Annotated in this window: 104 protein-coding genes, 1 tRNA gene and 2 pseudogenes (1 of these 107 only partly in view); 62 read left to right on the top strand and 45 right to left on the bottom strand. The window is 60.5% G+C overall.

The window, feature by feature from the left end; genetic code table 11:
- Positions 1-4398: the 3' portion of a calcium-binding protein gene (locus NNA36_RS16625; protein WP_303623782.1), read on the top strand. 678 nt of this gene lie to the left of the window's left edge; the window shows 4398 of its 5076 coding nt (coding positions 679-5076); its start codon lies beyond the left edge, outside the window; it ends in the stop codon at positions 4396-4398.
- 66 nt (positions 4399-4464) lie between these two features.
- Here NNA36_RS16625 and NNA36_RS16620 read toward each other — a convergent pair whose 3' ends face one another.
- The 3 genes from NNA36_RS16620 to NNA36_RS16610 form a co-directional block, all read right to left on the bottom strand.
- Positions 4465-6810, bottom strand: a complete 2346-nt coding sequence (locus NNA36_RS16620) for a calcium-binding protein (protein ID WP_255109068.1) — start codon at positions 6808-6810, stop codon at positions 4465-4467.
- Positions 6811-6932: 122 nt separating this feature from the next.
- Entirely contained in the window at positions 6933-7586 is a 654-nt protein-coding gene (locus NNA36_RS16615) for an ABC transporter ATP-binding protein (protein WP_255109066.1), read from the bottom strand.
- Between the two features lie 17 nt (positions 7587-7603).
- A complete protein-coding gene (locus tag NNA36_RS16610; RefSeq protein WP_255109064.1) occupies positions 7604-8689 on the bottom strand; it encodes a sugar transporter in 1086 nt (361 codons plus the stop codon).
- Positions 8690-9043: 354 nt separating this feature from the next.
- On the opposite strand from NNA36_RS16610, the gene NNA36_RS16605 reads away from it, so the two are divergent.
- A complete protein-coding gene (locus NNA36_RS16605) occupies positions 9044-9847 on the top strand; it encodes an ABC transporter permease (protein ID WP_255109062.1) in 804 nt (267 codons plus the stop codon).
- On the opposite strand, the gene NNA36_RS16600 is transcribed toward NNA36_RS16605, so the two are convergent.
- Positions 9844-10830 (bottom strand): glycosyltransferase, encoded by a 987-nt coding sequence (locus tag NNA36_RS16600; protein WP_255109060.1) that lies wholly within the window; start codon positions 10828-10830, stop codon positions 9844-9846. The genes NNA36_RS16605 and NNA36_RS16600 overlap by 4 nt on opposite strands.
- A 132-nt stretch (positions 10831-10962) precedes the next feature.
- Between NNA36_RS16600 and rfbC the strand changes: the two genes are divergently transcribed.
- From rfbC to NNA36_RS16560, 8 genes are all read left to right on the top strand, one after another.
- On the top strand, positions 10963-11532 hold the full coding sequence (rfbC, locus tag NNA36_RS16595; RefSeq protein ID WP_255109058.1) for a dTDP-4-dehydrorhamnose 3,5-epimerase: 570 nt from the start codon (positions 10963-10965) through the stop codon (positions 11530-11532).
- A complete protein-coding gene (rfbB, locus tag NNA36_RS16590) occupies positions 11529-12566 on the top strand; it encodes a dTDP-glucose 4,6-dehydratase (protein ID WP_255109056.1) in 1038 nt (345 codons plus the stop codon). Before rfbC ends, rfbB begins: the two co-directional genes overlap by 4 nt.
- A 50-nt stretch (positions 12567-12616) precedes the next feature.
- Complete coding sequence (gene rfbD, locus NNA36_RS16585; RefSeq protein WP_255109054.1) at positions 12617-13465, top strand: dTDP-4-dehydrorhamnose reductase; 849 nt, start codon at positions 12617-12619, stop codon at positions 13463-13465.
- 3 nt (positions 13466-13468) lie between these two features.
- Positions 13469-14341 carry a glucose-1-phosphate thymidylyltransferase RfbA gene (gene rfbA, locus NNA36_RS16580; RefSeq protein ID WP_255109052.1) on the top strand — a complete coding sequence of 291 codons (873 nt, stop codon included), beginning with the start codon at positions 13469-13471 and terminating at the stop codon, positions 14339-14341.
- A gap of 85 nt (positions 14342-14426) precedes the next feature.
- A complete protein-coding gene (locus tag NNA36_RS16575) occupies positions 14427-15749 on the top strand; it encodes a UDP-glucose/GDP-mannose dehydrogenase family protein (protein ID WP_255109050.1) in 1323 nt (440 codons plus the stop codon).
- A gap of 22 nt (positions 15750-15771) precedes the next feature.
- On the top strand, positions 15772-16581 hold the full coding sequence (locus NNA36_RS16570) for an SDR family oxidoreductase (RefSeq protein ID WP_255109048.1): 810 nt from the start codon (positions 15772-15774) through the stop codon (positions 16579-16581).
- Positions 16578-17195 carry a sugar transferase gene (locus NNA36_RS16565; protein ID WP_255109039.1) on the top strand — a complete coding sequence of 206 codons (618 nt, stop codon included), beginning with the start codon at positions 16578-16580 and terminating at the stop codon, positions 17193-17195. Before NNA36_RS16570 ends, NNA36_RS16565 begins: the two co-directional genes overlap by 4 nt.
- Before the next feature lie 191 nt (positions 17196-17386).
- Positions 17387-19603, top strand: coding sequence for an NADP-dependent isocitrate dehydrogenase (locus NNA36_RS16560; protein ID WP_255109038.1), 2217 nt, complete (start codon positions 17387-17389; stop codon positions 19601-19603).
- 55 nt (positions 19604-19658) lie between these two features.
- On the opposite strand, the gene NNA36_RS16555 is transcribed toward NNA36_RS16560, so the two are convergent.
- Together NNA36_RS16555 and NNA36_RS16550 are read right to left on the bottom strand one after the other, a co-directional pair.
- Positions 19659-23051: a translocation/assembly module TamB domain-containing protein gene (locus NNA36_RS16555; protein ID WP_255109036.1), complete on the bottom strand. Its 3393-nt coding sequence runs from the start codon at positions 23049-23051 to the stop codon at positions 19659-19661.
- Complete coding sequence (locus NNA36_RS16550; RefSeq protein ID WP_255109034.1) at positions 23051-24835, bottom strand: autotransporter assembly complex family protein; 1785 nt, start codon at positions 24833-24835, stop codon at positions 23051-23053. Before NNA36_RS16550 ends, NNA36_RS16555 begins: the two co-directional genes overlap by 1 nt.
- Before the next feature lie 194 nt (positions 24836-25029).
- Between NNA36_RS16550 and NNA36_RS16545 the strand changes: the two genes are divergently transcribed.
- The 3 genes and pseudogenes from NNA36_RS16545 to NNA36_RS16535 all read left to right on the top strand — a co-directional run.
- Entirely contained in the window at positions 25030-25764 is a 735-nt protein-coding gene (locus NNA36_RS16545; protein WP_255109032.1) for a 1-acyl-sn-glycerol-3-phosphate acyltransferase, read from the top strand.
- Between the two features lie 82 nt (positions 25765-25846).
- Positions 25847-26668 carry a flagellar motor protein MotB gene (locus NNA36_RS16540; protein ID WP_255109030.1) on the top strand — a complete coding sequence of 274 codons (822 nt, stop codon included), beginning with the start codon at positions 25847-25849 and terminating at the stop codon, positions 26666-26668.
- Between the two features lie 87 nt (positions 26669-26755).
- Positions 26756-28021, top strand: a pseudogene (locus NNA36_RS16535) (flagellar hook protein FlgE); the annotation flags it as partial.
- Here NNA36_RS16535 and NNA36_RS16530 read toward each other — a convergent pair.
- The 3 genes and pseudogenes from NNA36_RS16530 to NNA36_RS16520 form a co-directional block, all read right to left on the bottom strand.
- Positions 28009-28149 (bottom strand): annotated as a pseudogene (locus NNA36_RS16530) (flagellin); the annotation flags it as partial. The pseudogenes NNA36_RS16535 and NNA36_RS16530 sit on opposite strands and share 13 nt — an antisense overlap.
- A 200-nt stretch (positions 28150-28349) precedes the next feature.
- On the bottom strand, positions 28350-28709 hold the full coding sequence (locus tag NNA36_RS16525; protein ID WP_255109028.1) for a flagellar biosynthesis protein FlgN: 360 nt from the start codon (positions 28707-28709) through the stop codon (positions 28350-28352).
- A complete protein-coding gene (locus tag NNA36_RS16520; protein ID WP_255109027.1) occupies positions 28696-28977 on the bottom strand; it encodes a rod-binding protein in 282 nt (93 codons plus the stop codon). Before NNA36_RS16520 ends, NNA36_RS16525 begins: the two co-directional genes overlap by 14 nt.
- A gap of 1777 nt (positions 28978-30754) precedes the next feature.
- Here NNA36_RS16520 and NNA36_RS16515 point away from each other — a divergent pair.
- From NNA36_RS16515 to NNA36_RS20015, 3 genes are all read left to right on the top strand, one after another.
- Positions 30755-31177 carry a flagellar hook-length control protein FliK gene (locus tag NNA36_RS16515; protein ID WP_255109025.1) on the top strand — a complete coding sequence of 141 codons (423 nt, stop codon included), beginning with the start codon at positions 30755-30757 and terminating at the stop codon, positions 31175-31177.
- Between the two features lie 9 nt (positions 31178-31186).
- Entirely contained in the window at positions 31187-31831 is a 645-nt protein-coding gene (locus NNA36_RS16510) for a flagellar hook capping FlgD N-terminal domain-containing protein (RefSeq protein ID WP_255109023.1), read from the top strand.
- A 106-nt stretch (positions 31832-31937) separates the two neighbouring features.
- Positions 31938-32774, top strand: coding sequence for an aminoglycoside phosphotransferase family protein (locus NNA36_RS20015; RefSeq protein ID WP_255109021.1), 837 nt, complete (start codon positions 31938-31940; stop codon positions 32772-32774).
- Here the strand turns inward: NNA36_RS20015 and NNA36_RS16500 are convergent.
- From NNA36_RS16500 to NNA36_RS16480, 5 genes are all read right to left on the bottom strand, one after another.
- The gene (locus NNA36_RS16500) at positions 32744-34069 is read right to left on the bottom strand and encodes an FAD-binding oxidoreductase (RefSeq protein WP_255109019.1); all 1326 of its coding nucleotides are present in this window, start codon (positions 34067-34069) and stop codon (positions 32744-32746) included. The genes NNA36_RS20015 and NNA36_RS16500 overlap by 31 nt on opposite strands.
- Positions 34066-34890, bottom strand: a complete 825-nt coding sequence (locus tag NNA36_RS16495) for an ABC transporter permease (protein WP_255109017.1) — start codon at positions 34888-34890, stop codon at positions 34066-34068. The genes NNA36_RS16500 and NNA36_RS16495 overlap by 4 nt, the downstream gene beginning before the upstream one ends.
- Positions 34887-35801: an ABC transporter permease subunit gene (locus NNA36_RS16490; RefSeq protein WP_255109099.1), complete on the bottom strand. Its 915-nt coding sequence runs from the start codon at positions 35799-35801 to the stop codon at positions 34887-34889. The genes NNA36_RS16495 and NNA36_RS16490 overlap by 4 nt, the downstream gene beginning before the upstream one ends.
- A gap of 204 nt (positions 35802-36005) precedes the next feature.
- A complete protein-coding gene (locus NNA36_RS16485) occupies positions 36006-37130 on the bottom strand; it encodes an ABC transporter ATP-binding protein (RefSeq protein WP_255109016.1) in 1125 nt (374 codons plus the stop codon).
- Positions 37131-37198: 68 nt separating this feature from the next.
- Positions 37199-38284, bottom strand: a complete 1086-nt coding sequence (locus tag NNA36_RS16480; protein ID WP_255109014.1) for a polyamine ABC transporter substrate-binding protein — start codon at positions 38282-38284, stop codon at positions 37199-37201.
- 180 nt (positions 38285-38464) lie between these two features.
- On the opposite strand from NNA36_RS16480, the gene NNA36_RS16475 reads away from it, so the two are divergent.
- The 6 genes from NNA36_RS16475 (at position 38465) to NNA36_RS16450 (ending at position 45884) form a co-directional block, all read left to right on the top strand.
- Complete coding sequence (locus NNA36_RS16475; protein ID WP_255109012.1) at positions 38465-39142, top strand: GntR family transcriptional regulator; 678 nt, start codon at positions 38465-38467, stop codon at positions 39140-39142.
- 88 nt (positions 39143-39230) lie between these two features.
- Positions 39231-40619 (top strand): aspartate aminotransferase family protein, encoded by a 1389-nt coding sequence (locus tag NNA36_RS16470; RefSeq protein ID WP_255109010.1) that lies wholly within the window; start codon positions 39231-39233, stop codon positions 40617-40619.
- Between the two features lie 413 nt (positions 40620-41032).
- On the top strand, positions 41033-42133 hold the full coding sequence (locus NNA36_RS16465; RefSeq protein WP_255109008.1) for an ABC transporter ATP-binding protein: 1101 nt from the start codon (positions 41033-41035) through the stop codon (positions 42131-42133).
- A gap of 94 nt (positions 42134-42227) precedes the next feature.
- A complete protein-coding gene (locus NNA36_RS16460; RefSeq protein WP_255109007.1) occupies positions 42228-43304 on the top strand; it encodes an ABC transporter substrate-binding protein in 1077 nt (358 codons plus the stop codon).
- Positions 43305-43382: 78 nt separating this feature from the next.
- Entirely contained in the window at positions 43383-44633 is a 1251-nt protein-coding gene (locus NNA36_RS16455) for an ABC transporter permease (protein ID WP_255109005.1), read from the top strand.
- A gap of 6 nt (positions 44634-44639) precedes the next feature.
- On the top strand, positions 44640-45884 hold the full coding sequence (locus NNA36_RS16450; RefSeq protein ID WP_255109004.1) for an ABC transporter permease: 1245 nt from the start codon (positions 44640-44642) through the stop codon (positions 45882-45884).
- Between the two features lie 86 nt (positions 45885-45970).
- On the opposite strand, the gene NNA36_RS16445 is transcribed toward NNA36_RS16450, so the two are convergent.
- Together NNA36_RS16445 and NNA36_RS16440 are read right to left on the bottom strand one after the other, a co-directional pair.
- Positions 45971-47326 (bottom strand): lytic murein transglycosylase, encoded by a 1356-nt coding sequence (locus NNA36_RS16445; protein ID WP_255109002.1) that lies wholly within the window; start codon positions 47324-47326, stop codon positions 45971-45973.
- A 229-nt stretch (positions 47327-47555) separates the two neighbouring features.
- Positions 47556-48245, bottom strand: a complete 690-nt coding sequence (locus tag NNA36_RS16440; RefSeq protein WP_255109097.1) for a YafY family protein — start codon at positions 48243-48245, stop codon at positions 47556-47558.
- Positions 48246-48335: 90 nt separating this feature from the next.
- On the opposite strand from NNA36_RS16440, the gene NNA36_RS16435 reads away from it, so the two are divergent.
- Complete coding sequence (locus tag NNA36_RS16435; RefSeq protein WP_255109000.1) at positions 48336-49058, top strand: glutathione S-transferase family protein; 723 nt, start codon at positions 48336-48338, stop codon at positions 49056-49058.
- Here NNA36_RS16435 and rnr read toward each other — a convergent pair.
- The 3 genes from rnr to dapE all read right to left on the bottom strand — a co-directional run bounded on the left by rnr (position 49055) and on the right by dapE (position 53200).
- Positions 49055-51304, bottom strand: a complete 2250-nt coding sequence (gene rnr, locus NNA36_RS16430; RefSeq protein WP_255108997.1) for a ribonuclease R — start codon at positions 51302-51304, stop codon at positions 49055-49057. The genes NNA36_RS16435 and rnr overlap by 4 nt on opposite strands.
- A 59-nt stretch (positions 51305-51363) precedes the next feature.
- On the bottom strand, positions 51364-51963 hold the full coding sequence (locus tag NNA36_RS16425) for a TIGR04282 family arsenosugar biosynthesis glycosyltransferase (protein WP_255108995.1): 600 nt from the start codon (positions 51961-51963) through the stop codon (positions 51364-51366).
- 91 nt (positions 51964-52054) lie between these two features.
- Positions 52055-53200: a succinyl-diaminopimelate desuccinylase gene (gene dapE, locus NNA36_RS16420; RefSeq protein ID WP_255108993.1), complete on the bottom strand. Its 1146-nt coding sequence runs from the start codon at positions 53198-53200 to the stop codon at positions 52055-52057.
- Between the two features lie 308 nt (positions 53201-53508).
- Between dapE and NNA36_RS16415 the strand changes: the two genes are divergently transcribed.
- Positions 53509-55074 carry a Hint domain-containing protein gene (locus NNA36_RS16415; protein WP_255108991.1) on the top strand — a complete coding sequence of 522 codons (1566 nt, stop codon included), beginning with the start codon at positions 53509-53511 and terminating at the stop codon, positions 55072-55074.
- 14 nt (positions 55075-55088) lie between these two features.
- The gene (locus NNA36_RS16410; protein ID WP_255108989.1) at positions 55089-56174 is read left to right on the top strand and encodes a Hint domain-containing protein; all 1086 of its coding nucleotides are present in this window, start codon (positions 55089-55091) and stop codon (positions 56172-56174) included.
- Here the strand turns inward: NNA36_RS16410 and NNA36_RS16405 are convergent, their stop codons facing one another.
- Complete coding sequence (locus NNA36_RS16405) at positions 56175-56543, bottom strand: hypothetical protein (RefSeq protein ID WP_255108987.1); 369 nt, start codon at positions 56541-56543, stop codon at positions 56175-56177.
- 368 nt (positions 56544-56911) lie between these two features.
- Here NNA36_RS16405 and NNA36_RS16400 point away from each other — a divergent pair, with 368 nt between their 5' ends.
- Together NNA36_RS16400 and NNA36_RS16395 are read left to right on the top strand one after the other, a co-directional pair.
- The gene (locus NNA36_RS16400) at positions 56912-58489 is read left to right on the top strand and encodes a choice-of-anchor L domain-containing protein (protein WP_369681683.1); all 1578 of its coding nucleotides are present in this window, start codon (positions 56912-56914) and stop codon (positions 58487-58489) included.
- 99 nt (positions 58490-58588) lie between these two features.
- Entirely contained in the window at positions 58589-59665 is a 1077-nt protein-coding gene (locus NNA36_RS16395; protein WP_255108985.1) for a transporter substrate-binding domain-containing protein, read from the top strand.
- A gap of 56 nt (positions 59666-59721) precedes the next feature.
- Here NNA36_RS16395 and dapD read toward each other — a convergent pair whose 3' ends face one another.
- Positions 59722-60549, bottom strand: a complete 828-nt coding sequence (dapD, locus tag NNA36_RS16390) for a 2,3,4,5-tetrahydropyridine-2,6-dicarboxylate N-succinyltransferase (RefSeq protein ID WP_255108983.1) — start codon at positions 60547-60549, stop codon at positions 59722-59724.
- A gap of 182 nt (positions 60550-60731) precedes the next feature.
- Between dapD and NNA36_RS16385 the strand changes: the two genes are divergently transcribed.
- Positions 60732-61568: a TIGR00730 family Rossman fold protein gene (locus NNA36_RS16385; RefSeq protein WP_255108981.1), complete on the top strand. Its 837-nt coding sequence runs from the start codon at positions 60732-60734 to the stop codon at positions 61566-61568.
- Here the strand turns inward: NNA36_RS16385 and NNA36_RS16380 are convergent.
- Positions 61565-61774, bottom strand: coding sequence for a hypothetical protein (locus tag NNA36_RS16380; RefSeq protein ID WP_255108979.1), 210 nt, complete (start codon positions 61772-61774; stop codon positions 61565-61567). The genes NNA36_RS16385 and NNA36_RS16380 overlap by 4 nt on opposite strands.
- 345 nt (positions 61775-62119) lie before the next feature.
- The gene (gene rlmN / locus NNA36_RS16375) at positions 62120-63313 is read right to left on the bottom strand and encodes a 23S rRNA (adenine(2503)-C(2))-methyltransferase RlmN (RefSeq protein ID WP_255108977.1); all 1194 of its coding nucleotides are present in this window, start codon (positions 63311-63313) and stop codon (positions 62120-62122) included.
- Positions 63314-63475: 162 nt separating this feature from the next.
- Here rlmN and NNA36_RS16370 point away from each other — a divergent pair, with 162 nt between their 5' ends.
- Both NNA36_RS16370 and NNA36_RS16365 read left to right on the top strand, forming a co-directional pair.
- Positions 63476-63778, top strand: a complete 303-nt coding sequence (locus NNA36_RS16370) for a hypothetical protein (RefSeq protein WP_255108975.1) — start codon at positions 63476-63478, stop codon at positions 63776-63778.
- 5 nt (positions 63779-63783) lie between these two features.
- A complete protein-coding gene (locus NNA36_RS16365; protein ID WP_255108973.1) occupies positions 63784-64452 on the top strand; it encodes a YafY family protein in 669 nt (222 codons plus the stop codon).
- Positions 64453-64462: 10 nt separating this feature from the next.
- On the opposite strand, the gene NNA36_RS16360 is transcribed toward NNA36_RS16365, so the two are convergent.
- A complete protein-coding gene (locus NNA36_RS16360) occupies positions 64463-65107 on the bottom strand; it encodes a Hint domain-containing protein (RefSeq protein ID WP_255108971.1) in 645 nt (214 codons plus the stop codon).
- 165 nt (positions 65108-65272) lie between these two features.
- On the bottom strand, positions 65273-65800 hold the full coding sequence (locus NNA36_RS16355) for an invasion associated locus B family protein (RefSeq protein WP_255108969.1): 528 nt from the start codon (positions 65798-65800) through the stop codon (positions 65273-65275).
- 166 nt (positions 65801-65966) lie between these two features.
- Between NNA36_RS16355 and NNA36_RS16350 the strand changes: the two genes are divergently transcribed.
- Positions 65967-66962, top strand: coding sequence for an asparaginase (locus NNA36_RS16350; protein WP_255108967.1), 996 nt, complete (start codon positions 65967-65969; stop codon positions 66960-66962).
- Positions 66959-67357 carry a VOC family protein gene (locus NNA36_RS16345; RefSeq protein WP_255108965.1) on the top strand — a complete coding sequence of 133 codons (399 nt, stop codon included), beginning with the start codon at positions 66959-66961 and terminating at the stop codon, positions 67355-67357. The genes NNA36_RS16350 and NNA36_RS16345 overlap by 4 nt, the downstream gene beginning before the upstream one ends.
- A 47-nt stretch (positions 67358-67404) precedes the next feature.
- On the opposite strand, the gene NNA36_RS16340 is transcribed toward NNA36_RS16345, so the two are convergent.
- The 3 genes from NNA36_RS16340 to NNA36_RS16330 all read right to left on the bottom strand — a co-directional run bounded on the left by NNA36_RS16340 (position 67405) and on the right by NNA36_RS16330 (position 69670).
- Positions 67405-67938, bottom strand: coding sequence for an NADPH-dependent FMN reductase (locus tag NNA36_RS16340; RefSeq protein ID WP_255108963.1), 534 nt, complete (start codon positions 67936-67938; stop codon positions 67405-67407).
- 105 nt (positions 67939-68043) lie between these two features.
- Positions 68044-68697 carry an OmpA family protein gene (locus NNA36_RS16335; RefSeq protein ID WP_255108961.1) on the bottom strand — a complete coding sequence of 218 codons (654 nt, stop codon included), beginning with the start codon at positions 68695-68697 and terminating at the stop codon, positions 68044-68046.
- 124 nt (positions 68698-68821) lie between these two features.
- Positions 68822-69670, bottom strand: a complete 849-nt coding sequence (locus tag NNA36_RS16330) for a bifunctional helix-turn-helix domain-containing protein/methylated-DNA--[protein]-cysteine S-methyltransferase (protein ID WP_255108959.1) — start codon at positions 69668-69670, stop codon at positions 68822-68824.
- A 112-nt stretch (positions 69671-69782) separates the two neighbouring features.
- Here NNA36_RS16330 and NNA36_RS16325 point away from each other — a divergent pair, with 112 nt between their 5' ends.
- From NNA36_RS16325 to NNA36_RS16295, 7 genes are all read left to right on the top strand, one after another.
- Positions 69783-70670, top strand: a complete 888-nt coding sequence (locus NNA36_RS16325) for a fatty acid desaturase (RefSeq protein ID WP_255108957.1) — start codon at positions 69783-69785, stop codon at positions 70668-70670.
- Between the two features lie 40 nt (positions 70671-70710).
- Complete coding sequence (locus NNA36_RS16320; RefSeq protein ID WP_255108956.1) at positions 70711-71532, top strand: ion transporter; 822 nt, start codon at positions 70711-70713, stop codon at positions 71530-71532.
- A gap of 35 nt (positions 71533-71567) precedes the next feature.
- The gene (locus NNA36_RS16315) at positions 71568-71915 is read left to right on the top strand and encodes a hypothetical protein (protein ID WP_255108955.1); all 348 of its coding nucleotides are present in this window, start codon (positions 71568-71570) and stop codon (positions 71913-71915) included.
- A 107-nt stretch (positions 71916-72022) separates the two neighbouring features.
- Positions 72023-72571 carry a TetR/AcrR family transcriptional regulator gene (locus tag NNA36_RS16310; RefSeq protein ID WP_255108954.1) on the top strand — a complete coding sequence of 183 codons (549 nt, stop codon included), beginning with the start codon at positions 72023-72025 and terminating at the stop codon, positions 72569-72571.
- Entirely contained in the window at positions 72568-73410 is an 843-nt protein-coding gene (locus NNA36_RS16305) for a sterol desaturase family protein (RefSeq protein WP_255108953.1), read from the top strand. The genes NNA36_RS16310 and NNA36_RS16305 overlap by 4 nt, the downstream gene beginning before the upstream one ends.
- Positions 73411-73460: 50 nt before the next feature.
- On the top strand, positions 73461-74105 hold the full coding sequence (gene nth, locus NNA36_RS16300) for an endonuclease III (protein WP_255108951.1): 645 nt from the start codon (positions 73461-73463) through the stop codon (positions 74103-74105).
- Positions 74102-75094: an adenosine kinase gene (locus tag NNA36_RS16295; RefSeq protein WP_255108949.1), complete on the top strand. Its 993-nt coding sequence runs from the start codon at positions 74102-74104 to the stop codon at positions 75092-75094. Before nth ends, NNA36_RS16295 begins: the two co-directional genes overlap by 4 nt.
- 78 nt (positions 75095-75172) lie before the next feature.
- Here the strand turns inward: NNA36_RS16295 and NNA36_RS16290 are convergent, their stop codons facing one another.
- On the bottom strand, positions 75173-75589 hold the full coding sequence (locus tag NNA36_RS16290) for an OsmC family protein (RefSeq protein WP_255108947.1): 417 nt from the start codon (positions 75587-75589) through the stop codon (positions 75173-75175).
- Positions 75590-75613: 24 nt separating this feature from the next.
- Positions 75614-76432 carry a sulfotransferase family protein gene (locus tag NNA36_RS16285; RefSeq protein WP_255108945.1) on the bottom strand — a complete coding sequence of 273 codons (819 nt, stop codon included), beginning with the start codon at positions 76430-76432 and terminating at the stop codon, positions 75614-75616.
- A gap of 150 nt (positions 76433-76582) precedes the next feature.
- Between NNA36_RS16285 and NNA36_RS16280 the strand changes: the two genes are divergently transcribed.
- Entirely contained in the window at positions 76583-78160 is a 1578-nt protein-coding gene (locus NNA36_RS16280; protein ID WP_255108943.1) for a DUF5928 domain-containing protein, read from the top strand.
- 168 nt (positions 78161-78328) lie between these two features.
- Here the strand turns inward: NNA36_RS16280 and NNA36_RS16275 are convergent, their stop codons facing one another.
- Entirely contained in the window at positions 78329-79261 is a 933-nt protein-coding gene (locus tag NNA36_RS16275) for an ABC transporter ATP-binding protein (protein WP_255108941.1), read from the bottom strand.
- Between the two features lie 97 nt (positions 79262-79358).
- Between NNA36_RS16275 and NNA36_RS16270 the strand changes: the two genes are divergently transcribed.
- The gene (locus NNA36_RS16270; RefSeq protein WP_255108939.1) at positions 79359-79541 is read left to right on the top strand and encodes a zinc-finger domain-containing protein; all 183 of its coding nucleotides are present in this window, start codon (positions 79359-79361) and stop codon (positions 79539-79541) included.
- 74 nt (positions 79542-79615) lie between these two features.
- Here the strand turns inward: NNA36_RS16270 and NNA36_RS16265 are convergent, their stop codons facing one another.
- On the bottom strand, positions 79616-80275 hold the full coding sequence (locus tag NNA36_RS16265) for a histidine phosphatase family protein (RefSeq protein WP_255108938.1): 660 nt from the start codon (positions 80273-80275) through the stop codon (positions 79616-79618).
- A 208-nt stretch (positions 80276-80483) separates the two neighbouring features.
- On the opposite strand from NNA36_RS16265, the gene fdhF reads away from it, so the two are divergent.
- From fdhF to NNA36_RS16250, 3 genes are all read left to right on the top strand, one after another.
- The gene (fdhF, locus tag NNA36_RS16260) at positions 80484-83258 is read left to right on the top strand and encodes a formate dehydrogenase subunit alpha (protein ID WP_255108936.1); all 2775 of its coding nucleotides are present in this window, start codon (positions 80484-80486) and stop codon (positions 83256-83258) included.
- A gap of 39 nt (positions 83259-83297) precedes the next feature.
- Positions 83298-84221, top strand: a complete 924-nt coding sequence (locus tag NNA36_RS16255; RefSeq protein WP_255108934.1) for an HNH endonuclease — start codon at positions 83298-83300, stop codon at positions 84219-84221.
- Positions 84222-84295: 74 nt separating this feature from the next.
- A complete protein-coding gene (locus tag NNA36_RS16250; RefSeq protein ID WP_255108932.1) occupies positions 84296-85495 on the top strand; it encodes a hydantoinase/carbamoylase family amidase in 1200 nt (399 codons plus the stop codon).
- Here NNA36_RS16250 and NNA36_RS16245 read toward each other — a convergent pair.
- Positions 85485-85733, bottom strand: coding sequence for a WGR domain-containing protein (locus NNA36_RS16245; protein WP_255108930.1), 249 nt, complete (start codon positions 85731-85733; stop codon positions 85485-85487). The two genes, NNA36_RS16250 and NNA36_RS16245, sit on opposite strands and share 11 nt — an antisense overlap.
- A gap of 58 nt (positions 85734-85791) precedes the next feature.
- Positions 85792-86073, bottom strand: coding sequence for a DUF1330 domain-containing protein (locus tag NNA36_RS16240; RefSeq protein ID WP_255108928.1), 282 nt, complete (start codon positions 86071-86073; stop codon positions 85792-85794).
- 99 nt (positions 86074-86172) lie between these two features.
- Here NNA36_RS16240 and NNA36_RS16235 point away from each other — a divergent pair, with 99 nt between their 5' ends.
- On the top strand, positions 86173-87045 hold the full coding sequence (locus NNA36_RS16235) for a LysR family transcriptional regulator (RefSeq protein WP_255108926.1): 873 nt from the start codon (positions 86173-86175) through the stop codon (positions 87043-87045).
- Positions 87046-87116: 71 nt separating this feature from the next.
- Here the strand turns inward: NNA36_RS16235 and NNA36_RS16230 are convergent, their stop codons facing one another.
- The 3 genes from NNA36_RS16230 to NNA36_RS16220 form a co-directional block, all read right to left on the bottom strand.
- Complete coding sequence (locus NNA36_RS16230; RefSeq protein ID WP_255108924.1) at positions 87117-87515, bottom strand: MAPEG family protein; 399 nt, start codon at positions 87513-87515, stop codon at positions 87117-87119.
- Between the two features lie 111 nt (positions 87516-87626).
- A complete protein-coding gene (locus NNA36_RS16225) occupies positions 87627-88331 on the bottom strand; it encodes a response regulator transcription factor (protein ID WP_255108922.1) in 705 nt (234 codons plus the stop codon).
- A gap of 3 nt (positions 88332-88334) precedes the next feature.
- Positions 88335-90242: a PAS-domain containing protein gene (locus NNA36_RS16220; RefSeq protein ID WP_255108920.1), complete on the bottom strand. Its 1908-nt coding sequence runs from the start codon at positions 90240-90242 to the stop codon at positions 88335-88337.
- A 196-nt stretch (positions 90243-90438) separates the two neighbouring features.
- On the opposite strand from NNA36_RS16220, the gene NNA36_RS16215 reads away from it, so the two are divergent.
- The 10 genes from NNA36_RS16215 (at position 90439) to NNA36_RS16170 (ending at position 101005) form a co-directional block, all read left to right on the top strand.
- A complete protein-coding gene (locus tag NNA36_RS16215; protein WP_255108918.1) occupies positions 90439-92409 on the top strand; it encodes an AMP-binding protein in 1971 nt (656 codons plus the stop codon).
- Positions 92406-93221 carry an ABC transporter ATP-binding protein gene (locus tag NNA36_RS16210; RefSeq protein ID WP_255108916.1) on the top strand — a complete coding sequence of 272 codons (816 nt, stop codon included), beginning with the start codon at positions 92406-92408 and terminating at the stop codon, positions 93219-93221. Before NNA36_RS16215 ends, NNA36_RS16210 begins: the two co-directional genes overlap by 4 nt.
- Before the next feature lie 41 nt (positions 93222-93262).
- Entirely contained in the window at positions 93263-94267 is a 1005-nt protein-coding gene (locus NNA36_RS16205; protein WP_255108915.1) for a branched-chain amino acid ABC transporter permease, read from the top strand.
- A gap of 4 nt (positions 94268-94271) precedes the next feature.
- On the top strand, positions 94272-94526 hold the full coding sequence (locus NNA36_RS16200; protein WP_255108913.1) for a hypothetical protein: 255 nt from the start codon (positions 94272-94274) through the stop codon (positions 94524-94526).
- A gap of 5 nt (positions 94527-94531) precedes the next feature.
- Positions 94532-95608 (top strand): branched-chain amino acid ABC transporter permease, encoded by a 1077-nt coding sequence (locus tag NNA36_RS16195; RefSeq protein WP_255108911.1) that lies wholly within the window; start codon positions 94532-94534, stop codon positions 95606-95608.
- Positions 95609-95693: 85 nt separating this feature from the next.
- Positions 95694-96974, top strand: a complete 1281-nt coding sequence (locus NNA36_RS16190; RefSeq protein ID WP_255108909.1) for an ABC transporter substrate-binding protein — start codon at positions 95694-95696, stop codon at positions 96972-96974.
- Between the two features lie 69 nt (positions 96975-97043).
- The gene (locus NNA36_RS16185; protein WP_255108907.1) at positions 97044-97868 is read left to right on the top strand and encodes an ABC transporter ATP-binding protein; all 825 of its coding nucleotides are present in this window, start codon (positions 97044-97046) and stop codon (positions 97866-97868) included.
- Positions 97869-98050: 182 nt separating this feature from the next.
- Complete coding sequence (locus NNA36_RS16180; RefSeq protein ID WP_255108905.1) at positions 98051-99271, top strand: phenylacetate--CoA ligase family protein; 1221 nt, start codon at positions 98051-98053, stop codon at positions 99269-99271.
- Between the two features lie 197 nt (positions 99272-99468).
- Positions 99469-100542, top strand: a complete 1074-nt coding sequence (gene cysK / locus NNA36_RS16175; RefSeq protein ID WP_255108903.1) for a cysteine synthase A — start codon at positions 99469-99471, stop codon at positions 100540-100542.
- A 130-nt stretch (positions 100543-100672) separates the two neighbouring features.
- Positions 100673-101005, top strand: coding sequence for a DUF1330 domain-containing protein (locus tag NNA36_RS16170; protein WP_255108902.1), 333 nt, complete (start codon positions 100673-100675; stop codon positions 101003-101005).
- Positions 101006-101007: 2 nt separating this feature from the next.
- Here the strand turns inward: NNA36_RS16170 and NNA36_RS16165 are convergent, their stop codons facing one another.
- The 3 genes from NNA36_RS16165 to NNA36_RS16155 form a co-directional block, all read right to left on the bottom strand.
- Entirely contained in the window at positions 101008-101502 is a 495-nt protein-coding gene (locus tag NNA36_RS16165) for a hypothetical protein (protein WP_255108900.1), read from the bottom strand.
- Positions 101503-101636: 134 nt separating this feature from the next.
- Complete coding sequence (gene ykgO, locus NNA36_RS16160) at positions 101637-101762, bottom strand: type B 50S ribosomal protein L36 (RefSeq protein ID WP_012177066.1); 126 nt, start codon at positions 101760-101762, stop codon at positions 101637-101639.
- Positions 101763-101840: 78 nt separating this feature from the next.
- Positions 101841-101915 (bottom strand) — tRNA-Val (locus NNA36_RS16155).
- Between the two features lie 150 nt (positions 101916-102065).
- Between NNA36_RS16155 and NNA36_RS16150 the strand changes: the two genes are divergently transcribed.
- Entirely contained in the window at positions 102066-102926 is an 861-nt protein-coding gene (locus tag NNA36_RS16150) for an N-formylglutamate amidohydrolase (protein ID WP_255108898.1), read from the top strand.
- Positions 102927-102932: 6 nt separating this feature from the next.
- Here NNA36_RS16150 and NNA36_RS16145 read toward each other — a convergent pair whose 3' ends face one another.
- Positions 102933-104186: a DNA polymerase IV gene (locus NNA36_RS16145; RefSeq protein ID WP_255108896.1), complete on the bottom strand. Its 1254-nt coding sequence runs from the start codon at positions 104184-104186 to the stop codon at positions 102933-102935.
- A gap of 30 nt (positions 104187-104216) precedes the next feature.
- Between NNA36_RS16145 and NNA36_RS20010 the strand changes: the two genes are divergently transcribed.
- Complete coding sequence (locus tag NNA36_RS20010; RefSeq protein ID WP_369681681.1) at positions 104217-104465, top strand: NUDIX domain-containing protein; 249 nt, start codon at positions 104217-104219, stop codon at positions 104463-104465.
- A gap of 249 nt (positions 104466-104714) precedes the next feature.
- On the opposite strand, the gene pyrF is transcribed toward NNA36_RS20010, so the two are convergent.
- On the bottom strand, positions 104715-105410 hold the full coding sequence (gene pyrF, locus NNA36_RS16135; protein ID WP_255108894.1) for an orotidine-5'-phosphate decarboxylase: 696 nt from the start codon (positions 105408-105410) through the stop codon (positions 104715-104717).
- A gap of 80 nt (positions 105411-105490) precedes the next feature.
- The gene (locus NNA36_RS16130) at positions 105491-105745 is read right to left on the bottom strand and encodes a hypothetical protein (RefSeq protein WP_255108892.1); all 255 of its coding nucleotides are present in this window, start codon (positions 105743-105745) and stop codon (positions 105491-105493) included.
- A 215-nt stretch (positions 105746-105960) separates the two neighbouring features.
- On the opposite strand from NNA36_RS16130, the gene clpB reads away from it, so the two are divergent.
- On the top strand, positions 105961-108576 hold the full coding sequence (gene clpB, locus NNA36_RS16125; RefSeq protein WP_255108890.1) for an ATP-dependent chaperone ClpB: 2616 nt from the start codon (positions 105961-105963) through the stop codon (positions 108574-108576).
- Between the two features lie 158 nt (positions 108577-108734).
- Here the strand turns inward: clpB and NNA36_RS16120 are convergent, their stop codons facing one another.
- The gene (locus NNA36_RS16120; protein WP_255108888.1) at positions 108735-109178 is read right to left on the bottom strand and encodes a DUF302 domain-containing protein; all 444 of its coding nucleotides are present in this window, start codon (positions 109176-109178) and stop codon (positions 108735-108737) included.
- A gap of 123 nt (positions 109179-109301) precedes the next feature.
- Between NNA36_RS16120 and NNA36_RS16115 the strand changes: the two genes are divergently transcribed.
- From NNA36_RS16115 to NNA36_RS16105, 3 genes are all read left to right on the top strand, one after another.
- Entirely contained in the window at positions 109302-110801 is a 1500-nt protein-coding gene (locus tag NNA36_RS16115) for an FMN-binding glutamate synthase family protein (RefSeq protein WP_255109094.1), read from the top strand.
- Positions 110802-110871: 70 nt separating this feature from the next.
- Positions 110872-111774 (top strand): protein-methionine-sulfoxide reductase catalytic subunit MsrP, encoded by a 903-nt coding sequence (gene msrP, locus NNA36_RS16110; protein WP_255108886.1) that lies wholly within the window; start codon positions 110872-110874, stop codon positions 111772-111774.
- Positions 111774-111983: a GDCCVxC domain-containing (seleno)protein gene (locus NNA36_RS16105; protein WP_255108884.1), complete on the top strand. Its 210-nt coding sequence runs from the start codon at positions 111774-111776 to the stop codon at positions 111981-111983. The genes msrP and NNA36_RS16105 overlap by 1 nt, the downstream gene beginning before the upstream one ends.
- A 16-nt stretch (positions 111984-111999) precedes the next feature.
- On the opposite strand, the gene NNA36_RS16100 is transcribed toward NNA36_RS16105, so the two are convergent.
- On the bottom strand, positions 112000-112659 hold the full coding sequence (locus tag NNA36_RS16100; RefSeq protein ID WP_255108882.1) for a hypothetical protein: 660 nt from the start codon (positions 112657-112659) through the stop codon (positions 112000-112002).
- Between the two features lie 172 nt (positions 112660-112831).
- Between NNA36_RS16100 and msrQ the strand changes: the two genes are divergently transcribed.
- Positions 112832-113410, top strand: a complete 579-nt coding sequence (gene msrQ / locus NNA36_RS16095; protein ID WP_255108880.1) for a protein-methionine-sulfoxide reductase heme-binding subunit MsrQ — start codon at positions 112832-112834, stop codon at positions 113408-113410.
- The last annotated feature ends 419 nt before the right edge of the window (positions 113411-113829 follow it).

Raw genomic sequence — 113829 nt, 5'->3', positions numbered from 1 at the left:
ATCGAAGGCTATGATCTGGTCCGGCCGGGAACCGGCAACGATACCGTCGACATGTCCGATATCTCGCTGGGCTATGTCGATATCCAGCACTTTGACCTGAATGCCGGCATTGTTGCGACGATCAACGGCCCGACGAATACCGGTACGATCAACAAGGGCGCCAATGGCGTCACGACACTTGTCGAGCTTGACAATCCCATGAGCTATTGGGGTTTGGGTATTGGCGGTACGGCCTTTAATGACACCTTCACGATTGACGTTTTAAGTGGCGGCTGGGGCGGTATTTTCATTGGCGGTGGCAACAACACGATCAATGTGGGCTCAACAACCGGCGGTATTCTCAGGATCGGCTACAGCGGCTCTCAGGGGTCGGTTAATGCCAACCTCAACACTGGTGTGGTTTCTCACCAGGTGAACGGTTCCGCAGGTACCGATACCATCTCTGGCTCGGGTGCCCGGGTCGAACTCCAGGCGTCGGATTTCAATGACAGCATTCTTGGTAGTTCGGCGAACGAACGTTTCATCCTTCGTCGGGGGCAGGACACCCTGGATGGTGGCGGCGGCTTTGACCTTGTGCGCTATGACAGGAGCGGTGTTACTGCCGTCAACGTGGACCTTCAGGCCGGAACCGCGACCGGTAATTGGGGCGGTCAGGCATTCTCGCACCAGATTAGCAATGTCGAGTCGGTTCGCGGATCGCGCAATGATGACGATGCTCTGGCGGGCGACGGCAATGCCAACCAGCTTGACGGGCGTGGTGGCAATGACTTCCTGACCGGTCGTGGTGGTGATGACACGCTTATCGGCAACAGCGGCAACGACACGGTCCGTATCGACGATGACTTTGGCGATGCGACGATCACCGGAAGTGGCGGCAACATCACGATCTCTTCGGCAGATGGTACCGATGTGCTTTTCGATGTCGAGAAAGTGCTGTTCAACGATCTGCTTCTGGACACTGCAACCATGACCACATCGGTTCCTGCGGGTGGGGGCACTCCGGGTGACGATAGCCTGACGGGCACCTCGGGCGACGATTCAATCAACGGCCTTGCCGGCGATGACACGATTGATGGTGGCGCGGGCAACGATACGCTGCGTGGCGGTGAAGGTTATGACCGGCTAATCGGCGGCGACGGAAATGATTTCCTTGATCCGGGTACGAACGCGGAAGATTGGGATCACCTGCGGCCGGGAGCTGGCAACGACACGGTCGACTTTGCCAGCTTCGACAGCCAGTCGGGCGGTGGCATCTATCACCACGACCTGAATGCCGCGATTACGGCGAATGTGAATGGCGATGCAGGCACCGCTTCGATCAACAAGGGTGCAAATGGAACCACCAGCGTTCTGAACGTCACCAAACCGCTTGAGGCCTGGGGTTTCGAGATTGGCGGTACAGACTTCAACGATGTGTTCAACATCGCATTGAACACCAGCACGTGGAGCTGGCACGGATTGTTTGGTGGCGCGGGCAACGACATCTTCAATGTTAATGCCGGTGCGGGCACCCTTCGGATTTCCTACAACGACAGCAATGGGGCTACGGGCATTGTAGCCGATCTTGGCGCGGGTACGATCCAGGACGGCCTTGGTGGCACAGACACGATCACCGGAAGCTTCACGGAACTGCGCGCTTCGTATTTTGCCGATAGCATCCTTGGGTCAAATGCGAACGAGCGGTTTATTCTTGAGCGTGGCAATGACACGCTGGATGCGGGAGGTGGCTGGGACACCCTGCGCTATGACCGTTCGGGTGTTGAGAACCTGGTTGTTGATCTTTCGACCAACACCGTCACCGGTACCTGGAATGGACAGGCATTCACCGATACTGTTTCCAACGTCGAAGAAGTACGCGGTGCGCGGTCGACCGGCAGCAGCCTGACCGGCGATGGCAACAACAACCATCTGCGTGGTGGCACCGGGAATGACACCTTTAACGGCGGTGACGGGAACGACACCATCGATGCGAATTCGGGCAGCAACACCGCCAATGGTGGTGCCGGTACGGATACCATGCGGTATTATGGCAATAGCAGTGACTTTACCGTCAATACCTCGGGTAACATGGTCACCGTAACCTCGGCACAGGGTACGGACATCCTGACAGACATCGAGTGGCTGGATTTCTGGGACACCGATATCTTTGTAGGCTCGTCCACGCCGACCAATGGCGCCGACAACCTTGTCGGGACGGGTAGCAATGACACCATTGATGCCCTTGACGGCAATGACACGGTTGACGGTCTTGGCGGGAATGACTCGCTGATCGGCGGCGCAGGCGATGACCAGTTGATGGGGAATACCGGCAATGACACCCTCCTGGGTGGCGATGGTAGTGATACGCTGGTAGGCGGCGGCGGTGCCGACTACCTCGATCCTGGTTCAAACACGAACTACGATACGCTTGAAACTGGCTTGGGCAACGATACCGTTGATTTCAGCAATGCCACCTCCGGCTTCTTTGATGTTGCTTTCTGGGATCTGGCGAACTCGATCAATGTGGCGATCGACGGCAATGCCAATACCGGCACAATCTCCAAAACCGGCGGTACTGTTACAACGCTGGTGGACGTGGCCAATGCCTTCGCACTTGATGGTCTGGGTATTTACGGCACGGACGCGAACGATACGTTCAACGTGACTGTTGCCAACAATGGCTGGATGTCGGTGCGTGGTGGTGACGGCGTTGACAGCTATACCATCGGTGCCTCGACGGATAGCACCTTGCGCCTTGATTTCCGCAATGACTCGGCCACGCAGGGTGTTCATATCAACCTGAACAACGGCAACATCTTCAACGATGGCTATGGCAATGCCGAGACCTTTAGTGGGACTGTTCAGGAAGTGCGCACCAACATGTCGGACGACAGCGTGCGCGGATCTTCGGGTGATGATCGCATTATCCTGATGGCGGGCAACGATACGGTGAATGGTGCGCTGGGCAATGATACGCTGCGCTATGACCGGAACGGTGTGACGGCTGTCAACGTCGATCTGGATAGCGGAACGGCGACCGGTGTCTGGCGTGGTGTTGCCTTTACCCACACGATCTCGAACGTCGAGAACGTGCGCGGGTCGCGCAATGACGACGATACTCTGATCGGTAGCAGCGTTGCCAACAACCTTGAAGGTCGCGGTGGCAATGACACGCTTTCCGGCCTGGGTGGCAACGATACGCTAGAAGGCGAAGAGGGTAACGACAGCCTGCTGGGCGGAGATGGTGACGATACCTTCAAGGACGGTGACGGCAACGACATCGCGCGCGGTGGTACAGGCAATGACCTGTTCATCATGGGCAGCGGCGAAGACACCTTTGTCGGTGGCGGTGGATCAGACACTGTTTATGTCGATCTCTCGAACGCAACGCCGCAGTCGTTCCAAGTGGAAGCCAACCTGATTACCGGTGATGCCGGTGGCGTCGGGATTGCCGCAAACCGGGATGTCCTGAGCCAGATCGAAAACTATACGCTGGTTGGGAACTTCGATACCTTCCTGACGGGGAATGGCGTGGCAAACCGCTTCATCACCGATGCCGGCGCCGACTCGATCAGCGGTGGAGCCGGCAATGACACCATAGAATCCGGCAAGGGCAAAGATACCATCAATGCTGGCGACGGCTTTGACAGTGTGAACGCTGGTGACGGTGCCGACCTTGTCAATCTTGGCAAGGGCAATGACATCTTCCAGGATACCGCGGTGACCGGCGTGGGTGGCCAGGACACTGTCAACGGCGGCGGTGGCAATGACACCATCAACGGCGGCGGCGGTAACGACCGTTTCAATGGCCAAGAAGGCAATGACTCGCTTCGTGGTGGCCTTAACAACGACACGCTGCTTGGAAGCAACGGCAACGACACCTTGAAAGGTGAGAAAGGCAACGACAGCCTGAATGGTGGCGGCGGCAAGGACAGCCTGCTTGGCGGCGGTGGTAAAGACACGCTGCAAGGTGGCAATGGCAATGACACTCTTTCCGGTGGTGATTTTGCCGACAAGCTTTACGGCGGTGCACAGGGCGATGTTCTGCGCGGTGACAAGGGCAACGATCTTCTGGAAGGTGGCCAAGGCAACGACACTCTGATCGGCGGATCGCAAGTCGATACACTGAATGGTGGCGCTGGCGATGACCGGCTGACTGGGGGGCTTGGCGCTGACCGGTTTGTGTTCAAGGGATCGTCTATTGGCGACGATACGGTGACGGACTTTGCCACCGGCCTTGATCAGCTGCGTCTGGATGATGCCCTTTGGGGCGGCGGCAAGACCGCGGCACAGGTGGTAGCGGATCACGCGGATGATTCCACCGGCACAGTCATTTTCGACTTTGGTGCCAATGGTTCGTTCACCCTGAACGGTGTGACCTCGGTGACCGGATTGGATTCGGATATCATCCTGATCTGATCGGCGTTTGCCACAGTACATTTGACCGCCGCCGGAGCTTCTTCGGCGGCGGTTCCTGTTTGGGCTTCAGAACAGGATGTCGCCTCGTGTGAAGTCGCCCGGCTCCAGCCCTTCGAGCAGAACTGAGCCGCCATCCCAACTGATGCGAAGGCCGGTGCCGGTGTCGGTCAGGTGTGTATCCTCTTGTGTCAGGTTCGCGATCTGAAGCGCCAACTGGTCAGTGTTAGGGGCGAAATCCGTGATCCGCCGGTCTCCGGTGCGGCCCAGAAAAACGAAACTGTCCGCACCTGCGCCACCTGTTAGAACATCATGGCCCCCTCTTGATTCAAGCGTGTCCCGACCATTGCCGCCGACCACGGTATCCCGGCCAAATGCGTCTGCTTGCGGATCGTCTTTCCAGCGGTCGTTGCCATTCCCCAGCCATGCGTGGTCGGGGCCTTTGCCTCCGGAGACGGTGTCATGACCGCCACCCGCCCAGATCTGATCAGCCTGCATGTTGCCATTGAGAACGTCATTGCCGAGACCTCCGAACAGGCGGTCATTTCCGGCACCGCCAAAGAGCGTGTCATTGCCCAGCTCTCCGTGAAGAAGGTCGGCGCCGGTGTGGGAAAACAGCCTGTCATTCCCGTCGCCGCCAAGAAGCGTATCAGAGCCGAGGTTGCCCTCGAGATGGTCGGCACCCTGTCCGCCCAACAGGCGATCTCTTCCAACGCCGCCTGTGAGGCGATCATCGCCATCGCCACCAAGAAGCGTGTCGCTGCCTTCGTCTCCGCTCAGGTGATCTGCGCCGAGGTTGCCGTAGAGGTGGTCGCCCCCGTGCGCGCCCGAAAGGGAATCCGCGCCCCAGCTGCCGCGGAAAACATCGTCGCCTGCGCCGCCTGTCCACTCCTGGTTCACCACGAGGGGCGGGCGGTCTGGTCCGGTGACCAATGCATTTGCGATGTCGCTCCATTTCAGGCTCTTGTTGCCTGATCTGTAAATCTCGGTGACTTCGTCGCGCCAGGTTACGATTGCGCCGTTTGAAAGGACGGTCACGGTAAGCTGGGCCGCGTCGTAGAACATAGCGTAGGCCGAGAAATCGAGGCGGTCGGTGCCAGGCCGGAAATCGGTGATGACATCGCGTGCGCCGTCTTCTTCAAGGACAAAGGTATCGATCCCGTCGCCACCCGTCATAGTATCGGTGCCGGGGCCGTCCTGGATCGTGTCGTCGCCCGACGCGCCGGCCAGTGAGTCATTGCCCTTGCCGCCAAAAAGAATGTCTCCTTTGCCCGAGCCGGTGAGGCTTTGCCCGCCTTTCTGCGCCCGTAGGACGTTGCCCTGATCCTCGAGTGAAAAGGAAAACTGCGAGATGCCCGACGTTTCGGAGGCGGCGACCACCTGGAGTTCGTTGCCAAGGCGGGCCGATCCAAGTGCAGAGACGTTTTCGAGTGGAGCGACCTCGCCATGCGATAACGTGTCGATCAACAGAAGGCGGCCGTTTGGCAAGAGGCGAAACATGCTCAGGCCATCGTCGCCGCCGCTGGCAAAGACAAAGGCCTGATCGCCGGATTCGGTGACGGAAAGAGACTGAACCGCCCCAAAACGTGTTTGTATCGTATCGAGCAGGTGGTCGGTCGCGGTCAACTTACCGTCCGGTCCGATGCGGATCACGCTCAGGGCCGAGGCCGTGCCGTTGCTGGAGGAGGAGGCCACCAGCGCATAGCCTTCTCCGAAGGCAGAGAAGGTCTGCAGGTCAACCAGTTTCGGCAAAAGGCCAAGTCCATCCCGGATACCAAGGCTATCAACTGGCTTCATGTTGCCGGTATCAGTGTTGAGACAGTAACTTGTGAGGCCGGTTTCCCCCTGGCTTGCCGCGAGAACGATACACCCAGCAGACGTGTCGTGGCTGGCCAGGCACACAACATCCGTTAGGAGGGTTTCTTCGGTGTCCGTGATGGTGTCAGACAGGTTGAACCCAGAGCCGGACGACGTGTAGTTGCCAATGCTGGATGCGCCTTGGGCTGCAAGAAAAACGAAACCCTCTTGGCTATCGTGCAGCGCCGAGACCGGCCCCGACGATGGGGCGAGGCCATCCAGTTCGACCGCGTTTCCTAGGGTGCCGTCTGTGTTCAATACATAGCCAACGGCCCCCTGACCGGACTGCCCGATCACAAGCACATCCTGATTGCCAGTCGTCACGATCGAGATGTCGCCCGTCAGGTTGATGTCGAGAGCCGTGGGGAAGAGCGTGGTGGAAACCGACTCGGCCGCGTGACCGGCAGAGAGCTGATAGCTCGCCAGACCACCGTGAATGCCTGTGAGGGAGATGGCAAACACCCCCTCGTCGGTCTCGATGATGCGGATGTCCCGGATATCGGTTTCCAGCGCACCGCCGGGCCTCGAGCCGCCTGTTACCAACTGCAATCGTGCCATTGAGATCACCCCGATTTCCACCGGGGTCTAGTGTTGCCTGATGGCTTGAAATGGCAGTGCCGCCAATATGGCCAAATCAGGGAGATCGCCTTGGCTTGTCAGAGAATTTTAGAGAGTTTCACCTATTCCATAAGCTCTTCGTGGAAGCGAATGGCTTCTTCGAGATCTTCGAAGTAATTCAACCCGCCATCATGGAGAACCACACCTGCATCGCAGAAGCTGCGGACCTGCGCCATATCGTGGCTTACAAGGATGGCGCTGCTGGTCTTCATGCGCTCTCGGAAGACGGCCCTACTTTTGCGTTTGAAGCGGGCATCGCCCACCGCCGTAACTTCATCCACCAGATAGGTGTCAAAATGGATACCCATCGAGGCACCGAACGCCAGACGCGACCTCATGCCCGAGGAATAGGTGCGGACCGGCATGAAAAAGTGGTCACCCAGCTCAGCGAAGTCCTTGACGAAGGCGACGAGGCTGTCGGTATCGACGCCATAGATCCGTGCGATAAAGCGGATGTTCTGAGCCCCTGTCAGTTCCCGGTGAAACGAGCCGCCGAACCCTACGGGCCAAGAAATCGTGCCATCAGAGCCGATTGAGCCGGAATCCGGGCGCAGGGTGCCGCCGATCATCTGAAGCAGGGTGGACTTACCCGCACCGTTGCGTCCGAGAAGGGCCAGTGATTTTCCACTGGGCAGCGTGGCGGTGAGGTTCGTGATCACCGGATGGTAGTGTCCGTTTACCCAGAACCCCTTTTGCAGGTTGTTGAACTGAATCATCCAAAGGACTCCGGGTCTTATTTCCGGTCGCGGATACTGTAGTAAACGAGGATCAGGATACCCCAGACCAGGAAGATCAGCAGCGACATCAAGGCGGTTATGACAAAGCGTTGGGGATACTCTGCGGTTTCCGGAAAAGTGGGGCGGATGAACGTCGCCAAATACCGGCTTTGGCGGATCGCGTTTGCCTTTGCCACGTCAAGAGCTGTCAGGGCAGCGCGATAAGCCTCTTCGGCAAAGTTCAAATCGACGGTCAGGCTCTCAAACTCGGCGATCAGGGTTGGGTAGTCCTCGCCGACCGAACCGATCTCGTCACTATCTGTCGCAAAGGTTTTGCGTTCGTGGGCAATGCGTGCGCGGATGACGTTGATTTTCTGGTTCGCCTGAATCAGGCGCGGATCGGATTCCGAGGTGGTTTCGAGGAGAATGTCTGCCTCGACCAAAGCCTCTGCCAGCTGTTGCTGAAGGTTGTTCAAAACCCCAAGTCGCCCCTCGATGTCTGTCTGGGGATCGACGATCTGGGTGCGGGTTCGAAATCGGGTCAGAGCCTCACGCGCGTCCTTGAGGCGCTGAATGGATTGCTCAAGGTCCTCGGTGGCATAGCGCATGGCGTCTTCGCGCGCGGTGGTGTTCAGCGCGTTGATCATGGCCTGGCTTTCGTTGACGATCTCCTGTGCAATCCGCTGCGCCGTTACCGCGTCGAATGCCAGCACCTGGAGATCGATGAGGCCTGATTTCTGATCGTAGGAAATTCGGACGAAGCGTTCCCAGTACCAATGCAGGTCTTCAATGCTTGCGTCCGGCCAAATCGAGAAGACAGGGTCGTTGGTCCAATTCGCGGAATAGTGTTCTACGAGATCGATCTTGGCGTTCACACGTTCGACGATCTCCTGGCTCTGGATGAACTCATAAAGAATATCGGCATCTGTTTGCGTGCCGCCCCCGGTGAAGGCTGCGATGCCTCCCAGCAAGTCAGTGGCGCTGCCGCTTTCCTCGGAACGAACTGTAAAGCCGGATTGAGAGCTGTATTGATCAACGGCAATCGTCCAAAGGTAGAATACGATGACAGCGATAGGGAGAACCACCATCAGCAGGCCACTCAAGAGAATGCCCCAGTGCCGACGTTGAGCGGTGACTGGCTCTGCCAAGGGCCTTACGACAACGCGGGGTCCCTGCTTTTTGCCAGCACCTCCCTTGCCACCTTGAGCCGGGGATTGGTTCTTACCTTGAGCCCCCCCTGAGTTCTTACGGCCACCTTTGCCGGCGCCCGGACCGCGCACAGCTTCTCCGCTTCCCTGATTGGTGAGGTCGTCTGATGAGGTCGTACTATTCTCTAGGGACGCTTGGTTTTGCTTTGAGTCGGTCAAGGGAAAGTCTCTTAATAATCTGATTTGCCTCGGGCAGTTTCTTTCTACATACTCTGCAACTGAAACAATAGCATGGGAAATTTTTGCCCGATGACGTTCCCGGCAAGCAAGCCGCGCCGCAACCGCCTTCAGCAGTTTGTGTCAGCGCGTATCACCTTTGCCTTGATCCTACGCGAAATGGCAACCCGGTACGGACGGTCACCTGGCGGGTACGCATGGGCGCTGCTGGAGCCGTTGGGCGGGATCATCATCCTAAGTGTAGCTTTCGAGCTGCTCGTGCGGAACCCCTCGCTTGGGCACAGTTTCCTTTTGTTTTTCGCGACCGCCTATTTGCCTCTGACGATGTATCTGGCGACTTCCAACATGGTACAGCGTTCGATCATCTTTTCGCGCCCGCTTTTGAAATACCCGGTGGTGTCATGGATCGATGCCGTGATGGCGCGTTTCCTGCTGAATGCCCTGACCACTTCGCTTATCGCCATCATCTTGTTGTATGGCATTCTGGAGTATGTCGGATCCCGCACCATTATGGATATTCCGACGATGATACGGAGCGGTGCTCACGCCTTGTTTCTGGCCTTTGGTGTGGGAACACTGAACTGTGTGGCCACCGGGTTCTTCCCGATTTGGGCCAATTTCTGGGCCGTGCTGACGCGTCCTGTTTTCCTCTTGTCAGGTATTTTCTACATCTACGAGGATCTACCGCAACTGGCGCAGGATATCATTTGGTTCAATCCTCTCATCCATATCACCGGGCTTATGCGTGACGGGCTTTATAGCAACTACAGGCCCCAGTACATCAGCGAGGCCTATGTCTTTGGATTTGCACTTGTGACGACAGCCTTGGGCTTGCTGCTGATCCGGCGCTACAACAAAGAGCTGCTGAACCGCTAGGGCGATTTTGACCATTCGACAACGTCATCATGAGCAACGTTCGTGTGGCGGCGTAGCCCATGCGAAATCGCCCGCCACATGTAGCGCGTGAATGCGCGCGTCTCGCCAGAATGGTGGCGGACTTTCAGCGCCCACTTGGGAAGAAACATGAGCAGGACAAGCCCGAAAAGAGGGCCGGATGCGGCGCGATAGAGAAGCAGCAGGTTGCGGTGGTAGTAGTAGAGTTTCCACAACGGGCGAAAGCGGCGATCCTCGTTCTGGAAGGTCTGGAACGCGTGTTCGAATTTGATCTGCGGATGAAAGGCGATTGCGCTCCCCGCCTTGCGAAGCGACAGCGAATAAAGCGCGTCATCTCCGTAAACGAACAGCGAGGGGTCGGGATAACCGTTTCGCTTTACGGCTGCGCCGCGAATGAAAAAGCCCACGAAAGACGTGATGTCGATGTCGACGGGTTGGGTTCCCGCATAGTCTGAGGGTTTCAGGTGAAACCCGCTGCGGCCGCCAAGACGCAGGCTGGTGCGCAGGAACACTCTCAGGTTCCAGAACGGGTTGCGGGACGGGCAGTTCATGTCACAGATTTCGCCCTTGTCGTCGTAGACGGCTGCGGCGATGGCGTCCCATTTTCCCAGGTCGAGGTGATGGAATGTCTTCAACGCGTCGGCTTGCGGGCGTCCATCGTCGTCCATCAGGACAAGCCAATCCGGATCGAACTCGTCCATGGCAATGCGCATTCCGGTCTCGAAACCGCCGGCGCCGCCGGCGTTTATTTCGCTACGATGGATACGCAGGCGTGGATCGTCTTGTGCTGCCAGCCAAGTGGCTGTGTCATCGGTGCTTGCGTTGTCGACGATGACCACGGTGTGAAGGTGTTCCGGGGCGCTGTTGAGGAGATGGTCAACCGTGATCTGAAGCTGGGACAGGCGGTTGTACGTCACCACGACTGCAACGAGGTTTCCCTGTGTCTGATCCAATTCCTCGCTCACCCGCTATCTCCAAAAGACCTTTGCGTTCTAAGGGTCACAAATCCCTGCATGTGTCAAACCGCGAGGGGACGGGGGGTTCCATTTAGAAAGATATGTGGCACAACGCTCGCAGGAGAATACTGAGGGATTATTATGCAAGTCGTTTCCACCAAGCTTGAAGGTGTGGTTGTCATTGTCCCGGCGCGGCACGGAGATGCGCGCGGGTTCTTTTCAGAGAGCTGGAACCGTCGAACGATGGAAACGCATGGGCTTTCGATAGACTTTGTTCAGGACAATCATTCGGTCTCGGCCCGAAAAGGGACTGTGCGGGGGCTGCATTATCAGACTCCTCCGCATGCGCAGGCCAAGCTGGTGCGGTGTGGGCGTGGCGCGTTGCTTGATGTGGCGGTGGACATTCGCAAGGGATCACCGACCTTTGGCCAGTGGGTCGCGGAAGAGTTGACGGCGGAGAACGGTCGGCAGCTTTTGGTGCCAGAGGGGTTCGCGCATGGATTCGTAACGCTGAGCGATGATACCGAGATTGTCTACAAGTGTTCGGACTATTACGCGCCAGAGTGTGATCGGGCGATCAGGTTTGATGATCCCGCGATTGGTGTGGACTGGGGGGTAGATCGCGAGGCCGCGGTTCTGAGCGAGAAAGACGCTGGCGCGCCGTTGCTGGCTGACGCGGATTTGCCTTTTGTTTGGGAGGGTTACGCATGAAGCTCTTGGTGACGGGAGGGGCCGGGTTTATCGGCTCGGCGGTGGTGCGGCAGGCGGTGGCGCAGGGGCATGAGGTGGTGAACCTTGATGCGCTGACCTATGCGGCGTGCCTTGAGAACGTGGCATCGGTTGCGGATCAAGAGACCTATGCGTTCGAGCATTGCGACATTCGCGATGCCGCTGCGGTTGAGGCCGTTTTCGAGCGCCATGCGCCGGATGCCGTGATGCATCTTGCGGCCGAGAGCCATGTTGACCGGTCAATTGACGGGCCGGGGTTGTTCATCGAGACCAATGTGAACGGCACCTTCAACCTGCTTCAGGCGGCACGCGCACATTGGGAGCGGCAAGGGCGACCGGAAGGGTTCCGGTTTCACCACATCTCGACCGATGAGGTCTATGGATCGTTGGGGGCAGAGGGGCAGTTTACCGAGGACACGCCCTATGCGCCGAACTCGCCTTATTCGGCGTCCAAGGCGGCCAGTGATCACCTTGTGAGAGCCTGGGGCGAGACCTATGGGCTGCCGGTGGTGATCACCAATTGTTCCAACAATTACGGGCCTTTCCACTTTCCTGAAAAACTGATCCCCGTGGTTATCCTGAATGCTTTGGCAGGCAAGGAGATCCCGGTTTATGGCAAGGGCGAGAACGTGCGGGACTGGCTGTTTGTCGAAGATCATGCCGATGCGCTTTTGACTGTTCTGCAAAGGGGCGAGGTGGGGCGTAGCTATAATATCGGGGGCGAGAACGAGGCGCGGAATATTGATCTCGTTCGGATGATTTGTGCAATTCTGGATGAGTTGAGACCCCAGGAGAGACCGTATTCCAGCCTGATTTCCTTTGTTCAGGACCGTCCGGGCCATGATATGAGATACGCGATCGACCCCAGCAGAATGCGTGGCGAACTTAATTGGCGGCCTTCGGTGACCCTTGAACAAGGGCTACGCAAGACGGTGGAATGGTACCTCGAGAACGAGGTCTGGTGGCGTGCTTTGCAAGATCGGGAAGGCGTTGGCGTAAGGCTTGGAAAGGCGTGAAACGGCCAGTCTGTATCACGTCGGTATTGCGGAGGTGCGACATCGCACAGATGAAGGTTTTGGTTTTTGGACAGTCGGGGCAGGTGGCGCACGAGTTGGCGGCCAAGGGCGAAGGGGTTTCGATCCTGAGCTTGCCGCGCTCCGAGGCGGATCTGTCCAATCCGGCGGCCTGTGCCGCGATCATTTCGGACATGGACGTGGATGCGGTGATCAATGCCGCGGCCTATACGGCGGTCGACAAGGCCGAAGAGGAAGAGACGCTTGCCACGGTGATCAATGGCGATGCGCCCGGCGCAATGGCGCGGGCGGCGGCAGACAGGGGCATTCCGTTTCTGCATGTCTCCACCGACTATGTGTTTGACGGTTCCGGTGACGCGCCGTGGTGCGAGGGTGATCCCGTTGCGCCGCTGAATGCCTATGGGCGCAGCAAGCTGGCGGGAGAAGAGGCGGTGCGTGCCGCCGGTGGGCATCATGCGATCCTGCGGACCAGTTGGGTGTTTTCGGCGCATGGTGCGAACTTCGTGAAAACCATGCTGCGCCTTTCCGAGACGCGCGATGCGCTTGGCGTGGTGTCGGATCAGGTGGGCGGGCCGACGCCTGCGGATACCATTGCAACAGCCCTGCTTGGCATGGCCCGGCAGATGGCTGACGGTCAGGCAGGTGGCACCTATCACTTTGGCGGGCAGCCGCCGGTCAGTTGGGCCGGTTTTGCCCGCGAGATTTTCGAACGCGCTGGGCGGCAGGTGACGGTTTCGGATATTCCGACAAGCGACTATCCTACCCCAGCACAGCGCCCGTTGAACTCTCGGTTGGATTGCGGGGCGTTGCAGCGGGATTTTGGAATCGAGGCCCCGGATTGGCGGGCCGGACTGGACCGGGTTCTCCGGGCATTGGGTTAAGACATGACGAAACGCAAAGGGATCATTCTCGCGGGGGGATCGGGGACTCGGCTGTATCCGATCACGATTGGCATCTCGAAACAGTTGCTGCCGATCTACGACAAGCCGATGATCTATTACCCGCTGTCGGTGCTGATGCTGGCCAATATCCGCGAAATCGCGGTGATCACCACGCCGCAGGATCAGGAGCAGTTCAAACGCACCCTTGGCGATGGCAGCCAGTGGGGGCTTGATCTGACGTATATCGTGCAGCCTTCGCCGGATGGGCTGGCGCAGGCCTATATCCTTGCCGAAGAGTTTCTGGACGGCGCGCCTTCGGCGATGGTTCTGGGCGACAATATCTTTTTTGGTCATGGCCTGCCGGAGCGATTGCAGGCGGCGGATGACAGCGCGGGTGGTACCGTGTTTGGCTATCGCGTGGCCGATCCGGAGCGTTATGGCGTTGTGGGTTTTGACGCGGATGGCAAAGTGCAGCAGATCATTGAAAAGCCCGAGGTGCCGCCTTCGCCCTTTGCCGTGACAGGGTTGTACTTTCTGGATGGCACCGCGCCGGAACGTGCGAAACAGGTGAAGCCATCGCCACGCGGTGAGCTGGAGATCACGACGCTTCTCGAGATGTATCTGGCGGACGGGCAATTGAGCGTTCAGCAGATGGGGCGCGGGTATGCCTGGCTGGATACCGGGACACATGCGAGCCTTCTGGATGCGGGGAACTTTGTTCGGACGCTGAGCGAACGGCAGGGGCAACAGGTGGGCAGTCCCGAAGAGATTGCCTTTGGCAAGGGGTGGATTTCGGAGGATGAGCTGCGCGCACGTGCCGAAACCTTTGGAAAAAACGACTATGGTGCCTATTTGCTGCGTCTTCTGGACGGTTAGGGGCCACCTTGGGGCCTGCGCGTTGACAGGGCGCGTTGCACAGGTCATGACGAAGAAAACAAATAGCTGAGCGGGAGCAGTTCAGATGAAGATTGCGATGATCGGGACAGGTTATGTCGGGCTGGTCTCGGGAGTTTGTTTCTCGGATTTCGGCCACGAGGTTGTTTGTGTCGACAAGGATCTGACCAAGATCGAAAAGCTGAAGGCTGGCGAGGTTCCGATCTACGAGCCGGGGCTGGATGTCCTGATGGCCAAGAACGTCGAGGCCGGGCGGTTGAGCTTTACCCTTGATCTGGAAGAGGCGCTGGATGGGGCCGAGGCGGTGTTCATTGCCGTTGGCACTCCGACCCGTCGCGGGGATGGCCATGCCGACCTTTCCTATGTGATGGCCGCCGCAGAGGAAATTGCGCGTACCGCGAAGGACTATATCGTCATTGTCACCAAATCGACCGTGCCTGTTGGGACGAACCGTCAGGTGAAGCAGACGGTCAAGAAGGCCAACCCGCAGCTGGAATTCGACGTGGCATCGAACCCCGAGTTCCTGCGTGAAGGCGCGGCGATCGAGGATTTCATGAAGCCCGACCGTGTTGTGGTGGGGGTTCAGAATGATCGTGCCGCCGAGGTTATGAACGAGATCTATCGCCCGCTGTACCTGCGGGAATATCCGATTGTCACCACTGACCTCGAAAGCGCGGAGATGATCAAATACGCGGCGAATGCGTTCCTCGCCACCAAGATCACTTTCATCAACGAGATTGCCGCGCTGTGTGAGCGCGTTGGCGGCGATATCAAGGAAGTGTCGCGGGGCATTGGGCTTGATAACCGGATCGGGAACAAGTTCCTGCATGCGGGGCCCGGCTATGGCGGGTCGTGTTTCCCGAAGGATACCAAGGCGCTTGCCCGGATCGGGCAGGAACATGCGGTGCCGATGCAGATCACCGAAACCGTCATCAAGGTGAACGAAGAGATCAAGCGCCGGATGATCGACAAGGTGCTGGACCTGTGTGGTGGCAGCGTGAACGGCAAGATCATCGCGGTGCTGGGTGTGACCTTCAAGCCGAACACCGATGACATGCGGGACGCCCCCGCCCTGACCATCGTGCCTGCGCTTGTGGGTGGCGGTGCCAAGGTGCGGGTCTGTGATCCGCAGGGGCAGCACGAAGGCGAGGCCCTGTTGCCCGGCGTGCATTGGGTCGAGGATGCCTATAAGGCGGCGAACAATGCCGATCTGGTTGTGCTGCTGACGGAATGGAACGAGTTCCGCGCGCTGGATCTCAAGCGGATGGCGAAGAAGATGAACCTGCCGCATATGGCGGACCTGCGGAACATCTATTCGCCGCGTGATGCCAAGCGGGCCGGCTTTACCGCCTATGCCTCGATTGGGCGCGGGGAGTATTTTGACGACTGAGGCCAGGGGCCGGGAGGGTCGTGTGGCATCTGCCGAGCGGATATTGCTGGTGACCGGGGCGGGCGGAAAACTTGGCCGCCTGCTGCGCCGGTATTGGGAGATGTCGGCGCCCAAGGGCTGGCGGGTTGTGTGGCTGTCGCGGGCGGACGGTTCGTGGCCGTTGCAGGCGCCGGTTCGCGCCGATGCCGTGCTGGCGCTTTGGGGCGTGACGCCGGGCGGTGCTGATCTTTCGATGAACGTGACGCTGGCACAAGAGGCCATGACACTTGCACAGCAGTGCGGTGCGAACCGGGTGCTGCAGTGTTCGTCGTCGGCGGTCTATGGTCCGGGGGTGTCGCTGTCGGAAGGGGGCGAGACCATACCGGTGACGGACTACGGCAAGGCCAAGCTGGCGATGGAGCGGTGGGTGCAGGCCAATCCGGTTGACGGGATCGAGACCTGCCTGATGCGGATGGCGAATGTCGTGGGGGCCGAGAGCCTGTTCGGGGCGATCGAACGGCCCGGTGTCCTGACGCTTGACCGGTTTGCGGATGGGCAGGGACCACGGCGCAGTTACCTTTCGGTGAGCCGGTTTTCAGAGACTGTTCTGGCCTTGTTGGAGACTGATTTCCTGCCTGATGTGGTCAACGTGGCGAACCCGACGCCGGTTGCGATGGAAGCCCTTGTGCAGGCGGCGGGCAAGGCGATGCAGTGGCGCGATGCGCCGGACGGGGCGGTGCCTGTTGTTGTGTTGGAGACGGTAAAACTCGACACTGTTCTTGGGAATTCAGAGCCTGTAGGTGCGGATGAGATGATTGCAGAGTGGCGCGCCCTTGGAGGAGAAACCGCATGAGCCGGGTGATGGATATTGTACTGGTGATCCTGATGGCGCCGTTTCTAGTGCCGGTGATCATCATTGTGACTATTGCGGTGCTGATCCTTGACGGGCGCCCCGTGTTCTTTCGGCAGGAGCGGATGACGCGCGGATGCAAGCCGTTCATGCTCTACAAGTTCCGCACCATGACCCATGACGATAATGACAGTGGTGTTGCCGGTGGTGACAAGGTGGCGCGGATCACGCCGATTGGCCGTTTCATGCGCAGGACGCGGGTGGATGAGCTGCCGCAGCTTTGGAACATCTTCAAGGGTGACATGGGTTATGTCGGGCCGCGCCCGCCGTTGCGCCGGTATGTTGAGCGGTTTCCCGACCTTTATGGCGAGGTTCTCAAGGATCGCCCCGGTGTGACCGGCCTGGCCACGGTCGTGTTTCACAAGCGGGAAGAGGCGCTGATTGCGCCCTGCACAACGGCAGCGGAAACCGAAGCCGTATATGAGCGGCGCTGTATTCCGACAAAGGCGCGGCTTGACCTGATCTATGCTCGGCATCGCAGCGTCTGCATGGATCTGCGGATGATTCTAGCCACGCTGAATCGGCGGATGCGGGCCATGCCGAAAGTGCAAAAGTAGAATTGCATACCATTGCATACCGTGGCATTGTGTCTCCCCATGAAGGGCAAAGCGTCAATTGAAATTCGCGTTGTCGTGTTTTAAACGGGCGGCATACAGTTTGTCGCTGCACGGCGGCATCGCAAGAGAGTTGGTAGCCTCGCTACGTAAGTCACCAGAACTTCCTGAAACTCTGAAAGGTAGGGAATAAAATGGCCGATACATCGAAACCCGATATTTTGTATACAATTGTAGACGAAGCGCCCGAGCTGGCATCGGCTTCGTTTCTCCCGATCATCCGCAAGTTCGTTTCCGCCGCCGGAATCACCGTTGGCACCCCGGACATTTCGCTGTCTGGCCGTATCATCGCGACCTTCCCCGAGAACCTGATCGACGCACAGCGCCAGTCGGACGATCTGGCCGCGCTGGGCGAACTGGTGAAAACCCCGGACGCAAACGTCATCAAGCTGCCGAACATCTCGGCATCGGTGCCGCAGCTGGTTGCTGCCATCGAGGAACTCCAGGCGCAGGGCTATGACATCCCGGCCTATCCGGAAGATCCGCAGACCGACGAAGAAAAGGCGATCCGCGCCCGTTACGACACCATCAAGGGTTCGGCCGTGAACCCGGTTCTGCGTGAAGGCAACTCGGACCGCCGTGCCGCCCGCGCGGTGAAGAACTATGCCCAGAACAACCCGCACTCGATGGGCGAATGGGTGGCCGACAGCAAGACCAAAGTGTCGTCGATGCCGGGCAATGATTTCTATGCCAACGAAGTTTCGGCCACCATCGCCGCCGGTCAGGCAGGCGACGCGAAGATCGAATTCGTCGGCAAAGACGGTTCGGTCACCGTTCTGAAAGACGGCTGGCCGCTGGAAGAAGGCACCGTTGCAGACGCGACCTTCATGTCGGCCAAGGCGCTTGGCGCGTTCCTGGCAGACGCCATCGAAGACACCAAGAATGACGGCACCATGTTCTCGCTTCACATGAAAGCGACCATGATGAAAGTGTCGGATCCGATCATCTTTGGCCACGCGGTCAAGGCATGGCTTGGCCCGGTTTGGGACAAGCACGGCGAGGCAATTGCCGCCGCTGGTGGCGCGCCGAACTCGGGCCTTGGTGCGGTTCTGGCTGCCGTCGACAGCCTGTCGAACGCAGACGAGATCAAAGCCGAGATCGCGGCGCTCGAGCGTCCGTCGATGTACATGGTCGACAGCGACAAGGGCATCACCAACCTGCACGTGCCGTCGGACGTGATCATCGACGCCTCGATGCCGGCCGTGATCCGCGCAGGCGGCAAGGGCTGGGACGAGACCGGCGCCAAGGGCGACACCAACTGTGTCATTCCTGACCGCTGCTATGCGACCGTCTATGACGAGACCATCAATTTCTTCAAAGCCAACGGCGCGCTGGACGTGACCACCGCCGGTGCCGTCGCCAACGTCGGCCTGATGGCGCAGAAAGCGGAAGAATACGGTTCGCACCCGACCACCTTTGAAGCCCCCGCAGATGGTACCATCCGCATTGTTCTGGCCAATGGCGAGACCCTGCACAGCCACGACGTGGAAGCCGGTGACATCTGGCGTTCGTGCACCGTGAAAAAGGCTCCGATCGAGAACTGGATCGAACTGGCGATGGATCGTCAGCGTCTGACCGGTTCGGAAGCGATCTTCTGGCTGGACGCAAACCGCGCCCACGATGCCCAGCTGATCGAATACGTGAAGCCGGCGCTGGAAGCGGCTGGCAAGACCGACCTGTTCCAGATCATGGCACCGCGCGAAGCAACCGCACAGTCGCTGAAGACCATCACCGCAGGCAACGACAGCATCGCCATCACCGGCAACGTGCTGCGTGACTACCTGACCGACCTGTTCCCGATCCTGGAACTGGGCACCTCGGCCAAGATGCTGTCGATCGTGAAGCTGATGAAAGGTGGCGGTCTGTTCGAAACCGGTGCTGGTGGCTCGGCGCCCAAGCACGTTCAGCAGTTGGTGGAAGAAAACCACCTGCGCTGGGACTCGATGGGTGAGTTCTGTGCCCTGGGTGAATCGCTGAACTTCCTGGCGGACGTGAAGGGCAACGCGAAAGCGGGTGTTCTGGGCCGTGCGGCGGAAGAAGCCACGCAGGGTATTCTCGACAACAACAAGTCGCCGTCGCGCAAGGTTGGCCAGCCGGACAACCGTGACAGCCACTACTGGTTTGCACGCTACTGGGCCGAAGCCCTGGCGGCACAGGGTGACGACGCCGATCTGGCGGCCGAGTTCGCGGGCATTGCCAAGGCGCTGGCCGATGGTGAAGAGGCGATCCTGGCCGAGCTGGCAGCCGCTCAGGGCCCGGCCGCGGACATCGGTGGTTACTACCGTCCGAGCGTTGAGCTGAAGGCGAAAGTGATGCGCCCGTCGGCAACGCTGAACGCGATCATCGACTAAATCGCGCTGAAATAGAGACTGGAAAGGGCGTCCCGTGCGGGCGCCCTTTTTCGTATCAGTAGTCTTTCTGGTAGAACAGTCCGATGCCGGTGTTGGCGTCGGCCCCGACCTGTCCCTTGACGGTCAGGCTGCGGGTGACATCGAGGTTGAGGCTGATCGAGGAGTTGCCCTCACCGTCGATCCCGATCTCGGAATAGATGTTGTCGTTGATATATTTGCCTGCCGTGATCTCGGTTTGACCATTGGCGTCGGTAGAGACATCGAGATCGTCGATGCCAACCGAATTGCGCAGGCCGCCGAACAGGTTGCCGCCCCCACCGCCGGACATACTGGCAACCGCATTGGCGAGGCGGGCGGCCTGAAGCGGGGAAATTTCCGAGGCGGACGAGCCGAAGAGTAGCTGGGCCAGCGCTTCGTCCTCGGCCATCTCGGGGGAAGACGTGATCGAGATTTCAGGGGCGTCTGCACTGCCTTCGAGGATGATGTCGAACGTCGCATCCGCGGATTCGGTGGACGCCACAAGGCGAATATCGGGTGTGAAGCTTCCTGCGAGGGTTACGAGGCCTTCGGTCAGGTCGAAACGGCGGGCGAGGAAGTTGAGGCGGCCCCGCAGGAGTTCGAATTCACCTGAGGCGATGGGATTGGCCGTGGTGCCGGTCAATGTGAGCGCGCCGCCGAATTCGGAGTCGAGGCCAAGGCCGCGCACGAAGAAACGGTTGGGCGCGGAAATGGCGAGGTTGAGGTCAAACGGGGTGGATGCGCCACCGGAGGTGGTGGCAATGACGCCGGCCCGATCGCGGGTGCGGCGCACGCTGGCGGGCTCGCCGATATGGGTGATGGCGGTGCCCGCGCTGCCGGAACCGCTGGTGGTGGAAACGCGGATCTCGGTGGGATCAAGCAGGATGTCTCCGGCGATCAAGGCCCCGCCGGTCAGTGGCCCTGACAGGGTGACCTCGCCATTGAGTATGGTTTCGGCGAGGGCTTCGTATTTGACCCGGACCGCCTGAAGAGATGTCGAGATATTGCCGTTGAAGGGAGCGGAAAGCGTGGTGTTGCCGCGCACAGAGATCGCCCCACCAGCGGCCACGTCGCCATCGACAGAGAGGTCGGCGGTTCCGTTCGCGAGCGTGACCTGTGAGCGTATATTGTTCAGGGCCATCTGGAGATCGGGCAGGGACAGGCGTGTGTTGTCGGTCCGAATGGTGCCGCGCAGGTTCTCTGGCGACAATGCGCCATCAAGCGCTAAGTCGAAAGCGGCGGTGCCCTGAATGGCGTTGGGTTTCAACATGCGGTTTAGCGCGGCAAGGGGGAAATCACCCTTGGCAACAAGTGCGCCTGTTGCGAAATCCGCGGAGAGGGTGCCGGCGCTTTCAAGGGATGTGCCTGCCGGCCCTGTACCGTTGGTTTGGAAGCGCCAGCCATCAGCTGTCTGGGAGACTTCGGCTTGAAGCGCGGAATTGCCTTTCAAATCAGGGAACAGGTCCGAGAGGGCCTGGGTTACGGCGTCGATGCGGGCGTTGATGAGCGACTGTCGCGTTGTTGCGGTGGCCGAGAGGCGGGTGGCTCCGGGGCCGGTGGCTTCGAGGGTGGCATCCCAGCCCAGATCAGTCTCTGTTCCGGCGGAAATTAGCGAAACCGGGCCGCTGATGTCAGGCACGATGCGGGCCAGTTCATCCAGTGCAAGCGAGATGTCATAGCGGCTTTGTCCGGTCCGCAGCAGGGCGGTTCCGGTGGCGCTCACGGCGTCCGAGAGAACGCTCAGCTCTGGGATCGAGACACCGGTTTCGTCGCGATTTACGCTGACCGAGATACGTGAGGTGCCTTCGAGAAGCGCGTCAGCCTGGGGATGATCGAGTTTGAGGTTGTTCCCAGTCACTTGCGCGACAAGGTCAAAACTCCCTGCGAGAGGCATGAGGGTGCCGTTCGCATTTGCGCTGATCTGTCCGGACAGGGCGCGTTGGGCAATAGGACGGAGCCCCGCCAGATCCGAGATATTGGCGAGGATTGAGGTGTCGATCGTCGGGTTGGTGGCGGGACCGTTGATGGTGGCTTTGGCGCGCAGCGTGCTGTCGGAGGTCTCAACGCCGAGGCGTTCGATTTCCAGCGGGCCGCCTTCACGCCATTGGCCGCGCAGGGTGAAGAGGGCGGTGTCACCGATGGCCGCGGCGACGGCGTCATTGGCGGGATCGGTTGCCGTGATGCCTGTGGCATTGGCCGAGATCGCGGCGCTGACGGATTTGGGGGTGTTCGGGGCAATCACGCCCTGACCGGCCAATATGGTCTGGCCGATGGTCAGATCGGGTTGAACGAGGTTTTGGATATCGCCCGACAGGGTCCAGGTATTGCCGCGTTCCGCATCAAAGCGCGCCTTGAGATTGGCGCTGCCGAGGGAGGTGCGGACGCCGGGCAGCGGGAGGAGGATGCTTTCGGCCGTCGGATCGGCCAGCGCGATGTCGAGGGCGAACCGCTGGGGCAGGCGGTCGGGCGCCAGAACCAGGTCGCCGGACAGGTTCAGGGCGCGGGAGGTCAGGAGCAGCTGATCGAGCCGGGTGCTGCCGTCTGGGATCTGGCGAAGGACCGAGGTAAGCGAGATGTTCTGGCCGAAGAAGGCCCGATAGTCGGGCGCGAAAAGCGGGGCAAGATCGCCGCCAATGTCGACGTGAAGGGCGCTGATGCCAGTCTCTTCGTCGACCTGTGTTGCCACGGTGCCCTGTAGGCGGGGCTGGCCATCAGTGGCGAGGGCGATGCTGGTTTCGATGGTCTGGATCGGGCCGCTGCCCTCGACGCTCAGGCTGAGGGAAGGTTTGCCGGGAAGGTTCGCGAGGTTGGCAATCAGGCCATCTTGCGCCTCGGTGACCCTCAGGTTGATGTCGAGATTGCGGGTCTCGTTGGCAAAGCCTCCAAGCAGCGAGATTTCACCGGACACGTCATCCGTGCGGAGAACTTGCAGGCGGGTTGTGCCTTGGCCGTCGGCGAGTGCAACAGATCCCGTGAGGCGCGCCTCGAGCGGATGGCCAAGGACGTCCTTGCCCAATGTGATCTTGTCGATCTGAAGGGTGCCGATGTTCACGGAAACCGGAAGATCGGGCAGCGAGAACGGCGTGGCTTCGGGAGAGGGGGCGGAGGGTTCAGAGGCCGGGAGGCGCGGCAGGTAGATTTCGGCGGCGGACAGGCGGTTGATCTCGATCCGGCCCCGCAAGAGGGCGGCGCGGTTCCAATCAAGCGTGGCATCCTTGAGGGTGAGCCAGACACCGGTGTCGTCGGAGATCGTCATCTGGGACAGCGTGGCCTGCGCGCTGAGGGCGCCCTTGAAGCCATCGATCACGACCTCGCGGCCTGCGCCGGACAGGGCGTCCTGCAACATGCGGGTCAGGGCACCCTTGTCGTCTTCCTGGGAAAGGGCGGTGACGGGCCACAGAAGGGCGAAGATGAGGAAAAGGGCGCGCATCAGAAGGCCTGTCCTATGCCGATGTAGAGTTGCACGCCGCCGGAGTTGCTTCCGGAGACGGGGCCGGCGATGTCAACGCGGATCGGGCCAATGCCGGTGTGATAGCGGATGCCCACGCCTGCGCCGGAATGCCATTCTCCGCCCGAAGTAAAGTTAGTGCTCTCGCCGATGAAGCCTGCATCGTAGAAGGCAACCGCCGAGATGTTGCGGGTGGTGCGGATGCGCATTTCTCCGGAGAAGCCGAGGAACGAGAGGCCGCCGCTGTCATTGCCGCCGGTCGTGATGAAGTTAGACTGGAAGGGCTGGCCGCGCACGGTGCCGCCGCCGCCGGAGAGGAAGAGGAGGTCGGGCGGGGTGTTGGCAAGGTCGGGACCAAAGACGGCACCCAGCTGAAAGCGCCCGGCGGCCACCACCCGTTCACCCAGGCTGCGGTAGGCGCGGGTGTCGGAGAGGAGGTAGGTGCCGGATTCGGTGCCGCTGTAGCCCAGATAGGGCATCAGGATCACGCGGGAGTAGAGGCCGGAGGTGGTGTCCAATTCGTCGTCGCGCCCGTCATAAGTGGCGACAAGGGGCAGGCCGAGGAACTGGAAGCTGCGGTTGCCGAAGTCATCGGTGACATCGTTGGTTTCAAGTTGCAGACCGGCATAGACGGTGAGCTTGTCCGACACGAGGCGGTTGAACCCGATGCGGGCCGAGGCGCTTTCCAGGGTGTAGAGCGGATCGTTGATCCGTTCCGCAGTCAGCCCGATGGCGAGATCGGTATCCGCACCAAGGGTGGCAGGGCGGATCAGTTCGGAATCGAAACGATAGTCGGTGCCGCCGGTCTGGGCACCGATCCCCGAGGCCTCGCCCTCGATGCGCAGGCGTTCGCCGCCACCCAGAAGGTTGCGATGCAGCCAGTAGGCAGAGACAGAGACGCCATCACGGGATTCAAACTCGGCACCAAACCCGATGCGCCGGGGCTTGTTGTCCTGAAGCGCGACGTCGATGTCCATTTCATTTTGCGGTGAAACAGTCTCTGATTCCGTGATGGCGACCGATCGGAAGATGCCTGTGCGCCGCAGACGTTTGGAAATGCGGTCAAGCTCGTCCGGATCAAAGGTTTCGCCGGTGGGCAGCGAGATGATCTTGCGCAGGCGGCGTTCGCTTACCGCGGACTCACCGGAAAGGGTGAGGTTGCCAAAGCTGAGTTTCTGACCTGGCGAGAGGCGCAAATCGGCAGAGAGCGTTGCGTTGCGATGGTTGGCGCGTATGTCCTGTTGCGAGACGCGGGCCTTGGCGTGACCAGCGGCGCGCCATGCGTCTACCCCGGCCTGTGCGGCATTTCGGATGGCCGCCGTATTGGCGGTTTCACCGGTGGCAAAGCCTTCGGGAAGTTCCGTCGCGGGTGCGAGCGGGGCGATGCGGGTGGTGCCAAAGACGAACTTCGGCCCGGGCTCGACCCGGTACTCCACGCTGGTGACCTGTTTCAGGGGCTGGAAGGGCGGAAAGGACGCGACCTCGCGACCGTTGAGGCGAATGTCGATTGTCGGCCCGAAATACCCAAGGTCGTAAAGCACCGAGAGGATGCGGCGGTAATCGGCATTCGCCATCGCCAGAATGTCTTGCGGTTCCGTGATGCCCTCGGCCTTGGCTGTAAAGACAAGCGAGGCGGATTCAATGCGTCGGATCAGATCTTCGGGGGCGTCAACGCGGGTTTCGAAGGCCAAAGCGGCAGGCGCTGGCGCGCTCAGGGCCAGGCCGAGCGTGGCGCAGGCAAGCATCTGGCGCAGGCGCGGGCGCATTGGGCAATCTCCAAAACCGAAACTCTCTTGCTGGCAAATTAGGCGAGACACCATCGGGAGACCATAGCGCGTGGCGGGATTTCATCAGTTGTTTGCAAAATGCGCGATGAATGGCCGAAGGTTGCTCTCTCGAGTCGCGCAATGGATAGTGTGACCTGATAGCCTGCGCCGAACCGGGGGTGGGAAACGCGAATTTGAAACGGGTATTCTGGGGCATGTCATCAAGCCAAACCGCCACTTTGGGTATCCAGTTGCGAAGCACGGGGTTTTACGTGCTTTCCGTGCTGTGTTTCCTGCCGTTCCTGCTGTGCTTTCCCGTGTTGTGGATGCCGCGCCGCTTTCTCGTGGGGTTGGGATGTCGGTACCTGCGCCTACAGATGTGGCTATTGCGCTTCGTCTGTGGTGTGCGTCACGAGATTTTGGGGCGTGAGAACCTGCCGGCGGCGCCATTCCTGATTGCGTCACAGCATGAATCCTCGTGGGAGACCCTGTTCTTTCAGGAGTTGCTGCCTGACCCGGTGATGTTCGCCAAGAAAGAGGTGTTTGGCTATCCGATTGTCGGGATGGTGGCGCAGGGAGTCGGGCACATTCCGGTGGATCGCGGCGGATCGGTGGATGGCATGCGCGAAGCGCTGGACAAGGGTGTGGCCGTGGTCAGGGGCGGGCGGAACCTGTTGATCTTTCCCGCCGGTACACGGCGACGGCATGACAAGGGCCGCATACAATCGGGGATCGGGGTGCTTTATGCCAAGGCACAGGTGCCGGTGGTGCCGATCCTTTTGAACTCCGGCGGATGTTGGCCCTCGGGGACGCTGTTGAAATATCCCGGAACCATCACGGTGCGTGTCTTGCCACCGATTCCCCCGGGTCTTGACCGACAGAGTTTCCTGACGCGGTTGTCGGAAGACATGGCACCGGACCATCCCTGAATTTCTGTTGCATTTGAACCGTTAAACAGTTGGTAAGACGCCGGGTGCTAGGCCTGCTAGCGGGTGAGTAACAGGTGGTGAGATGAGTACGCAAAGCAATGCGGCTCCGGTCATCATCAAACGGAAGAAGAACGTTGTGGGCGACGGGCATCATGGGGGTGCCTGGAAAGTGGCCTATGCCGATTTCGTGACCGCAATGATGGCGTTCTTCCTGTTGATGTGGCTGTTGAACGCAACAACCGAGAAACAGCGCAAGGGGATTGCGGATTATTTCAATCCGACGGTGGCCGTCAATCGGGTGTCGGGCGGTGGTGAAGAGATGTTCGGCGGCAATAGTATTTTCGAAGAGCAGCTGCTTGCGCGGTCGGGTACCGGTGGGGTGGCCATCGTGTCGGAAATCGAGGCGGACGGCACGGCCCAGTCGGGAGAGGACAGCCGGCTTGAAGAGGTGGAAGAGTTGCTGCTTGGGCAGGGTGGCGAGAGCATGGCGCTCGACAATGCCCTGAAACACGTGGTGACGCGCCAGACCGATGAAGGGCTGGTGATCGAGGTGTTCGATCTGCCTGATCGGCCCCTTTTCGAGACACGTTCCGACAGGGAAACCGGCGATCTCAGGATCATTCTGGACATCATTGCAGAGGCGGCAAATCTGGTGCGCAACCGGATGGCGATCGAGGGCCATGTGGCATCCGAGGCCAAGGCCGTGGCGCATGACATGTCATGGCCCCTGTCCTCGGCGCGGGCCGATCGCGTGCGTAGTTTGATTGAAGAAGGCGGAGTCGTGGCAGAGCGCATCGCACGGGTGGCGGGGCATGCGGATCGGGAGTTGGTGGATCGCGATCCGCGCGCGGCGCGCAACAACCGGATCGAGGTGATCCTGCTGCGTGACCCCCAGGGGAAGTGAGGAAGATTTTATCTATTAGCCGGGTGTTAAGTGCGGCTGTCCTAACTGTTGTGTCGACACCAATCGACGCAGCAGAAAGGCGTGTTCATGACCATTTCTTCCTCACTAAACGCAGGGGTCGCGGGACTTTCGGTCAACGCGAGCAGACTTGCAGCCATCTCCGACAACATCGCGAACTCGTCGACCTTTGGCTACAAACGCATGGAATCCGATTTCCATTCGATGGTCATTTCCGGCAATGGCGGCACCTATTCCGCGGGTGGTGTCCGGGTCACGAACCAGCGCCTGATCGATCAACGCGGCGCCCTTCTGTCGACATCCAATCCAACCGACCTTGCGGTGCGCGGACGTGGCATGCTGCCGGTGGCGCTGGCGTCAGAAGTGGCGGTCGGCAATGGCTCCGAGCAGATGCTGCTGACGACAACCGGCTCGTTTCGCACGGATGCCAAGGGGTATCTGACGTCGGAATCGGGGCTTGTTCTGATGGGCTGGCCTGCCAATCCCGACGGCACCGTGCCGACCTTTCCGCGTGACACAAGCGATGGTCTGAAACCGGTGCAGATCAACGTGAACCAGCTGACCGGCGATCCGACGACGCAGATGACACTGGGCCTGAACCTGCCTGCGACCTCGACGGATGCCTCTTCGGCCGGGACCAGCGAAGAGCTTTCGGTCGAGTATTTTGATAACTTGGGCCGGTCGCAAAACCTTGCCTTTACCTTTACGCCAACCGTGCCAGCGACGGGTGAATCCAACGAGTGGACCATGGTGATCACCGATTCCGCCTCGGGAGGGGCTGTGGTGGGCGAATACACGATGGTGTTCGAAGACAGCCGCACCGGCGGCGGTACGCTGATGTCGGTGACAACCACGTCGGGCGGCACCTATGATCCTGCCACCGGCAGCCTGATCGCCACCGTCGCAGGCGGGCCGATGGAGATCAACATTGGACGGTTGGGCGAAAGGGATGGCCTGACACAGCTGTCGGATTCCTTTGCGCCGCTTCAGATCGCCAAGGACGGCTCGCCGGTGGGCAACATGACTTCGGTCGAGGTTGATGAAAACGGATTTGTGCATGCCTTCTTTGATACCGGCATCACGCGGACGATTTTCCAGGTGCCACTGGTGGACCTGCCCAATCCCAACGGAATGGTGGCGATGGATCACCAGACCTATCTGCCGTCGCCGGAAAGCGGATCGTATTTCCTGTGGAACGCGGGCGACGGGCCGACCGGTGACATCGTCGCCTATGCCCGCGAGGAATCGGCCACAGATGTCGCGGGCGAGTTGACCGACATGATCCAGACCCAGCGCGCCTACAGCACCAATGCCAAGGTGATCCAAACCGTGGAATTATCCTGGGCGTCGCCAACGCGTTTGCCGGTTGAAATCTGGGTTTGCGTTGTCGAGAGGCTGGAATTCACGGCCTTCAGGGTCTGCAGCGCAACCATTGCGCTGGTGTTGGTAAGTATGCTGGACATGGCACTTCCTTTTCAGGGAAAGGGCGCTTTTGCGCCCGTTGAACAAACCCGCCTTTCGGCGGTGACGAGTGTCGTTCTGACAAGTGCCGGCCCATGTTTGGGTACGGCGCCATCCGCACGGGATGCCCCGCGACAATGGCGCTCAATTCGCTAATGGAGTGCTAAGCCGCTCATCTAGAAAAAGCCGGATTTGAGACAAATCAGGCGCGCTTCTCCAGTTTGCGGGTCGTGGAGATGGAGAGATCGGATTTCTCTCCGTTGGAATTGTAGGTTTCCAAGGTTGTTCTGACGCGCCGCAAGGTGGCCATACGGTCGGCCACCTGCCGAACGCCGCGCAGGGCGCTGTCGAGAAGCCGCTGGTTCACCGACACCTTCTCATAGAGACCTGCCAGATCGGGGCGGGAGGTGTCATCAAGCGCCTCCAGCTGTTCAAGAAGGCCAGATTTCTGGTCGAGAATCAGCTTGATGTCTCCCAGCGCGCCATTGGCCAGAGCTTGCTTTTCCTGGTCGAGAAGGGTTTCGAGCTTTTCAAACAAGGCATGTGTTTCAAGGGCGCTCATCCGTACGCTCCTTCAGAGACTGATAGATGTTTTCCGCAAGCCCGATGCCCCCGGCACGGACCATGACCATTGCCTGTTCCTGCAAGAACAGAGACTGAAAATGTTCTTCTCCTTCGGACCCACCCATGCTTTCGGGGAGTTTCCCAAGTCCGGAGTGTTTCAGCATTTCCGCAAGAAAGCTGGCTTCGAGTTCCTGTGCAGCCTGCATGAGGCGCGGATCCGTCGGGGTGTGATGGATGGGCAGGGCGGGTTCGGCAACAGCCCTCATGGCGATACCTCCAATTTGATGCGGTTTCATCCAATCTGCCTTGTAAGCGGTAAAGAAGTGGTAACCTTGAGAGGTGAGTGTTGCGGCGACTGACTTGACCGGAGAATCCGAGATGATCCAATTGCTGCTTTCGCAAGTGACGGGCGCCCCTTCTGAAAACGGGAAGGGTGGGGTGCCACTCCCAAGCCACGCCGGTAGCACCGGAGAACCGGCTTTTGACGAGATCTGGGAGATTCACGCGACGCCTGACGAGCTGGATGCGGACGCCTTTGCAGGAGCTTCCGAGGATGAGGATACCCTGTATGTTCGCCCTGCGTCGGACCCTCGTGCACCAGATGAAGAAGCGGGTCCGATCGCGGAGAACGGTGGTTTGACGGGCGGTACAAATGATCAGCCTATTGCAGATATCGGGCCGGTCGAGGCTCTGAATTCTGCGCCTGACGCAGAAACTTCAGAAGGTCGGGAAAACGCTGTGCTGGAGGCGGAAATGACTCGGTTTCCAGAGCAGAGCGTCGGCATCACGCACCCTGTGCCCCACCTGATGCAGGTGACAGACGGGCCGTTGGCCAATGCAGCATCCAAGGCCGAGGGAATTTTCGAAACCCCGCCAGCGATGCCGAAGAGCACGCATCCTGAGGGTATCGAGGGGTGGCAGCCACCAGCAGCACTCCTGGCCGTTTCGCAAAATGAGTCGGATGCAACGATGGGGGCGAAGACACCCATTCCGCCTGATTCGGAAAGCCGCCACGGTTTTCCCATGTTGAGGACGTCCGCGGTGAGGGCGGATCAGAGCCCGATTCGCGACGCCGCGCCCTCGAATAGGATACTGGCGGCTGTCCCGGATGAAACTTGGCCTCCTGCGCAGACCTCTGACACGGGACCGTCAGGCAATGTGCCAAGAGATGTGCAGGCCTTGGTCTCACGAGACATGGGCCTGCCAATACGGGGAGTTGCTCAGCAAGAGAGGGCAGCAAAGGGCGAAATTTGCCATGCCAGGGCCGAAGGGCTTCGGACCGATTTGGAAGGTGCCTTGGTAGACTCGAGACCAGTTCTCTCTGACCAGGAAACTCCCAATGGTGCTGGGCCTGTTCCACGGGCGCGCGAGCACGAGGTTGCGGTGGCGCCCGTCAGAGTTTCACGTACGGTGTTGCGGGAGAAAGCGGGCACTTTGGTTTCCGATATGGGGGTCTTTGCCCCCTCTGGTTCCGATGCTGGGATGGCTGTCGAAAGAAACAGTAGAATGGTCGGGGGCGCGGCACACAGGGCCTCTCTCCCCGAGGGTGAGAGGCTTGCCATGGCGAGCCCGATGACAGGGGCGCAGGGGGCGTTGATGTCCCGAGAAATTGTTCCTGTTGGTGCCCGCCAAACATATGTGGCCGAGCGCGCAACGTTCAGAGATTTGACCGCGAAAGCGCCAAAACCGCCAAGTGTTGAAGGTGAAAGCCCCAAGCCTGCTGGGCCAGCATCTGGACCCAAAGTCACCGTACCACCCGGGCGCACTCTGACTGCGGCGGCACCAAAAGAGGCTGCGACCGGCATAGCGAAAGCAATGCCAGATGAACCCGCCTCCAAAGGGGCGCAGGAGACCCTTTTGCCCACTGCGCGCGCGCCGTCAGAGGCACAGGTTCAGAACATTGAGAGAGGGCAGACCGCTCCGGTGACGCCTGTGAGCAAGGCCTTAGACTTTGTCGCTGATGCACCTGCCCGGCCCGAAGGAAACCCTGTTGGGATACTTGAAACGCCACTTCAGCCACGCGCCGAGGCAGGCACAATCAAAATGGCGGCCGCGTCCATCTCAAATGATCCTGCCGCTGGCCGCCTTGTTACGCAGCAGCTTGCGGAAGTAATTCAGACGCGCGGCAATGGCGTTGTCGAACTGGCCCTGCGGCCAGAGGAGCTGGGCAGGGTGCGCATGGTTCTAGCCGGAAGCGAAAGCCAGATGACCGTGGTCATTCAGGCCGAGCGCCAGGGTACGGAAGAGCTTATCCGCCGTCACCTTGAGCAGCTGCAGCAGGATTTGCAGGACATCGGGTACAGCAGCATTTCCTTTGCCTTCGGGGATCGCGCACCGGAAGGAGACGCGCAAGTCAGGTCTGCCGGCCTTGGTCCTGAGATCGAAGGTGACATGGCGGATGAGGATCCGCTTGTGTCTGCCCCGGCTCGGTATGTGGTCGGCGGTGGTATGGACATTCGGATGTGAGGCAGGGTCATGGAGACAGCAACCACAGGGTCGATTTCGCAACCGGTGCAGCGCGGGCCGGCAAATTCATCGGACTATGAAACATTTCTCAAGATGCTCACCGTCCAGATGCAGAATCAGGATCCGTTGAACCCGGTTGAGGCATCGGATTTTGCGGCGCAGCTTGCGAATTTTTCCGCGGTGGAACAGCAGGTTTTGACCAATGACCTGCTGACATCCATCGAGGCGCGGCTTGCGTCTACCGGGGTTTCGCAACTTGCGGGATGGGTTGGCATGGACGTGCTTTCCCACGCACCGGTCTATTTCGAGTCTGGCGAGATTTCGGCCGAGTTGTCAGAAAGCCCCTATGCGGATCGTCGGGAGCTCGTGGTTCGGGATGCAGATGGTGTAGAAGTCTACCGCGCCATTGTCCCGTTTGAAGCTGAAACGGTTACTTGGAACGGGGACCTGACGACGGGTGCATCCGCGGACCCCGGTCTTTTCCGCCTCGAGGTCGAGGATTTTACCGGTGACAACCTGTTGGGCGCCGAGACCTTGGCGCTGCACAGCAAGGTTAGGGAGGCGCGGATAGGTGCCTCTGGGGTCGAACTTCATCTGGAAGGCGGGGCGGTGACACGGGCTGAAGACGTTTTGGGTGTGAGAATGCCGATCTGAGGCTTGCGGGACGAAACCAACTGACTTAGCGTCCCACATCCTCAAAAAGTGGATCGGGACTCTGAAGACCATCGGACAAAATCCGCCAGCGGCTCTTGTCGCGTCTGTGGCCAATATTGCACCCGAGGCGGCGGTCGCGGAATGGGAATTCCTGTCCGGAGGGCGTACGAATTCCGCTTGGCGGTTGCACTTGCAGGATGGTGACCTCGTCGTGAAACTCTATTCCGGCGTGGCAGAGAATCCCTTGTTCCCTAATGCGCCCGATGCAGAGGCGCGTTTGTTGCAAGAGCTTGACGGATCGGGGCTTGCACCCCGGCTTGTGGTGCAAATCGGAACCCCAGCGGGTGCGTGCAACATTTATGGCCACATTCAGGGACAGGTCTGGACAGAAGATACGGCTGGGCCGGCGCAGTTGATGAAAAAACTGCACATGCGTGCGCCATTGCAGGGATTGCGATCTGTTGCGGACGGGTCTGAAGCGGTGATCGAACACACGCGAACGATCCTTTCGAAATGCGTTCGGACCGACCATATCGACACGTCGCCAGCTGAAGACCCTGTTGCACCGTCGGGGCGTTCCTGCCTGCTGCACTGTGATATCGTTCCGGGGAACTTGATCCACAATGCTGGTGGATTGCATTTGATTGACTGGCAATGCCCGGCGGTAGGAGATCCCTGCGAGGATATCGCGATCTTTCTGTCGCCTGCGATGCAAAGCCTGTACCGCGGCAAGCCGTTGAGGGATGCTGAAGTCGCAGCCTTCATGGAGGCCTATGACTGTCCCGAGGTGACGGCGCGCTACGCGGCGCTTGCCCCTTTCTACCATTGGCGCATGGCTGCATATTGCCAGTGGCAGGCCGAACGTGGACGCACGGAATACGAAGAGGTTCAGGGGCTTGAAATCGCCGCAGCCTACAAGTCTGCCAGCGCGAATCCGAGGTAGGCGGGCCACATTGCCAACCTGCGAAAGCGCCCGCCCGGCATGCGACGGGGAGGCGTCTCGATCACCGCAGAAGAGGGCAGGGTCGCGCGGCCGAGAATCCGGTTGGCCAGCAGCGCACCGCAATAGCTGCCCATCGCGACGCCGTTGCCATGATAGGCAAACCCGGCAAACAGACCGTCCGCGCCCGGGACGGGCCCCGCGAAAGGGGTGAGGTCGGGCGAGAGGCAGACGAACCCCGACCAGTACCACGGCGTTTCAACATGCGCCCATGCCGGGAACATGCGCTCAAAATCGCGGCGGATCTTGGCCCTGATCTTGTGGTGCACGCCTGCTGAGGTCGCCAGCCCACCGCGCATCCCGAACAGGAACTGGCCGTTTGGCATCAGGCGGAAATAGTGCAGGAGATTGCGGGTGTCGTAGCACATCTGATGCGTGGTCCAGCCCTGCGCCTCGCGTTCTTCGATGCTAAGCGGGCGGGTGACAATCACGCTTGATTGCGCGGGGAGATAGCGGCCTGCCATCCAGTTCGGCAGGGTTTCGCTGGAATACCCGTTGGTGGCAAGGATCACCTTTTTGGCCGTAATGCGCCCCTTGGGCGTGGTGAGCGTATGCGTGCCATTGCCTGTTTCCATACCAGTTACGGACGTATTCCCGAAAATGCGCGCGCCTGCGGCCAAGGCACCGTCCATCAAGCCGATGACATATTTTCGCGGGTTGAGGGCAAAGCCGATGGGGGTGGTCATTGCCCCGTGAAAATTGCCACCCATTCCGTGTTCGCGAAGTTCTGCTTGCGGGATGACCTGCGGCTTTTGGCCATGCAGATGGGCAAGACTCTCGGCATAGGTGGCGAACCCCGCATAGTCGCGTTTGCGATGGGCCAGAATGGTTTCGCCTTCCGAATGGCGGTCAACGTCCAGACCAAGCTGGTCGATTGTTGCGTCGACCAGATCGACGGCGTCGCGTTCAACGAGAGCATAGTCCCTCGCGGCGTCCTCGCCGTGGCGCTTGATCATCTCTTTTGCGCCCAGCATGGAGCCGCCGAGGCAGCAGAACCCGCCGTTGCGACCGGACGCGCCCCAACCGGGCTGTTTCTCGTCCACAACCACGACATCGACGCCCGCTTCGGCCAGATGTAGCGCCGCAGAGAGGCCGGTGAATCCGGCGCCGATCACGGCGACTTCGGCGTTTATGTCCTCTGAAAGGGATGCGAGGCCCGGATCGGGCACCGTTTCGTTCCAGAAACAATGCTCAACCGGGCCGTTGCCATAGGAGAAGGGGTGACAGAGGCGGGTCATTCCGCCTCTGCGCGTTCCGCTGCCTGCTCTTCGCGCTGTTGTTTGACGGCACCGCGCTTGGAGATGATCGAGGCGCTGATCACACCAAGGGTCACGACGGCAATCATCAGGGTTGAAAGCGCGTTGATTTCAGGGCTGACACCCAGACGTACCGAACTCCAGATTTTCATTGGCAGGGTCGTTGCCGACGGACCGGCCGTGAAGGATGCGATCACCAGATCGTCGAGCGACAGGGTGAAGGCCAGAAGCCATCCCGAGATCACCGCAGGCGCGATGATGGGCAGGGTCACGAGGCGGAAAGCCTGAAACGGCGAGCATCCCAGATCAAGCGCCGCCTCTTCGAGCGACTGGTCGAAACTGACGAGGCGCGAGGACACGACCACCGACACGTAGCACATCGAAAAGGTCGTATGCGCAAGTACTATGGTCAGCACACCGCGATCCAGCCCGATGCCAATGAACAAAAGCAGCAACGACAGGCCGGTGATGACTTCGGGCATCACGAGAGGCGCATAGATCATGCCCGAGAACAGGGTGCGCCCGTAGAACCGCCCTGCGCGGATCATGACAATGGCCGCAATCGTGCCCAGAACCGTTGCAAGGGTGGAACTCATGACCGCCACCTTCACGGTGACCCATGCCGCATCAAGGAAGGCATCGTTCTGGAGCAGTTCGCCGTACCATTTGGTCGAGAACCCGGCCCAGACGGTGACCAGCTTTGACGCATTGAAGCTGTAGATCACAAGGATCACCATCGGCAGGTAGAGAAAGGCGAAGCCGAGGGTCAGAGAGGTTGCGTTGAACCAGCTGAAGCGTCTCATCCGTCAATCTCCCTCTGCTTTTGTTCGTTGCGCTGGAAGAGGATGATCGGGATCACGAGGATCAGCAGAAGCACCACGGCCACCGCGCTTGCCACCGGCCAGTCGCGGTTCGAGAAGAATTCTTCCCAAAGCACCTTGCCGATCATCAGCGTCTTGGAGCCACCAAGGAGCGACGGGATCACGAATTCACCCAAGGTGGGGATGAAGACGAGGAACGATCCGGCGATGACCCCCTGTTTCGAAAGCGGTGCCGTGACCAGCCAGAAGGCGGAAAGGCGGGAACAGCCAAGGTCTTCGGCGGCTTCCAGAAGGCTGCCGTCAAGTTTTTCCAAGGCCGAATAGATCGGCAGGATCATGAAGGGCAGATAGGTGTAGACGATGCCGATATAGACCGCGACATTGGTGTTGAGAATGATCAGCGGTTCCGAGATCAGGCCAAGCGACATCAACAACTGGTTGAGGTAGCCTTCCTGGCTGAGAATGCCCATCCACGAGTAGACGCGGATCAGGAACGAGGTCCAGAACGGCAGGATCACCAGCATCAGGAGGGTCGCTCGCCATTCGGTTGGCGCGCGAGCCATGCCATAGGCGATCGGGAAGCCCACCAGCAACGTCAGGATGGTCGAGGTCAGGGCGATCTTGAGGCTGGAAAGATAGGCTTTCCAGTAGAGATCATCTTCGGTCAGCCAGACAAAGTTTTCGAAATCCAGTTCCGAGAAGAAATCGGTAATGCCCTTCCAGCCGGCCGCCAGATCAAGGGTTGGCGTATAGGGTGGAATGGCAAGCGCCGTGTCCGACAGGGAGATTTTCAGAACGATGACAAATGGCACGAGGAACAGTGCCAGAAGCCATAGATAGGGCGTTCCGATAAGCAGGTTTTTGACAACCGGTTCTTTTCGATCCTCGCTCAGGAACTTCCAGACTAGGTAAATTACAGCGACTGAGATTGCCGCTTGTAAGGCAAACTTTGTCAGCGATCCGGCAACGGACGCAAATCCTAGAGCAAACCCAGGTCCCGAAAGTGTTGATAAGAACCAGTAGGTGCTCAGAACGCCATAAATTGCCGCTGCGCCAATGACCAATGTAGTGGCGAAATTGGTAATGCTGCGCATGGATCAGGTCTCCAACAGGACACCGGCCGTGTCGGTGAAGCTAAGCCAGACATTGTCTTCCCAGGTGAAGCTGCGGCGCGAGATGCGGCGGTTGTTGGCGGTTTGCGCCTTGATGATCTGCCCGCCGGCAAGTTCGACGTGGTAGGTCGAGATGTTGCCGAGATAGGCGATGTCATGCACCTTGCCCGGAATGGCGTTGGGGCTGTCGGGTTTCTCAGAGGAAATCGCCACTTTCTCGGGGCGGATCGCGAAATGCACCGTGTCACCGTTGGCAAATTCGCGGTTTGGCGTGCCGACGATCTCGGGTTGTCCCTCGGCCCAGGCGATGCGCAGGCGATCTCCGTCTTTGCCCGTTGCCTTGCCGCGGATCAGGTTCACGTCGCCGATGAAATCCGCCACGTAGGTCGAGTTGGGCGCTTCATAGATGTCGGCGGGGGTGGCCACCTGGATGATCTTGCCGTGATCCATCACCGCAACCCGGCTGGCCACGGTCATCGCTTCTTCCTGGTCGTGGGTCACGATGACAAAGGTGGTGCCGGTCTTCTCCTGGATGTCCATCAGTTCGAACTGGGTTTCCTGGCGCAGCTTCTTGTCGAGCGCGCCGAGCGGTTCATCCAGCAAAAGGAGCTTCGGTGCCTTGGCGAGAGAGCGGGCGAGGGCCACGCGCTGACGCTGACCGCCGGAAATCTGGTGTGGCTTGCGGCGGGCGAATTTTTCGAGGCGCGTGAGGCGCAGCATCTCTTCGACGCGCTGGGAGACCTCGTCCTTGGGGCGTTTGTCGCGGCGCAGGCCAAAGGCGATGTTGTCCCAGATCGAAAGGTGCGGGAACAGGGCGTAGGATTGGAACATCATGTTCACGGCGCGCTTGTTTGGCGGCACCGGAGCAATGTCCTGACCCGAAAGCAGGATGGTGCCCTCGGTCGGGGTTTCGAAACCGGCCAGCATCCGCATCATCGTGGTCTTGCCACAGCCGGACGGGCCAAGCAGGGCGAAGAACTCGCGCTCGTAGATGTCGATGGTCAGATCGTCGATTGCGGTGAAATCACCAAAACGCTTGGTGACATTCTGAAATTGGATGATCGGTTTTTCGTTGGGATCAGTCCAAGGTGCGAACACGTCTTGCGGCATCGGAACCTCGTAATTTTGCAAAAAGAACCCGCGCACTCAAAGGAATGCGCGGGCGATCTGTGTTGGGCTCAGGTGCCCGACTTGATCTTGGTCCACATGCGGGTGACGACCCGCTGTACCTTCGCCGGGTAGGGCGTGGTGGTGTAGAGGTTCTTGAGAGTTTCTTCATCCGGATAGATCGCCGGATCGCCGATCACGTCTTCCTCGAGCAGCGGTTGCGAGGCGAGGTTGCCGTTGGCGTAGTACACATAGTTCGACGCATCCGCCATGTTCTGGGCGTCCATGATGAAGTTCAGGAAGGTGTGCGCGCCTTCGGGGTTCGGAGCGTCGGCAGGGATGGCCATCTGGTCAAACCACATCAGGGCGCCTTCCGACGGCGCGTTATAGGCGATGTCGACACCGTTTTCGGCTTCGGCCGCGCGGTCGCGTGCCTGAAGGATGTCACCCGACCAGCCGATGGCCACGCAGATGTCGCCGTTGGCCAGGGCATTGATGTATTCCGACGAGTGGAACTTCTGAACATAGGGGCGCACGGCGGTCAGGATCGGCTCGGCTTTGGCGATGATGTCCTTGTCGTGGCTATCGGGATCTTCACCGATGTAGGCCAGAGCCGCGGGGATGATCTCGGCCGGGGCGTCAAGGAAGTGCACGCCACATGCCGCCAGCTTTTCCATGTTCGCCGGGTTGAAGACGAGATCGAGCGAGCCGATCGGTGCATCCGCGCCGAGGACTTCCTGAACCTTGCCCACATTCACGCCGATACCGGTGGTGCCCCACATGTAGTTGATCGAATAGGCGTTCTCTGGATCGTATTTCTCGGTGCGCGATGCGATCACATCCCAGAGGTTGCCGTGATTTGCGAGCTTGCCAGTGTCAAGCTTCTGGAAAGCACCGGCCGTGATCTGGCGCTGCAGGAAAGTGCCAGACGGCACAACTACATCGTAGCCCGAACCGCCGGCGAGCATCTTGGTTTCAAGAACTTCGTTCGAATCGAACACGTCGTAGATCAGTTTGAGGCCGGTCTCTTCCTCGAACTTGGTCAGCAGGTCTTCATCGATATAGTCCGACCAGTTGTAGACACGCACTTCGTCGGCGCTGGCGGCCATGGCACCGAGCGCCACGCTGGCGGCCAGAGTGAAAAGGGTCTTGTTCATATCATTCTCCCGTTGGATTGCCGGATTCTTGTCCGAGCTCTTGATCACGAGAATAATTTGATCATTTTTTTGTCGTATGGCAACATTCGATTGTGACAAAGGCGCAAAATAGCTTTCGATCACCCTATTGAAGAGGTAAAAAACGCGTAAATGGCAGGCACTCCAAAGGCAGTAACCGAAATGCCCTATGATGATGAAAACGCTCAACGACTTCCTGCGCACCAGCAGGTTTACTTCGAATTGCGAGAGCGTGTTCTGTTTGGAGAGTTTGCCCCGGGCCAGCCCGTCACGATTCAGGGGCTGGTAAAGGATCTGGGCGCGGGAATGACCCCGGTGCGCGAGGCGATTCGCCGTCTGACAGCGGAAGGCGCGCTTGAATTTCAGGGGAATCGCCGGATTTCGGTGCCTACACCGGATGCAGCCAGCATTGACGAGTTGATCTATGCCAGGACTGCTTTGGAACCCGAACTTGCCGCGCGGGCAGCGATCAACGCATCCGACGCGGACATTAATGATCTAGAAGCAATCGATCTCGAGCTCGACAAGGCCATCGCCAAGGGGGATGTCCCGGCCTATCTCAAGAAAAACTATGCTTTCCACGCAAAACTTTATGCGATGGCGAAGTCCCCGATCCTCACCGAAATTGCAGATGGTTTGTGGCTTCGCTTTGGCCCGTCGCTGCGCGTGGTGTGTGGACGTCTCGGGACACAGAATCTTCCCGACCAACACAAGGAAGCGTTGACGGCGCTGCGTGCAAGGGATGCGATCCGTACCGCGTCCGCGATACGGGATGACGTTGTTCAGGGCATGGAACAGGTGCGCCGCGCATTGGAAAAATCGTCTTCTTTGACAGACTAGATTGACAGCCAAAAATTTGATCATATTCTGATCGCAAACGGTACATGATCAAATTTGTGTACCCAGATTCAATCTTGTGAGGTCAGACATGAACATGATCACCAACCACATGCCCACTGCCGAACTGCAGGCACTGGATGCAGCCCACCACATCCATCCTTTCAGCGCGCAGGGCGAACTTGCCAAGAAAGGTGCGCGGGTCATCATGCGTGCAAAAGGTGTGACGCTGACCGACTCTGAAGGCGAAGAAATCCTTGATGGCATGGCCGGCCTTTGGTGCGTGAATATCGGTTATGGCCGCGACGAACTTGCCGAAGTTGCCGCGCGACAGATGCGCGAGCTGCCCTATTACAACACGTTCTTTCAGACCACGCACGTGCCGGTCATTGCGCTCTCGGCAAAGCTGGCCGAACTGGCGCCCGGTGACCTGAACCACGTGTTCTATGGCGGCTCGGGGTCCGAGGCCAATGATACCAACATGCGTCTTGTCCGCACCTACTGGGCGCAGAAGGGCAAGGACAGCAAGAAGGTCATCATCAGCCGCAAGAATGCCTATCACGGGTCGACCATGGCCGGGGCAAGTCTTGGTGGGATGTCGGGGATGCATGCGCAGGGCGGATTGCCGCTGCCGGATGTGCACCATATCAATCAACCCAACTGGTACGCCGAGGGCGGTGACATGACGCCCGAGGAGTTCGGCTTGCAGCGCGCGCGCGAACTTGAAGAGGCGATTCTGGAGATGGGTGAAGACCGCGTGGCGGCGTTCATCGCCGAGCCGGTCCAGGGGGCGGGCGGCGTGATCGTCGCGCCGGACACTTATTGGCCCGAGATCCAGCGCATTTGCGACAAGTACGAAATTCTGTTGATCGTGGATGAGGTGATCTGCGGTTTTGGACGCACCGGAAACTGGTTTGGCTGTCAGACGCTGAACATCCGCCCCGACATCATTACGGTCGCCAAGGGGCTAAGTTCGGGCTACGCACCGATCGCGGCCTCCATTGTTTCGGACGAGGTGGCCGAAGTGATCGGCGGATGCGAGTTCAACCACGGTTACACCTACTCCGGCCACCCGGTAGCTGCTGCTGTGGCGCTGGAGAATCTGCGAATCCTCGAAGAAGAGAAAATTGTCGAAACCGTACGTGAGGACACCGCGCCTTATCTAAAAGAGAAGTGGGAAGCGCTTGCCGACCACCCTCTTGTCGGCGAAGCAAAGATCGTTGGCATGATGGCTTCTGTGGCCCTGACCCCGAACAAGGAGACCCGCGCACCCTTTGCGGCAGACGTGGGTACGGTCGGCCTAATCTGTCGCGAGCATTGCTTTGGAAACAACCTCATCATGCGCCATGTGGGGGACCGCATGGTCATCTCGCCGCCCCTGGTCATCACCAAGGAGGAGATCGATACGCTGATCGAGCGCGCACGCCGGGCGCTGGACCTGACGCTCGCGCAGCTCAAAGAGGAAGACCTCCTGAAGTAACTCAAAACCTGAAGAGATTTCTGTCTTTTCCAGAACCCGGCGGTTTTTTCGCCGGGTTTTTTGGTTTCGAAAAAGGGCGATGCGCCGACAGATTCTGGGCAGTCCTAGGGTGAGTCGTTTGCACCAATTTCACGCATTCGCCAAAAAGTTTTGCTTTTTTTATGAGGGATCAAAGGACCAAAAAACGGCCGACTCGTTGCATCTTGCGCCAGATGAGAAGACGCAATTCGTTCTGAAAGGGTCGGTTTTTGACGAAAAATCGACCCAAACCGTCGCAAATTTCTTTCGGCTTTCCCGATGCTCGACTTAGGCTTTTCCTCATCATCGCGGTGTTGCACTTCCTTCGGGTCATGTGCTTACATCCTCGGGAGAAGCGCAGAACAATCTGCCGGACTAAAACAGGGAGCCGTTAATTGGCTGATTCCGTATCCAACGACGCGTTCGTGGAATTCGAACGCGTGCAGAAAAGCTATGATGGTGAAACGCTCGTCGTCAAAGACCTGAACCTGACCCTGCCAAAGGGCGAGTTTCTGACAATGCTGGGCCCGTCCGGGTCAGGGAAAACCACCTGTCTCATGATGCTGGCGGGGTTTGAGACCGCGACGCACGGCGAAATTCGTCTTGATGGCCGCCCCATCAACAACATCCCCCCGCACAAGCGTGGCATCGGCATGGTGTTCCAGAACTATGCGCTGTTCCCGCATATGACCATCGGCGAAAACCTGAGCTTCCCGCTCGAGGTGCGCAAGATGGGCAAGTCGGACCGCGAGGCCAAGATCAAGCGTGCGCTCGACATGGTCGAGATGGAAGCTTTCGTGAACCGCCGCCCCGCGCAGCTTTCGGGTGGTCAGCAGCAACGTGTGGCCCTTGCCCGTGCGCTGGTGTTTGAACCGGAACTGGTCCTGATGGATGAGCCGTTGGGCGCGCTGGACAAGCAGCTTCGCGAGAAGATGCAGTTCGAGATTACGCACCTTGCACACAGCCTTGGTATCACCACCGTTTACGTGACCCACGACCAGACAGAAGCCCTGACGATGTCTGACCGTGTGGCCGTGTTCAACGACGGCGTGATCCAGCAATTGGCGCCGCCGGATGAGCTTTACGAAGCGCCGCAGAACAGCTTTGTTGCGCAGTTCATCGGTGAGAACAACACGCTCGAGGGCACCGTAAAGGAAATCAAGGACGGTATCGCGCTGGTGCAGCTGGATGATGGCGAACTGATCGACTGTAAGCCGATCAACGTCAGCAAACCCGGTGAACGGACCCGTGTTTCGATCCGTCCCGAACGTGTGGAGTTCAACAAGGAACGCCTGCAGGAAGGCGCCCACACTCTGAAAGCGGAAGTTCTCGAATTCATCTATATGGGTGACATTTTCCGCACCCGTCTTCGCGTTGCCGGCAATGACGAGTTCATCGTCAAAACCCGTAACGCCCCCGACCAGGTTCGTCTTGAACCCGGCACGCAAATCGAAATCGGCTGGCTGCCGGAAGATTGCCGCGCGCTTGACGCCTGATCTCGACATCTGAAAGCGAACCGCTTCGGCCCGCAGGGGCCGGGGCATACAAAAAGCAAAAAACCACAAACTGAACCATCAGGAGAGGAAAACCATGAAACTTTCGAAAGTACTTATGGCCACCACGGCTCTGGCTTTCTCGGCAGGTGCCGCACTGGCATCTGAATCGATCACCGTCGTCAGCTGGGGCGGTGCCTATACCAAGAGCCAGGTAGAAGCCTATCACAAGCCCTGGATGGCCAAGACCGGCAACCAGGTTGTTTCGGAAGACTACAACGGTGGTCTTGCTGAAATCAAAGCGCAGGTGGAAGCCGGCACCGTGACCTGGGACCTGGTTGACGTTGAACTGTCGGACGCGATCCGCGGCTGTGACGAAGGTCTGCTGGAAGAGATCGACCACTCGATTCTGCCGGCCGCACCGGATGGCACCCCGGCGTCTGAAGACTTCATCGAAGGCGCACTGAGCGACTGTGCGGTTGCAAACATCGTCTGGTCGACCGTTTTCGCCTATGACAGCTCGAAAACTCCGGGTGTTGACAGCATCGACGACCTGTTCGACCTCGAAGCCTTCCCGGGCAAGCGCGGCCTGCGCAAGAACCCCAAGTCGCTTCTGGAAATGGCGCTGATGGCTGACGGTGTTCCGGCGTCTGACGTTTATGCCACCCTGGAAACCGACGAAGGTGTGGATCGCGCCTTTGCCAAGCTCGACACCATCAAGGACAGCGTTGTCTGGTGGGAAGCCGGTGCACAGCCGCCGCAGCTTCTGGCAGACGGTGAAGTTGTCATGACCACCGCCTACAACGGCCGTATCTTCAACGCGGCAGCAGGCGAAGGTAAGCCCTTCGAAGTTGTCTGGGACGGTCAGATCATGGACTTCGACCTGTGGGTGATGCCGAAAGGTGCTCCGAACAAAGAAGCCGCGCTCGACTTCCTGGCGTATTCGACCGACACCCAGCGTCTGGCAGATCAGGCGTCCTGGATCTCCTATGGTCCGGCACGTAAGTCTTCGGGTCCGCTTGTTGGTCTGTACAACGACGGCAAGACCGAAATGGGTCCGCACATGCCGACCGCAGAAGCCAACCTGGCAAACGCTCTGGTCAACAACTTCGAGTTCTGGGCAGACAACCAGGACGAGCTGAACGAGCGTTTCAACGCTTGGCTGGCCAAGTAATCGCAGATTGCGCACATGAGAAGAGGCCCCTCGCGGGCCTCTTCCACCCCCTGAACGAATCCTGTCGAGGCCTGTCTTATGACTGACACTTCCGGGCCGCTGCTTGCCGCGGACGGCACCCCCCTGAAAAAGCGATTGGCACAAGCGATGTTCCGCAGCCGTGCCCGTGCTTTTGGGCTCGCCTTTCCCCTGATCGCATTCATCATTGTGGTCTTCATCCTGCCTATCATCTTCCTCTTGTGGCAGGGCATCTATGATGCGCGCTATTCTAGGCTGATGCCGACTTCTACAGCCGCGATGGCGGATTGGGATGCGGTTTCGCCGCCCACCGAGGAAATGGCGGCCGCGATGGTCGCGGATCTGGTGAAAGCCCGCGAAAACAAGACCATCGGTCAGGTTGCGACCCGTGTGAACCGTGAGCTGTCGGGCACCCGCAGCTTGTTCACCAAGTCCGCCCGTAGCGCCAAGAAGATGGAAGCGCCCTATATGGAAGCGCTCATCAAAAAGGACAAGGACTGGGCCGATATCGAGGTCTGGAAGGCAATCAAGATTGCCTCGGTCAAGTACAACCCCGGCTATGTCGCCTCGGCGCTTGACCTGAAATACAACGCTGATGGCTCGTTCGAACGTCAGGATGAAGACCGCCGTATTCACTTGATGCTGTTCTGGCGCACCATCGAGATTTCGTTTCTCGTAACGGTGTTCTGTCTGATCCTCGGGTATCCGGTCGCTTTCTTGCTGTCGACCTTGCCCACGAAAACATCGAACCTTCTTCTGATCCTCGTGCTTTTGCCGTTCTGGACGTCGCTCCTGGTGCGGACGACCGCATGGATTGCAATGTTGCAGGCGCAGGGTGTGATGAACGACCTTTTCGTCGTCTTCGGCCTCGCCACGGATGAAGACCGGTTCAGCCTGATCTACAACAAGACCGGTACGCTGATTGCCATGACGCACATCCTGTTGCCGTTCATGATCCTGCCGCTCTACTCGGTGATGAAAACCATTCCGCCGTCTTATACCCGTGCGGCCAAATCCATGGGGGCAACCAATTGGACGGCCTTCTGGCGGGTGTACTTCCCGCAGTCGGTTCCGGGCATTGGTGCAGGCGCTCTGCTCTGCTTCATCCTCGCGATCGGCTATTACATCACGCCCGCCCTTGTGGGTGGTCAGGATGGCCAGATGATCTCGAACATCATCGACTTCCACATGCGTAAGTCACTGAACTGGAACCTTGCAGCGGCGTTGGGGCTCGTGCTCCTGGTGTTCGTGCTGTTCCTCTTCTGGATCTACGACCGTGTGGTCGGCATCGACAACATGAAACTGGGGTGATCCGATATGAGCACTGGTGAATACAGATATATCCCGCCCCAGCCGCCACTTGGCTTTACCCTTGGAATCCTTGCAGGATTCGGCGCCCTTGCCGGGTTGCTGACAGCGCAGGGCGCATTCAGCCTGTTCCTGCCTTACATGATCGTCGCGGCAGCTATCTTTGCAGGGGCTGGGTTCGCGGTGATCAAGGCCACGGACAAGCCGCTTGTGGCCGGTCTTGGAACGGCGCTCCTGTTCCTTGTTCTGGGTACGGTCCTGATTGCCTTCCCCTATGGTGTGCTGATGATGTTCATCGGCTATATCATTGGCCGCATGGCGCTTTGGCTGAATACGGGGAACTACCGCCTGAACCTGCCGCCCTATGCCTCCTCGCGTGAGGTGCTGTGGTTCTATTGTTTCCGCACGATCTGTGGCGCGATCTTTGTCTTCCTGATCACGCCGATCATTATCCTGATCCCGCTGAGCTTTAACCAAGAGCCCTATTTCAGCTTTACCCCTGGTATGCTGGCGCTGGATCCGGATGCGTTCTCGACCCGCTGGTACTGGGATATCCTTGCCAACGGTATGGCGGCGCCGGATGCGATTGCGGGCTGGTGGTCGGACATGTGGAACAACGCGCAATGGGTGCGTTCGGTTCGCAACTCCTTCTTCATCGGGATCTGCGCGACGCTGGTTTCTACGTCTTTGGGGACGCTGGCGGCCATCGGTATCAGCCGCTCCGAGATGCCCTGGCGTCGTCCGGTCATGGCGCTGTTGATTTCGCCGATGATCGTACCGCTGGTGATCACCGCGTCTGGCCTGTTCTACTTCTTCTCGGGTGTCGGGCTGGCCAAGACCTATATGGGTCTGATCCTTGCGCACGCCGCATTGGGCACGCCTTTCGTGATCATCACCGTGACTGCGACGCTGAGCGGGTTTGACCAGAGCCTGACCCGTGCCGCGGCCAATATGGGTGCAGGTCCGGTGACGACCTTCTTCAAGATCCAGATGCCGCTGATCCTGCCGGGTGTGATCTCGGGTGGCCTTTTCGCCTTTATCACCTCGTTCGACGAAGTGGTTGTCGTGTTGCAGCTGGCGGATGTGAAACAGCGGACCATTCCGCGCCAGATGTTCTCGGGTATCCGCGAGCAGATCAGCCCGACCATCCTTGCGGTGGCGACGATCCTTGTGATCATCTCGATCGGGTTGCTGACGGCGGTGGAGCTGTTGCGGCGCAGGTCGGAACGCCTGCGTGGGGTAACACCAAGTTAACCTTCGTTAACCACCTGTTAATGAAAAAGAAAAAGGGGCGTGCTGCGCCCCTTTTTCAATGTCGGTATCTGATTCTTGGCCCGGCTTCAGTTCCTGCGGAGCCGTTTGAGCAGGGTCAGGGACGGGTAGCCATCCGGTGTGAGGCCCTGTGCCACCTGGTATGAGCGCACCGCGTTGATGGTGAGCGGACCGATCTTGCCGTCGATCTTCTGCGTGTCAAAACCTGCGCGTGTCAGGCGGCGCTGAAGCTCCATGCGTTCCTTGAAGGTCAGCGCACGGTCGCCGCGGGGCCATTTGCTTTTGATCGCGGGGCCGCCCTTGATCCGGTCGGACAGGTGGCCGACGCCGATAACATAGGCATCTGCGGTGTTGTACTTCTCAATAGCGGAAAAGTTCGAAAAGATCATGAACGCAGCGCCATTGCCGCCCGCCGGCAGCAGGATCGAGCCCTTGCCGTGGCTGTTGGGCACGGCGCGGCCGTTCATGTCGCGGATACCAATCGCCGCCCATTCGGAGGGGGCTTTGATGGTCTTGCGGTTGGCGAGGCTGTAGTTGAAGCCTTTGGGCAGTTTCACCTCGACGCCCCAGGGCTTGTTCCGTTTCCAGCCGGATTTCGCCAGATAGGCGGCGGTAGAGGCCAGCGCATCCGAGGGATCGTCGCTCCAGATGTCGCGTTTGCCGTCGCCAGTGAAATCCACGGCGAAGGTTTGGTAGGACGTGGGGATAAACTGGGTGTGGCCCATGGCACCGGCCCAGCTTCCGGTCATGTTGCGGGCAGAGACATCGCCGTTTTGCAGGATCTTCAATGCCGCAAGCAGCTGAGATTCAAAGAACTTTCCACGCCGCCCGTCATAGGCGAGGGTGGCCAGCGCCTCGATTGTCGGGATGTCGCCGCGATAGGACCCATAGGCGCTTTCAAGGCCCCAGACGGCAACCACGACTTCCTTGTCGACCCCATAGCGGCGTTCGATGGCGTCCAGTTTGCGGTTATGCTTGCGCAGGGCGGCCTTGCCGTTACGGATGCGCGTCTCCGAGGCGGCGCTGTCGAGGTATTCCCAGATCGTCTTGGTGAACTCCGACTGGTTGCGGTCGCGTTGAATCACGTTGGTGTTGTAGCGCACGCCCTTGAAGGCCCGGTCGTAGACCGAGGCCTGAATGCCTGATCTGATGGCCTTTTTCCGAAAGGACTTCTGCCAACGTTGAAAGCCAAGATTGCCTGCGGTTTCCGTGGCTTGTGGCACGGTGGTGATGGATTGCGCAGGCCGCAACACGGGCCGCACGGAGGCCAGCGGCGCATTGGCCGCCACGCGGATCTCGGGGGTGTTCCCTGTCAGCGTTGAGGGGCGTTCAACAGGGCGCAAAGAGGTTGTTGGCGCGCCGGCCTCGGCAAGGGTGCCAAGAGAAAAGGCGCATAGGGACATGGCCAGAACAGAAGGTCGCATCGGTTGCCTCGGTGTTTTTGTTTGGCCAAGTGTACCGCGATTGTTTCCATGCAGGAAGCAATCATGCGGATAGGTACGGGAATTCGCTGAGCAAAGACCCGCCGAAGTGGTTAACGGGATGAAACAGGCCGAAAACGCCTGTCGGTGCAACGTCGGTATTGTGTCGGTATTGCGGAAGTGCGGAATTCGGGATGGGCCGCGTTAATGCGGCGTGCGGGTTAAGGCGGGATTAACAGTTCTCGGCTCGCAGACGGGCCTGAAACTCGCGCAGCATCGGGATGCGGCGCGGCCGGAAAGAGGTATCGGTGACCTCGAGGTCGCGCATCCGGTCGAGGCGGAACACGCGGTAATCCTCGCGCAGGTGGCAGCGGGCCAGAAGGCAGTGGCTTGACTGCATGAAGACAATCGACAGCGGATCGGCGGCCCGCGAGGTATGCGCGCCGGTGGCATCGGCATAGTTGAAGCGGATTGTCACCTCGTCCCATGCGGCCTGTCGCAGGATGCCTGCGTCGATGCCGGGGGGCGGCGGGGGATCAAAGCGTTTGGCCGTGAGAACCGCGTGGCGCAGGCGGTGGGCCTGGGCCTGTGGTAGGCGGGCCTTGAGCTTGGAGAGCGCGGAGTGGGCGGCCTTTGCCAGCGCGGGATCGCCGATTTCCATCACCTCACGCAGGCCGACCACCAGCGCCTCGATCTCTTCGGGGACAAAACCAAGCGGCGGCAGGGCGGCGTCTTCGATCAGGGTAAAGCCAAATCCGGCCTCGCCGTCGATCACCGCGCCAAGCGCGCGCAGCGTGTCGATGTCGCGATAGATGGTGCGTTCGGACACGCCGGTTTCCTGCGCCAGCGCCAGCGCGGTGGCGGGCGGGGGCAGGTCGCGCAGGGCCTGCATGAGCTGAAAGAGACGATCGGTGCGGGGCATGGTGGGGGTATAGTGCATTCTCCTGACAGAAACTGGCAAGAGGGCTTGTTACTCCATCCGGTATCGAAACCCCATTTGGAGACCCCGATCATGAAGCTGATTGTTTTTCACGGCGATGCCCAGTTCCCCACCTATTCCCCGTTTTGCCTCAAGGCGATGTGCCTGCTGGAAATGGCGGGGCAGGCCTGGGAGCCGGAGTATGCGCTTGACCTGTCGACCCTGCCACTTGGCAAGGTGCCGGTGTTGCGGGTGGGAGAGCGCCTTATCCCGGACAGCCATTTTATCCAGGCCTATCTGGAAGAGGAGGCTGGGGCCAATTTCCATCCGGGGCTGAGCGAGGTGCAGAAGGCCGAGAGCCATGCCCTGATCCGGATGGTCGAGGAAAGCCTGCGCCTTGGTCTCGTGCATGATCGCTGGCTTGATCCGGCGGTGTGGCCGGTGATGCGCGAGGGGTTCTTTGCCGGGGTTCCGGTTGAGGCGCGCGACGCGGTGGCCGCCGAGGTTCAGGCGCAGGTGAAGGCGGGCCTGATGTCGGAAGGCATGGCGCGGTTTGCGCCGCAGGACCGGTTGCGCCGCTTGGTGCAGGATCTGGACGCGGTGCAGGTGACGCTGGGCGACAAGGCGTTTCTTTTCGGGGATCGCCCGACGGCGGCGGATGCGGCGATTGCACCGGTGCTGGACATGATCCTTGCCCTGCCCGCGCCGACCGACCTGCGCAAGGCGGCGGAAGGGCGCGCGGTGTTTGCGCCCTACGTGGCACGGGTGCGCGCCTCGATTTATCCGAAAGACGGCGCGCTGCGCGGGGCGGCTTAACGCCGGTTGCGGCTGACTTTGCGCTTGGTCTTGGCGGCCTTTTTCTTGGCACGGCTTTCCTTGCGGCGCACCGGGCCACCCCGTCCGCCCCGCCCTGATCCGGTGGGGCGGGCCTTGCCTTCGATGTCGAGGATTTCTAGCGCGATGCCGCCGGTCACCGGCGCGGCTTCGGTCAGGCGGACGGTGACACGCATGCCAAGGGCGATGGTCAGGCCGGTTTCCGTGCCGCGCAGGGTGTTTTCCTCGGGGTCAAAGCGGAAGTATTCGCGCCCCAGTGAGCGCATCGGCACAAGGCCGTCGGCACCGGTTTCATCCAGTTTCACGAAGACCCCGAAGCGGGCGATGCCCGAGATGCGGCCGGTGAATTCGTTGCCTACCCGTTCCGAAAGATAGGATGCGAGGTAGCGATCTGTGGTGTCGCGTTCGGCCAGCATCGACCGCCGTTCGGTTTCCGAGATGTGGCTGGCGGTGTTTTCCAGCGATTCGATTCCTTCGGGGGACAGGCCGTCTTCGCCCCAGCCGTGGGCCGTGATCAGGGCGCGGTGCACGATCAGGTCGGCATAGCGCCGGATCGGCGAGGTGAAATGCGCGTAGGATTGCAGGGCCAGACCGAAGTGGCCGAAATTCGACGGGCTGTAATAGGCCTGTGTCATCGAGCGCAGGGTCGAGAGGTTGATCAGTTCGGCGTCTTCCGTGCCGGCGGCGGCATTCAGGAGGGCGTTGAGGTGCTGGGTCTTGAGCACCTGCCCCTTGGCCAGCGAGAAGCCCGCGGCATTGGCGGTTTCGCGCAGGGCGTCGAGCTTCTCGGGGTTGGGCTCCTCGTGGACACGGAACAGCAGCGGGGATTTCGCGGCGATCAGGGTTTCGGCGGCGGCCACGTTGGCGAGGATCATGAATTCCTCGATCAGCTTGTGGGCATCGAACCGGTCGCGAAACATCACCGAGGCCACCTTGCCTTCGGGGGTGAGTTCGACCTTGCGTTCGGGCAGGTCAAGATCCAGCGGCTGGCGGGCGGCGCGGGCCTTGGTAAGGGCCTCGTAGGCGGCATAGAGCGGGTCGATCACCTCGTGCATCAGCGGGGCGCAACGTTCGTTCGGGGCACCGTCGCGGGCCTCTTGCACCTCGGCATAGTTCAGCGAGGCGATGGAGCGCATCATACCGCGCACGAAGCGGTGGCCGATCTTCTGGCCTTTGGCGTCGATCTGCATGCGCACGGCCACACAGGGGCGCGGGACGCCTTCGTGCAGAGAGCAGAGATCACCGGACAGGCGGTCGGGCAGCATCGGCACCACGCGGTCGGGGAAATACGAGGAGTTGCCGCGCTTGCGGGCCTCGCGATCAAGCGCCGAGCCGGGGGTGACGTAGTGAGCGACATCGGCGATGGCGACCCAGATCACGTGGCCGCCTTCGTTGCGCGGATCATCATCGGCGTGTGCCCAGCAGGCATCATCGTGGTCACGTGCGTCGGCGGGGTCGATGGTGACAAGGGGCATGTCGCGCATGTCTTCGCGCGCGCCCAGCGGAGCAGGCTTGGCGGCATCGGCGCCTGCGATCACGTCATCGGGGAAATCATCGGGGATGCCGTGCTGGTGAATGGCGATCAGCGAGACCGCCTTGGGGGCCGAGGGATCGCCGAGGCGTTCGACGACCTTGGCGCGGGGCAGGCCGAGACGGCCCTTGGGGCCGGTCTGCTGGGCTTCGACCAATTCGCCGTCGCGTGCGCCGTTGATGCCCTCGGCCAGCACGATCCATTCCTTGCCGTCACCCTTGTCGATTGGCAGGATGCGCCCGCCTTCGGTGGTCTTGCGGAACAGGCCGAGGACGCGGCGCGGGTTGGTGCCGATGCGGCGGATCAGGCGGCCTTCGTAGGCGTGATCCTCGCCTTTCACTTCGGTCAGGCGGGCAAGAATGCGGTCGCCCGCGCCAAGCGCCGGATCAGAGGCGCGCAGGATCAGAAGGATCGCGGGGGCCTCGCCCTCGCCATGCCATTCCAGGGGGCGGGCAAAGAGATCACCATCGGCACCGGGGCCGGAGACCTGAAGCACGCTGACCGGTGGCAGGCGGTCGGGATCGCGGTAGGTTTTCTTGCGTTTCTGCAAATGCCCTTCGGCCTCGAGTTCCTTCAGGAGGCGCTTGAGATCGATGCGCGCAGCCCCTTTGATGCCAAAGGCCTTGGCGATGTCACGTTTCGAGGTGAGGGTCGGGTTTTCGGAAATCCACTCGAGGACTTCTTCTTTGGACGGCATATGCATGTTCCCGCCCTAGCATGGGGCAATCGCCGCGTCATGCGGAAAAGCGGGTTGGTTTACGCGGCGCGATCGGGGGCGGGGGTCAGATCGGCAACGGTATCGACATCGCGCAGGGTGTCGGTGAGGGCGATGGAGAGGCCGGGCAGGGAGGCCATGCTGTCGGCCAGCGCGTGTTCTGTGGACCAGCGGATATTCTGGAAGAGGGTCGCGGGGGCACGTGCGCCGTGCCGCAATCCGACCAGCCAGTAGCCCCCGTCATCCGCCGGACCAAAAACCGCGTCGTGATCGCCAAGGGCGCGGAAGGCGCGGGCGATGTGGGCGGGCTGGATGCCGGGAATGTCGGCCCCGATGATCAGCGTCGGACCGGGCGGCATGGAGCGCAGGGCGCGGGCCATGCGGTCACCAAGATCGCCGGCCCCCTGCGGAATGCGTGGCAGGTGGGCAGGCCAGACGCGGCTTTGCAATCCGGCGTGATCCGGGGCCACCGCGAGGGTGAGATCCCAGCGCGGATCGTCAAGGCGACGCAGCAGGGCACGGCATTGATGGCGGAACCACCAGGCCGCCCGGGTCATGCCGATGTCACGGCCCAACCGGGTTTTCACGCGGCCCGGGCGCGGGTCTTTGACCATGACAACAAGGCTTGGGCGTGGAGGCATCGGGGTGTCCTTTCGGGGCGGTTCGTGCCTGATTAGAGCCGCAAATCCCCTGTTGTCGAGGGCTGTCCGGTCACGTCTGTGCGAGACGATTTCAGGCGAAATAGTCTCGAAGGATGCGGCTGTAGATCTCTTTCAGCTGGTGGATCTGGTCGACGGGGACGTTTTCATCGACCTTGTGCATGGTCTTGCCCACAAGTCCGAATTCCACCACCGGGCAGTGGTGCTGAACAAAGCGGGCGTCCGAGGTGCCGCCGGAGGTAGAGAGTTCCGGGGTACGGCCGGTTTCGGCGGTGACGGCGGCGGCCACCAGATCGGAGAGCGGACCCGGAGGCGTGATGAAACTTTCGCCGGAGATCTTGACGCTGATGCCGATCTCGACGCCGGTGTCTTGTGCCACCTCATCCACCAGCCCCTGCATCCAGTCGGTCAGCGAGGCCCCGCTGTGGGCGTCGTTGAACCGGATGTTCACGGTGGCGCGGCATTCGGCGGGAATCACGTTGGTGGCGGGGTTGCCGGTGTCCATCGTCACCACGGCAAGGGTCGAGGCGTCGAAGTGGTCGGTGCCTTCATCGAGGCTGTGCGAGGACATGCGGTCCATCAGGCGGGCCATGGCCGGCAGCGGGTTTTTCGCGCGGTGCGGATAGGCCGAGTGGCCCTGAATGCCGGTGAAGGTGAAATAGGCGGTGAGCGAACCGCGACGGCCGATCTTCATCATGTCGCCCATTTCGTTCGGGCAGGTGGGTTCGCCGACAAGGCAGACCGCCATCTTCTCGTCTTCGCGATCCATGTAGTCGAGCAGGGCAGTGGTGCCGTCGAGCGCATCGCCTTCTTCGTCACCGGTGATGGTGAGGATGATGGCGCCTTCCGGCGGGGTGGTCTGGACGAAATCAATGGCGGCGGCGGCAAAGGCGGCGACACCGGATTTCATGTCGGTGGCGCCGCGGCCATACATGATGCCCTCTTTGATCTCTGCACCGAAGGGCGGCATGGTCCAGGCGGCTTCGTCGCCGACGGGCACCACATCGGTGTGGCCGTTGAAGCCGAAGGTGCGGGCGTGGCCCTTGGCCCCCCAGCGGGCAAAGAGGTTGGCGATACCACCACGATCAACGCGGGTGCATTCGAACCCGGCATCGGCCAGCAGGCCTTGGAGAAGCACAAGCGCGCCCCCTTCTTCGGGGGTCACCGAAGGGCAGCGGATCAGGTCAGCGGTGAGGGCGGCGGCGTCGGTCTTGGTCATGGCGGTCTCGCAGAGTTTGGCTTGCCCGGCTTTGTGGCACATGGATTTGGCACCGGAAAGCCACAAATCGCCCTGATTGCCCCGCTGCGGGGGCAGGAAGCCCTTAACAAGCGGGCGGGATTTGTGTTTAGTGAGGGCAATAACAAGACCGAGGCAGGTCAACAGCAGCAAGGCCGAAACAGGCCACCCAGAGTGCCCAACCCGTATCGAGCGGTTTCGGGTCACATCGCAGGACAATAGCGCCGGACGCACCGGTGCGCGCAGCTGTATGCAGTGCCTTGGCATGAGAACATGTTGGGGCAGAAGCTATGGCAAGACTTCCGGTAGATCGCAACGCCAGCGATATGGAGATGGCGGAAACCATTTTTGGCGAGGGTGTCACCGTTGTGTCGGCGGACTATACCGGCGACCGGGATTCCTCGGGGGTGTATTCGAACGCGGATTCGGTTTCGCCGGGGGTGGCCCCATCGGACACCGGCGTGATGCTGTCGACAGGCGATGTGCGCTACTTTGCGAACCGGAATGGCCAGTTCAACCAGGACACCAACCAGACCACCAGTTCCAGCGGACCGAACAACGTGTCCGAGTTCAACGCGGTGGCGGGTGCGAACACCTATGACGCGGCCTATCTGGATGTGACTTTCATCCCGACCGGCGACACGATGACGATGCAGTTCGTCTTTGCCTCGGAGGAGTACCCGGAGTACGTCAACTCGATCTACCAGGATTTCGTGGCGGTCTGGGTGAACGGGGAACTGGTGCCGATGGAGATCGGCAATGGGGATGTTGACCCGGGCAACGTGAATGGCGGCGAGAACCAGAGCCTGTTCGTGGACAACACCAACGATGCCTACAACACCGAGATGGACGGGTTCACCATCACCATGACCCTGACCATGCAGGTCAATCCGGGTGAAGAGAACGACATTCGCATCGCGATCGCCGATGTCTCGGATTCGAGCTATGACTCGAACCTGCTGATCGCGGCGGATTCCGTGCAGACCTCGGTGATTGCCAATACCGACACGGTGAATATCGGGCTGGATGCCACCAAGACGGTGGACCTTCTGGCCAATGACACCAACACCGGCAGCACGCTGACAATCACCCACATCAACGGGCAGGTGGTGACGGCGGGATCTTCGGTGACGCTGGCGACGGGGCAGGTGATCACGCTGAACGCGGACGGTACGGTCACGATTGAATCCGACAGCGACGAAGAAGTGGCCAACTTTACCTACAAGGTCGAGAACGATGTGGGCACCACGGACGTGGGGTTTGTCACCATCAACGCGGCGCCCTGTTTCGTGAAGGGCACGTTGATCCGCACACCGCTTGGAGATGTGCCGGTGGAAGACCTTGATGAGGGTGATCTTGTCGAGACCTTTGATGACGGGGCGCAGCCTGTGCGCTGGGTTGGCCAGCGGACGGTGCCCGCTGAAGGTGCGCTGGCACCGATCCGGATCGAGGCGAATACCTTCGGGGATCACGCGACTCTGGTGGTTTCCCCGCAGCACCGGGTGCTGCTCCGCGATGCGGCGGCCGAGATGCTGTTTGGCGAGTCAGAGGTTCTCGTGAAGGCAAAAGACCTGCTTGGGCATGACCAGGTGTGCCGAGAGACAGGCGGGAGCGTGACCTATTTCCATATCCTGTTCGACAGCCACCAGATCGTGTTTTCGCAAGGTCTTGAGACCGAGAGCTTTTTGCCGGGGCCGCAGATCAACAACCTTTTCGAGGAAGAGATTGTCGAGGAGATCGGCACGCTGTTTCCGGAGCTGGATGTGAAGACGGGCGAGGGCTATGGCCCGGCCGCGCGGCGGACATTGCGGACCTTTGAGGCAGATGTGCTTCTGGGGCGTAGCAAGGTGGCATAGGGGATCACATCAAGATGACCTGGATCGCCATCGCAGATCGCGAAAACGCCCGGTTCGAAGCCCGAGGGCTTTCGGGTGCGCGCGCGGGTGCGGATGATCCGGGGCAGGAATTGCGGCGCGGAAGCCTGTTGCTGGAAACGCGGCTGTCGCCCGACGACCGGCCCCAGCTTCTTCTCGGGCTGGAGCGCGGGTTTGAACATGGCCTGAGTTTCATGCTCAAGGCGCTGCCGGGTGGTGGTGTCACCCTGGTGCACAGCCGGGGCGAGGCGATGCTACATGCCACGTTGCGCCATGACGCCGAGGCGCAGCGTACGGATGTGTTGCGCATCACCTATAGCTGGGATCGCGATCACGACTGGGCGCGGCTTGTGATCGAGCGGCCGGACATGGCCCGCAGTTTCCAGACCATCCTGCGCGGCCCTGTTCGCATGACGCTGGAAGACATTCGGGAAATGGTTCTGAACCCGGCGGCGGGATGGATGTCGGAAGACGTGTGTTTTCTGGCCGCCTCTGACCGGATCGAGCCGATCGGGCCGATGCCGGGGCTGACCGAGGAAACGCCTGTCCTGACATCGCTTGGCATCAGGGCAGTCGGGGCGTTGCAACGGGGCGATCTGGTGGAAACGCTGGAGGGGTCGTTGCAACCGGTGCTGCACGTGGTGAAACGTACGGTTCCGGCGCGTGGCCTGTTCCGTCCGGTGCGGCTCAGGCATCCCTATTTCGGGTTGAAGGCAGATATCGTGGTGGCGCCTTACCAGCGGATCGTGGTGGGTGGCAGCCGGGTTGAATACCTGTTCGGCGCCGAGCAGGTTCTGGTGCCGGCCAGCCATCTTGTCAAAGGCAGTGCCGCAGTGCGGGAGCGCGATCAGACCCTGGTGACCTATTGCCAGGTCGTACTGCCGGACCATCAGGCGGTTCAGACGGCGGGCACCTATGTGGAAACCATGGACGTGGGCCGGATCAGGCGGAAACCGGATATCCTGAAATCAAGCCTGTTTGGGCACCTGCCGCGCAACACCTTGCCCGAGCACCGTGGCGCGGCCTATCCGGTTCTGGGCGACTATGAAGCCATCGTGTTGTCGGAACAGCGGGCGGCCTGATCAGTTGGCGATCTCGTCGCTGGCGTCCATGCTTTCCTCGCCGTTGTAGAACTCGGTCATCTGGGCAACGACCACGGAATTCTCATCCAGTGCACGCTGCATCAGCTCCTGTTCTTCGGCGGGAATGTCGTGGCCCTGTGCCTCGCGCTCTTCCAACGTGCCATAGCCGGTGACATCAAGCGGGGCGAGATCAGCCTGCTTGAGAATGGCCACGGTTTCGCGCACCGCCTCGGCTTCGTCGACGCCGCTGGCATAGATCATCAGCGCCGCGCCGGTTGCCCCTTCGGGCAGACCGTCGCCATCCTTGCGACCGACCTGAACCAGGAGGGTGTAAACCTGTTGGCGGGATTTCTTCTTGGGCTTTTCCATGCGCGGGCCTTAACGCGGGCAGGGGAGAGGCGTCAAGCGCCGTAGCTGTGCGGCCTATCCGAAAGGGTAGGATTTGTATCTATTGCCCGGCATTTTCCTTCCTTCGCGCAAGAGTTTTTCAAGACGCGTGCTGATAGAAAGGGATCGTTCATCCGGGACAGTTCAGAAGTTGGATGAGTGGAAGTTAAGGGTACTGTGGTAGAGCTTTATGAGTGCAATTGGCTGGCCCCGGGTGAACACGAACTCCAGCGTCTCATGGTGGTGATTGTTCGCGTTTCCGCATCAGAGTGTTCCCGACTCAACCAATAGAAGAATCGCCCTTTTCATGCGATGTAGGCTGCAACGAGTAGTGTAAAAAGTATTGAGGTATGAGTATGGTAACGGCTTCCGAGCTGCCGATAAACACGTCCGCTTCTGCAATGGCGATGGCCGAGGCGATGTTCGGCTCAGGTATCACGATCAAATCAGCAACTTACACCGGCGCAACCGAGGCGTCGGGGATTTACTCAAATGGCGATACGGTTGCCCCCAACCTGACGCCATCGGACTCCGGCGTGATCCTGTCGACCGGCAAGGCGACGGACGTGACGCGCGACAGCGGTGATCCGAACCAGCAGGCGAACGAGTCAACCGATTGGAAACTGGCGGGTGATTCCGACCTCGAGGCGATTGCCAGCGCCAAGACCTATGATGCCGCGATCTTCGAGGCCACTTTTGTGCCTCAGGGCTCTGTCCTGACGATGCAGGTGGTGTTTTCGTCGGAAGAATACCTTGAGTACGTGAATTCCGGTTACAACGACGCGGTTGGCATCTGGGTCAATGGCGAAAAGGCCGAGCTGACGGTTGGCGATGGCGATATCACCATCAACAACATCAACACCGGGTCGAACGAGAACCTCTATATCGACAACCCGCAGAACGCCGAAGTTGCCAACACTGAGATGGACGGTTTCACCGTTACCATGACGCTGAAGGCGAATGTGAACCCCGGCGAAGAGAACACCATCAAGATCGCCATCGCCGACGGTGGGGACGGGATCTATGACAGTAACCTGCTGATTGCTGGGGATTCGATCCAGACCGCGCTGGTGGCGGGGGATGATGACCTGACCATCGGCAAGACCGGCGAATACACCTTTGACCTGCGTGACAATGACACCAGTTCGACGGGCGCGACGCTGAACATCACCCATATCAACGGCGAAGAGGTCGTGGTGGGGACACCGATCATCCTGCCGACCGGCGAAAGCGTGACCTTCAATGCCGACGGTACGGTGACGATTGAATCGGACGGGGAGCTTGGCACCAACGTGTTCTCCTACACGGTGGCGGATGATCTCGGAAACACCGACGTTGGTTTTGTGAACCTGACCACGGCACCCTGTTTCGTGGCGGGCACCAAGGTGATCACCGACAAGGGCGAGGTGAACGTTGAGGACCTGTCTGCCGGTGATCTTGTTCTGACCCGCGACAACGGGTTCCAGCCGCTGCGCTGGATCGGGCGCACCACGCGCAAGGCCGATGGTCTGGATGCGCCGGTCTGTTTCGAAGCGGGCGCGCTGGGCCATCATGGTCGGGTCGAGTTTTCCCCCAACCACCGGGTGCTTCTGACCTCGGCGCGGGCCAGCCTTCTGTTTGGCGAGAGCGAGGTTCTGGTCAAGGCCAAGGACCTGGTGAATGACAGCACCATCCGCCGTCGTGCCGATGGATCGGACGTGACCTATGTGCACATCCTGTTTGACCGCCACGAGATCGTGCGCGGCAACGGGCTGGACAGCGAGAGCTATCACCCGGGCGAAGAAACCGTCGGGGCGTTTGATGCCGAGACCCGGGAAGAGATTCTGCGGCTGATGCCGTCGCGCGACTGGTCGAAGGGTTTTGACTATGGTCCAAGCGCACGGATTTCTCTTCGTGGTTTCGAAGCGCGGGCGCTGCTTGTCCAATAACGTGTATTTACTGGTGACGTAGCGCCATGCCGCGTTGACCCTGCCGCCATGACGGGCCATGAAGGAAGACGGTCCGAACAAATGGGATGGGTTGGGTCTATGAAAATCGTGAAGACCGTCACGCTTGCCGTGGCGCTATTGGTATCCGTGGTTCAGGCGTCTTTTGCGCAGAGCACGGACTCCTTAGTCTTCTCGTCAGTACACCGCCCGCCCTTTGCCATTCTCGATGAGGGCGAGGCGACCGGCTTCAGCATCGACCTGATGCGCGAGATCGCGACGCGCCTTGGCCACGAGGTGCGCTTTGTGCCCTCGCCGACGTTTGGCGAGATGCTGGACCAGGTGCGCAATGACAGCGTCGATGGCGCGATTGCCAACATCTCGATCACCGCGGCCCGCGAAAGCGAGATGGATTTTTCGCTGCCGATCTTTGAAAGCGGATTGCAGATCATGCTGCCGCGCGAAGAGGGCACCTTTCAGCAGATCGGCGTTCTGATGACCCGAGAAATCCTGTTCCTCGGGCTGATCGCGCTGGGCGTGCTGTTCGGTGGCGGCATGTTGATGTGGGTTTTCGAACGGCGACACCAGCCGTTTTTCGACCGCTCTGCCAAGGATGCGATGTTCCCGTCTTTCTGGTGGGCGCTGAACCTTGTGGTGAACGGCGGTTTCGAAGAGCGGATGCCGATGTCGCGCTTCGGGCGGTTCTTTGCGGTGGTTCTGGTGGTGTCGAGCCTGTTTGTGGTGTCGGTCTTCGTGGCGACTATCACGGCGGCGGTGACGGTGGATGCCCTGCAGTCGAACGTGGATTCGATCAACGACCTGGACAACCGGACCGTGGCCACGGTGAGCGGCTCGACCAGCTCTGAATTCCTTGCCGGGCGCCAGATCGACTATGTCGGCCATGATGATCCGCAAAAGATGCTGCGCGCCTTTGCCACCGGTGATGCGGATGCGGTGGTCTTTGACGGCCCGATCCTTGCCTACTATGCGCAGGGCGAAGGGGCCGGCAAGGCGCGCCTGATTGATCGGGTGTACCGGCCCGAGAACTACGGCATCGCCCTGCCCACCGGCAGCATGATGCGCGAGCCGATCAACCGCACCCTGCTGGAGTTGCAGGAGGACGGCACCTATAACGCGCTTCTGGAAAAGTGGTTCGGGGCGACCTACCGGGCGGATTAAAAAAGCCGCGCGAGACGGGTCTCGCACGGCTTTGACTGTCAGGCTGGCGTCCGGGATCAGTCGCGCAGCAGATCGTTGATCGAGGTTTTCGAACGGGTCTTGGCGTCAACGCGTTTCACGATCACAGCGCAGTAGAGGTTGATGCCGTTCTTCGAGGGCATCGAGCCCGCAACAACAACCGAACCTGCCGGCACTTCGCCGTACATTACTTCGCCGGTTTCGCGATCGACGATCTTGGTCGACTGGCCGATGAAAACACCCATGCCAAGGACCGAGCCTTCGCGCACGATGCAGCCTTCGACAACTTCCGAACGGGCGCCGATAAAGCAGTTGTCCTCGATGATGGTCGGACCGGCCTGCATCGGCTCCAGAACGCCGCCGATGCCGACGCCGCCGGAGAGGTGCACGTTCTTGCCGATCTGCGCGCAGGAGCCAACGGTGGCCCAGGTGTCAACCATGGTGCCTTCGTCAACGTAAGCGCCGAGGTTCACGAAGGAGGGCATCAGAACCGCACCCGGCGCGATGAAGGCGGATTTGCGGACAACGCAGTTCGGCACGGCACGGAAGCCGGCTTCTTTCCACTCGTGGTCGCCCCAGCCCTTGAACTTGGAGTCGACCTTGTCCCACCAGCCACCGCCCTGCGGGCCGCCGTCGTGGATTTCCATGTCCTTGATGCGGAAACCAAGGAGGACGGCTTTCTTGGCCCATTGGTTCACGTGCCAGTCGCCGTTTTCCATCTTCTCGGCAACACGCAGTTTGCCCGAATCCAGCGCGTTCAGCGTGTCTTCGATGGCTTCACGGGTTTCACCGCCGGTCGAGGGGGTGATGGTATCGCGGGCTTCCCACGCGGCTTCGATGGCGGCTTCAAGTTGCGCGTTCGACATGTTTTCAAGGCTCCAAGGTTCAGGATTCGCGACTTTCTAACGGCATCGGAGGGGTCTGGCCAGTTCACAATGCGACGCGGCGGGCGTGCAGACCGGCAAAATGCGTCACGGGGGTGTCACTGGCCAAGGGCGGGCATCTGGGATACGCCTGAAAGAAAGTGTCGAACAGGAAAGTACCAGTGATGAACGAACAGAGCCGCCGCAACCCGCTGCCGAGCGCCCATACGGATGCCGATACCGCCAGCCACGTGCCGCAGACGCCGCAGACCATGTCGCCGGCTTACCGGCTGGCCTATGCGGATCAGGATTTTCTGTGTCGGGACGAAATGCGGTCGGTGCGGCTTCAGCTTGAGCTGCACAAGCCCGAGCTGGAATTGGTGGACCAGGGGGTCGAAGGCACCATCGTGATGTTCGGCGGCGCGCGCATTCCGGAGCCTGCCAAACGTGACACCGCGCGTACCGAGACGCTGGCCAACTTGTCGAAGTATTACGATGAGGCGCGCGAGTTTGCCCGGCTGATGACCCTGCGCAGCGATGGCAAGACCAACGTGATCGTGACGGGCGGTGGCCCCGGTGTGATGGAGGCCGGCAACCGTGGTGCGATTGATGCGGGTGGCAAGTCGATCGGTCTGAATATCGTGTTGCCGCACGAGCAGGCGCCGAATGAATTCGTGACGCCGGAGCTGTGTTTCAACTTCCACTACTTCGCGATCCGCAAGATGCATTTCCTGATGCGGGCGCAGGCGATCTGCTGCTTTCCGGGCGGGTTTGGCACGCTTGACGAGATGTTCGAGTCGCTGACCCTGATCCAGACCGGGCGCATGGAATGCGTGCCGTTCCTGCTGTTCGGGCGCGACTTCTGGGAGAAGATCATCAACTGGGAGGCGCTGGCGGATGCGGGCACCATCTCGGCGGACGATCTCGAGCTGTTCCGTTTCGTGGAGACGGCCCAAGAGGCGATCGAGGTGATCGACAGCTGGGGCGACTGTGCCCCGCGGGATGTGATCCCGGGCCGTTAGTGGATCTGCGAGGGAAGCACGCCCAGTTCGGTGCCCTGCGGCAGCTTGGTGACGACCTGGGCGCCTTTGACGTCCTTGATCGCATAGCCGTAGCCGGCAAGACGGAATTTCCATTCGCGGGTGCTCAGCGCTTTGCTGCGCTCGCGGGTGATCAGGTCGAGGGTCGGCGAATCGATGCAAGCGCCGCCAATATCTGCATGTGCCATGGGTCGTTTCCTTCCAAAGGTTAACTGTTCACAGTTTGGAAACTGACTGTTGATCTGGGCGGTTTTCTACCGGAAATGAGGAAAGTTTGGGGCAGGTGCGGGGGGCTTTGCCCCCCCACGGCGCCCCCACCCGAAGGGCGGTTGCGCCGCTCCCCCCCAGGGTATTTTTCCAAGAAGAAGCAAGGTTTCCCTAATCCCGACCATGTTCAATACTTACGCGGTACAGGCTGGGGAGCCGATGGCCGCCCAAGGAGAAGACGCCCCGAACTCCGCTTTGGAATTCGGGGCGCATCTTTTCTTCTTGGGGCAAATACCCCGGATCGCGAGGCAGCGCCTCGCAAAATATCAGCTGCCAGAGAGGCCCGCTTCGGCCTCGATCTGCTTGCGCGACTTGCGGGCGCGTTCGGTGGCCGATTTCAGCTGGCCACAAGCGGCCATGATGTCTTCACCGCGCGGAGTGCGGATTGGCGAGGCGTAGCCGGCCTGGTAGATGATGTTGGCAAAGGCGCGGATGCGGTTGTTGGACGAGCGTTTGTAGGGCGAGCCGGGCCATTCGTTGAACGGGATCAGGTTGATCTTGGCCGGGATGTTGTGGCGCTTGATATGGTCGATCAGGCGGTGGGCGTCTTCGTCGCTGTCGTTCACGCCGGCCAGCATCACGTATTCAAAGGTGATGCGTTCCGAGTTCGAGGCCTTGGGATAGGAGGCCAGCGCCTCGAGCAGGGTTTCAATGTTCCAGCGTTTGTTGATCGGCACCAGCACGTCGCGGGTTTCATCAGTGGTGGCGTGGAAGGAGATCGCCAGCAGGCAGCCGATTTCCTGTGCCGTGCGGGCGATTTCCGGCACCACGCCGGAAGTCGACAGCGTGATGCGGCGGCGCGAGAGCGAGATGCCCTCGGGGTCCATCGCGATCTTCATCGCGTCGCGGACGTTTTCGAAATTGTAGAGCGGTTCGCCCATGCCCATCAGGACGATGTTCGACAGGAGGCGGGTTTCATCCTTGGGCGCGCCGCGTTCGGGCCATTCGCCAAGGTCGTCGCGGGCCATCATGATCTGGCCGACGATTTCGGCCGCGGTCAGGTTGCGCACGAGTTTCTGGGTGCCGGTGTGGCAGAAGGAACAGGTGAGGGTGCAGCCGACCTGCGAGGAGACGCAGAGGGTGCCGCGATCTTCCTCGGGGATATAGACGACTTCGACCTCGTGGCCGCCGGCAATGCGGACGAGGTATTTGCGGGTGCCGTCTTCGCTGACCTGTTTGCTGACCACCTCGGGCACGGCGACTTCGAACTTTTCGTCGAGTTCGGCGCGGTAGGCCTTGGAGAGGTTGGTCATCTCGTGGAAGTCACGCACGCCCCATTGGTAGATCCACTGCCAGATCTGGCCGGTGCGCATCTTGGCCTGTTTCTCGGGGGTGCCATTGGCGATCAGGACGTCGCGCATGGCGTCGCGCGTCAGGCCGACAAGGTTGATCTTGTCGCCTTCGGGCGTTTTCCGCGGGATGGTCATCACGTCCTGCGTGATCGGTGCGCTGGCGGTCATGGGCTTTGGGTCCTGGGTGTGAAATCAGACGCGTCAGATATACCATTAGCACGAAATTGCAAGAAAACCTGGCAATTTTGGTTTCATGTGTGGCCAACTGACAGACCCTGTCAGTTGGGGGCTGTCATGAGGGCGGCATCATAACTGAAAAGGAGACATGTGATGTCAGTCATCGAAACCGTTCGATTTTCCCTCAACCCCGGCATTGGTGCCGAAGAGATCAAGATGGCCTGGTGCGGCAGCGAAGGCTTTGTGCGCGCGCAGCCGGGGTTTCAGCGGCGGCGGCTTGTCGAAGGGGAAGACGGCACCTGGCAGGATATTGTTGAATGGCAGGACATGGCGAGTGCCAAGGCCGCCAGCGCCGCCTTTGATCCCGAGGCGCATCCGGAACTGGGGCAGTTGATGGCGGCGATTGATCCGGGCACTGTGCAGATGAGCCACGCCACCGTTCACGGAGAAATGTAACCCCGATGCGCCGGACCGATCGTCTTTTTGATCTCATTCAGGTGTTGCGCGACGGGCGTCTGCACAAGGCGCAGGACCTGGCTGAGCGGATGGAGGTATCGGTCCGGACCATCTATCGCGACATGGATTCGCTGGTGGCGAGCGGCATCCCTGTCGAAGGAGAGCGCGGCGTGGGTTATCTCTTGCGCGCGCCGGTGTTCCTGCCGCCGATGTCCTTCACGCAGATCGAGTTGGAGGCGCTGCACCTTGGGGCGGCGCTTGTGCGACAGACCTCGGACCCGGAGTTGCAGCAGGCGGCGGCGCGGGTGCTGGGCAAGGTGGATGCGGCAATGCCGGAACCGGAGGCCGCGCCCGACAGCGGTGTTTCTGTCTATGCCTCGCCCGAGATCGAGGCCGGGTTTGCCCACATGCCGGTGATCCGGTCCGCCATTCGTGGCCGTGAAGTGCTGGCGTTGAAATACAGGCGGTTGGATGGGGTGGGCAGCACGCGGCATGTCTGGCCGCTACAGTTGGAATACTGGGGGCGCGTCTGGACGATGTGCGCCTGGTGCGAGTTGCGCGAAGGTTTCCGGGTGTTCCGGGTGGACAGGATCGAGGCGACCCTGCCGACAGGGCGGTTTTACGAGGATATGCCGGGGCGGACACTGCGCGATTACCTCGCGCAGTATGACTAGCCTGACGGGCTCAATGGCGGCGGTGGCTGGCCATCGCGCTTTGGGCCTCGGTCCGGTCAAGGCGGCGGCGGGGGGCGCCACCGGCTCCGGCGAGGTGGGTGAGTTCGGGGAACAGGGCGATCATGGCGTCGCGGGCGGTGCAGGCGAAGGCATCGAGCGAGCCGCCGGGATGCACGCTTTCGACCTGAAGGCCGTCGGCGACGATGATCTCGCTCTGATCAAACAGTACGAGATGGTATTCCGCGTCGGGCACATAGGTGACCTGCGAGATGCCGTGCCAGCCAACAAGGTGACGGGCTGGGATCAGAACCTCGTGCGAGGCAAAGAGATCCTTGAAGGCCGCGCCGCGCAGCCAGAGGCGCTGATCGGGGGCGACATAGAGATCGCGAATCGGGACATTGCGGCCAAGCGCGCCGCGCGGGATTTTCACCGGGGCCTCGTCCGAGGTGAGGTGGCTGTCGACTTGGAGAACGCCGATCCAGCGCACGGTGGCAAGACCGCGATCGCGCGAGACAACGCGGTCTCCGGCCTGAAGGTCTTCGACGGGAATCTCGCCGCGTTGCGTGGCAATCATGGTGCCGCGCAGGACGCACGGCAGACCGGCTGCGGATACGGGTTTGGGTTCAGGCAACGCCTGTTGCGCCTGTAGTTTCACTGCTCTGCCCCCCTTTGACGGTTTGCCCGGCCGTTCGTGCGGCCGATGTCCCCCGTGGGTGTGCCTGTTATATGGGCCCTTTGTGGGTCCCGGTGCGCCCTTACTTTGGGATGCACTTGTTATTGTGGTGCCATCGGGCGCGGGCGTCCGGATGGCGGGGCTGACTTACTTACACTGTTTGTCAGCTTCTTCGACGGCGGCGGTGAAACCGAGCAGCGAGAAGCTGTCTTCGGTCTTGGTGCCGCGGGCCGACATGGCGGTCAGCTTGGCCTTGGAGCCGCGTTTCATGGCGGTGACGATCTTGGCGTCATCGGCGGTCGAGGCAGGCCAGGCCCATTCACCTTCGGTGAACAGTTCGAAGCTCTGGCCGTCGATATTGAGGTTCACGGTCGAGCCGCCCTTGAACGGGTAGCCGCCGGTAAAGCCGACCTGGCCAGCGACATTCACCTCGGGGCGGAAGACCACCATGAACAGGATGTCGGAACGGCGCACGGCCACGACGTTGCCATCCTTGGTGTTCACGCTTTCCTCGGCGGTGGAAACGGCCCAGCATTCCTTGGGGCTGTTTTCCTTGAAAACGCTCCACGAGGTCATCGCGGCGATCTGGTTCGTGCTTGCCTCCTGCGCATGCGCAGCGAATGCACCCAGTGCCATCGTTGCCGTGGCAACAAGTTTCACAAGACGTGATCCCATATAAACAGCCTCCAAGCTGTGCTTTGCCTCTGGTTGTTCCGTCTCGGGCTTGTTGCCCGTTTTTGTCCCGCGGAACATTTCTTTCTCGATACAATCATATTAGCCTGATTTGGCCAGTGGGGAAAAGACCTGTTGGCACAAATTTGCCCATATGAACGAGTGAAACATGACTGAACCTGTCCCGATGGTAGAGCTTTGGCGCGGACCGTTCCTTGAAAGTGTGCATCGCGGCCACGCGGTGGTGTGCGACGCAAGCGGCCAGATTGTCGAGGCCTGGGGCGATCCCGAGGCTGTTGTGCTGCCGCGATCGTCTTCGAAGATGCTTCAGGCGCTGCCCCTGATCGAAAGCGGGGCGGCAGATGCGGCGGGGCTGACGGATGAGCAGCTGGCACTGGCCTGTGCCTCGCACAACGGGGCCGAGATCCATTCGGTTCGGGTGAAGGCGTGGCTGGCGGATCTTGGGTTCAGCGACGAGGATTTCCGTTGTGGCCCGCAGGAGCCGCGCGATATCGAGGCGCGGGACGCCTTGATCCGCGAAGGCAAGCCGGTGTGTCGCTATCACAACAACTGTTCGGGCAAGCATTCGGGGTTCCTGACGCTGACCAGACATCTTGGCGCCGGGCCGGAATATGTTGATCCCGACCATCCGGTGCAGGTGGCGGTAAAGGCGGCCTTTGAGGAGGTCACTCAGGAGGAGACGCCGGGGTTCGGGATTGATGGCTGTTCCGCCCCGAACTTTGCCACCACCATGCACGGCATGGCACGGGCGATGGCCTTTTTCGCAGCGGCGGATCGCGAGGGGAGCACGCGCGAAAGAGCGGCGGCGCGGTTGCGCGATGCGATGGCGGTCTATCCCGAACTGGTGGCGGGCGAAGGGCGGGCCTGTACGGAACTGATGCGGGCGATGGATCACAAGGTGGCGGTGAAAACCGGGGCCGAGGCCTATTTCATCGCGATCATTCCCGAGAAAAAGATGGGTGTGTCGGTCAAGGTGGTGGACGGTGGCACCCGTGGCGCGGAATGCGTGATGGCGGCAATTCTCGTGCGTTTGGGCGTGCTGGACGCGGCCCATCCAACGGCGCAGAAGTTCGTGAACGGGGCGATCCGCAATTGGGACGGTTTGGTCACCGGACGCATGAAGCCGACGGCGGCCCTGTTGTGAAGCCGGTGCTGTCGTCGCTTGATCATCTTGTGCTGACCGTCGCCGATGTGGCGGCGACGCGCGCGTTTTATTGCGATGTGCTTGGCATGGAGGCGGAAGAGTTCCGCCCTGCCGACGGGACGGTGCGCTGGGCGTTGAAGTTCGGGGCGCAGAAAATCAACCTGCACCAGAGCGGGGCCGAGTTCGAACCCAAGGCAGCGCGGGTGATGGCGGGATCGGCCGACTTGTGTTTCCTGAGCGAGGTGCCGTTTGCGGAGTGGCAGACGCATTTGGCGGCCAGGGGCATCGAGATCGAGGAAGGCCCGGTGCGCCGGACGGGGGCGACGGGGCCGATCCTGTCGGTCTATCTGCGCGATCCGGATGGTAACCTGATCGAGGTCAGCAACCGGATTTAGCGGGCGCAGCCCGGCGGGACCGCCGGGCGGATGTTTGCAATGCCGCTCTAGCGGGTGATTTCGGCGCGCAGGGTGTCCATCAGTGCGGTCAGGTTCTTGACGTAGCTTTCCGAGATGCGGCCATCCTCGTCGAACTGGCTGCCGGAGGCGGCAACCATGACTTCGGGGCCGTTCACGACGCGGGCGCGGAAAGGCGCCATGGCAAGGCGCAGGTTGTTGTGGGCGCGGGCGCCGCCGGCGCGACCGGCCGCTGCCGTCATCAGGGCGACGGGCTTGTCGGTCCAGGGTTTCACATCCGCGCGGCTGGCCCAGTCGAGAGCGTTTTTCAGAACACCGGGGATGCCGCTGTTGTATTCGGGCGAGGAAATCAACACCGCGTCTGCCTCGGCGATCTGCTGCACGAGGGTCTGCGCGGCGGCGGGCAGGCCGGAGGCCTCTTCGAGATCGCCGTCGTAAAGCGGCATGTTCAGGTCTGCTTCGACATAGGTGGCCTCGCCGAACAGGCGGGCCGCCTCGCGCAGGAGTTTGCGGTTTGTGGACTCGCGGCGCAGGGCACCGGACAGGCCGAGAAGTTTGGTCATGGGGACATTCCTGTTCGCTGTTGTCAGTTCAGAACCTATGACGGGCGATCAGGAAAACAACAGGGGCCTGCCGCGCAGACCCCTGTGCAGGAATGCAGAGATGGATCAGGTCGCGTTGGGAAGGATCACGATCTCGACGCGGCGGTTCTGGGCCTTGCCGTCCTCGGTCAGGTTCGAGGCGATGGGCTGGTTCTCGCCTCGGCCGATGGTCTGGATGCGGTCGAAATCGACGCCGGCTTCCATCAGGCGGTCGGCCACGGCTTCGGCGCGGCGTTCGGAGAGATCCTGATTGTGTTCGGCAGAGCCGGTGTTGTCGGTGTGGCCGATCACCTGCACAACCGAGTCGGGATACTTCTGAAGGCTGCGGGCGACGGTGACCAGATCGTCGGACAGGGCCGGGCTGACATAGGCGCTGTCGGAGTCGAACAGGATGTCCTGCGGCAGGGTGACGATCAGGCGATCGCCGGTGTTCTCGATGGTGACATCGTCATCCAGTTCGCTGCGCAGCTCGGCCTCTTGCTTGTCGAGGTGGTTGCCGATCAGGGCGCCCGCACCGGCACCGATCACGGCGCCCTTGAGGGCATCGCCGCCCGTGACCTTGGCGGCACCGGCCCCAAGCAGACCACCCAGCAGGGCCCCCTGTTTGGTCTGGCGATAGCGGTCGCGCTCGCCCGCGTCACCGGTCACGTAACCGGGATCGGTACAGGCGGCCAAACCGCCGAGCGCGAGGGCGAAAAGGGGAAGGGTGATACGTTTCATGACTGCTGCCTCGTTTTGACTGTCGTTGCCGTCTTTTGCGGCCTTTCTTCCAATATAGGCGAACAGATGCCATCCCCCAAAGGTTTAGAGGGGGAAAAATAGGCGGATTTCGGCAAATTGGGGACTATTCCGCGTCTGCGCGCGCCCCCTCATAGGCCAACAGGCAGCGTTTGACCGGCAGACCCCAGTGATAGCCGCCCAGCGCGCCGGATTTGCGCAGCGCCCGGTGGCAGGGGATCAGCCAGCTGACCGGGTTGCGGCCGACGGCGGTTCCAACCGCACGCACGGCGCGGGGCATACCGATCGACTGGGCGATTTCCGAATAGGTGCTGACCTGCCCCGAGGGGATGCGCATGAGGGCTTCCCAGACCTTGATCTGAAGCGGCGAGCCGATCATGTAGAGCGGCGTCTTGTCGAGAGCGGCGCTGTCGGTCTGGTAGGCCGCGAGCACCCAGGGACGAAGGAACATCGGGTCTTCAACAAAGGTGGCCTTGGGCCAGCGCGACACGAGATCCTGCATCGCCCATTCCTCGCCGGTTTCCGAGGCAAAGCCGATGCCGCAGATGCCCTTTTCGGTGCCCATCACGAGGGACAGGCCGAAGGGGCTGTCGAACCAGCCCCAATAGATGGTCAGACCCGCGCCCTTGCGGGCGTATTCGCCGGGGCTCATGGCTTCCCAGCGCAGGAACAGATCGTGCAGGCGGCCCGACCCGGAGAGACCCACAGAGTTCGATGTTTCCAGCGTGGTGAAGTGATCGTGCAGCAGGGCCTTGGCATGGCCGAGGGTGAGGTATTGCTGGTATTTCTTGGGGCTGACGCCGGCCCACTTGGTGAAGAGGCGCTGGAAATGGGCCGGGCTCATGTCCATCGCGCGGGCGAGATCTTCGAGCGACATCGACTCGCCGCCCTGATCGATCAGGTCGATGGCGCGGCGCATGACGTTGAAATGATAGCCTTCGGTCATGTCGTTCATGGAAGCTCTCCTCGCTGCTTTTCCTGACAATAGGTGCGTGGCGGGCGCAATTCGACCCGATTGTTGCGCTTTTGACTTTGACCCGCTGGGCCAAGATGGCGTTACTGGGCGCATGGACCACAAGACGTTTCTGAAATCCCTTCCCGCCGAGGTGTCCGGGGCTTTGACGCGGCGCAGTGATGCGGCGGGTCTGCGGCATCTGGTGGCGCATCTGGGGTTGATTGCCCTTGCGGCGGTCTGGATCGCATCGGGCGGCCCGCTGTGGTGGGCGGTGGTGCCGGTGCAGGGTGTCATGATCGTTTTCCTGTTCACGCTCGAGCATGAGGCGACACACAAGACGCCCTTTGCCAGTGAGGCGCTGAACGAGTGGGTGGGCCGGTTCTGCGGCCTGCTTCTGGTGCTGCCGTTCGAGTGGTTCCGGTATTTCCACCTTGCGCATCACCGGTTCACCAACATCCCCGGCAAAGACCCGGAACTGGCCGATTATGACCGCAAACTTGACGCCTGGGGGCCGTTCCTGTGGCACGTGACGGGGGTGCCGTACTGGGGATCGCTGGCGAAACAGCTTTGGGTCAATGCGCGCGGGCGGGCGGATGCGTCCTATCTGCCCGAGCGGGTGAAGCCGCGCCTGAAACAAGAGGCGCGGATCATGCTGGGCGTTTATCTTTTGCTGGCGCTGAGCCTGTTGGTCACGCCGGTGGTGTTCTGGATCTGGGTGCTGCCGGTGCTGATCGGGCAGCCGTTTCTGCGGCTCTACCTGATGGCGGAACACGGGCGCTGTCCGAAGGTGGCGAACATGTTCGACAACACACGCACGACCTATACCAACGCGGTTGTCCGCTTTCTTGCCTGGAACATGCCCTACCACACCGAGCATCATGTCTTTCCTGCAGTGCCGTTCTACAAGTTGCCGGAACTGCATGGGGTGATGAAGGCGCATCTGCTGCATGAACAGGCGGGATACGCGGAATTCACCAAGGAGACAATCAAAGGCTTCTGAGCCGGTTGTCGCGCGCGCGGGCCTGCCCCATATACGGCCCATGACACAGGCCCCTGATTCCCCCGTTTCGAGCTTGCGCGACCGCATTGGTGCGGTTCTGGATCGCGCGATTGTCCGCAATGTCATCCTTGGCGTGATCCTGTTCAACGCGATCATCCTTGGATTGGAAACCTCGCCCGCCGTGATGGCGCGAGTTGGCGGGCTGATCCATTTCCTTGACGTGATCTGTCTGACGATTTTCGTGGTCGAGATCGTGGCCAAGCTGTTCGTGCACCGGATGCGGTTCTGGCGGGATGGTTGGAACATCTTCGATTTCATCATCGTTGCCATTTCGCTTGTGCCAGCGGCGCAGGGGCTTTCGGTGCTGCGGGCGATGCGTATCCTGCGTCTGTTGCGGGTGGTGTCGGTTGCACCGTCGCTGCGCCGCGTGATCGAGGGGCTGATCAACGCCCTGCCGGGGATGGGATCGGTGTTCCTTTTGATGGGGCTGATCTTCTATATCGGCGCGGTGATGGCGACCAAGCTGTTTGGTGAGTTGTTCCCGGAGTGGTTCGGCACCCTTGGTCAGTCGATGTATTCGCTGTTCCAGATCATGACGCTGGAAAGCTGGTCGATGGGGATCGTGCGCCCGGTGATGGAGGTTGCGCCCTACGCCTGGGCGTTTTTCGTGCCCTTCATCCTTGCCACGACCTTTATCATCCTGAACCTCGTGGTGGGTCTGGTGGTGAACTCGATGCAGGATGCACACCACGCCGAGGCGGACGAGCGCACCGATACCTACCGTGACGAGGTTCTGAACCGCTTGGGCGAGATCGAAGCGATGCTGAAGGCCCAAGCGCGGGACAAAGACACGCAAGCGTGACTTGTGAGCCGCATGGCCTGCCGTATGGTGGGGCCATGCGATATCTGATCCCATTTCTTCTGTTGGCCACGCCCGCGTTGGCGGAATTTCCCGTTGTCGAATCCGCGAAGGCGCAGAAGGCAGGATCGGGATGGCGCTATGACGTGACGCTGAGCCACCCTGACACGGGATGGGAGCACTATGCTGATGGCTGGCGGGTGGAAACGCCCGAGGGTGAGGTGCTTGGCGTGCGCGAGTTGCTGCATCCCCATGTGACCGAGCAACCCTTCACGCGCTCCTTGTCGGGGGTTGTGGTTCCGGAGGGGTTCAAGGCAGTGCATATCCGGGCGCGCTGCAACCTTGATGGGTGGTCTGACACGGTGTTTGTGCTGCCGCTGGAGTAGAAAGCCCCCGCGCAGGTCTGAAAAAATACCCTTTGAGAACCGTGCTTTGCGCGGTTTTTCTTTGCGTTTTATTGACATCTTTGTCTCTAATGAGACATCTGTGTATCATGACGAGTAAAACAGAAACATCCATAATCGAAGCGGGCTTTGCCGTCTTTGCGGCGAAACCCACCGCCACCCTTGCCGATGTGGCCGAGGCCGCCGGTGTTGGCCGGGCCACCCTGCATCGCCACTTCAAGGGTCGCGAGGACCTGATGATCGCGCTTGCGCATCGGGCGATGGAAGAGCTGGACGCGGCTGTCGAGGCCGCGACCAAAAACGCCACCAGCTATACCGAGGGCCTGCGCCTTGCGCTTGAGGCGATGATCCCCCTGGCCGAACGGCAGATGTTCCTCGAGAAAGAGCCGCTGGACAACGTGCCGTCGATTGCCGAGGCGCGAAAACGCGATGCTTTCGAGCTTGCCGAAGCTGTTGACAAAGCCAAGGCCGAGGGCGGGTTCGCACAGGACGTGCCGACGCCATGGATCGTGCAGGCCTATGAAAACCTTCTGTTCGCCGCGTGGATCATGGTGCGCGACGGTGAGGCAACCCATCGACAGGCGGCGACGCTGGCCTGGCGCACCCTTCAATCCGGCGTATCAGGAGGCACGGCATGACATCCGAAACCTTTACCACTCTGGTCACCCAGATCGACGAGGTGTTCTTTCTGATCGGTGCGGCCATCCTGTTGATCGAGATCGCCGAGGCCGCCTTCAAGGGCAATTTCCGGCGCAAGACATTCTTTGAGATGATCGCCAGCGCTTCGACGCAGATCCCCTATCTGCTGATCGAGATCACGCTGATGACCTTTGCCTACGGGGTTCTGTTCCTGCTGAGCGCGACGTTTATCTCGTGGCAGATCCCCACCACTTGGGTGACGGTTGTGGCCGCCATCGCGCTGGCCGATTTCACCTATTACTGGGAACACCGGATCGCCCACGAGGTGCGCCTGCTGTGGACACAGCACGCGGTGCACCATTCCTCGCGGGATTATAACATCATCACCGGCATCCGGTTTGGCCCGCTGGAAAGTCTGTGGTCGCTGATTGCCCATGTGCCCATGGTCCTGATCGGGTTCAGCCCTGAAGTGGTCCTTGGATCGGCTCTTGTGGTGCTGGCCTACCAGACCTGGCTGCATACCGAGCTGATCGGCAAGCTGGGTCCGTTGGAATGGGTGCTGAACACCCCGTCGCACCACCGGGTGCATCACGGCAGCGACGCCAAGTACCTGGATCGCAACTATGGTGGCATCACCATCATCTGGGATCGCCTGTTCAACACCTTCCAGGTCGAGGAAGAGCGGCCGCGCTATGGGCTGACCACAGATTTCGACAGCCAGAACCCGATCAAGGTGTGGTTCTCGGAAATCCCGGCGCTGGTGCGTGATCTGCGACGCGCGAAATCGGGGCGTGAAGTCTGGCACTATCTGTTCTCCGGACCCGGCTGGAAACCCTGAGCCGTGCATTGCCCCTTGCCGGGTCAACCGGCAAAGGGCATACCGCACACATGGCCAAGCAACTTGATTATCATACGATCCGCGAGATCTTTACGCGGTTCCAGGCAGCCGAAGCCGAGCCCAAGGGCGAGCTGGACCACGTCAACGCCTATACGCTGGTGGTGGCGGTGGCCCTGTCTGCGCAAGCCACCGACAAGGGCGTGAACCGCGCCACTGCCGAACTGTTCAAGATCGCCGATACGCCCGACAAGATGCTGGCGCTGGGCGAAGAAGGGGTGATCGAACACATCAAGACGATCGGCCTTTACCGCAACAAGGCAAAGAACGTCATCAAGCTGTCGCGCATCCTTGTTGAACAATACGGCGGCGAAGTACCCTGTTCGCGGGCCGCGCTTGAGGGCCTGCCGGGCGTCGGGCGCAAGACGGCAAACGTGGTGCTGAACATGTGGTGGCAATATCCGGCACAGGCCGTGGACACCCATATCTACCGGTTCGGCAACCGCTCGGGCGTGTGTCCGGGCAAGGACGTGGTCGCGGTTGAACGCGCCATTGAAGACAATATCCCCGTGGATTTCCAACTCCACGCCCACCACTGGATGATTCTGCACGGACGCTATGTCTGCAAGGCGCGCAAACCTCTGTGCGGCACCTGTCTCATCCGCGATCTCTGCATGTTTGAGGACAAGAACCTATGAGCAAGACCTACAAGGTTGTCGGCATCGGCAACGCCATCGTGGATGTGTTGACCACGGCGGAAGACACTTTCCTTGAGATGATGGGCATCGAAAAGGGCATCATGCAGCTGGTCGAGAAGGACCGCGCCGAGGTTCTTTACGGCGCTATGGACAACCGCAAGCAGGCAGCGGGCGGCTCGGTCGCAAACACGCTGGCGGGGATCGGCAAGCTGGGTCTGAAAACCGGCTTTGTCGGGCGTGTGCATGATGACGCGCTGGGCCATTTCTATGCCGACGCGATGGAGATGGACGGCACCCGTTTCGTGAACCCGCCGGTGGCGGGCGGCGAGTTGCCGACCTCGCGCTCGATGATCTTCGTCTCGCCCGATGGCGAGCGATCGATGAACACCTACCTTGGCATTTCCGCCGAACTTGGCCCCGAGGACGTGGACGCCGCCGTGGCCGCCGATACCGAGATTGTCTTCCTCGAGGGCTATCTGTTCGACAAGGACAAGGGCAAGGAAGCCTTTATCGCGATGGCACGGGCTTGCCGCGCCGCGGGCGGCAAGGCGGGGATCGCGATTTCCGATCCCTTCTGTGTCGAGCGGCACCGCACCGATTTCCTGATGCTGATCGAACACGAGCTGGACTATGTCATCGGCAACGAGGACGAGATCAAATCGCTGTTCGAGACCGATGACCTCGAAGAGGCGCTCGAGAAAACCGCCGCAATCTGCCCGCTTGTGGCCTGTACCCGCTCGGGCGATGGCGTCTCGATCATCCAGAACGGTGTTCGGGTCGACGTGCCGGTCGAAAAGATCATCCCGGTGGATGCCACCGGTGCCGGCGACGGTTTTGCCGCCGGTTTCCTGTTTGGCCTCGCCACCGGCGCCGACATCCGCACCTGTGGAGAGATGGGCTGTACCGTGGCCGGCGAAGTGATCCGCCACATGGGCCCGCGCGCCGACCGCAACCTTCAGGCCCTGTTCCGCGACAAGGGGCTGCTCTAAGCGCCCCTGTCTTCTTCTTGGAAAAATACCCCGGGGTGAGCCCGCAGAGCGAGGGGCAGAGCCCCTTTCTCGCGGAGCTTACTCGGTGTCCACCACTTCAAAGTCGTGAGTAACCTCTGCCGTGGCCGCCATCATGGCCGAGGCTGAACAGTATTTGTCGACCGAAAGCGCGATGGCCTTTTCGACCTTGGCTTCACCGACGCCACGGCCCTTGACGATGAAATGCAGGTGGATGCGGGTAAAGACCTTGGGGTCGGTCTCGGCGCGATCGGCGTCGACCTCGACCTGCACGTCCTCGATGCGCTGGCGCTGCTTTTCGAGGATCGACACCACGTCATAGGCCGAACAGCCCGCAGTGCCGAGCAGCAAAAGCTCCATCGGGCTCGGGCCGGGGGTGCCGCCTTCGCCGTGACTGGTGCCCAGAACGATGCTGTGGCCCGTGCCCGACGTGCCGACAAAGGTGCGGCCCTCGGCCCATTTGATCCGTGCTTTCATGGTGGTCTTCCTGACTACGGGGCCTTAATCGCCCAGCTTTGCGTGGACTTCTTCAAGGTCGATCTCGCCGATCGGCATCTTGTTGGACGGGTCTTCGAAATCGTATTTGAACAGATCGAAATCGCGTTTGTAGATTTCGTAGACCAGGTGCATCGACAGATCGTCGAAATAGTCTTCGACCGGATGGGCGCGCTTGGGGCCGTGGCCTTCGGATTCGTTGAACCGCGGGATGGCGTTGATGTCGACCTCGGCCTTGGTGTCGATGGCGTCCAGCACCGATTGCATGCCGTCGTTGAACTTTTCGGTCCAGAAGATGTTGTCATACCGCCCGCCGTTCACGATGAAGGTCGAGACGTGGCCGGACATCGCCGACCAGTGGATGTCGGGGTCCATCGGGCGGCGCCAGCGGATGGTGTCGCGGGCGAACAACAGGAAGCGGCGGAAGCTCTTGATCTGGTCGAACTCCTGCTTGCCGTCATCGCCACCGACCTCGATGCCGTATTTCTGGATCAGCATCGGCACGAGATTGCCGCGATAGCGTTTGCCGTTGCGCTGGATGCCGCAGATCTTGTCGAAGAAGGACGACAGGATGCGGGTGTAGGGGTTGCGCACGCAGGTGAAGGCGTAAGAGCCGTGTGACTGCACGTTACGCGTGATCGGATCCTGGCTCGCGTCGATGGCCCACTTATGCATGCCACCTGTGGCATCGTGAATATCGCCGTCAAAAAATTCGCCGTGATCGGAATAATACATGATCTGACCGATGGTCGAACACGCGCATTTGGGAACAACGCGGTAAACCACGCTTTCGCTTTCGGTCATCCAGGTGCCGGGAAAGCCCATATCTCAATTGCCTCCAGTATCACCGTGATCCGGACATTTCGGCCACAGTTTGGTTTGCCAGTAAAAAAGCAAAGAAAGTCTGTTTATTCAACGTCCGTTCAGCATTATTGAGATAAACAATCAATGTAAAACGGGGTGTTGGTTTCCAATATGGCAAAAATCGCCTTTATTCTTCTGTGTCATAAGGACCCCGAGGCGATCGTAAAGCAAGCTCAGATGCTGACTGCGGCGGGGGATTATATTTCGATCCACTTCGACGCGCGCGCCAAGAAAGAGTATTTTCAGCTCATCCAGGACGGTCTCGCCGACAATCCGAACGTGGCCTATGCCACCAAGCGCATCAAGTGCGGCTGGGGTGAATGGTCGCTTGTCGAGGCCACGCTTTATGCCGTCGAAGCCGCGGTCGAGGCCTTTCCGCGCGCCACCCATTTCTACATGCTGTCGGGCGATTGCCAGCCGATCAAGACGGCGGACTATATCCATGACTACCTCGATGACAACGATTGCGACGTGATCGAGAGTTTTGATTTCATCGAAAGCGACTGGATCAAGACCGGGATGAAGATGGATCGCCTGATCTATCGTCACTGGTTCAACGAACGGACCCAGAAACGGCGGTTCTATGCCTCCTACAATCTGCAGAAACGTCTTGGCCTGACGCGTGAAATCCCGCCGGACATCCAGGTGCAGATTGGATCGCAGTGGTGGTGTCTGCGGCGCCAGACCATCGAGGCGGTGCTGGAGTTCACCCGCAAGCGCAAGGATGTGATGCGGTTTTTCCGCACGACCTGGATTCCCGATGAGACGTTTTTCCAGACCATCGTGCGCCACCTTGTGCCCGAACGGGAAATCCGCACCCGCACGCTGACCTTCCTGATGTTCACCGACTACGGGATGCCGCTGACCTTCTACAACGATCACTATGACCTGTTGCTAAGTCAGGACTATCTGTTTGCCCGCAAGATCAGCCCTGAGGCATTGGACCTCAAGCAGCGGCTGGCGGACCTGTTTACCGCCAAGGACGTGCGGTTCCAGATTTCGGCGGAAGGCCCGAGCCTGTTCAAGTTCCTGACCGGTCGCGGCCGGATCGGGCGGCGGTTTGCCTCGCGGTTCTGGGAGACGGAATCGACGCTTGGACGGGACCGCGAATTGCTGATCATCGTCTGCAAGAAGTGGCACGTCGCCAAGCGGCTGACCGAGAATATCGCCCAGACCACGGGGCTGGCGGCGATTGCCTATCTGTTCAATGAGGAAAGCACGCCACTGCCCGATCTTGGCGGCATTCAGGCCACGCTGGGCAAGCGGACGCGCCACCGCCGGGCGCTGATGCGGATGCTGTTTGACTATTTCGATACCAACCGGCTGGTGATCTGTCTTGATCCCTCGTCGGTGGACCTGCTCTATGACTTCTTTGGCGACCGCTCCGGCACGCGTCTTCTTGAGCTTGAGTGCAAGTTTTCCGATGAATACCTCGTCGGCCATGCCTCGCGAATTGGTCTGGCGGGATCGCAGACCCCGGCCGAGACGATCCAGCGCCTGTTGCCGACAATCCGTCAGGATATTGTTCTGGAAGGCGACCGCATTCGCGATGCCAACTTTGAAAACCACGTGCGGATGCGTGAGGGCGACGATGTGGCGGACCACGTCGCCGTGTTGAAGGAGTTTCTGTCGATCAATGACGAGGCGGCAGAGAAGCTGGCGAAGACACAGCACCTGTTCGCGGATTGATCGCGCGGGAAAGCGGGCAATCATTTTCCGATCTACCGAGCTGATAGGGAAACGCCCGGCGGCACCGCCGGGCCGCTCCTGCCTGCCCCCCGGCAGGCGCATTCGCGCCCGCCCAGGCAGTCGCTGCCCTATGGGCAGGTGGAAAAGCCAGGCAAACCTGCTCTTGCGTCAGCGGCTTGAGGTAATGGACAGGAAGACGTCTTCGAGGTCGGCCTGTTCGGTTTTCACGTCGCGGATGCGGATACCGGCGCTGTGGACGGCTTCGAGCACGGCTTCGGCGGTGATCTTGCTGGCTTCGTAGCTGAAGGCGAGGGTGCCATCGTCGCGGCGGCAGGCGCTGAGGCCCTCCATCTCGGGCAGGGTCTCGGGGCGGTCCATCGGGTCGATCACCATGGTCTTGCGGTCGATCTGGCCGAGCAGGTTGCGGGTGCTGTCGCGGGCGACCAGTTCGCCGTGGTTGATGATGGCGATCTCGTCACACATTTCCTCGGCTTCCTCGAGATAGTGGGTGGTGAGGATGATGGTCATACCGCGGTCGCGGTTCAGCTTGCGGATGTTGGTCCAGAGCATCTGGCGCAATTCGATGTCGACGCCCGCCGTGGGTTCGTCGAGTACGAGGATTTGCGGATGGTGGACCAGCGCCTTGCCCAGAAGCAGGCGACGACGCATACCGCCTGACAGGGTACGGGCATAGGCTTCGGCCTTGTCGGAGAGACCGATCATTTCAAGGATCTCGTCAGAGCGGCGTTGGGATTTCGGGACACCGTAAAGGCCCGCCTGCACCTCAAGCGCACCGCGGGGAGAGAAGAACGGGTCGAGGTTCAGCTCCTGTGGCATGACGCCGATGGCGGCCCGTGACTGGCGCGGGTTCTGATCCTGGTCGAATCCCCAGATGTTCACGCTGCCCGCGCTTTTGGTGACAAGGCCGGCCATGATGTTGATCATGGTCGATTTTCCGGCACCATTGGGGCCAAGCAGGCCAAAGATCGACCCGGCGGGAATATCAAGGTCGATGCCCTTGAGAGCGTGTTTCTCGGGCTCGCCCTTGCTGCCACGGTAGGTCTTTTTCAGGCCGCGAATCTCGATGGCGTTCTGCGTCATGGCTGCTCTTGCTCCCGGGGCTTTGATCGCTCATATTCGCGCATAACGAAACCGGTGCGAATGAACAACCGGAACGACATCAGAAGGACGATAGGCAATGACGACTGAAGCGCCCGAAACCAAGATCGTGGACAGCTACAAGGTGGCCTGTGACGGCGGCGAAGGCGCGCTTGGCCATCCCCGCGTCTACCTGCAAATCCCCGCCGAAGAGGGGTTTGTCGAATGCCCCTATTGCGATTGCAAATACATCCATCGCGATTTTGCCGACAAGGCGGCCTGATCCGGCCCTATAGCGGCACATCTGAAAGACACGGGCAGACCCCCTGACGGGGTTTGCCCTTTGGTGCCTGCGGCTCAGAGGTGGGTCTGGGCGTATTGGCGATCCGGCGCTTCGAGGTGGGCAACGCCGTTGAATTGAACCAGCAGCGGTTGTTCCAGCACCATCTGCCAGCGATGCACCGAGGTGTTCATGATCGCGAGGCACATCTTGGCCCAGCCCTGCACATCAAGAGACAGGGTCTGGCGCAGGACCATGCCGATCAGGCCCCCTGACGTGACCACCAGTGCGCGGCCCTGACCGGCGGCGATTTCGGCCATGACATCGCGGACCCGCGATTCGAACTGGGCATAGGTTTCCGGCGCGCCCTCGATCTCTCCACGCTCCCATGCCCCAAGCACGGTTGGCAGGTGTTCGACAAAGCCCTCGCGCTCGGACGGGACCGACAGGCCGTGCTGTTCTTCCATCAGCTGGGACAGGGTGAAGTAGGTGAATTCATTGAGACGTTCGTCGCGCACGATGGTCGCGTGGGCCTCGGCCCCCATGCTGATGGCGGTCTCAATATGGCGGGTCAGCGTGCCGCAATACACACGTTGAAACCGGTCCCCCGTGGCCTCCATATGCGCCCCCAACCAGCGCGCCTGTTGATGGCCGAGGTCGGACAGGCGGTCATAGGAGATTTCATCGCGGGCATCGGTGTTGGCCTGACCGTGGCGAACGAGTGTAATGTGGGGCATCGGGATATCCTTTGACTATGCCCCTTGCCTAAGCCAGCGGGCGACGCGCGGAAAGGGCAAATGCGCCGCCAAGTGCCGCGTGACGCATCGGAATTTCCGGTGTGCAAAGGTGTGCCGCTTGGCGCAAATATACCCCGGCCTGTCGGATTGAGCGACTCGCCCAAGCGCGACGCTGGGGTATGGTGGCGCGGAATCCATGGAGACACGCATGTCCGAAACCATCAAATTCACGCTGGACGGTGAAACCGTCGAAGCCAAGCCCGGAGAGACCATCTGGGAAGTCGCCAACGGCCGTGGTCTGGTCATTCCGCATCTCTGCCACAAACCGGCACCGGGCTATCGCCCTGACGGCAACTGCCGCGCCTGTATGGTCGAGATCGAGGGCGAACGTACCCTTGCCGCCTCCTGTATCCGCGAGCCGCAAGAGGGCATGGTGGTCACCACCAACAACGCCCGCGCCACCAGTGCCCGCAAGATGGTCATGGAAATGCTTGTGGCGGACCAGCCCGAGAAGGCAGAGGCGCACGACAAGTCTAGCCACCTTTGGGAGATGGCCGAGCTGAACGGTGTCGAGGAAAGCCGTTTTCCGAAGCTGGAAGAGGGCCGTATCCCGCTGTTGGATGACAGCCACGTCGCGATGCGCGTGAACCTGGATGCCTGTATTTCCTGTGGTCTCTGCGTGCGGGCCTGCCGCGAAGTGCAGGTGAACGACGTGATCGGCATGGCCGGCCGTGGCCATGATGCCTATCCGACTTTCGACATCATGGACCCGATGGGCCAGTCGACCTGTGTGGCCTGTGGCGAGTGCGTTCAGGCCTGCCCGACCGGCGCGCTGATGCCTGCCACGGTTGTGGATGACGCCCAGGTTGGCGACAGCAAGGATTACGACAGCGAAACCGAAAGCGTCTGCCCGTTCTGCGGTGTGGGCTGCAAGGTGTCGCTCAAGGTGAAGGACGGCAAGGTCAAATATGTCGAGGGCATCAACGGCCCGGCGAACGAAGGCCGCCTCTGTGTCAAAGGCCGTTTCGGGTTTGACTATATCCACCACCCCCACCGTCTTACCAAGCCTCTGATCCGTCGCGAAGACGCACCGGCCAAGGGCCTGAACGTCGATCCGGGCAACCTGTCGACCCACTTCCGCGAAGCATCCTGGGAAGAGGCGATGGATCTGGCTGCCAAGGGCCTGATGAAACTGCGCGCGGAAGATCCGCGTTCGGTGGCGGGCTTTGGCTCGGCGAAATGCACCAACGAAGAGGCCTATCTCTTCCAGAAGTTCATCCGCCAGGGGTTCAAGCACAACAACGTCGACCACTGCACCCGCCTGTGCCACGCCTCTTCGGTGGCGGCGCTGATTGAGAACGTGGGTTCGGGCGCCGTGACCGCGACCTTCAACGAAATCGAAAACGCCGACGTGGCCATCGTGATCGGGTCTAACCCGATCGAGAACCACCCGGTTGCCGCGACCTACTTCAAGCAGTTCACCAAGCGTGGCGGCAAGCTGATCGTGATGGATCCGCGCGGTGTGGGCCTGCGTCGTTTTGCAACCGAGATGGTTCAGTTCCGTCCCGGTGCCGATGTGTCGATGCTGAACGCGATCATGAACGTGATCGTCGAGGAAGAACTCTACGACAGCCAGTATATCCACCGCTGGACCGAGAACTGGGACGCCGAGAAAGAGCACCTGAAGCAGTTCACCCCGGAGAAGATGTCGGAAATCTGCGGCGTCAGCCCCGAGCAGCTGCGCCGCGTGGCGCGCACCTTTGCCGGTGGCAAGGCAGGCCTGATTTTCTGGGGCATGGGCGTGTCGCAACACATCCACGGTACCGACAACTCGCGTTGCCTGATCTCGCTGGCGCTGATGACCGGTAACGTCGGCAAGCCGGGGGCAGGTCTGCACCCGCTGCGCGGCCAGAACAACGTACAGGGCGCCTCTGACGCGGGCCTTATCCCGATGTTCCTGCCGGACTATCAAACCGTGACCTCGGACGAGGTGCGCGAAAAGTTCACGCAGGTCTGGGAGTCGGAGGACTTCTCGAACGAGAAGGGCCTGACCGTGACCGAGATCGTGGACCAGGCCTATGCCGGCAACATCAAGGGCATGTACATCCAGGGTGAGAACCCGGCGATGTCGGACCCGGACGCCGATCACGCGCGGGATGCCTTTGCCAAGCTTGAGCTGATGATCGTGCAGGACATCTTCCTGACCGAAACGGCGAACTATGCCGATATCATCCTGCCGGCCTCGGCGCTGTATGAAAAGAACGGCACCGTGTCGAACACCAACCGCCAAGTGCAGCGGGTGCGCCCCGCGGTGACGCCTCCGGGTGAGGCGCGCGAGGACTGGTCGATCACGGTCGAACTGGCGCAGCGCATTGGTCTGAACTGGGATTACACCGATGTGAGCCAGGTCTTTGACGAGATGAAGAAGACCATGAAGTCGCTCGACAACATCACCTGGGAGCGTCTCAAGACCGAGACCATCACCTATCCGTCGCTGCACGAGACCGACCCCGGTCAGGCGATCGTGTTCGGTGATGGCTTCCCGCGTCCCGAGGGCCGTGCCCGCTTTACCCCGGCTTCGGTGATCCCGCCGGATGAGGCGCCGGACGCAGAGTTCCCGATGATCATGACCACCGGGCGTCAGCTGGAACACTGGCACACCGGGTCGATGACCCGCCGCTCGAAGGTGCTGGATGCGGTCGAGCCGGAAGCGAACTGTTCGCTGAACCCGCGCACGCTCAAGCTGATGGGGATCGAGCCGGGCGAGATGATCCGCCTGTCGACCCGCCGTGGCTCAATCGAGATCATGGCGCGCGCCGACCGCGCGATTGCCGAGGACATGGTGTTCGTGCCGTTTGCCTATGTGGAAGCGGCCGCCAACATCCTGACCAACCCGGCGCTGGACCCCTACGGCAAAATCCCCGAGTTCAAGTTCTCGGCAGTGAAGGTCGAGAAGATCGAGGGCCAGATCGCGGCGGAATAAGCTCTTGAAAATCATAGCCATAGGGCGTTCTATCGCCCTATGGCCAATTCAGTTTTCATTCAAAACCCAATTTCGATTTACGACGATCGCCCTGGCATCGCCTACCACTTTCCCAAGATTTACCTTCGTCGCGTTGAAGAATGCCTAGGTGATTGGGTTATTATCTATGAAGGAAAAAAGGGTGCTCTTGGTTACACGTCAGTTGTAAAGATTGACGCGATTGTCGAAGATCCTTCGAAGCCGAACCACTATTTTGCAGTCTTTGAAGAAGGCACCCAGTGGGAATTTGAACAAACAGTACCACGCAACAATCCATTTGGGCTGGCCTATGAGCACAGTCTAAGAGGTCATGACGGCTCTGCAATGTCCGGTGGAGCGAGCGTTTCAGCGGTTCGTCGCATATCATTTGATGAGTTTTCATCCATTGTGAGTGCGGGCTTGAAGCCACTGGAAGGGCCGAACGCATTACCGCGCGAGGCAATGTTTGATGCCCAAGGCTCCACTGGTTTCGCGGATGGTCAGGCGCCGTTTGTCGGCCCGCTATTGCAAGAGTTTCGAAAGGAAGTTTTGACGTCCCGGCCGGCGCGAGACCAGTCGTTCGCCCGAGCGGTCAAAGCCGCATATCAAGGACGCTGTGCAATATCCGGTCTGGACTTGAGGAACGGAGGTGGTCGCGCTGAAGTTCAGGCCGCGCATATCAGACCAGTCAAAGACAAGGGTCCCGACATAGTCATAAACGGTTTGGCGCTCTCAGGAACTGTCCATTGGATGTTTGACAGAGGTCTCATTTCAGTAGGGGAGAACTTCGAGATTTTGGTTTCCGAAAACAAAGTTTCGTCTGAAGTTCGAGGCCGGCTAATCGCTCCTGGCGGCAAGTTGTTTCTACCTAGAAACCCTCGGCATCATCCTCACCCAGAGTTTCTAAAATACCATAGAGAGAATATTTTCGGAGCTGCAGCTTAAGTCACGACTGTTACGGAGATTGCGGGTGCCTCCGGCGGGAGTATTTTGGGGTGCATTGAAGAGAGGGTGTGGTCATGAAAGTGGATTCGGCGCGGTTTCTTGAGGACTTGCATGGCTTGCGGCAGTTCGGGGCGTCTGGTGAGGGCAAGGGCGTGGTGCGGCCGGCGTTTTCCGAGCCGGATGTGGCGGCGCGACGGTGGTTGATGGACCGGATGCGGGCGGCGGGACTGTCGGTGCATGTGGATCCGGTGGGGTCAATCTGGGGATTGGCCGAGGGGCCGTCTTTGTTGTTGGGATCGCATAGTGACAGCCAGCCGGAAGGCGGGTGGCTGGACGGGGCGCTTGGGGTGATTGCGGCGCTCGAGATCGCCCGTGCGGCGCAGGAGGCCGGTGGGCCGGCGGTGTCGGTGGTCTCGTTCCAGGACGAGGAAGGCCGGTTTGGCGTGACCACGGGCAGCGCGATCTGGGGCGGCGTCCTGCCGCTCGAGACGGCGGACGCGCTGACCGATCGTAACGGGGTGCGATTCGTCGAGGCGCGGGCCTCCATGGCTGATATGGCCGGGGATTTTGTGGATCCGGGCCGGTTCACCGGTTTTATCGAGATGCATATCGAGCAGGGTCCCTGGCTGGATCAGGCGGGCGAGATGATTGGCGTGGTCACCGACATCGTGGGTATTCGCGACATGCGGATCACCCTTGAGGGCGAGCAGAATCACGCGGGCACCACACCGATGCACCTGCGCCGGGACGCGGTTCAGGGGATGGTGGAGTTTGCCACGCGGTTGAATGCGGCACTTGCTGGGGTGGTTACGCCGGAGACGGTCTGGACCATTGGTCATGTGAACGTGCATCCGAATGCCTCGTCGATCGTGCCGGGCAAGGTGACCTTCTCGATGCAATGGCGCGACGCCGAGGTGGCGCGCTTGCAGGAGATGGAGGGGATCATTCGCAGCCTTGCCGAGGAAGTTGCCGGGGCGCGGGGGCTGGATTTGAGTTTCGGGCCGATGCTGGGGCTGGAGCCGGTGGCGATGGATGACCGGCTGCGCGGGGCTTTGGCCGAGAGCGCCGAGCGGCTGGCCGCGGGGCGGTGGCGCGAGATGCCTTCGGGGGCGCTGCATGATGCCACCAACGTGGCGCGGCACATGCCGGTGGCGATGCTGTTCGTGCCGTCGATCAACGGCATCAGCCATGCCTTTGCCGAGGACACGGACGAGGCCGATCTGGTGACGGGGCTGGAGGTTCTGGCTGGCGCTGTGGCGCGGCTTACGAACTGACCAATGCGCGGTCGCTGCGGCTGTAGCCGCGGCGCAGGGCGCGGTTGCGGAACCGGTCGGCGGCCCGTGAGGCATCGAGCAGGTTGCCGAAGAGGTCGATGCGCGACACCGGTTTGCCGCCGGAAATACCCCATTCGCGCAGAACGGAGACTTCGTTGAAGAGGTTGAAGGCGATCTCGACGCGGTAGTAACGCGGGCGGGCCGCGCGGCTGCGTCGATAGAGAATGCAAACAGGCATGGGGTGACTCTATTGCACCGCGAATCCGGGTGCAATAGAGACTGAATGCGAGACTAATTCACCCCAAAAGCACGATATCCGAGCCGCCAGCCTCACGGCGCAGGGCGTGGACGTCGGCCAGCTCGGGATCGTTGATCCACCCCAGCGCGCTGTCCTTGTCGGGGAAGGACAGGATGGCGGCGACGTCGGGCACATCGGGGGTGCCGTCAATGCCCATGCTGTTGGCGCTGGCCTGTTCGACCTTGCCGCCGTGACGGGCGAGGGCGGGGCCGGCGACCTCGCGGTATTTGGCAAGGGAGTCGGGGTTGGTGACGGTGAGTTTCGCGTAGGCGTAGATCATGGGATGGTCCTTTCGGTGTCTGTGATGGCCTCAAGCTAGGCAGCACCGAGGTGCGAGAAAACGCGTGTCTTTGCATCAGTGATGTGCGAAAATGCATGTATGGCGGCACAATGGGATGATCTTCGCACGGTGATGCATCTGGTGCGCGGTGGCTCGCTTGCTGCGGCGGCCAAGGCCTTGGGGGTGAACTACACCACCGTCTCGCGGCGTATTGCCCGGGCCGAGACGGCGCTTGGGGTGACCCTGTTCGAGCGGCTTGCCGATGGTTATCGCCCGACCGAAGACGGGCTGGCGGTGGCGCGCCATGCCGCGGAAATGGAAGCGCGCGAACACGACCTGATGCGTGATCTGACCCAGCGTGATGCGCGGCTGGAGGGGCGGCTTGTGGTGACGGCGCCGCAGCTGATGATCGGCCCCCTGCTGGGGGAGGTGATTGACCGGTTCATGGCCAGCCATCCGAATGTTGATCTGCACCTGAGGGCGTCGAATGACCTTATCGATCTTGGGCGCCGCGAGGCGGATCTTGCCATTCGTATCAGCAATGATCCGGGCGACAGCCTCAAGGGGCTTCGGCTGACGGCGCAGCAGTCAGCTGCCTTTGCGGCCCCGCGTTGGGCAGAGCGCCTGGAGGCTGATCCGGAGACGTTGGTGGACTGGATTGTCTATGACGCATTGGGGCGTGTGCCGGGCGGCATTGATCCGGCTTACGCCAACCACCGGATGCTATTGCAGTGCAACGATATGGCGGCGATGGTGGGAATGGCGCAAGCGGGGCTCGGGGTGGTACGGATGCCGCTGTTTCTTGGCCGGGTCAGCCCGGGTCTTGTGCAGGTGCCGGTGCTTGCGCCGCAACCTTATGCCGATGTCTGGCTGGTGGCCCATCCCGACATCTGGTCTTCGGCCAAGGTTGCGGCGTTCCGCGAGTGTTTGGTGCCACAGTTCCGCGCAAGGCAGGCCCTGTTCCTTGCCTGAGTTCAAAAAAGGCCCCCATGACCAGAGAGGGGTTCATGGGGGCAGAGGGAGTGAACCCTTGTGGGAGGAGCTCAGATCACTCCGAAAACGCGCAGGGCCAGACCGATCGTGGAGAAGGCCGCCAGCGCGAATGCCAGCGTGCGCAGGACCACGATGCCCAGCACGTAAATTATGTAGTGAGCGATAATTCCGATGAAGAAGGTCATCGCCAGGATGCCGGGATAGCCATCCTCGGGCATCTTGATCATCGCGAGAATGGCCAGCGGGGCGAACGCGGCGAAAGCTTCAACTGAAACCAGATGCGCGCGTTGCGCCCGCTGAGCCCATGCCGATTGTGGCGTGGCGTCAGGATCGTAGTTCGCAAGTGCGCCCATCAGACCGCGCACCATGATCCGATCCAGGATGTAGGGCACCCATGCCACGGCGATCCACAATGCGGTAAGGGCTGTGTACTGCTCGAGACTGCTCATAGTTGTTTCCTACCTGTCTGCACGGGTAGGATAACATAATATGGGGGATTTACCTACATTTTGTTGTTTTTTGGGTTTTGAGATCAATTTATGGGGGTGTTTCGGGCCATCTCAACCCCAGGAAACATCCCCCAGAAAGATATAGCCGGCACCGTATATCGTCTTGATAAGGCGGGGGTTCTTGGGATCTTCCTTGAGCTTGGTGCGCAGGCGCGAGATACGCACATCCATGGCGCGGTCAAAGCTCTCGCCGGCGGCGCCACCAAGGGTTTCCTGCATGTGCGCCCGGCTGATCAGGCGTTTGGGGCTGTCGAGGAACAGGCGCAGGACCTCGCCTTCGGCGTGGCTGAAGGTGGTTTCGGTGCCGGTCTCATCTTCCAGCACGTAGCGGTCGAAATAGGCGGTCCAGCCGTTGAAGCGCGCGGTGTTGCTCGAGGCGGGCGAGGCCGGGCGTTCCTTGCGCAGACGGGCGCGAACGCGGGCGACCACTTCGGCGGGATCGAAGGGTTTGATGATATAGTCATCGGCCCCCAGTTCGAGGCCGGTGACCCGATCCTGCACCTGCGCGCGGCCCGAGATGATGATCACGGCGGCCCCTTGTTCAAGCGCAAGACGGTGCACAAGGGTCAGGCCGTCCTTGTCGGGCAGGCCGAGATCCACAAGGCAGACATCGGGCGTGGTGGTTTGCAGGGCCGCTTCGAATTCGGTGGCACGGCCAAAGCCCATGGTGCGAAAACCCGCGTCTTCGAGGGCATCGGCCAGCATCGAGCGGATTTCGGGTTCGTCATCAAGAATGGTCACGAGCGGAGCGGTCATGGGTCACCTCGCATGCAGGAAGGCATCAAGCTGTCCGGCGCTGAACGGTTTTGACAGAACAGGGGCACGGGCAGCCCCCTCGATATAGAGGGGGTGGGTCTGCGGCAAGGAGGTCATCAGGAAAGATGGCACCCCGTCGCTTGGCAATGTGCGGATTAGGTCGACGCCGGTGGCCTCGCCTTCAAGGGAAATATCAGACAGGACAATCGAGATGTCGGGCACCTGCGCCAGCAGGATCTGGGCTTCGTCAACGCTGGCGGCTTCGATCACGGTGTGGCCCATCTCGGTCAGCATGTCCCGGATCAGGCCACGAAGGTCGGGGTTGTCCTCGACCAGCAGGGCAAGGCCGGGTGTTGAATCACGCTTGGCACGGCGCAGCGGCAGGCGCAGGGTCACGCAGCCGCCAACATCGGTATTCTCCAGCCGCACCTCGCCGCCCGCCAGTTTGGTCACGTCATAGACCATGGCAAGACCAAGGCCCGATCCCTCGCTGCCCTTGGTGGTGAAGAACGGATCAAGCGCGTGTTTCAGGGCTTCTTCGGAAAAGCCCGTCCCGGTGTCACAGACCCGCAGTTGCACCCAGGTGTCGTGAACAATGTCGGCGTCGAGCGTGATAGCCCCGTGGCCGGTGCAGGCATCGCGCGCGTTCAGGACAAGATTGAGTAGCGAATCCTGCAACATGCCGGGATCGACAAGCAGGGTTTCGTTGGGAATGTGGTCATTGATGGTCAGCGATATGCCCGCCGGAAGGGTTGATGTAGCCAGCGTGTTCAGGTCGGCAAAGAAGGCGGCCATGTTGGTGGGCTGCATTTCCGGTGCGCGGTGGCCGGTCATGTCGGCGATGCGGTTGAGAAGCGTGCCGCCACGATGGGTGGCGGCCAGCGTGGCTTCGACCAGTTCGCTGGCGTCTTCCGACAGGGGCATCTTCTGAAGTTTCGACTGCATCCCGAGGATGATCGTCAGCAGGTTCGAGAAATCATGCGCAAGGCCGCTTGTCATCTGCGCGGCGATTTCGCGGCGCCGGGTCTGTTGCAGGGCGACGCGGGTCTGGGTTTCCTCGGTGATGTCCATCGACAGGATATAGACGCCCCGTTCCTCGCCGGTTCCGCTGTCAGGGGTAAAGGCGGTGCGGATGCGCCGCGTGCTCATGTGGTCGTTGAATTCAAATGCCGAGGCCTTGCCCTTGAAAGCATCGTCGAGATGCGGGCGAATGGCCTTGTAGGCGGAGTCGCCAAGGGCGTCGCGAATATGCTGGCCGATGATGTTCGACGGCCGGCCTGGCATCACGGAATTCAGCCTGCGGTTGGAATAGGTGTAGCGCCGGTCGGGGCCGACATGGGCGATATGCGCCGGCATCATCTCGGTGGTCAGGCGGGTGCGGGCCTCGGAGATCGAGATCTGGCGCTTTGCCTCTTCCAGCGCGGTGATGGTTGATTCGAGCTGACGGTTGGTGGCCGAAAGCTCTTCGGCGTATTGCAGCAGCTGATCCGAGAGTTCCTCGGAGCGTGAGCGCAGCAGCAACTCCTGCCGACGGGTGGCGGTGATGTCGGTGTAAACGGCGACCCACCCCCCTTCGGGCAAGGGGAAGCCCTCGATACTGACCCAGCGGCCATTTGACCGCTGACGTTCCACATAGTGCGCTTCGAATGCGAGGGCCTGATCAACCTTGCCTTGAACGAAGGTTTCGATGTCTTCGATCTCGCCGTATTCTCCGCGCTCCGTAAGGTAGCGTATGGTCTCTGCAAAATCGGCACCGGGTGTCGCCAAATGGCTGGGAAGACGGAACATTTCCCGAAATCGTGCATTGGAAACGGCCAGTTTCAGATCGCTGTCATAGATCGAAAGCGCCTGTTGGATCAGGTTCAGGCCGGCCATTGTCATGGCCTGAATCGTGCCGGAAGTGGCGGGCATTTTCAGGTCCTCCTTCACTATGGCTAACACCGGTTTCACGGGTACGAAAAGCAGGAAATGTGCCCTGTTACAATTCGTAAGGATTGGGAAATGTTCAGGAAAAAGTTGACGCACAGTCTGAAACCCGCACCTTAGTGGTGGAGGAATCGTTTCGGCGATTTGGCCCGTAGAGGCGGGCTTTAGGGAGGATTAGAATTTGGCACAGTCGTCACAGGCGACCGGTGGGCTTGCGTCCATTCCGGCGCTTTTGCAGCGTAACGCCACCCTGTACGCAGAAAAGTCTGCATATCGGGAAAAGGAGTTCGGGATCTGGCAGACCTGGACTTGGGCAGAAACCGAGAAAGAGATTGAAGCGCTAGCGCTTGGGTTGATCAACCTCGGCGTTAACGAGGGCGATTTCGTCGCCATCATCGGCCGCAATCGGCCGTATTTCTATTTCGCGATGGTCGCCGCCCAGTCGGTCGGTGCCGTTCCGGTGCCGGTCTACAACGACAGCGCTGCGGAAGAGATGGAGTACATCCTTGGTCACTGCGGCGCGCGTTTCGCCATCGTGGAAGACCAGGAACAGGTCGACAAGATCATCGAGATCCAGGAGCACCTGCACCAGTTCGAGCACATGATCTACATCGATCCGCGTGGCATGCGTAAGTACGACCACCACGCGCTGCACGAGTATAGCCACGTGCAGAACCAGGGCCGTGCCGCCTATGACGAGTTCATCACCGATCTCAAGGAGCGCCGTGAGAAGCTGACTTACGACAGCACCTGCGTGATGCTCTACACCTCGGGCACCACCGGCCGCCCCAAGGGCGTGGTTCTGTCGAACCGCAACGTGATCGAATCGGCCAAGAACGCCTCCGAGTTCGACAACCTGACTTCGGAAGAGGAAATCCTCTCCTACCTGCCGATGGCATGGGTGGGTGACTTCATCTTCTCGGTGGGCCAGGCCTACTGGTGCGGGTTCTGCGTGAACTGCCCGGAATCGGCGGACACAATGATGACCGACCTCCGCGAGATCGGCCCGACCTACTTCTTCGCTCCGCCGCGCGTGTTCGAAACCCAGCTGACCAACGTGATGATCCGCATGGAAGACGCGGGTAACTTCAAGCGTAAGACGTTCCACAAGTACATGGAGCACGCCAAGAAGGTTGGTGGTGACATTCTGGACGGCAAACCTGTGAGCGGTGCTGATCGTCTCAAGTATGCAATCGGCAATGCGCTGGTTTACGGCCCGCTGAAAGACACGCTTGGCCTTGGCCGCGTGCGCGTTGGCTATACTGCCGGTGAAGCGATTGGTCCGGAAATCTTTGAATTCTACCGTTCGCTGGGCATCAACCTAAAGCAGCTTTACGGCCAGACCGAAGCGACCGTCTTCATCACCGTTCAGCCTGATGGCGAAGTGCGTGCCGACACCGTTGGCGTGCCTGCACCGGATGTCGAGATCAAGATCGACGACAGCGGCGAGATCTTCTACCGCTCGCCCGGCGTGTTCGTCGAATACTACAACAACCCGGATTCCACTGCGTCGACCAAGGACGCCGAGGGTTGGGTTGCCACGGGCGACGCGGGCTTTTTCGAAGAGAAATCCGGTCACCTGCGCATCATCGACCGTGCCAAGGACGTTGGCAAAATGGCCGACGGCAGCATGTTTGCGCCGAAGTTCGTTGAGAACAAACTCAAGTTCTATCCGGACATCCTCGAAGCGGTTCTGTTTGGCAATGGCAAGGACAAGTGCGTTGCCTTTATCAACATCGACCTGACCGCAGTGGGCAACTGGGCCGAGCGCAACAACGTGGCTTATGCGTCCTATCAGGAACTGGCGGGTCACCCCAAGGTTCTGGACACCATCCAGGAACACGTTGAGACGGTGAACAAATCGGTTGCCGAAGACCCGATGCTGTCGGGTTGTCAGATCCACCGCTTCCTTGTTCTGCACAAGGAACTGGACGCCGATGACGGTGAAATGACCCGGACCCGTAAGGTGCGTCGTGTCGTGGTTGCCGACAAGTTCAAGGATCTGGTGGACGGTCTGTATGACGGCTCGACCTCCGTCGATACCACCACCGAGGTGACCTATGAAGATGGCCGCAAGGGCAGCATCAGCGCGACGCTGGAACTGCGTGACGCTGCCGTGGTCTCAACCGCAGCAAAGGTAGCCGCAGAATGAGCACGCAGGAAAGCTACGTCACCGAAGACGGCCGCACGATCGGTCCGACCGTGATGGAAATGAAGAACATCACGCTGCGCTTTGGCGGTGTGAAGGCGATCACCGACATTTCGTTCGACATCCGCGAGGGCGAAATCCGCGCCATCATCGGCCCGAACGGTGCCGGCAAATCGTCGATGCTGAACGTCATCTCGGGCTTCTACGTCCCGCAGGAGGGTGAGGTCTGGTACAAGGGCAAGAAACGCCCGCCGATGAAACCCTATCAGGTCGCTGAACAGGGCATCGCCCGGACCTTCCAGAACATCGCGCTGTTCGAAGGCATGACCGTTCTCGACAATGTCATGACCGGTCGTATCCGTCAGATGAATGCGGGCCTGTTCAGCCAGGCGATCTGGAAGGGCAAGGCCGAGCAGGAAGAGATCGAGAACCGCGAATTCGTGGAAAAGATCATCGACTTCCTCGAAATCCAGCACATCCGGAAAACTCCTGTTGGCCGTCTTCCCTATGGTCTCAAGAAGCGGGTGGAACTGGCGCGTGCGCTGGCGGCGGAACCGTCGATCCTGCTGCTTGACGAACCGATGGCCGGCATGAACGTCGAAGAGAAGGAAGACATGTCGCGCTTCATCCTCGACATGAATGACGAATTCGGCACCACCATCGCCCTGATCGAACACGACATGGGCGTTGTGATGGACCTTTCCGATCGTGTTGTCGTGATGGATTACGGCAAGAAGATCGGTGATGGCACGCCCGACGAAGTGCGCTCGAACCAGGCGGTGATCGACGCCTATCTGGGGGTGTCGCATGACTAATCAACGCACTGAGAAACAAATGAAAATCGGAGGTGTGAAGCATGCCTGAACAACTCGTATTTGCCATGGAGGTTTTCCTCAACGGCTTGATGGCAGGCGTGCTCTATGCCCTCGTGGCGCTGGGCTTCGTTCTCATCTACAAGGCCTCGGGGATCTTCAACTTTGCCCAGGGTGTTATGGCGCTGTTCGCAGCGATGACCCTTGTCGGCATCCAGAAGGGCCAAGTGCCCTTTGCCCACCTAATCAACGCCATGCTGGGCACGCACATCCACCACTTCGGCTGGCACATCCATTCGTTCATCGCGATCCTGCTGACGGTTGGTGTCATGATCCTGTTGGCCTGGGCGGTTCAGAAGGTCGTCTTCAAACACCTGGTTGGCCAGGAGCCGATCATCCTGTTCATGGCAACCATCGGCCTTGCCTACTTCCTTGAAGGGTTTGCCGACCTGATGTGGAACTCGGAGATCAAGAAACTTGATGTCTGCATGACCGCGAACGCCTGTCTGCCGCAGGGCATCAACATCCCGATCGACGAATTCACCTATGGCATCTTCGGCTATGGTTTCTTCATCGACAACCTCGACATCACCGCAACCATCGTCGCCATCATCCTTGTTGCTGCACTGGTTATCTTCAGCCAGTACACCAAGCAGGGCCGTGCAATGCGCGCCGTGGCGGACGATCACCAGGCGGCTCTGTCGGTGGGGATCTCGCTGAACTTCATCTGGGTTCTGGTGTGGTCGGTTGCCGGTTTCGTGGCCCTTGTCGCGGGTATCATGTGGGGCGCCAAATCAGGCGTGCAGTTCTCGCTGTCGCTGATCGCGCTCAAGGCCCTGCCGGTTCTGATGCTGGGTGGCTTTACCTCGATCCCCGGTGCGATTGTCGGTGGCCTGATAATCGGTGTGGGTGAGAAACTGTTCGAATTCGCAATCGGCCCGATGGTCGGCGGCGCGACCGAGAACTGGTTCGCCTACGTCCTCGCCCTGATCTTCCTCGTGTTCCGTCCGCAAGGCCTGTTCGGCGAGAAGATCATCGAGAGGGTATAAGTCCATGACCAAGCTGATCGCCATCCTCAATGTTGTTGCCTGGTCCGGCTTCTGGGCCTTCGGATACCTCGCCGTGACGGCGGAAGACTTCGACGACGGACAAGTGACGATGGCGGTCATCCTGGCCTTTGCCGGACTTATCATCGGTATCTTCGCCTATTTCAAACTTGTGCGCGCCGCCGAAGCGAGCGGCTATGCCAAGAAGTCCAACCAACTTGACGCCGAAGCGCGCAATCGTGCGCACGCGCAAGGGAGCTAAGAAACATGTTCTATCGTGAAGCGGGCGATTTCAAAACGTCCTACGCATCCGACAACCAGACCTTCCCGATCCGGTTCGACCGTCTGGGGTACTTCACCGCAATGGTGGTGGCCTTCCTCGTGGTCCCGTTCCTGATCAACGACTACTGGGCAAACGCGATCCTGCTGCCCTTCCTGATCTACGCCATCGCGGCGATCGGCCTTAACATCCTTGTCGGCTATTGCGGACAGGTATCGCTGGGGACCGGTGGTTTCATGGCGGTGGGCGCCTATGCCTGCTACAAGCTGATGACCGCGATGCCGGAAGTGAATATCTTCTTCCACGTGCTGATTTCGGGTGGCATCACGGCCTTTGTCTGCGTCCTCTTCGGCCTGCCGTCACTGCGCATCAAGGGTTTCTACCTCGCGGTGGCAACGCTTGCGGCACAGTTCTTCCTGGTGTGGCTCTTCAACCGTGTGCCGTGGTTCTACAACTACTCGGCTTCGGGCCAGATCAACGCGCCCGAGCGTACCCTGTTCGGCATCGAAGTGACCGGCCCCAACACCCAGGCCTGGGCAACCTACCTGTTCTGCCTCGTCTTCCTGGTGGGCAGCGCCTGGATCGCCCGCAACCTGACCCGCGGCATGACCGGCCGTAAGTGGATGGCGATCCGCGACATGGACATCGCCGCCGAGATCATCGGTGTGAACCCGCTCAAGGCCAAGATCAGCGCCTTTGCAGTCTCCGGCTTCTTTGTCGGCATCTCGGGCGCGCTGTTCTTCTCGGTCTACCTTGGCGCGGTGGAAGTTGGCGAAGCCTTCGGCATCAACAAATCGTTCCTCGTGCTCTTCATGGTGATCATCGGCGGCCTTGGCTCGATGTTCGGCTCCTTTGCCGGCGCGGCCTTCCTGGTGCTGCTGCCCGTCGTCCTGAAAGTGGTCGGCGTGGACTGGCTGGGCATGCCTACCGACCTGGTGGCGCACCTTCAGCTGGTGATCGTAGGGGGGCTGATTGTGGTCTTCCTGATCCTCGAACCTCACGGCCTCGCGCAACTGTGGCGCGTTGCCAAAGAAAAACTGCGGCTGTGGCCCTTCCCGCACTAAGGCGGGGCCTCATCCAACCGGAATTCGGGGGCTGGAGGAGCCCCCGGACAACAACATCGGACAAACCAAAGGGAGGAGAAACCCGATGAAAAAGACTTTTGTAACTGCAGTTGCTGCCCTGATGGCCGCAGCGCCGGCAATGGCCGATCTGGTCTTCCCGTCGCTGAGCTACCGCACCGGCCCCTACGCCGCGGGCGGCATCCCGTTCGCCGACGGCTACGCAGACTATTTCACCCTGCTGAACGAGCGTGACGGCGGTATCGGCGGCGTGATGACCAAGCTGCTCGAGTGTGAAACCGGCTATAACACCGAAAAAGGCGTTGAGTGCTACGAGTCGACCAAAGGCCAGGGCGCACTTGTGTACCAGCCGCTGTCGACCGGTATCACCTACCAGCTGATCCCCAAGACCATGGCAGACGACATTCCGATGCACACCATGGGTTATGGTCGTACCTCGGCCGCCAACGGTGACGTCTTCAGCCACACCTTCAACTATCCGGGTACCTACTGGAACGGTGCGTCGGGTGCGGTGAACTACCTGCTGGAAAGCAACGGTGGCGACATCAGCGGCAAGAAAATCGCGCTGGTCTACCACAACTCGGCATACGGCAAAGAGCCGATCCGTACCCTGGAAGAGCTGCAGAAGAAGCACGGCTTCGAACTGAGCCTGCTGCCCGTTGACCACCCCGGTCAGGAGCAGAAGTCGCAGTGGCTGCAAATCCGTCGCGAGCGTCCCGACTTTGTCCTGATGTGGGGCTGGGGCGTGATGAACCAGGTTGCCATCCAGGAAGCCGCGAACATCCGTTTCCCGATGGAAAACTTCATCGGTATCTGGTGGTCGGGTGCAGAGCATGACGTTCTGTCGGCTGGCGACAAGGCGAACGGCTACAAGGCGCTGACCTTCCACAACGTTGGTCGTGACTTCCCGATCTTCGACGACATCCAGAAGTATGTTGTCGACACTGGTAAGGCGGCAGGCGCCGGCGACCAGATCGGTAACGTTCTCTACAACCGCGGCATGTACGCAGCGATGCTTGCAGCCGAAGCAGCCAAGACCGCCCAGGCGATCCACGGCACCGCAGACATCAACGCGTCGCAAATGCGTGACGGTATGGAAGCACTGGAAATCACCGAAGAGAAAATGGCCGCCCTCGGCATGCCGAACTTCGGTCCGTCCTTCACCGTTACCTGTGAAAACCACGGTGGCCCCGGCCTCGTTGGTGTGACCCAGTGGGACGCAGCTTCGAAGACCTGGTCGCTGATCTCGGACTTCAAACCGACCGACATGGAAGTGATCGGTGGTCTGATCGCCGAAGACTCGGCCGCCTATGCTTCGGAAAACAACATCCCGTCGAACTGTAAGTAAGACATAGACAAAGTTCCGGCCGGGTTTTGGCCCGGCCGGTAACTCCAACCTCTAGGAAAGACGTTTCATATGCTCGACGCTGGTCACACAGAAGAGACCCTGCTTGAGGTCAACAACATCGAGGTGATCTACAACCACGTGATCCTCGTGCTGAAAGGGGTCAGCCTGTCGGTGCCCAAGGGCGGTATCACCGCGCTTCTGGGAGGCAACGGCGCAGGCAAGACCACCACGCTCAAGGCGGTTTCCAACCTGCTGCATTCGGAACGCGGCGAAGTCACCAAGGGTTCGATCAACTATCGCGGCAACCGCGTTCAGGATCTCGACCCGGCAGACCTTGTTAAGCGCGGCGTGATCCAGGTGATGGAAGGCCGGCATTGTTTTGAACACCTGACCGTAGAAGAAAACCTGCTGACGGGTGCCTATACCCGGACTGACGGTGGCGCGAACATCCAGCAGGACCTTGAGATGGTCTACAACTATTTCCCCCGTCTGAAGGAGCGCCGCAAATCGCAGGCTGGCTATACTTCGGGTGGTGAGCAACAGATGGTTGCGATGGGCCGCGCACTGATGTCGCGCCCCGAGACGATCCTTCTTGACGAGCCGTCGATGGGCCTTGCCCCGCAGCTTGTGGAAGAGATCTTCAACATCGTTAAGGACCTGAACGAGAAAGAAGGCGTGAGCTTCCTTCTCGCGGAGCAGAACACCAACGTGGCGCTGCGTTTTGCCCACTATGGTTACATCCTCGAGAACGGGCGCGTGGTGATGGACGGCCCTGCCGCGGAACTGCGCGAGAACCCGGACGTGAAGGAATTCTATCTCGGCATGTCGGATGAAGGCCGCAAATCGTTCCGCGACGTGCGGTCGTACCGTCGCCGCAAGCGTTGGCTGAGCTAACGCCTCACAGCGGTGGGTTGGACAGCCGCCCCCAAGTGTCCGCACGAAGGTAACACGAGACCTGACACGTTTCGGGACAGGGCGATATCGGCCTGTCCACAGGAGAGCTACGCCCGCACAAGACCGGGCCAGCAGGGAGAGGGCCAACAAAGGTGGCCCGTGAGAATAAAGAGGACGGCCAGATGAGCCAGTATTTTGACGACCTTGAAACGCGTTCGGCCGAAGACCGGGCGGCGGATCTTGCCAAGGCATTGCCGGAACAGATCGCAAGGGCGAAGGGGTTACCGGGCTATGCAGAGGCGTTTGCCGATGTGGATCCGTCTTCGATCACCTCTGCTGCGGACCTCGTGAAACTTCCTGTTCTGCGCAAATCGGAACTGAGCAAGGCACAGGCGGCAAACCCGCCGCTGGGGGGCTTCAACGCCATTCCGGTCAGCGACTTTGCCCATATTTTCCAGTCGCCGGGGCCGATCTATGAACCGGGCAACACCACGCATGACTGGTGGCGCATGGGGCGCGCGATGCACGCTGCGGGCTTTGGCTCGGACGACGTGGTTCAGAACTGTTTTGCCTATCATCTGACGCCGGCGGGCATGATTTTTGAAAACGCCGCCAAGGCCGTGGGCGCAGCCGTGGTTCCGGCCGGGATCGGCCAGACCGAACTTCAGGTTCAGGCCGCCGCGGCGATTGGTGTGACCGCCTATGCCGGTACGCCGGATTACCTCAAGATCATTCTCGACAAGGCCGCCGAGATGGGTGTCGAGTTGAACATCACCAAGGCCGCTGTTGGCGGCGGTGCCCTGTTCCCCAGCCTGCGTCAGGAATATGCCGATCGCGGCATCACCTGCCTGCAGTCCTATGCCACCGCCGATCTGGGCAACATCGCCTATGAAAGCCCGTCGATGGAAGGCATGATCGTGGACGAGGGTGTGATCGTCGAGATTGTCACCCCCGGCACCGGAACCCCTGTCGCACCGGGTGAAGTGGGTGAGGTCGTGGTGACCACGCTGAATGCCGAATATCCGTTGATCCGTTTCGCCACCGGCGACCTGTCGGCCGTTCTGGAAGGCCAATCCCCCTGCGGTCGCACCAACATGCGGATCAAGGGCTGGATGGGTCGTGCCGACCAGACTGCCAAGATCAAGGGCATGTTCGTGCGCCCCGAGCAGGTGGCCGCACTGGTTGAGAAACATGACGAGATCGCCAAGGCCCGCGTCATCGCCACCCGCGAGGGCGAGATGGACGTGATGACGGTGCAGGTAGAGGCAGCGGGCGGTGATGCGGGCATCTATGCCAAGTCGGTAGCCGAAACGCTCAAGCTCAAGGGCAAGGTCGAGATCGTTGCCCCCGGCAGCCTGCCCAAGGATGGCATCGTGATCGAGGATCAGCGCAAATACGACTGATCCCCTGAAGGTTCTCTTCCCGAGAGAGAGGGCGCAGACCGCTACTGATCCCAACTCGGTGGCATGGTCTGCGCCTTTATTCTTGGTGCGACGCGAAGTCTGGAACCCTATCCCTGATTGCGTGCAACGGGTTTACTCGGGGCGCAAGAACGCCTTTGTTTATGCACATGAATTCGCTGACGACGAGGGAGTCTCACATGACCATCAGACAAACCAATGGCCGCGGCCAGCGCTATGACAGTGTTCTGGAAACCGTCGGCAACACCCCGGTGATCCGCATCAACCGCATTGCCCCGGAGCACGTGAATGTCTTCGTGAAATTCGAAGCCTTCAACCCCGGTGGGTCGGTCAAGGACCGTCTTGCGCTCAACATCATCGAGGCCGCCGAGCGCGATGGCCGCCTGAAGCCCGGCCAAACCGTGGTCGAGGCGACTTCGGGGAACACCGGTATCGGCCTTGCGATGGTTTGTGCCGCCAAGGGCTATCCGCTGGTGATCACGATGGCCGAGAGCTTCTCGGTCGAGCGTCGCCGCCTGATGCGCTTTCTAGGGGCCAAGGTTGTTCTGACGCCGAAAGAACTCAAGGGTTTTGGCATGTATTCCAAGGCCAAGGAACTGGCCGAGGAAAACGGCTGGTTCCTGGCAAGTCAGTTCGAAACGCCGGACAATGCCGACATCCACGAGAACACCACCGCGCGCGAGATTCTTGCCGACTTTGACGGCGAGTCGCTGGATTACTGGGTCACTGGTTATGGCACCGGTGGCACCGTGTCGGGCGTGGGCCGTGCCCTGCGTGCGAGCAGCCCGGACACCAAGATTATCCTGGCCGAGCCGGAGGCCGCCGCGATCCTGTCGTCGGGCTATATCAACACCCGGAACGATGAAAACCAGCCGACCGAAGGCCACCCGCATTTCGCGCCGCACCCGATTCAGGGCTGGACGCCGGACTTTATCCCCTACGTGCTGCAAGAGGCGATGGACAAGTCGTTCTACGATTCGCTTCTCAAAGTGCCGGGACCGGATGGCATTGCCTGGTCGCGCCGTCTGGCGGCCGAGGAAGGCATCTTTACCGGCATCTCGGCAGGCGCCACGTTTGCCGCCGCGATGGAGGTGGCAAAGGATGCGCCTGAAGGGGCAAACATCCTTGTCATGCTGCCTGATACCGGTGAGCGTTACCTGTCGACGCCGCTGTTCGAGGGCATTGCCGAGGACATGAGCGAAGAGGAGTGGGAGATCTCGCTCTCGACGCCCGGTCAACAGATGCAAAAGTGACGATTTAGCCCCCTTTTTCGACGTGTCAAAGGGGGCGGACTCACATATAGAGCGATAGTGCGGTATGATTGGGTGCCGGATGCGTTGCGTCTGGCGATGTTTGATCCAAGAATTTTGGTAGGAGACCATTATGCCAGTGACAGTTGTAGCTCTGCTGTCGATCAATGAAAGCGACCCGATGGCGCTTGGGAAATACTTCGAGGTTACCGGGCCGTTGCTCGAGCGGGCAGGGGCAAAGATCGTCAAGCGTTTTGATGTGAACGAGGTGGTCGTTGGCAAGCGCAAGGCACAGACGGTTGTGATCGTGGAATATCCGGACAAGGCCGCTGTAGACAGCGTGTTTGGTAGCCCGGAATACGCCAGCATTGCCGAGGTGCGTGATCGCGCCTTTAACGAGTATCACATCAATGTGGTCTCGGATCCTGACGAGGGCCGCGAAGTCGCTGCCGCGGCGACCGACTAAGGTCACAGCTGGCCGGTGCGCTTTCTCCAGAGCAGCCAGCCGAAGAATCCGCCCACCACGCTGGCCCCGCCACCGAGGGCCAGCATGTAGGGCACTGTAATCATCCACATTCCGAGCATGAGGATCACCGCGTTGGCAAAGCCGCCGGGGCCGGAATATGTGGTCAATCCGAACAGCGAATACCCCTGGTAGACAAAGAGCCCCAGGAAGGCCCCGACGTACATGTGCAGACGCATGGACAGCTGTTTGGGGTGGTCCGCCAGCGCCGACTTGAGCTTGCGATGCACATAGATTGCCAGCACCACGAAGGGGATCTCGAAGAAGATGGCGAGGGGAATCATCAGCTGGATTCCACGTGACCAGCTGACGACGGAAACGCCGCGCGCCTCGAGCGTGGCACGGGCGATGATGCCCACCGCGACGGTAAGCAACAGGCCTCCGATCACGATTGTCGAGACCAGAAGTCTTGCAGCAGGGGGGAGGGGTGTTTCGGCCATTCGAATACCTCTTAGACGGGGCATTCTAGACCTTTTGGAAGCGGAGCGCCTTGATCTGCTCGCTTGCATCCTACCAAAAGAAAAAGCCGCCCAGATGGACGGCTTTCTTGATAACGCTAAGGCGTCTTGGGCAATTAGCCCTGACGTGCCTTGAAGCGGCGCTGCGTCTTGTTGATGACATAAACGCGGCCCTTGCGGCGCACAACACGGCAGTCGCGGTGACGCTGCTTGAGCGAGCGGAGCGAGTTCTTGACCTTCATGGCCTTTCTCCTCTTACGTGGCGCGACATGCGCCGGGTTGACGGGTACTTCGCAGTGCTGCGAAGCGATGAATTAGAATGGTGGGCGATACTAGGATCGAACTAGTGACCCCTTCGATGTCAACGAAGTGCTCTACCGCTGAGCTAATCGCCCACTCTGGCCGGCTCAAATCCAACCCCCTTAATCAAAGGGGGCGCGGAAATCCGCGCCGGTAGCGGGGTCTATAAAAGGAGTCGCGCCGGGGCGCAAGGGCTTTCGACCACGTTATTTTTTGTTCTATATTTTTCGAGTACAGGAGAGACAATGCCGAAACGCGCCTACAGCCTTATGCAGCCAGAACAGCGGAGATCCTCCGTTGTCTTTGCGTCGCCCCACAGCGGGTGCGACTACCCTGAATGGTTCGTGCGGCGCTCGTTGTTGAATGCCCATAGCATCCGCAGTTCGGAAGACGCCTTTGTAGACAGGCTTTTCGAGGTCGCGCCGCAGTTCGGCTCGCCATTTCTGGTGGCCGGGGCGCCGCGCGCGTTCCTTGATCTGAACCGTGCGCCCGATGAACTGGACCCGGCGCTGATCCACGGCGTGAAGAAGGGCGGGCACAACCCGCGCGTGGCATCTGGCCTCGGGGTGATTCCCCGCGTGGTTGCCAACGGGCGGCCGATTTATCATGGGAAAATCGACATGGTTGAGGCCGAGGCGAGAATCGCGCGCTATTGGCGGCCCTATCATGACCGTCTGCAAAGCCTTCTCGACGAATCGCGGGCCCAGTTCGGGCGCGCGATCCTGATCGATTGCCATTCCATGCCGCATGAGGCGGTCGAGAACCTGTCGCGCAGCGGCGGGGGGCGTCCCGATATCGTACTGGGGGATCGTTTCGGCGCGGCCGCAGAGCCTGACATCGTGGATGAGATCGAACAGGCCTTTGTGGATGTCGGCCTCAAGGTCTCGCGCAATACACCCTTTGCCGGCGCCTTTGTAACGCAGCACTATGGCCGCCCCTCGCGCAAGCAGCACGCCATCCAGATCGAGATCGACCGTTCGCTCTATATGGATGAGGCGAGGGTTGAGCCGAATGGCAACTTTGAAGCCTTCCGCGCCAAGATCGAACAGGTCATCGCCCGCATTGTGGCCATCGGTCTGCCCCGCCAGAGCCTTGCGGCGGAGTGACCGGGATCACCGCATCGCACGCCCTTTGAGAATCGCATCGCTGCCAAAGCGTTTGCGGATTTCATCGGTTGCGCGCTCCGCCTTGCGGCGCTGCGCGGCCTTGGGGTCGAGAAGATCACCCGAGAGGTCCGCAGCGGCTTCGGGCACAAGATCGGCCAGCCCCACGCCAATCAACCTGTAAGGCCCCTGGTTGCCTACCTGGTCAAACAGACCGCGGGCGGTGGAATAGAGCGTGTCTGCCATCTGGGTGGCATCGCGCAGGGCGATACGGCGCGAGATCAGGCTGTGATCGGCGCGTTTCAGCTTGAGGGTGACAACACGGCCTGCCTTGCCCTTGGCCTTGGCGCGGTCCGAGACCTTTTCCGACATGCGCCAGAGGTGGCCGTCAAGAATATCGGCGTCGCCTGTATCCTCGAAAAACGTTGTCTCGTTGCTGATGCTTTTCATCGGCGCATTGGCGGAAACGCGACGGCGGTCCTGTCCGCGTGCAAGATGCCAGAGGCGTGTTCCCATCGAGCCGAATCGCGCGGTCAGGTCGCGTTCGTCCCAGCGCAGCAGATCGGCAAAGGTATGGATGCCCGCACGATCGAGCGATGATTGCGTCGCCGCCCCCACACCCCAGATCATGCGCACCGGTTTGTCATGCAGGAAAGCGGCGGTCTCGGCCTGTCCGATCACGGAAAACCCGCGTGGCTTTTCGAGGTCAGAGGCCACCTTGGCGAGGAACTTGTTGTGGCTGAGGCCGATAGAGCCGGTCAGCCCAAGTTCGTCTTTCATGCGTTTGACCAGCCGCGCCAGCATCACGGCGGGCGGTTTGCCGTGCAGGCGGGCGGTGCCGGAGAGATCCATGAAGGCCTCGTCCAGTGACAGGGGTTCGATGTCGGGGGTGAGTTCATCCATCATCGCCCGAATCTGGCGCGAGGCCTCGGCATAGACCGACATGCGCGGCTTGATGATCACCGCGTCAGGACACAGTTTGGTGGCCTGGAACATGGGCATGGCCGACCGCACGCCACGAATGCGCGCGACATAGCAGGCGGTGGACACCACCCCGCGCCGACCGCCGCCGATGATGACGGGTTTGTCGCGCAATTCGGGATTGTCGCGTTTCTCGACGCTGGCATAAAAGGCGTCACAGTCCATATGCGCGATCGAGAGATCAAACAGTTCGGGGTGACGCACGACGCGCAGGCTGCCACAAGAGGGGCAGCGGCCTTGGCTTTCGAAGGGGGTCAGGCAATCGCGGCACAGGGCAGGCATCGGGCTCTCGAACGGATCAGGGATCGGACCATGAGTGTATCATTTGACGGCGGAATGGACACCGACTTTCACGGCGCAAAGCTGGCCTTGTTCATCGGGGACAGGTTGCTGACCATTCTGAGGGATGACAAGCCCGGCATTCCCTGGCCCGCGCATTGGGATATGCCCGGTGGCGGGCGGGAAGGCACGGAAAGCGGTGCGGCCTGTGTGTTGCGTGAGGTGCAAGAGGAGCTGGGGCTGATCCTGAGCGAGGCGACGCTGTCCTGGGGGCGCATCTAATGGCGCAAGGGGCAGGCGTTCTGGTTTTTCGCGGCGCATCTGCCCGAAGGGGCGGACAGGGACATCCGGTTTGGCGACGAGGGGCAGGAGTGGGCCTTGTGGGAAGCGCATGACTACCTGCGGCACGCACGCGCGATTCCCCAGTTTCAATCCCGATTGGCCGACTACCTCGCCGGGGCATAGGGCCTTAGCGGCGGATGCCTCCGGCGGGAGTATTTCGGGTGCATTGAAGCGGTGCCGATGCGCCCTTCAGAGGCTGGCGAGTTCGTCGATGATGGCCTGGGCCGCGGCCCGAGGGTCTTCGGCCTGCCAGATCGGACGGCCGACAACGATATGGTCGGCGCCATCGGCAATCGCGCTGGAGGGGGTGGCGACACGTTTCTGATCGCCAAGTGCCGCGCCGGTGGGGCGCACGCCGGGGGTGACGATCAGGCGGCCTTCGGCCTCGGGCAGGGCGCGGATCAAGGCGGCCTCTTGCGGCGAGGCAATCACGCCGTCGGCACCGGCCTCAAACGCCTTGCCCGCGCGTTCCTGAACCAGGTCCTTGATCTCGCCCGGTTTGATCAGGGCTCCATCAAGGTCATTGCGGTCCAGTGATGTCAGGATGGTCACGCCGAGGATCTTGAGGTCTTTGCCTGCGGCGCCTTCCTTAGCGGCTTTGACGACGTAGGGGTCACCATGCACGGTCAGGAAATCGAGGTCGAACTGTGCCAGCCCGCGCACCGCGTTTTCCACGGTGGCGCCGATGTCGAACAGTTTCATGTCGAGGAAGATGCGTTTGCCGTGGTCCTGCTTGAGTTCGTTGGCCAGTGCGAGGCCACCGCCGGTCAGCATGCCGAGGCCGATCTTGTAGAAGGAGGCCGCGTCACCGATGGTTTCCGCCAGCTTCAGGCCTTGCAGGGCGTTGGGGACGTCGAGGGCAACGATCAGGCGATCATCGGACATGGGGCAGACTCCTTTGGGGCATGGGGATATCGGCACTGGCCTTACTCCCCTTGCCCGAAGGCGTCAAACATTTGCGGCGTTCAGAGCGCGTTGTCGGGCAGAAGGCCCGGTTCAAAGTCGATCTGGCCGCGGCCGTTGCGGTATTCCGGCATCCGGCGGACCTGGCGCAGGGCCTCGCGGATGAAGGCGATGCGGCGCATGACCTTGTCCTGCAAGCCCTCTTCCTTGATTGCGCACATCACCTGGATCTGGCGTTCGTAAGAACAAAAGGAAACGCTGCCAAGCGTTTCGCCGCCGTTGGGTATTTCGTTGATTTCTATCTCGGTCACATACATTGATCTGCCCCTTGCTTCTGCTCTTGTGACAAAACTGTGCCCGACAAATCGAGGGGAAATAAGGCAGACTTCGCTCATTTCGGGGGCTTTCTTGTTCACATCCTCTTGAAGGTACCACCTGCAGTTGCCACATTGATTTCGAGGCCCGGAATAGGGGCGTGCCGCAAAGCGGGCGCATTGAGAACAACCGGGTGCTTGAGAGAAGGAGAGTGACCATGGACTTGAGCAAGTTCACGGAGCGGTCGCGCGGTTTTGTACAGGCTGCACAGACCATTGCCATGCGGGAAAACCACCAGCGCATGGTGCCAGAGCATATTCTGAAAGCATTGATGGACGATGATCAGGGGCTTGCCGCCAACCTGATCAAACGTGCTGGCGGTGCGCCCGAGCGGGTGCGTGACGCGGTTGACCTGGCGATGACCAAGATCCCGCAGGTCAGCGGCGATACCGGCCAGCCCTATCTCGACAATGCCACCGTCAAGGTGCTGAGCGAGGCAGAGAAGCTCGCCAAGAAGGCGGGCGACAGTTTCGTGCCGGTCGAGCGTATCCTGATGGCGCTGGTCATGGTGAAATCCAAGGCCAAGGACGCGCTGGAAAGCGGCGCGGTCTCTGCGCAATCGCTGAATGCGGCGATCAATGACATCCGCAAGGGGCGCACCGCCGACAGTGCCTCGGCGGAAGAGGGCTATGATGCGCTCAAGAAATACGCGCAGGACCTGACCGAACGTGCCAGCGAGGGTAAGATCGACCCGATCATCGGGCGCGATGACGAAATCCGCCGCGCCATGCAGGTGCTGAGCCGCCGGACCAAGAACAATCCGGTCCTGATCGGGGAGCCGGGCGTGGGCAAGACCGCGATTGCCGAGGGGATGGCGCTGCGCATCGTTAATGGCGACGTGCCGGAATCCCTGCGCAACAAGAAGCTTCTGGCGCTGGACATGGGCGCGCTGATTGCCGGTGCGAAATACCGTGGTGAGTTCGAAGAGCGCCTCAAGGCGGTTCTGACCGAGGTGACCGAAGCCGCCGGCGAGGTGATCCTGTTCATCGACGAGATGCACACGCTGGTTGGGGCCGGCAAGACCGATGGCGCGATGGATGCCGCCAACCTGATCAAGCCGGCGCTGGCGCGGGGTGAGCTGCACTGTATCGGGGCCACCACGCTGGATGAATATCGCAAATACGTCGAGAAAGACGCGGCCCTGGCACGCCGTTTCCAGCCGGTGATGATTGCCGAGCCGACGGTCGAGGACACCATCTCGATCCTGCGCGGGATCAAGGAGAAATACGAGTTGCACCACGGGGTGCGGATTTCCGACAGCGCGCTTGTGACGGCTTCGACCCTGTCACACCGCTATATCACCGACCGCTTCCTGCCCGACAAGGCCATTGACCTTGTGGACGAGGCGGCGAGCCGTCTGCGGATGGAGGTCGACTCCAAGCCGGAAGAGCTTGATGCGCTGGACCGCCAGATCCTGCAGTTGCAGATCGAGGAAGAGGCGCTGAAGCTCGAGGATGATGCGGCGTCGAAGGATCGCCTCGAGACGCTTCAGAAAGACCTAGCCGAGCTGAAAGAGAAATCCGCTGAGATGACGGCGAAATGGCAGGCTGGCCGAGACAAGCTGGCCTCGGCCCGTGATCTCAAGGAGCAGCTTGATCAGGCCCGCGCCGATCTGGAAATCGCCAAGCGCGAGGGCAACCTCGGGAAAGCGGGCGAGTTGTCTTATGGCGTGATCCCGGGGCTTGAAAAGCAACTGGCCGATGCCGAGGCGCAGGAAGGAGACATGACAGTCGAAGAGGCCGTGCGCCCCGAGCAGATCGCCGCGGTGGTCGAACGCTGGACGGGCATTCCGACCTCGAAGATGCTGGAAGGCGAGCGCGAAAAGCTGTTGCGGATGGAAGATGACCTGCACCGCCGGGTGATCGGCCAGAACAGCGCGGTGACCGCCGTGGCCAATGCCGTGCGCCGTGCGCGTGCGGGGCTGAACGACGAAAACCGGCCGCTGGGATCGTTCCTGTTCCTCGGGCCGACCGGTGTCGGGAAAACCGAACTGACCAAGGCCGTGGCCGAGTTCCTGTTTGATGACGACAGCGCGATGGTGCGCATCGACATGTCCGAGTTCATGGAGAAACACGCCGTGGCCCGTCTGATCGGCGCGCCTCCGGGCTATGTCGGCTATGACGAAGGTGGGGTTCTGACCGAGGCCGTGCGTCGCCGCCCGTATCAGGTGGTGCTGTTCGACGAGGTGGAAAAGGCCCATCCGGATGTCTTCAACGTGCTGTTGCAGGTGCTGGATGACGGTGTGCTGACCGATGGTCAGGGCCGTACTGTGGACTTCAAGCAGACGCTGATCATCCTGACCTCGAACCTTGGGGCGCAGGCGCTGTCGCAACTGCCGGATGGGGCGGATGCAGGCGATGCACGTCGCGACGTGATGGATGCGGTACGCGCCCATTTCCGCCCAGAGTTCCTGAACCGGCTGGACGAGACGATCATCTTCGATCGCCTGGCCCGCGCGGATATGGACGGGATCGTCGACATTCAACTCGCACGTCTCAAGAAACGTCTGGCCGGTCGCAAGATCGAGATCATGCTGGACGAAGACGCCCGCAAGTGGCTTGCCGACGAAGGTTATGATCCGGTGTTCGGTGCCCGCCCGCTCAAGCGCGTGATCCAGCGTGCGTTGCAGAACCCGCTGGCCGAGATGCTCTTGGGTGGCGAGGTGAAGGACGGTGAGGCCATTCCGGTGACCGCGGGTCCGGAAGGGCTCATCATCGGCGACCGCGTCGGCACATCGGATCGCGCCAAACCGGACGACGCCGTGGTGCATTGAGCCGAATGGCAGAAAAGAGAGAAGCCCGCCTGAGAAGGCGGGCTTTTTCTATTTGAGAAGGATGTATGGCACGGGCGGATCGCCCAGGCCGCGCCCGACCCTCCCCCCGGGAGGGCGCATTTGCGCCCACCCAGGCTCGGGCGCGACCCTAGAGGGGGTTATTCCGAAATCGCTTCCTGAACGATCTCTTCCAGCATTGCCTGAACACGTTTCATCGGGCCTTCGGGCATGATGCGGTAGCCGATGGTGGTTTGATCGGGGTTTTCGGGGGTCTGCATGACGAAGATGCCATAGGGGCAGAACTGGAGGTTCATCGGGTCGGCTTCCATGACCTCGCGCGAGATCTTGGCCGAGCAGAAATTGTAGACCTCGGCCTGAAGGAAGATGGTCTTGGTGCCGCCCACGTCTACCTTGGTGCGCTCCAGCATTTCGCCGACATGGTTCACTGCGTCGATGATCAGCCCGCGGTCGGTGATGGCGCTTTCGAGGCCGAAGGTGACATCGCCATAGTCCTGATCGACGGTATAGGTGATGGCGGTTTCATCTGCCGGGGCCATCGAGGCGAGGACGGTCAGGCCTGCGGCCAAAACGAGGTTTTTCATTACAATTCTCTCCCGAAAAGTTTGGGCAAACGTGACTTGCAGCATGAATGTTGAGGCCGCACTGTAAAGTCCAGAGCCGGCGTGGCTTTGATGCAGGTCAACAACAGGATCATACATATGAATATGTCGATGGATAGGGCGTTTTACATTGTTGAGGTGCTTGGGCTGATCTTTGTGGCCTTGGTTGGCCTCGCGGTTCTGGTGGCCATGGTGCTTTTCGTGCTGGACCGGCTCCAGACCGGTGATGCGGTGCGGCGCAACTATCCCCTGATCGGGCGCTTCCGGCATCTGTTCTCGGAACTTGGCGAGTTCTTCCGTCAGTATTTCTTTGCCATGGACCGCGAGGAACTGCCGTTCAACCGGGCTCAGCGCGACTGGATCACCCGTTCCGGCGAGGGCAAGGGCAATACCATCGCCTTCGGTTCCACGCGCAACCTGAGCGTAGTTGGCACGCCGATCTTCGTGAACGATCCCTTTCCACCGCTGGATGACCAGTTCGCCAAGACAGAGCCGCTGTTGATCGGCCCGACGGCACGCACGCCCTATCTCGCCCCGTCGATCTTCAACATCTCGGGCATGTCTTACGGCGCCCTGTCAAAACCCGCCGTGCAGGCCCTGTCGCAGGGCGCGAAAGAGGCGGGTGTCTGGCTGAACACCGGAGAAGGGGGCGTCTCGCCCTTCCATCTCGAAGGCGGGTGCGACCTTGTTTTCCAGATCGGCACCGCCAAGTTCGGGGTGCGGGATGAAAACGGGGATCTCTCGGACGAGAAGCTGCGCAAGGTGGCGGAACACGAAAACATCCGCATGTTCGAGATCAAGATGGCCCAGGGCGCGAAGCCGGGCAAAGGCGGCATTCTTCCCGGAGAAAAGGTGAACGAAGAAATTGCCGCCATTCGCGGCCTTCAGGTCGGGCAGGACGGGATTTCGCCCAACCGCCACAAGGAGATCGACAACTTTGACCACCTTCTGGACATGATCGTGCGTATCCGCGAGGTGACGGGCAAACCGGTGGGCATCAAGACGGTGGCTGGATCGGAACCGGCGGTGCGCGAGCTGTTCGAGACCATTGACCGCCGGGGATCGGATGCCGCCCCGGATTTCATCACCATTGACGGCGGCGAAGGTGGCACGGGGGCCGCGCCGATGCCCCTGATCGACCTTGTCGGCATGCCGGTGCGCGAGGCGCTTCCGATGGTGGTGGACCTGCGGGATGAATTCCACCTGCACGACCGCATTCGCATCGTGGCCAGCGGCAAGCTGGTCAACCCCGGGGACATCGCCTGGGCACTGGCTGCCGGCGCCGATTTCGTCACCTCGGCGCGGGGCTTCATGTTCTCGCTGGGCTGTATCCAGGCGCTGAAATGCAACAAGAACACCTGCCCCACGGGCATCACCACCCATGACCCCCGGTTCCAGAAGGGCCTCGTGGTCGAGCGCAAGTACAAGCGCGTCGCGCGCTATGCCAAGACCATCATCAAGGAAGTCGAGACCATCGCCCATTCGGTAGGCGTGTCCGAACCCCGTCAGATGCGCCGCCGCCACGTGCGGATCGTGCAACCCAATGGCCGCTCGGTGCCAATGAACAAGATCTATCCAAGTTACAATTCCCCCACGCCATCGTGAGGCAACGTGCTTTGGTTTTTGCGCCCGTCGCAGATACATCCTTGGGTAACGAGAGAAGAAGGAGTGACAGATGGCCAAGCGCTGGACCAATGATCTGACCCATGCCGATGTGACCCCCGAGGGCGCTTATCTCAACCGCCGCCAGGTCATGGCTGGCATGGTTGGCCTTGGCGTTGCCGGTCTGGGGGCGAATGTGGCCCATGCTGCCGGTCTCAAGCCGGACAGCTGGGAGACCATTACCAACTACAACAACTTCTATGAGTTCGGCACCGGCAAGGGCGATCCCGCGAAATACGCCCACACCCTGACGACCGAACCATGGAGTATCAAGATTGACGGCATGGTAAACCGCCCCGGCACTTATGCGCTGGGCGACATCCTGTCGAAGATGACCATCGAAGAGCGGATCTACCGCTTCCGCTGTGTCGAGGCCTGGTCGATGGTTGTGCCGTGGAACGGGTTCGAACTGGCCGATCTGCTGGATATGGCCGGGGTCAAGGCAGGCGCGAAATACGTGGCCTTTGAAACCCTGATGCGCCCCGAGGAAATGCCGGGCCAGAAATATCCGGTTCTGGAATGGCCCTATGTCGAAGGTCTGCGCCTCGACGAGGCGATGCACCCGCTGACCCTTATGGCGACGGGCATCTACGGCAAGACCATCCCGAACCAGAACGGCGCGCCTGTGCGTCTCGTGGTGCCGTGGAAGTATGGCTTCAAGTCGATCAAGTCGATCGTGCGTATCACCCTGACCGACCGTGAACCCCCGACCAGCTGGAACAAGGCCAACCGCCGCGAATACGGGTTCTATTCCAACGTGAACCCGAACGTCGATCACCCGCGCTGGTCGCAGGCATCGGAACGCACCATTGGTGGCGGTCTTCTTGCCCGGCGCAAGGAAACCCTGATGTTCAACGGCTATGAGAAAGAGGTGGCCAAGCTCTACAAGGGTATGGATCTGGCCAAGCACTTCTGATGGTCGAGACGCAGTCGGTTCTCACCTGCCCAATCTGCGGCCATGTTGATCTGTTCGATATGCCTACCGATGCCTGCCAGTTCTTCTTTGAATGCCAGGAGTGTCACACCGTTCTTCGTCCCCTCGAAGGTGACTGTTGTGTCTTCTGCTCCTACGGCACGGTCCCCTGTCCTCCGGTCCAGGAGGGCAGGGGATGCGCTGGCGGTTGAAATGAAACGGCTTGCGCTACAGCCCGAGGCGATCGCGCAGCTTGGGCATGGGCGGCACCACGCCATTGTTCAGGTTGTCGTCGATGATCGCCTGCATCCGCGTAACAAAGGTGTCGCGGTGAGACAGAAACTTGGGCAGGTAGAGCGGCGCCTGTTTTCCAAACCGCAGGACAAGAGCCGGGCGCGACTCGTGCATCCTGATATCCGTGAGATCCGAAAGCTCACGCTCTTGCCGGCGCAGATCGATGCCAAGGCTGATGACACGGTCCTCATCAAAGATCACCCGCTGGAAAAACATCAGCATGATCCAGCTGTAAGCGAAGACCAGGCTGGTGAAGGTGTAGATCGTCAGTTGCAGGTTGCCATCATGAATGCCGAGGGACATCAGGAGCGGTCCGAAATCGACGTTTGCCATGAACACGAGGGCAGCCACCGGCGCGCCAAGCCGCATCCCCCAGGTGGGGCGCAGTTCGACAAACCCGTTCTGCAATACGCGCGGGGCGTTGTTCCCCAAATCCGACAGCAAGCTGAGGCCGACCGCCTCGAGCGATCCCCCGTCCTGGCTATAGATCGACAATGGTCCCTTGCTGCGGGTCCAGCGGGCGATCCCGATTGCGACAACGTAGGCGGTGATGAGAGACAGGGTAAGAACTGTCAGTTGGTGATGAAAAAGCATTCTGCAAAATCCGTGGTCTTGGCTGCCATGAACGATGGCTGGCATGGCTCGTGTCTGACGGCAGACTGGGGTGGCAAAGTGGCTGAATTGCGGCAAGCCTGCGGCACGCGCCAAAATGCGCCTATAGTATAGAGAAGAGGTAAGAGACGTGTTGAAGGACAAGGTGAACACAGTGACCCGGAAACTGCCGACCTGGCCGGTCTACCTGCTGGGCGCGCTCTATCCTGTCTGGCTTCTCTATCAGGGGCTGACCGGCGGTCTGGGGGTGGACCCCGTTAAGGTCATGGAACACAATCTCGGAGAAGCCGGGCTGCAACTGCTGATCCTCGGGATGGTGGTGACACCTCTGCGCAAGTTCACCGGCATCACGCTGCTGAAGTTCCGCAGATCCATTGGTCTCCTCGCCTTCTTCTATATCTTCCTGCACCTTCTCGTCTGGCTGGTGCTGGATGTGCAGATCCTCTCGCAGATCTGGGCCGACATTCTCAAACGCCCTTACATCACCATCGGCATGGCAGGCTTTGTCCTGATGCTGCCGCTGGCCGTGACATCGAACAACTGGTCGGTGCGCCGGCTGGGGCGTCGCTGGAACAGGCTGCACAAGCTCACATACGGCGTGGCGCTGCTTGGCGGTCTACACTTCGTGATGCTGGTGAAAGGCTTCCAGATCGAACCCCTGATCTATGCCGCGGTGATCCTCGTGCTTCTGGCCCTGCGCTGGTCACCGACTCGCCGCTCTGCCCGCGCCTGAATCGCCACCTCCGCAATACCTCCGCAATACCTCTGCAATACCGACGTAATACCGACGTGTGAATCGCTGCCCGATTCACTGATGATTCCGCGCTCCGAACCCCGCGATTCCGGCCGGACACCTATTCGCTGTGGGCATTTCTGTGGATAAGGTTGATTGCGCCAACAGGCGATGCTGCGCTGCGGTAATATTCTTGCGCAAACGGCTCTGGTTTTGAAATCGAAATTACGTAACCCATTAAAAACACGATAAAAATCGAGAAAATCGAAAAAAGATGACATTTCTGCAAAAAACCACTTGCGGCTCCCCCGAACTCACCATAGAACCCCCTTCACCGGCGGCGCTGAGGCGCTGACGGGACGCCAGAGGGGCTGACGGAGCGGTGCTTCGGAGGGACTGAGGGCAAGGATTTTGAGGCA

Source organism: Shimia sp. CNT1-13L.2 (assembly GCF_024331145.1).
Lineage (GTDB): Bacteria > Pseudomonadota > Alphaproteobacteria > Rhodobacterales > Rhodobacteraceae > Shimia.
This window is presented reverse-complemented; position numbering and strand designations above follow the sequence as displayed.

What these genes read in the sequence shown, in the direction of transcription:
- NNA36_RS16620 (WP_255109068.1), bottom strand. Translation starts at nt 6,810, where the DNA reads ATGGCACGATTGCAGTTGGTAACAGGCGGCTCGAGGCCCGGCGGTGCG.
- NNA36_RS16615 (WP_255109066.1), bottom strand. Translation starts at nt 7,586, where the DNA reads ATGATTCAGTTCAACAACCTGCAAAAGGGGTTCTGGGTAAACGGACAC.
- NNA36_RS16605 (WP_255109062.1), top strand. Translation starts at nt 9,044, where the DNA reads ATGACGTTCCCGGCAAGCAAGCCGCGCCGCAACCGCCTTCAGCAGTTT.
- rfbC (WP_255109058.1), top strand. Translation starts at nt 10,963, where the DNA reads ATGCAAGTCGTTTCCACCAAGCTTGAAGGTGTGGTTGTCATTGTCCCG.
- rfbB (WP_255109056.1), top strand. Translation starts at nt 11,529, where the DNA reads ATGAAGCTCTTGGTGACGGGAGGGGCCGGGTTTATCGGCTCGGCGGTG.
- rfbD (WP_255109054.1), top strand. Translation starts at nt 12,617, where the DNA reads ATGAAGGTTTTGGTTTTTGGACAGTCGGGGCAGGTGGCGCACGAGTTG.
- rfbA (WP_255109052.1), top strand. Translation starts at nt 13,469, where the DNA reads ATGACGAAACGCAAAGGGATCATTCTCGCGGGGGGATCGGGGACTCGG.
- NNA36_RS16575 (WP_255109050.1), top strand. Translation starts at nt 14,427, where the DNA reads ATGAAGATTGCGATGATCGGGACAGGTTATGTCGGGCTGGTCTCGGGA.
- NNA36_RS16565 (WP_255109039.1), top strand. Translation starts at nt 16,578, where the DNA reads ATGAGCCGGGTGATGGATATTGTACTGGTGATCCTGATGGCGCCGTTT.
- NNA36_RS16560 (WP_255109038.1), top strand. Translation starts at nt 17,387, where the DNA reads ATGGCCGATACATCGAAACCCGATATTTTGTATACAATTGTAGACGAA.
- NNA36_RS16555 (WP_255109036.1), bottom strand. Translation starts at nt 23,051, where the DNA reads ATGCGCGCCCTTTTCCTCATCTTCGCCCTTCTGTGGCCCGTCACCGCC.
- NNA36_RS16550 (WP_255109034.1), bottom strand. Translation starts at nt 24,835, where the DNA reads ATGCGCCCGCGCCTGCGCCAGATGCTTGCCTGCGCCACGCTCGGCCTG.
- NNA36_RS16540 (WP_255109030.1), top strand. Translation starts at nt 25,847, where the DNA reads ATGAGTACGCAAAGCAATGCGGCTCCGGTCATCATCAAACGGAAGAAG.
- NNA36_RS16525 (WP_255109028.1), bottom strand. Translation starts at nt 28,709, where the DNA reads ATGAGCGCCCTTGAAACACATGCCTTGTTTGAAAAGCTCGAAACCCTT.
- NNA36_RS16520 (WP_255109027.1), bottom strand. Translation starts at nt 28,977, where the DNA reads ATGAGGGCTGTTGCCGAACCCGCCCTGCCCATCCATCACACCCCGACG.
- NNA36_RS16515 (WP_255109025.1), top strand. Translation starts at nt 30,755, where the DNA reads ATGGCGGCCGCGTCCATCTCAAATGATCCTGCCGCTGGCCGCCTTGTT.
- NNA36_RS16510 (WP_255109023.1), top strand. Translation starts at nt 31,187, where the DNA reads ATGGAGACAGCAACCACAGGGTCGATTTCGCAACCGGTGCAGCGCGGG.
- NNA36_RS16500 (WP_255109019.1), bottom strand. Translation starts at nt 34,069, where the DNA reads ATGACCCGCCTCTGTCACCCCTTCTCCTATGGCAACGGCCCGGTTGAG.
- NNA36_RS16495 (WP_255109017.1), bottom strand. Translation starts at nt 34,890, where the DNA reads ATGAGACGCTTCAGCTGGTTCAACGCAACCTCTCTGACCCTCGGCTTC.
- NNA36_RS16485 (WP_255109016.1), bottom strand. Translation starts at nt 37,130, where the DNA reads ATGCCGCAAGACGTGTTCGCACCTTGGACTGATCCCAACGAAAAACCG.
- NNA36_RS16480 (WP_255109014.1), bottom strand. Translation starts at nt 38,284, where the DNA reads ATGAACAAGACCCTTTTCACTCTGGCCGCCAGCGTGGCGCTCGGTGCC.
- NNA36_RS16475 (WP_255109012.1), top strand. Translation starts at nt 38,465, where the DNA reads ATGCCCTATGATGATGAAAACGCTCAACGACTTCCTGCGCACCAGCAG.
- NNA36_RS16470 (WP_255109010.1), top strand. Translation starts at nt 39,231, where the DNA reads ATGAACATGATCACCAACCACATGCCCACTGCCGAACTGCAGGCACTG.
- NNA36_RS16460 (WP_255109007.1), top strand. Translation starts at nt 42,228, where the DNA reads ATGAAACTTTCGAAAGTACTTATGGCCACCACGGCTCTGGCTTTCTCG.
- NNA36_RS16455 (WP_255109005.1), top strand. Translation starts at nt 43,383, where the DNA reads ATGACTGACACTTCCGGGCCGCTGCTTGCCGCGGACGGCACCCCCCTG.
- NNA36_RS16450 (WP_255109004.1), top strand. Translation starts at nt 44,640, where the DNA reads ATGAGCACTGGTGAATACAGATATATCCCGCCCCAGCCGCCACTTGGC.
- NNA36_RS16445 (WP_255109002.1), bottom strand. Translation starts at nt 47,326, where the DNA reads ATGCGACCTTCTGTTCTGGCCATGTCCCTATGCGCCTTTTCTCTTGGC.
- NNA36_RS16440 (WP_255109097.1), bottom strand. Translation starts at nt 48,245, where the DNA reads ATGCCCCGCACCGATCGTCTCTTTCAGCTCATGCAGGCCCTGCGCGAC.
- NNA36_RS16435 (WP_255109000.1), top strand. Translation starts at nt 48,336, where the DNA reads ATGAAGCTGATTGTTTTTCACGGCGATGCCCAGTTCCCCACCTATTCC.
- rnr (WP_255108997.1), bottom strand. Translation starts at nt 51,304, where the DNA reads ATGCCGTCCAAAGAAGAAGTCCTCGAGTGGATTTCCGAAAACCCGACC.
- NNA36_RS16425 (WP_255108995.1), bottom strand. Translation starts at nt 51,963, where the DNA reads ATGCCTCCACGCCCAAGCCTTGTTGTCATGGTCAAAGACCCGCGCCCG.
- dapE (WP_255108993.1), bottom strand. Translation starts at nt 53,200, where the DNA reads ATGACCAAGACCGACGCCGCCGCCCTCACCGCTGACCTGATCCGCTGC.
- NNA36_RS16415 (WP_255108991.1), top strand. Translation starts at nt 53,509, where the DNA reads ATGGCAAGACTTCCGGTAGATCGCAACGCCAGCGATATGGAGATGGCG.
- NNA36_RS16410 (WP_255108989.1), top strand. Translation starts at nt 55,089, where the DNA reads ATGACCTGGATCGCCATCGCAGATCGCGAAAACGCCCGGTTCGAAGCC.
- NNA36_RS16405 (WP_255108987.1), bottom strand. Translation starts at nt 56,543, where the DNA reads ATGGAAAAGCCCAAGAAGAAATCCCGCCAACAGGTTTACACCCTCCTG.
- NNA36_RS16400 (WP_369681683.1), top strand. Translation starts at nt 56,912, where the DNA reads ATGAGTATGGTAACGGCTTCCGAGCTGCCGATAAACACGTCCGCTTCT.
- NNA36_RS16395 (WP_255108985.1), top strand. Translation starts at nt 58,589, where the DNA reads ATGAAAATCGTGAAGACCGTCACGCTTGCCGTGGCGCTATTGGTATCC.
- dapD (WP_255108983.1), bottom strand. Translation starts at nt 60,549, where the DNA reads ATGTCGAACGCGCAACTTGAAGCCGCCATCGAAGCCGCGTGGGAAGCC.
- NNA36_RS16385 (WP_255108981.1), top strand. Translation starts at nt 60,732, where the DNA reads ATGAACGAACAGAGCCGCCGCAACCCGCTGCCGAGCGCCCATACGGAT.
- NNA36_RS16380 (WP_255108979.1), bottom strand. Translation starts at nt 61,774, where the DNA reads ATGGCACATGCAGATATTGGCGGCGCTTGCATCGATTCGCCGACCCTC.
- rlmN (WP_255108977.1), bottom strand. Translation starts at nt 63,313, where the DNA reads ATGACCGCCAGCGCACCGATCACGCAGGACGTGATGACCATCCCGCGG.
- NNA36_RS16370 (WP_255108975.1), top strand. Translation starts at nt 63,476, where the DNA reads ATGTCAGTCATCGAAACCGTTCGATTTTCCCTCAACCCCGGCATTGGT.
- NNA36_RS16365 (WP_255108973.1), top strand. Translation starts at nt 63,784, where the DNA reads ATGCGCCGGACCGATCGTCTTTTTGATCTCATTCAGGTGTTGCGCGAC.
- NNA36_RS16355 (WP_255108969.1), bottom strand. Translation starts at nt 65,800, where the DNA reads ATGGGATCACGTCTTGTGAAACTTGTTGCCACGGCAACGATGGCACTG.
- NNA36_RS16350 (WP_255108967.1), top strand. Translation starts at nt 65,967, where the DNA reads ATGACTGAACCTGTCCCGATGGTAGAGCTTTGGCGCGGACCGTTCCTT.
- NNA36_RS16340 (WP_255108963.1), bottom strand. Translation starts at nt 67,938, where the DNA reads ATGACCAAACTTCTCGGCCTGTCCGGTGCCCTGCGCCGCGAGTCCACA.
- NNA36_RS16335 (WP_255108961.1), bottom strand. Translation starts at nt 68,697, where the DNA reads ATGAAACGTATCACCCTTCCCCTTTTCGCCCTCGCGCTCGGCGGTTTG.
- NNA36_RS16330 (WP_255108959.1), bottom strand. Translation starts at nt 69,670, where the DNA reads ATGAACGACATGACCGAAGGCTATCATTTCAACGTCATGCGCCGCGCC.
- NNA36_RS16325 (WP_255108957.1), top strand. Translation starts at nt 69,783, where the DNA reads ATGGACCACAAGACGTTTCTGAAATCCCTTCCCGCCGAGGTGTCCGGG.
- NNA36_RS16320 (WP_255108956.1), top strand. Translation starts at nt 70,711, where the DNA reads ATGACACAGGCCCCTGATTCCCCCGTTTCGAGCTTGCGCGACCGCATT.
- NNA36_RS16315 (WP_255108955.1), top strand. Translation starts at nt 71,568, where the DNA reads ATGCGATATCTGATCCCATTTCTTCTGTTGGCCACGCCCGCGTTGGCG.
- NNA36_RS16310 (WP_255108954.1), top strand. Translation starts at nt 72,023, where the DNA reads ATGACGAGTAAAACAGAAACATCCATAATCGAAGCGGGCTTTGCCGTC.
- NNA36_RS16305 (WP_255108953.1), top strand. Translation starts at nt 72,568, where the DNA reads ATGACATCCGAAACCTTTACCACTCTGGTCACCCAGATCGACGAGGTG.
- nth (WP_255108951.1), top strand. Translation starts at nt 73,461, where the DNA reads ATGGCCAAGCAACTTGATTATCATACGATCCGCGAGATCTTTACGCGG.
- NNA36_RS16295 (WP_255108949.1), top strand. Translation starts at nt 74,102, where the DNA reads ATGAGCAAGACCTACAAGGTTGTCGGCATCGGCAACGCCATCGTGGAT.
- NNA36_RS16290 (WP_255108947.1), bottom strand. Translation starts at nt 75,589, where the DNA reads ATGAAAGCACGGATCAAATGGGCCGAGGGCCGCACCTTTGTCGGCACG.
- NNA36_RS16285 (WP_255108945.1), bottom strand. Translation starts at nt 76,432, where the DNA reads ATGGGCTTTCCCGGCACCTGGATGACCGAAAGCGAAAGCGTGGTTTAC.
- NNA36_RS16280 (WP_255108943.1), top strand. Translation starts at nt 76,583, where the DNA reads ATGGCAAAAATCGCCTTTATTCTTCTGTGTCATAAGGACCCCGAGGCG.
- NNA36_RS16275 (WP_255108941.1), bottom strand. Translation starts at nt 79,261, where the DNA reads ATGACGCAGAACGCCATCGAGATTCGCGGCCTGAAAAAGACCTACCGT.
- NNA36_RS16270 (WP_255108939.1), top strand. Translation starts at nt 79,359, where the DNA reads ATGACGACTGAAGCGCCCGAAACCAAGATCGTGGACAGCTACAAGGTG.
- NNA36_RS16265 (WP_255108938.1), bottom strand. Translation starts at nt 80,275, where the DNA reads ATGCCCCACATTACACTCGTTCGCCACGGTCAGGCCAACACCGATGCC.
- fdhF (WP_255108936.1), top strand. Translation starts at nt 80,484, where the DNA reads ATGTCCGAAACCATCAAATTCACGCTGGACGGTGAAACCGTCGAAGCC.
- NNA36_RS16255 (WP_255108934.1), top strand. Translation starts at nt 83,298, where the DNA reads ATGGCCAATTCAGTTTTCATTCAAAACCCAATTTCGATTTACGACGAT.
- NNA36_RS16250 (WP_255108932.1), top strand. Translation starts at nt 84,296, where the DNA reads ATGAAAGTGGATTCGGCGCGGTTTCTTGAGGACTTGCATGGCTTGCGG.
- NNA36_RS16245 (WP_255108930.1), bottom strand. Translation starts at nt 85,733, where the DNA reads ATGCCTGTTTGCATTCTCTATCGACGCAGCCGCGCGGCCCGCCCGCGT.
- NNA36_RS16240 (WP_255108928.1), bottom strand. Translation starts at nt 86,073, where the DNA reads ATGATCTACGCCTACGCGAAACTCACCGTCACCAACCCCGACTCCCTT.
- NNA36_RS16235 (WP_255108926.1), top strand. Translation starts at nt 86,173, where the DNA reads ATGGCGGCACAATGGGATGATCTTCGCACGGTGATGCATCTGGTGCGC.
- NNA36_RS16230 (WP_255108924.1), bottom strand. Translation starts at nt 87,515, where the DNA reads ATGAGCAGTCTCGAGCAGTACACAGCCCTTACCGCATTGTGGATCGCC.
- NNA36_RS16225 (WP_255108922.1), bottom strand. Translation starts at nt 88,331, where the DNA reads ATGACCGCTCCGCTCGTGACCATTCTTGATGACGAACCCGAAATCCGC.
- NNA36_RS16220 (WP_255108920.1), bottom strand. Translation starts at nt 90,242, where the DNA reads ATGCCCGCCACTTCCGGCACGATTCAGGCCATGACAATGGCCGGCCTG.
- NNA36_RS16210 (WP_255108916.1), top strand. Translation starts at nt 92,406, where the DNA reads ATGAGCACGCAGGAAAGCTACGTCACCGAAGACGGCCGCACGATCGGT.
- NNA36_RS16205 (WP_255108915.1), top strand. Translation starts at nt 93,263, where the DNA reads ATGCCTGAACAACTCGTATTTGCCATGGAGGTTTTCCTCAACGGCTTG.
- NNA36_RS16200 (WP_255108913.1), top strand. Translation starts at nt 94,272, where the DNA reads ATGACCAAGCTGATCGCCATCCTCAATGTTGTTGCCTGGTCCGGCTTC.
- NNA36_RS16195 (WP_255108911.1), top strand. Translation starts at nt 94,532, where the DNA reads ATGTTCTATCGTGAAGCGGGCGATTTCAAAACGTCCTACGCATCCGAC.
- NNA36_RS16190 (WP_255108909.1), top strand. Translation starts at nt 95,694, where the DNA reads ATGAAAAAGACTTTTGTAACTGCAGTTGCTGCCCTGATGGCCGCAGCG.
- NNA36_RS16185 (WP_255108907.1), top strand. Translation starts at nt 97,044, where the DNA reads ATGCTCGACGCTGGTCACACAGAAGAGACCCTGCTTGAGGTCAACAAC.
- NNA36_RS16180 (WP_255108905.1), top strand. Translation starts at nt 98,051, where the DNA reads ATGAGCCAGTATTTTGACGACCTTGAAACGCGTTCGGCCGAAGACCGG.
- cysK (WP_255108903.1), top strand. Translation starts at nt 99,469, where the DNA reads ATGACCATCAGACAAACCAATGGCCGCGGCCAGCGCTATGACAGTGTT.
- NNA36_RS16170 (WP_255108902.1), top strand. Translation starts at nt 100,673, where the DNA reads ATGCCAGTGACAGTTGTAGCTCTGCTGTCGATCAATGAAAGCGACCCG.
- NNA36_RS16165 (WP_255108900.1), bottom strand. Translation starts at nt 101,502, where the DNA reads ATGGCCGAAACACCCCTCCCCCCTGCTGCAAGACTTCTGGTCTCGACA.
- ykgO (WP_012177066.1), bottom strand. Translation starts at nt 101,762, where the DNA reads ATGAAGGTCAAGAACTCGCTCCGCTCGCTCAAGCAGCGTCACCGCGAC.
- NNA36_RS16150 (WP_255108898.1), top strand. Translation starts at nt 102,066, where the DNA reads ATGCCGAAACGCGCCTACAGCCTTATGCAGCCAGAACAGCGGAGATCC.
- NNA36_RS16145 (WP_255108896.1), bottom strand. Translation starts at nt 104,186, where the DNA reads ATGCCTGCCCTGTGCCGCGATTGCCTGACCCCCTTCGAAAGCCAAGGC.
- NNA36_RS20010 (WP_369681681.1), top strand. Translation starts at nt 104,217, where the DNA reads ATGAGTGTATCATTTGACGGCGGAATGGACACCGACTTTCACGGCGCA.
- pyrF (WP_255108894.1), bottom strand. Translation starts at nt 105,410, where the DNA reads ATGTCCGATGATCGCCTGATCGTTGCCCTCGACGTCCCCAACGCCCTG.
- NNA36_RS16130 (WP_255108892.1), bottom strand. Translation starts at nt 105,745, where the DNA reads ATGTATGTGACCGAGATAGAAATCAACGAAATACCCAACGGCGGCGAA.
- clpB (WP_255108890.1), top strand. Translation starts at nt 105,961, where the DNA reads ATGGACTTGAGCAAGTTCACGGAGCGGTCGCGCGGTTTTGTACAGGCT.
- NNA36_RS16120 (WP_255108888.1), bottom strand. Translation starts at nt 109,178, where the DNA reads ATGAAAAACCTCGTTTTGGCCGCAGGCCTGACCGTCCTCGCCTCGATG.
- NNA36_RS16115 (WP_255109094.1), top strand. Translation starts at nt 109,302, where the DNA reads ATGTCGATGGATAGGGCGTTTTACATTGTTGAGGTGCTTGGGCTGATC.
- msrP (WP_255108886.1), top strand. Translation starts at nt 110,872, where the DNA reads ATGGCCAAGCGCTGGACCAATGATCTGACCCATGCCGATGTGACCCCC.
- NNA36_RS16105 (WP_255108884.1), top strand. Translation starts at nt 111,774, where the DNA reads ATGGTCGAGACGCAGTCGGTTCTCACCTGCCCAATCTGCGGCCATGTT.
- NNA36_RS16100 (WP_255108882.1), bottom strand. Translation starts at nt 112,659, where the DNA reads ATGCTTTTTCATCACCAACTGACAGTTCTTACCCTGTCTCTCATCACC.